The organism is Nonomuraea sp. NPDC051191, assembly GCF_044455665.1.
In the GTDB taxonomy this organism is placed as follows: domain Bacteria; phylum Actinomycetota; class Actinomycetes; order Streptosporangiales; family Streptosporangiaceae; genus Nonomuraea.
Window position 1 is genome coordinate 57,672 of sequence record NZ_JBITEZ010000019.1, and the last position, 115,343, is coordinate 173,014.

Annotated in this window: 67 protein-coding genes (1 of these 67 only partly in view); 45 read left to right on the forward strand and 22 right to left on the reverse strand. The window is 73.6% G+C overall.

Annotated elements, in window-relative coordinates:
• The first annotated feature begins 234 nt into the window (after nucleotides 1-234).
• From ACIA8R_RS42675 to ACIA8R_RS42695, 5 genes are read left to right on the forward strand one after another with little or no spacing between them, the layout of a single operon-like run.
• Complete coding sequence (locus ACIA8R_RS42675; RefSeq protein WP_397043305.1) at nucleotides 235-1,101, forward strand: DUF4132 domain-containing protein; 867 nt, start codon at nucleotides 235-237, stop codon at nucleotides 1,099-1,101.
• A complete protein-coding gene (locus tag ACIA8R_RS42680) occupies nucleotides 1,098-5,975 on the forward strand; it encodes a DNA-binding protein (RefSeq protein ID WP_397043307.1) in 4,878 nt (1,625 codons plus the stop codon). The genes ACIA8R_RS42675 and ACIA8R_RS42680 overlap by 4 nt, the downstream gene beginning before the upstream one ends.
• Before the next feature lie 33 nt (nucleotides 5,976-6,008).
• Nucleotides 6,009-7,160: an AAA family ATPase gene (locus tag ACIA8R_RS42685; protein ID WP_364093329.1), complete on the forward strand. Its 1,152-nt coding sequence runs from the start codon at nucleotides 6,009-6,011 to the stop codon at nucleotides 7,158-7,160.
• A gap of 8 nt (nucleotides 7,161-7,168) precedes the next feature.
• On the forward strand, nucleotides 7,169-10,915 hold the full coding sequence (locus ACIA8R_RS42690) for a DUF5682 family protein (protein WP_397043309.1): 3,747 nt from the start codon (nucleotides 7,169-7,171) through the stop codon (nucleotides 10,913-10,915).
• Nucleotides 10,912-12,945, forward strand: a complete 2,034-nt coding sequence (locus tag ACIA8R_RS42695) for a hypothetical protein (RefSeq protein WP_397043311.1) — start codon at nucleotides 10,912-10,914, stop codon at nucleotides 12,943-12,945. The genes ACIA8R_RS42690 and ACIA8R_RS42695 overlap by 4 nt, the downstream gene beginning before the upstream one ends.
• Nucleotides 12,946-13,050: 105 nt before the next feature.
• On the opposite strand, the gene ACIA8R_RS42700 is transcribed toward ACIA8R_RS42695, so the two are convergent.
• The 5 genes from ACIA8R_RS42700 to ACIA8R_RS42720 all read right to left on the reverse strand — a co-directional run bounded on the left by ACIA8R_RS42700 (nucleotide 13,051) and on the right by ACIA8R_RS42720 (nucleotide 19,268).
• Complete coding sequence (locus ACIA8R_RS42700; protein WP_397043313.1) at nucleotides 13,051-15,258, reverse strand: Hsp70 family protein; 2,208 nt, start codon at nucleotides 15,256-15,258, stop codon at nucleotides 13,051-13,053.
• A complete protein-coding gene (locus ACIA8R_RS42705; protein WP_357703694.1) occupies nucleotides 15,255-15,629 on the reverse strand; it encodes a hypothetical protein in 375 nt (124 codons plus the stop codon). The genes ACIA8R_RS42700 and ACIA8R_RS42705 overlap by 4 nt, the downstream gene beginning before the upstream one ends.
• Nucleotides 15,630-15,691: 62 nt before the next feature.
• On the reverse strand, nucleotides 15,692-16,840 hold the full coding sequence (gene glf / locus ACIA8R_RS42710; protein ID WP_357703692.1) for a UDP-galactopyranose mutase: 1,149 nt from the start codon (nucleotides 16,838-16,840) through the stop codon (nucleotides 15,692-15,694).
• A complete protein-coding gene (locus tag ACIA8R_RS42715) occupies nucleotides 16,837-17,475 on the reverse strand; it encodes a hypothetical protein (RefSeq protein ID WP_397043316.1) in 639 nt (212 codons plus the stop codon). The genes glf and ACIA8R_RS42715 overlap by 4 nt, the downstream gene beginning before the upstream one ends.
• Nucleotides 17,472-19,268, reverse strand: a complete 1,797-nt coding sequence (locus ACIA8R_RS42720) for a carbamoyltransferase C-terminal domain-containing protein (protein WP_357703688.1) — start codon at nucleotides 19,266-19,268, stop codon at nucleotides 17,472-17,474. Before ACIA8R_RS42720 ends, ACIA8R_RS42715 begins: the two co-directional genes overlap by 4 nt.
• Before the next feature lie 199 nt (nucleotides 19,269-19,467).
• On the opposite strand from ACIA8R_RS42720, the gene ACIA8R_RS42725 reads away from it, so the two are divergent.
• From ACIA8R_RS42725 to ACIA8R_RS42745, 5 genes are read left to right on the forward strand one after another with little or no spacing between them, the layout of a single operon-like run.
• Nucleotides 19,468-20,409: a glycosyltransferase family 2 protein gene (locus ACIA8R_RS42725; protein ID WP_357703686.1), complete on the forward strand. Its 942-nt coding sequence runs from the start codon at nucleotides 19,468-19,470 to the stop codon at nucleotides 20,407-20,409.
• Nucleotides 20,406-21,608 carry an ATP-grasp domain-containing protein gene (locus ACIA8R_RS42730; protein WP_364093353.1) on the forward strand — a complete coding sequence of 401 codons (1,203 nt, stop codon included), beginning with the start codon at nucleotides 20,406-20,408 and terminating at the stop codon, nucleotides 21,606-21,608. Before ACIA8R_RS42725 ends, ACIA8R_RS42730 begins: the two co-directional genes overlap by 4 nt.
• Nucleotides 21,605-22,888 (forward strand): hypothetical protein, encoded by a 1,284-nt coding sequence (locus ACIA8R_RS42735; protein ID WP_357703681.1) that lies wholly within the window; start codon nucleotides 21,605-21,607, stop codon nucleotides 22,886-22,888. Before ACIA8R_RS42730 ends, ACIA8R_RS42735 begins: the two co-directional genes overlap by 4 nt.
• A complete protein-coding gene (locus ACIA8R_RS42740; RefSeq protein WP_397043319.1) occupies nucleotides 22,885-24,096 on the forward strand; it encodes a hypothetical protein in 1,212 nt (403 codons plus the stop codon). Before ACIA8R_RS42735 ends, ACIA8R_RS42740 begins: the two co-directional genes overlap by 4 nt.
• A complete protein-coding gene (locus ACIA8R_RS42745) occupies nucleotides 24,093-25,391 on the forward strand; it encodes a hypothetical protein (protein ID WP_357703676.1) in 1,299 nt (432 codons plus the stop codon). The genes ACIA8R_RS42740 and ACIA8R_RS42745 overlap by 4 nt, the downstream gene beginning before the upstream one ends.
• Nucleotides 25,392-26,477: 1,086 nt before the next feature.
• Here the strand turns inward: ACIA8R_RS42745 and ACIA8R_RS42750 are convergent.
• Nucleotides 26,478-27,542 (reverse strand): alkene reductase, encoded by a 1,065-nt coding sequence (locus ACIA8R_RS42750; RefSeq protein WP_397043321.1) that lies wholly within the window; start codon nucleotides 27,540-27,542, stop codon nucleotides 26,478-26,480.
• Between the two features lie 44 nt (nucleotides 27,543-27,586).
• Nucleotides 27,587-28,993, reverse strand: a complete 1,407-nt coding sequence (locus ACIA8R_RS42755; RefSeq protein WP_397043323.1) for an MFS transporter — start codon at nucleotides 28,991-28,993, stop codon at nucleotides 27,587-27,589.
• Nucleotides 28,994-29,145: 152 nt separating this feature from the next.
• Here ACIA8R_RS42755 and ACIA8R_RS42760 point away from each other — a divergent pair, with 152 nt between their 5' ends.
• Together ACIA8R_RS42760 and ACIA8R_RS42765 are read left to right on the forward strand one after the other, a co-directional pair.
• Nucleotides 29,146-30,066 (forward strand): nitroreductase/quinone reductase family protein, encoded by a 921-nt coding sequence (locus ACIA8R_RS42760; protein WP_364093367.1) that lies wholly within the window; start codon nucleotides 29,146-29,148, stop codon nucleotides 30,064-30,066.
• A 174-nt stretch (nucleotides 30,067-30,240) separates the two neighbouring features.
• Nucleotides 30,241-30,879 carry a 4'-phosphopantetheinyl transferase superfamily protein gene (locus ACIA8R_RS42765; protein WP_364093370.1) on the forward strand — a complete coding sequence of 213 codons (639 nt, stop codon included), beginning with the start codon at nucleotides 30,241-30,243 and terminating at the stop codon, nucleotides 30,877-30,879.
• A gap of 1 nt (nucleotide 30,880) precedes the next feature.
• Here ACIA8R_RS42765 and ACIA8R_RS42770 read toward each other — a convergent pair whose 3' ends face one another.
• A complete protein-coding gene (locus ACIA8R_RS42770) occupies nucleotides 30,881-32,164 on the reverse strand; it encodes a cation:proton antiporter (RefSeq protein ID WP_397043326.1) in 1,284 nt (427 codons plus the stop codon).
• Between the two features lie 132 nt (nucleotides 32,165-32,296).
• On the opposite strand from ACIA8R_RS42770, the gene ACIA8R_RS42775 reads away from it, so the two are divergent.
• From ACIA8R_RS42775 to fabD, 4 genes are read left to right on the forward strand one after another with little or no spacing between them, the layout of a single operon-like run.
• The gene (locus ACIA8R_RS42775; protein WP_357703662.1) at nucleotides 32,297-33,130 is read left to right on the forward strand and encodes a DUF6039 family protein; all 834 of its coding nucleotides are present in this window, start codon (nucleotides 32,297-32,299) and stop codon (nucleotides 33,128-33,130) included.
• Between the two features lie 3 nt (nucleotides 33,131-33,133).
• Complete coding sequence (locus ACIA8R_RS42780) at nucleotides 33,134-34,351, forward strand: hydroxymethylglutaryl-CoA synthase (protein WP_357703660.1); 1,218 nt, start codon at nucleotides 33,134-33,136, stop codon at nucleotides 34,349-34,351.
• Nucleotides 34,342-35,064: an enoyl-CoA hydratase-related protein gene (locus ACIA8R_RS42785; RefSeq protein WP_357703657.1), complete on the forward strand. Its 723-nt coding sequence runs from the start codon at nucleotides 34,342-34,344 to the stop codon at nucleotides 35,062-35,064. Before ACIA8R_RS42780 ends, ACIA8R_RS42785 begins: the two co-directional genes overlap by 10 nt.
• A gap of 15 nt (nucleotides 35,065-35,079) precedes the next feature.
• Entirely contained in the window at nucleotides 35,080-37,362 is a 2,283-nt protein-coding gene (fabD, locus tag ACIA8R_RS42790; protein ID WP_397043329.1) for an ACP S-malonyltransferase, read from the forward strand.
• A gap of 16 nt (nucleotides 37,363-37,378) precedes the next feature.
• On the opposite strand, the gene ACIA8R_RS42795 is transcribed toward fabD, so the two are convergent.
• A complete protein-coding gene (locus tag ACIA8R_RS42795; RefSeq protein WP_357703654.1) occupies nucleotides 37,379-38,113 on the reverse strand; it encodes an alpha/beta fold hydrolase in 735 nt (244 codons plus the stop codon).
• Nucleotides 38,114-38,211: 98 nt separating this feature from the next.
• Between ACIA8R_RS42795 and ACIA8R_RS42800 the strand changes: the two genes are divergently transcribed.
• From ACIA8R_RS42800 to ACIA8R_RS42845, 10 genes are all read left to right on the forward strand, one after another.
• On the forward strand, nucleotides 38,212-50,511 hold the full coding sequence (locus tag ACIA8R_RS42800) for an amino acid adenylation domain-containing protein (protein ID WP_397043330.1): 12,300 nt from the start codon (nucleotides 38,212-38,214) through the stop codon (nucleotides 50,509-50,511).
• Between the two features lie 4 nt (nucleotides 50,512-50,515).
• Nucleotides 50,516-70,849 carry an SDR family NAD(P)-dependent oxidoreductase gene (locus tag ACIA8R_RS42805; protein WP_397043332.1) on the forward strand — a complete coding sequence of 6,778 codons (20,334 nt, stop codon included), beginning with the start codon at nucleotides 50,516-50,518 and terminating at the stop codon, nucleotides 70,847-70,849.
• Between the two features lie 10 nt (nucleotides 70,850-70,859).
• Nucleotides 70,860-71,774 carry an LnmK family bifunctional acyltransferase/decarboxylase gene (locus ACIA8R_RS42810; RefSeq protein WP_397043334.1) on the forward strand — a complete coding sequence of 305 codons (915 nt, stop codon included), beginning with the start codon at nucleotides 70,860-70,862 and terminating at the stop codon, nucleotides 71,772-71,774.
• Nucleotides 71,761-71,997: a phosphopantetheine-binding protein gene (locus ACIA8R_RS42815; RefSeq protein WP_397043336.1), complete on the forward strand. Its 237-nt coding sequence runs from the start codon at nucleotides 71,761-71,763 to the stop codon at nucleotides 71,995-71,997. Before ACIA8R_RS42810 ends, ACIA8R_RS42815 begins: the two co-directional genes overlap by 14 nt.
• The gene (locus ACIA8R_RS42820; protein WP_364093392.1) at nucleotides 71,994-73,214 is read left to right on the forward strand and encodes a hydroxymethylglutaryl-CoA synthase; all 1,221 of its coding nucleotides are present in this window, start codon (nucleotides 71,994-71,996) and stop codon (nucleotides 73,212-73,214) included. The genes ACIA8R_RS42815 and ACIA8R_RS42820 overlap by 4 nt, the downstream gene beginning before the upstream one ends.
• The gene (locus tag ACIA8R_RS42825) at nucleotides 73,211-73,450 is read left to right on the forward strand and encodes a phosphopantetheine-binding protein (RefSeq protein WP_364093395.1); all 240 of its coding nucleotides are present in this window, start codon (nucleotides 73,211-73,213) and stop codon (nucleotides 73,448-73,450) included. The genes ACIA8R_RS42820 and ACIA8R_RS42825 overlap by 4 nt, the downstream gene beginning before the upstream one ends.
• Nucleotides 73,447-74,697 carry a beta-ketoacyl synthase N-terminal-like domain-containing protein gene (locus ACIA8R_RS42830; protein ID WP_364093398.1) on the forward strand — a complete coding sequence of 417 codons (1,251 nt, stop codon included), beginning with the start codon at nucleotides 73,447-73,449 and terminating at the stop codon, nucleotides 74,695-74,697. The genes ACIA8R_RS42825 and ACIA8R_RS42830 overlap by 4 nt, the downstream gene beginning before the upstream one ends.
• 66 nt (nucleotides 74,698-74,763) lie before the next feature.
• Nucleotides 74,764-75,162 (forward strand): DUF3224 domain-containing protein, encoded by a 399-nt coding sequence (locus ACIA8R_RS42835; protein WP_357703635.1) that lies wholly within the window; start codon nucleotides 74,764-74,766, stop codon nucleotides 75,160-75,162.
• A 106-nt stretch (nucleotides 75,163-75,268) separates the two neighbouring features.
• On the forward strand, nucleotides 75,269-76,330 hold the full coding sequence (locus ACIA8R_RS42840; RefSeq protein WP_364093405.1) for an NAD(P)/FAD-dependent oxidoreductase: 1,062 nt from the start codon (nucleotides 75,269-75,271) through the stop codon (nucleotides 76,328-76,330).
• 5 nt (nucleotides 76,331-76,335) lie between these two features.
• On the forward strand, nucleotides 76,336-76,872 hold the full coding sequence (locus tag ACIA8R_RS42845; RefSeq protein WP_364093408.1) for a DUF1697 domain-containing protein: 537 nt from the start codon (nucleotides 76,336-76,338) through the stop codon (nucleotides 76,870-76,872).
• Here ACIA8R_RS42845 and ACIA8R_RS42850 read toward each other — a convergent pair.
• Nucleotides 76,869-78,179, reverse strand: a complete 1,311-nt coding sequence (locus ACIA8R_RS42850) for a class I adenylate-forming enzyme family protein (protein ID WP_397043340.1) — start codon at nucleotides 78,177-78,179, stop codon at nucleotides 76,869-76,871. The two genes, ACIA8R_RS42845 and ACIA8R_RS42850, sit on opposite strands and share 4 nt — an antisense overlap.
• Nucleotides 78,180-78,316: 137 nt before the next feature.
• Between ACIA8R_RS42850 and ACIA8R_RS42855 the strand changes: the two genes are divergently transcribed.
• The 8 genes from ACIA8R_RS42855 to ACIA8R_RS42890 all read left to right on the forward strand — a co-directional run bounded on the left by ACIA8R_RS42855 (nucleotide 78,317) and on the right by ACIA8R_RS42890 (nucleotide 88,197).
• On the forward strand, nucleotides 78,317-79,807 hold the full coding sequence (locus tag ACIA8R_RS42855; RefSeq protein WP_357703626.1) for an MFS transporter: 1,491 nt from the start codon (nucleotides 78,317-78,319) through the stop codon (nucleotides 79,805-79,807).
• A 154-nt stretch (nucleotides 79,808-79,961) separates the two neighbouring features.
• Nucleotides 79,962-81,155, forward strand: coding sequence for a cytochrome P450 (locus tag ACIA8R_RS42860; protein WP_357703623.1), 1,194 nt, complete (start codon nucleotides 79,962-79,964; stop codon nucleotides 81,153-81,155).
• Complete coding sequence (locus ACIA8R_RS42865) at nucleotides 81,152-82,525, forward strand: carboxyl transferase domain-containing protein (protein WP_357703620.1); 1,374 nt, start codon at nucleotides 81,152-81,154, stop codon at nucleotides 82,523-82,525. Before ACIA8R_RS42860 ends, ACIA8R_RS42865 begins: the two co-directional genes overlap by 4 nt.
• A 79-nt stretch (nucleotides 82,526-82,604) precedes the next feature.
• Entirely contained in the window at nucleotides 82,605-83,504 is a 900-nt protein-coding gene (locus ACIA8R_RS42870; RefSeq protein WP_357703618.1) for a DUF6039 family protein, read from the forward strand.
• Entirely contained in the window at nucleotides 83,501-85,237 is a 1,737-nt protein-coding gene (locus ACIA8R_RS42875; RefSeq protein WP_357703615.1) for an amino acid adenylation domain-containing protein, read from the forward strand. Before ACIA8R_RS42870 ends, ACIA8R_RS42875 begins: the two co-directional genes overlap by 4 nt.
• A gap of 3 nt (nucleotides 85,238-85,240) precedes the next feature.
• Nucleotides 85,241-86,185, forward strand: a complete 945-nt coding sequence (locus ACIA8R_RS42880; protein ID WP_364093420.1) for a chlorinating enzyme — start codon at nucleotides 85,241-85,243, stop codon at nucleotides 86,183-86,185.
• An 87-nt stretch (nucleotides 86,186-86,272) separates the two neighbouring features.
• Nucleotides 86,273-87,400: an alpha/beta fold hydrolase gene (locus ACIA8R_RS42885; RefSeq protein WP_397043344.1), complete on the forward strand. Its 1,128-nt coding sequence runs from the start codon at nucleotides 86,273-86,275 to the stop codon at nucleotides 87,398-87,400.
• 122 nt (nucleotides 87,401-87,522) lie between these two features.
• Nucleotides 87,523-88,197 carry a Crp/Fnr family transcriptional regulator gene (locus ACIA8R_RS42890; RefSeq protein ID WP_397043346.1) on the forward strand — a complete coding sequence of 225 codons (675 nt, stop codon included), beginning with the start codon at nucleotides 87,523-87,525 and terminating at the stop codon, nucleotides 88,195-88,197.
• A gap of 47 nt (nucleotides 88,198-88,244) precedes the next feature.
• On the opposite strand, the gene ACIA8R_RS42895 is transcribed toward ACIA8R_RS42890, so the two are convergent.
• Both ACIA8R_RS42895 and ACIA8R_RS42900 read right to left on the reverse strand, forming a co-directional pair.
• Nucleotides 88,245-88,961: a PIG-L deacetylase family protein gene (locus tag ACIA8R_RS42895; protein WP_364093428.1), complete on the reverse strand. Its 717-nt coding sequence runs from the start codon at nucleotides 88,959-88,961 to the stop codon at nucleotides 88,245-88,247.
• A gap of 111 nt (nucleotides 88,962-89,072) precedes the next feature.
• On the reverse strand, nucleotides 89,073-89,972 hold the full coding sequence (locus tag ACIA8R_RS42900) for a TetR/AcrR family transcriptional regulator (RefSeq protein ID WP_397043348.1): 900 nt from the start codon (nucleotides 89,970-89,972) through the stop codon (nucleotides 89,073-89,075).
• Between the two features lie 63 nt (nucleotides 89,973-90,035).
• Here ACIA8R_RS42900 and ACIA8R_RS42905 point away from each other — a divergent pair, with 63 nt between their 5' ends.
• Both ACIA8R_RS42905 and ACIA8R_RS42910 read left to right on the forward strand, forming a co-directional pair.
• Nucleotides 90,036-91,751, forward strand: a complete 1,716-nt coding sequence (locus ACIA8R_RS42905) for a right-handed parallel beta-helix repeat-containing protein (protein ID WP_397043350.1) — start codon at nucleotides 90,036-90,038, stop codon at nucleotides 91,749-91,751.
• 93 nt (nucleotides 91,752-91,844) lie between these two features.
• Nucleotides 91,845-92,198: a BlaI/MecI/CopY family transcriptional regulator gene (locus ACIA8R_RS42910; RefSeq protein ID WP_397043352.1), complete on the forward strand. Its 354-nt coding sequence runs from the start codon at nucleotides 91,845-91,847 to the stop codon at nucleotides 92,196-92,198.
• Between the two features lie 229 nt (nucleotides 92,199-92,427).
• On the opposite strand, the gene ACIA8R_RS42915 is transcribed toward ACIA8R_RS42910, so the two are convergent.
• The 4 genes from ACIA8R_RS42915 to ACIA8R_RS42930 are packed head-to-tail and all read right to left on the reverse strand — an operon-like array spanning nucleotide 92,428 to nucleotide 97,799.
• Entirely contained in the window at nucleotides 92,428-92,715 is a 288-nt protein-coding gene (locus tag ACIA8R_RS42915) for a hypothetical protein (protein WP_397043354.1), read from the reverse strand.
• 10 nt (nucleotides 92,716-92,725) lie between these two features.
• A complete protein-coding gene (locus ACIA8R_RS42920; RefSeq protein WP_397043355.1) occupies nucleotides 92,726-94,921 on the reverse strand; it encodes a hypothetical protein in 2,196 nt (731 codons plus the stop codon).
• Nucleotides 94,918-96,495 carry a peroxidase family protein gene (locus tag ACIA8R_RS42925; protein ID WP_364093445.1) on the reverse strand — a complete coding sequence of 526 codons (1,578 nt, stop codon included), beginning with the start codon at nucleotides 96,493-96,495 and terminating at the stop codon, nucleotides 94,918-94,920. Before ACIA8R_RS42925 ends, ACIA8R_RS42920 begins: the two co-directional genes overlap by 4 nt.
• A 2-nt stretch (nucleotides 96,496-96,497) precedes the next feature.
• Nucleotides 96,498-97,799 (reverse strand): cytochrome P450, encoded by a 1,302-nt coding sequence (locus tag ACIA8R_RS42930; protein WP_397043358.1) that lies wholly within the window; start codon nucleotides 97,797-97,799, stop codon nucleotides 96,498-96,500.
• Between the two features lie 228 nt (nucleotides 97,800-98,027).
• Here ACIA8R_RS42930 and ACIA8R_RS42935 point away from each other — a divergent pair, with 228 nt between their 5' ends.
• From ACIA8R_RS42935 to ACIA8R_RS42950, 4 genes are all read left to right on the forward strand, one after another.
• The gene (locus ACIA8R_RS42935; RefSeq protein ID WP_397043381.1) at nucleotides 98,028-98,966 is read left to right on the forward strand and encodes an acyl-CoA desaturase; all 939 of its coding nucleotides are present in this window, start codon (nucleotides 98,028-98,030) and stop codon (nucleotides 98,964-98,966) included.
• Nucleotides 98,967-99,082: 116 nt separating this feature from the next.
• Nucleotides 99,083-99,616 carry a hypothetical protein gene (locus tag ACIA8R_RS42940; protein WP_364093451.1) on the forward strand — a complete coding sequence of 178 codons (534 nt, stop codon included), beginning with the start codon at nucleotides 99,083-99,085 and terminating at the stop codon, nucleotides 99,614-99,616.
• A gap of 26 nt (nucleotides 99,617-99,642) precedes the next feature.
• Nucleotides 99,643-100,662 (forward strand): hypothetical protein, encoded by a 1,020-nt coding sequence (locus ACIA8R_RS42945; protein WP_397043360.1) that lies wholly within the window; start codon nucleotides 99,643-99,645, stop codon nucleotides 100,660-100,662.
• Between the two features lie 22 nt (nucleotides 100,663-100,684).
• The gene (locus ACIA8R_RS42950) at nucleotides 100,685-102,019 is read left to right on the forward strand and encodes a Dyp-type peroxidase (protein WP_397043362.1); all 1,335 of its coding nucleotides are present in this window, start codon (nucleotides 100,685-100,687) and stop codon (nucleotides 102,017-102,019) included.
• Nucleotides 102,020-102,048: 29 nt separating this feature from the next.
• On the opposite strand, the gene ACIA8R_RS42955 is transcribed toward ACIA8R_RS42950, so the two are convergent.
• From ACIA8R_RS42955 to ACIA8R_RS42975, 5 genes are read right to left on the reverse strand one after another with little or no spacing between them, the layout of a single operon-like run.
• Nucleotides 102,049-104,661 carry a family 78 glycoside hydrolase catalytic domain gene (locus ACIA8R_RS42955; protein WP_397043364.1) on the reverse strand — a complete coding sequence of 871 codons (2,613 nt, stop codon included), beginning with the start codon at nucleotides 104,659-104,661 and terminating at the stop codon, nucleotides 102,049-102,051.
• Complete coding sequence (locus ACIA8R_RS42960; RefSeq protein WP_357703575.1) at nucleotides 104,658-105,647, reverse strand: serine hydrolase domain-containing protein; 990 nt, start codon at nucleotides 105,645-105,647, stop codon at nucleotides 104,658-104,660. Before ACIA8R_RS42960 ends, ACIA8R_RS42955 begins: the two co-directional genes overlap by 4 nt.
• Nucleotides 105,644-106,462: a carbohydrate ABC transporter permease gene (locus tag ACIA8R_RS42965; protein ID WP_357703572.1), complete on the reverse strand. Its 819-nt coding sequence runs from the start codon at nucleotides 106,460-106,462 to the stop codon at nucleotides 105,644-105,646. Before ACIA8R_RS42965 ends, ACIA8R_RS42960 begins: the two co-directional genes overlap by 4 nt.
• Complete coding sequence (locus ACIA8R_RS42970) at nucleotides 106,459-107,313, reverse strand: sugar ABC transporter permease (RefSeq protein WP_357703570.1); 855 nt, start codon at nucleotides 107,311-107,313, stop codon at nucleotides 106,459-106,461. Before ACIA8R_RS42970 ends, ACIA8R_RS42965 begins: the two co-directional genes overlap by 4 nt.
• A complete protein-coding gene (locus tag ACIA8R_RS42975; RefSeq protein WP_357703567.1) occupies nucleotides 107,307-108,596 on the reverse strand; it encodes an ABC transporter substrate-binding protein in 1,290 nt (429 codons plus the stop codon). The genes ACIA8R_RS42970 and ACIA8R_RS42975 overlap by 7 nt, the downstream gene beginning before the upstream one ends.
• Nucleotides 108,597-108,754: 158 nt before the next feature.
• On the opposite strand from ACIA8R_RS42975, the gene ACIA8R_RS42980 reads away from it, so the two are divergent.
• The 3 genes from ACIA8R_RS42980 (at nucleotide 108,755) to ACIA8R_RS42990 (ending at nucleotide 113,312) form a co-directional block, all read left to right on the forward strand.
• Nucleotides 108,755-109,765 (forward strand): LacI family DNA-binding transcriptional regulator, encoded by a 1,011-nt coding sequence (locus tag ACIA8R_RS42980; RefSeq protein WP_357703565.1) that lies wholly within the window; start codon nucleotides 108,755-108,757, stop codon nucleotides 109,763-109,765.
• 68 nt (nucleotides 109,766-109,833) lie between these two features.
• Nucleotides 109,834-111,417 carry a hypothetical protein gene (locus tag ACIA8R_RS42985; RefSeq protein WP_357703563.1) on the forward strand — a complete coding sequence of 528 codons (1,584 nt, stop codon included), beginning with the start codon at nucleotides 109,834-109,836 and terminating at the stop codon, nucleotides 111,415-111,417.
• A gap of 20 nt (nucleotides 111,418-111,437) precedes the next feature.
• The gene (locus ACIA8R_RS42990; protein ID WP_397043368.1) at nucleotides 111,438-113,312 is read left to right on the forward strand and encodes a hypothetical protein; all 1,875 of its coding nucleotides are present in this window, start codon (nucleotides 111,438-111,440) and stop codon (nucleotides 113,310-113,312) included.
• Here ACIA8R_RS42990 and ACIA8R_RS42995 read toward each other — a convergent pair.
• A complete protein-coding gene (locus tag ACIA8R_RS42995) occupies nucleotides 113,282-113,968 on the reverse strand; it encodes a TetR/AcrR family transcriptional regulator (RefSeq protein WP_357703558.1) in 687 nt (228 codons plus the stop codon). The two genes, ACIA8R_RS42990 and ACIA8R_RS42995, sit on opposite strands and share 31 nt — an antisense overlap.
• Nucleotides 113,969-114,034: 66 nt before the next feature.
• Here ACIA8R_RS42995 and ACIA8R_RS43000 point away from each other — a divergent pair, with 66 nt between their 5' ends.
• On the forward strand, nucleotides 114,035-114,892 hold the full coding sequence (locus ACIA8R_RS43000; protein ID WP_357703556.1) for an alpha/beta hydrolase: 858 nt from the start codon (nucleotides 114,035-114,037) through the stop codon (nucleotides 114,890-114,892).
• A gap of 10 nt (nucleotides 114,893-114,902) precedes the next feature.
• Nucleotides 114,903-115,343: the start of an extracellular solute-binding protein gene (locus ACIA8R_RS43005; RefSeq protein ID WP_364093472.1), read on the forward strand. 813 nt of this gene lie beyond the right edge of the window; only the first 441 of its 1,254 coding nucleotides appear in the window; the start codon lies at nucleotides 114,903-114,905; the stop codon falls past the right edge of the window.

Here is a 115,343-nt window from a genome sequence, read left to right on the forward strand (position 1 = left end):
CTACCCCCGCCGCCCGCGCCCGTAGCCCGCGCGCGGCGATCCTGCCCTGGTCTTTAGGCGCCGGGGAGGGAAAACACGCCGTTCCCTCCCCGGCGGGACCCGGTGCCGTAACCGGGCCTTTGAGCAGCCGGTAGGCATTTGTCAGTGATCGCCGATAACGTTCCGCGCAACGTGGCGGCGGGAGATCCGCGCCTCGACACATTCCCATGGCTTCACGACGAGAGGCGGCGGCAATTGGGCTGGCTGGCGGCGGGCGACGCGTACGAGATCGCCCTGATAGATGGCCGGGTCACGGCCAGGGCCACGTCCGGCCGCTCGGCCGGGCGGCAGCTGAAGACGCTGCCGAAGGCGGTGCGCGAGCACCCCGAGGCGGACCGGCTGCGCCGCTTCGCCGAATGGCTCGACCGGCACGCCGCGTCCTGCGTGGCGCACGTGGACGCCTGGATGGTGTCCTCGCTGCCCGTGCCGACCGAGCTGATCGCCCGGGTCTGGCCCGACGAGGCGTGGCAGGCGGCGCTGCGTGACGTGGCGGTCGTCGGCGACGACCCCGACGAGGTGGGCTTCCTGCGGGACGCGACCCCCTCCGGCGAGCTGCGCGCCGTCAACCTCGACGGCGAGACCGTCCGGCTCTCCGCGCGCACGGTGACGCTGCCGCACCCGGTGCTCCTGCCCGACCTCGACGACCTGCGCGAGTTCGCCGCGGAGCTGGGCATCACGCAGAAGGTCGAGCAGATCCACCGGGCCATCTGGCGCAAGCCCGCCGAACAGGGCGAAGGGGTGCGCCAGGTGAAGGAGTTCGCGGGCGGCACGTACGCCTCCAGGTTCGGCGTGGCGGCCCGCGCCACCCAGCTCGGCTACCGCGTCTCCGGCGGCTTCGCCACCTGCCAGGTGCGCGACGGCGGCCGGCTCACCGAGGCCGCCGTCTGGATCGGCGAGCCCTACTGGGACAGCGAGACGTCCACGGGCGATCTCACCTGGCGCGACCAGGACGGCAAGACGCTCACGCTGCGCGAGGTCGGCCCGGTCGCCTGGTCCGAAGGCATGCGAATGGCCGCCGCGCTGTACGCCGGGCGGCAGGTAGAAGAGGGGAAGAACGCATGACCGGCAACACGTCCGACAGGACCGTCTCCGAGGCGGGCGAGCTGCTCGACGCCGGCGCGGTGCTGCCGCCCGGCACCGAGGGGGCGGGGGAGCGGGCCGTGCCGCTGGTCGCCCGCGCCTACCGGCACCCCGGGCTGGACGACCGGGTGATCGTCCGCCTGGTCACCGAGGAGCTGAGCACCGCCGAGGACGCGGTGGGCGGCTTCCTCGGCCTGGTGCCCGAAGGCGAGCCCGCGGTGGTCGGCCTGGGCCTGCGCCGCTCGCTCGGCTTCCCCGAATGGGTGCTGGTCCACCACCCGCAGGACGGGCACCACGCCCTGGCCGTCGTGCCGGAGCTGGAGCGCGTCGCCCGGCAGACCAGGACCAAGCCCAAGATGGCGCTCGACGCCTACCAGAAGCTGGCCGGGCAGCTCGCCGCGTCCGTCCCGCACTTCCTGCCGACCTTCTACGAGCAGGCCGCCCGCGTGTTCGCCGCGGCCGACAACACCCAGTACGCCGGGCAGCTCTTCTCCGCCGCCCGCCGGGCCGAGGCCCAGCACGGCCTCGCCGTGGACGACGACCGGCTCGACGCGGTGTTCCTGGAGTTCGCGCTGGCCGGTGCGCTGCCGGTCAAGGTGCTGTCCGGGTACGCCAAGGAGCTGACCGCCCGCCTGCCCGCCGCGGAGGCGCTGAGCAGGTTCGCGCGGTTGTGCGTCCGCAGGACCGCGGGCGGCCTGGCCCCCTCGGCGCAGATGGCCGCCGACATCCGCAGGCTCGCCAGGGCCGCCGGCGTGGACGCCGAGGCGGCCGAGCAGGACTACCTGGCCGAGGTGCTGACGCTGCCGGCCGTCATGCAGGCCCCGACCGGCTGGTGGAAGTCCCACGCCCCGGCCGTCGCGGCGCTGGCCCGGCAGCGGCCCGAGCTGAGGGGCACGCTGCTGAACGTCATCCCCGAGGGCCGCGACCGGGAGCTGCCGGGCATCTGGCTCGACATCCTGGAGAGCGCGGACGCGACCGCCGGCCTGCACACCGACGTGCCGGAGGAGGAGCGCTCGGCCGACGGCGCCGCCGGCTGGCTGCGCAGGTTCCTGGCCGCCCGGCAACGGACCTGGGGCGTCCCGCCGCACCTGCCCGCGCTGCACGCCCTGATCGAGCGCATGGCCGACCGGCTGCGCGACGAGCTGACCGCGACCGGCGGCACGATCGCGGTCGACGACGACGCCGACCTGATCGACCTGTTGCTTTCCCGCGGCGTGCCCGTGGCCGACCCCGGCGAAGGCGCCCGGCTGCGCCTGGACGTCTGGGCCGGGCACGAGGACCGGCGCGACCTGCTCGCCCTGGCCGCCGACGGCCGCTTCCACGTCGCCTTCCGGCGCGGCGCCGACCACCTGGACGCCGACGACGAGGGCAGGGCCGCCGTCCGGGCCCTGGCCGGCTCCCTGGGCGGAGGGCCGATGCTGGCCGAATGGGTACGCCTGGTCGCCCGCCGCTCGGCCGCCGCCGGCCTGCCCACCCTGCCCGACGCCCTGCGCCGCCTGTCCTGGCTGCCCGGCGAGGCCCTGGCCCTGGCCGAGGACGAGGTGCGCCAGGCGGCGACCGACGCCGACGTGGCCGGGGTGCTGGCCCGCGCCCTGCGGTCCGGGATCATCGACGAGCTGGGCTGGCCCGCCTTCGAGGAGGCCGCCGCCCAGCTCGTGCCGGAGAAGGACGTCGACGACCTCGTCGTCTGCGACGCCTGGCCCCACCTGGTCGTCGCGGGCACCGCGCAGGCCCGGGTGCTCTCGGCCGACGGCGTCGTGCTCAGCCACGACCTGCGCGTCCCCAGGGACGACACCTGGAGCGATCCCGGCTTCCACTACGTGGACGGCGACCTGCTCGTCTACTGGGACTCCCGCGACCGGACCAACGGGCTGCGCGGCTACTGGCACACCTCCGCCGACCGCGTCCGCGACCTGGACGGGACGGACCGGAGCCGGGGCACCCGCCTGGACTACTACCTGGGCGAGGACCCGGTCAGCCTCGCCGTGCCCGGCGGCGGCCGTACCACCGGGTACGGCACGCTGCACGCCGGCGACACGGCCGTCCCCGACGAGCGGCACCTCATCACCGACGGCACGTCCTTCTGGACGTGGGTCCGGGCGGAACGTGACAGCGGCTGGTACGAGTTCGACCCCGCCGGCGGCGGCATCGGCAGGAGGTCGCTGCCCGCCTTCCTCACTGGCACGTCGGACGACAAGCCCGGCGAGGGCTGGCTGCTGCCGGCCCCCTCCGCCGAGCCCACCCCGGTCGGCGCCCCCGTCGACGGCCTGTACGGCCTGCGCGTGACCGAACTGCCCGACGGCTCCCACCGCGCCGAGGACCTGTCCGGGACCACGGTGACGTTGCCGCCGGACGCCGGCGTCCCGGTGCGCGTGCTGACGTTCCCCGGCGCGGAGCGGCCCTGCGCCGTCGTGCGCACCAGCTACCGGATCAGCCTCGTGGACGCCGACGGCGTCGTGCTGGCCGAGTACCGGACCGACGCCAAGCCGGGCGCGTTCGGCGCGGGCATGCCCATCCTGCCGCCCGAGCGCTACTGGTACTGCCTGCGCCCGCGCGACCTCGACGGCTCGGCGGCGCTGCGCCGCCTGGACCGCGAGACGGCCGCGGCCCTGCTCGAAGCGGCCGAGCCCCAGGGCGCCGACCTGCTCGCGGCGGTCCGCGCGCTGCTGCCGGAGGTCACCCACGAGGCGCTGCGGAAGGGCGTGGCCGGGATCGTCGGCTTCGCCGCCGCCCAGCAGGACGCGGTGCGTACCGTCGTGGCCAACCTCAACCGCGCGCTGGCGGGTGGCCCGGCCGAGGAGCAGGGACCGTCCGGGCCCTCGGACACGCTGCTGGCGGAGGCGATCAACGGCGTCGGCGAGGGCCACGGCCATCACTACTACAGCCGCGACGCCGCGTTCCAGCAGATCCGGGCGGTGGGCCGGGCCGTGACCGGCGGACAGGACCGCCCGCAGGTGCCCAACCACCTCGGCCTGCCCGGACTGCCCGCCTCGAACCTGCGGTGGGAGCGCCTGCTCGACCACTGCGCCGCCGTGGCGTACCGGCTCGCGGCGCCGACCACGCCGGCCGAGCACCGGGACGCGCTGGGCGTGCTGCTGGGCGAGCTGCGTGACGGCGGCCTGCCCATCGCGGCGGGCTCGTCCCGCTGGCGCCGCATGACGGTGACGCTCAGGCGCGAGCACATGGTCGTCGCGGGCGGCTCCCCGGCGGGCGGCTCTGCGGCGGGGGGCTCGCTGTCGGGCGTGCTGCCGCTGGGCGGCGGCGCGTTCATCGTCTTCCTCGACCTGCGGGAGACGGCCGTCGACGGGCTCGAATGGACCGCTCTGCACCACGACCCCGCCGGGGCGTTCGAGGTGCCCGCGCCCTACACCGTCCGCGACCGCTCGCCCGTCGGCGGGGACCGGGAGGCGGGCTGGCTGGAGTCGTTCCTCACCGAGCTGGCCGCGCGCGGCCCGGCCCCCTGGCAGGAGGCCGCCGCCGCGGAGTTCGCCCGGCTCACCGGGGTCTCCCAGACCGCCGCGCGGCTGATCGTCGCCGGGTTCCCGCAGGTGGACACGTACGAGCGGACCTTCCTCGACAAGGAGGCCCGCGCCGTGATCGGCGTGAAGGTGACCGACGCCGCCGTCGCCAAGGACGAGCTGCGCGCCCTCGGCCCGGACGTGCGGCGGGCCGTCACCGGGGCGCTGCTGCCCGCCGACCCGGCCCGCCTGTGGACCGACGGTCCCGACGTCGCCGCCGCCGCACGGGTGTGGAACGACCACGTCGGGCAGCGGCTCGCCCTGCCCGAATGGCTGCTCGGCGAGGCCGCGGGCGCGCTGCGCGCCGCCGGGGTCGACGCGGCGCAGTGCCTGCGCGCGGTGCTCGACCCCGCAGCCGCTCCCGAACTGGGCGTGGACCTGGAGTGGGAGGTGCGCGGCGACCGCGTCCACCCCGTCGGCCAGGGCACCGGGTTCAGCGGGCGGTCGCTGGTCATGGCCGTCGCCACGGCCGCCTGGCTGGCCCACCGGCTGCCCGCCGGGCACCCGCTGCGCGCCGGGCTGCCCGCCGCGCTGTCGGAGGTCCGCGACCGGCTCGCCAACCCCCGGCTGCTGATCGACCTCGACCGGTACGTCGGCCTGCCCGGCTTCAAGAAGGTCGCCGGGACGCCCACCGAGGTCGGCGAAGGCTACGAGCGGTACGGGGCCGTCGTCATGGCGACCTACGACAGCCAGCCCTCGCCCGCGCTCCGCCCCGGCCTGCTCGACGCGGCCGGCGAGGACCCCTACCTGCGGGCCCTGATCGGGCTCAACGGCTCCTTCCCCGCCGTGTCCGCGCTGCGCACCGCCCTCGACCCCCGCTTCGCGGCGCTGCTGGCCGACCCCGGCGACCCGCGCCAGGGCGACCGCGACGCCGACGGCACCTGGTGGCCGCAGGACCCCACCCGCTCGGTGCCCGACCTCGTCGTGGACGTCGCCAAGGCGCACGGCCTCGGCGAGGACGCCGCCGCGGTCTACCTCATGCTGCTGGCCATGCCCGACCCCACCGACCGCAACGCCGCCCGGTGGACCGGCTGGAAGCCGGCCCGGCTCAAGGCCGCGCGGGCCGAGCTGGCCGGCGCCGGCCTGGTCGTCCAGGCCGTGCGCGCCCGCGCCGGGCGCTCGCTGTTCCTGTCCGGCGGCTGGTCGGAGCAGCGGACGCCGCGGCTCCCGCTGGAGCAGTGGAAGCTCCCCATGTTCAGCCCGAACGCGGGCCTCGACGGCCCCCTCGTGCCCGGCGAGCCCGTGGCCGACCTGTACGCCAGGGCGTGGCGGCGCGTCCAGGACGGCGACGTGCCCCGCTTCGAGCAGCTCGACGTCAAACGCGGCCGCCGCCGCTGACCTCCCTCCTACTCCCTTAAGGACCTGAATTCGATGACCCTCACCGACGAGGCGACCTCCGCCACGCAGGTGGTCTCCGCCGAGCAGCGGTACGCCACCGAGCTGGCCTTCCTCGCCGCCCACGACGACGGCCCGCGCCCGCCCGGCTGGCTGCTGACGCCGCGCGCCGTCGTCACCTTCATCTGCGGCAGCGGCGAGGAGACCCTCTCCCTGCCCGCCCGCGACGGCCTGCCGTCCAAGCTGCAGGTGGCGCCCAAGTTCGTCGGCGAACGCTCGCTGGTCGAGCGCTGCGTCGTGACGCTCGCCGGCGAACGCGGCCTGCTGCTGGTCGGCGAGCCCGGCACGGCCAAGTCGATGTTGTCGGAGCTGCTGGCCGCCGCGGTCTGCGGCACCAGCGCGCTCACCGTCCAGGGCACCGCCGGCACCACCGAGGACGCCTTCCGCTACGGCTGGAACTACGCGCTGCTGCTGGCCCAGGGGCCGAGCCGGGGCGCGCTGGTGGACTCCCCGGTGCTGACCGCCATGCGGTCCGGGCGGGTGGCCAGGGTCGAGGAGATCACCCGCTGCCTGCCCGAGGTGCAGGACGCCCTGGTGTCGATCCTGTCCGACCGGCGGGTCAGCGTCCCCGAGCTGGCCGGGACCGGCGACGCGCAGGTGGCCGCCGTCCCCGGGTTCACGGTGATCGCCACGGCCAACCTCCGCGACCGTGGCGTGTCGGAGATGTCGGCCGCGCTCAAGCGGCGCTTCAACTTCGAGACCGTCGATCCCATCTCCGACGCCGCGGCCGAGACGTCCCTGGTGCGGCGGCAGGCCACGGCGGTCGTCCAGCGTGCCGGGGCCGGGTTCGCCGTGGACGACGCGGTGCTGGAGGCCCTGGTCACGGTCTTCCGCGACCTGCGGACCGGGCGGTCCGGCGAGGGCTGGGACGTGGAGCGGCCCGGCACCGTGATGTCCACCGCCGAGGCGGTGCAGGTGGCGGCCTCGCTCGGCGTGGCGGCCGCGTACCTGCCGGGCGGCGACGTCCTCGACCTGGTGCCGGGCCACCTGCTGGGCGTCGTGCGCAAGGACGACCCCGCCGACCACGGACGGCTGCTCGGCTACTGGGACGGGCCGGTGCGGCGGCGCGCCGAGGACGGCTCCGCCATGTGGCGCCGCCTCTGGGACCTGCGGGAGACCCTCCGTTGACCCCTCCCATGAACCCCCCTGCCGGTCCTGGGACGGCGACGGCCGGGTCGGCTGATCCGCGGGTGGCGGTGGCTGGGCTGGCTGCTGCCACCCGGCCGTACCTGGTGGGGGTGCGTCACCACAGTCCGGCCCTGGCCGTGGTGCTGCCCGAGCTGCTGGAGGCGGCCGATCCGGAGACGGTGTGCGTCGAGCTGCCTGCCGACTTCCAGCAGTGGCTGCCGCACCTGGCCGACCCCGCCACCGTCGCCCCGGTCGCCCTGGCCGGGAACGGCGCGGGCGGGCTCGGGTTCTACCCGTTCGCCGACTTCTCCCCGGAGCTGGTGGCGATCCGGTGGGCGGCCAAGCGCGGCGTGGAGGTGCTGTGCTGCGACCTCCCACTGTCGCACCCGGGCTGGCAGACGACCGTCCCCGAGGCCGTCGTTCCCGAGGAGGGGGTCCCCGACGAGGCCGGGGCCGCCGGCTTGGGCGGCGGCCCCCCGTACGCCCCCAGGTTCGCCGACGCGCTGGCCGCGGCGGGCACCGGGCGGGTGGGGGACGACATGTGGGACCGGGCCGTGGAGGTGCTGGCACCGGGCTGCGAGCCGGAGGCCGTGCGCCGGGCCGCACTCGGCGTCGGCTGGGCGCTGCGGCGCGACGCGGCGGCGGGCGACGGCGTCCAGGCCAGGGACCTGGCGCGGGAGGCGCACATGCGGCGCGTCGTGGCCGCCGCCGCATCCGGCGGACGCCGGGTCACCGCGGTGATCGGCGCCTTCCACGCCCCCGCCCTGCTCACCACCGACGACCCCACCGCCCCCACCCCCACACCGCCGACCACCGCACAGCTCACCGGCGAGGCGGCCGGGCAGGCGGCGGCCCCCGTCCCCGGCGCCTCGAAGGACGTCACGTCGGAGGCCGTCACCTCGCTCGTCCCGTACGCCTTCGACCTGCTCGACTCCCGGTCCGGCTACCCGGCCGGGATCCGGGACCCGCGCTGGCAGCAGGCGGTGTTCGAGGCGGACGGCGTACCGGACCGGGTCAGGGACGGCGCCGCCCGCGCGATCACCGACCTGTGCAGGGAGCTGAGAGCAGCCGGGCACACGGCCGGCACCGGCGAGGCCGTCGAGACGCTGCGCCTGGCGTGCGACCTCGCCCGCCTGCGCGGCCTGCCCGCCCCCGGCCGCGGCGAACTGCTGGAGGCGGTGACGACCGTCCTCGGCCAGGGCGAGCCCCTGGGACGCGGACGCGCGCTGGCCAAGGCGCTCGACGCGGTGTTCGTCGGGACGGCCAGGGGCCGCACCGCGCCCGGCACGCCGCGCTCCGGCCTCGGCCCCGCGGTCGAGGAGGAGCTCGCCGCGCTCAGGCTGCCCTGCCCGGACGACCCCGACCCGCGCGAGGTACGCCTCGACCCGCTCCGCTCGGAGCTGGACGCGCGCCGGGAGGTGCTGCTGCGCCGCCTGCACGTGTGCGGCGTCGGTTACGGCGAGCCGATCCAGGTCGCGGGCACCGGCGACGGCACCGCGCTCAGCACCAAATGGCGCCTGTCCTGGACGCCCGCCGTCCCGGCGCTGCTGGACCTGGCCGGTGTCCGGGGCGTGACCGCGGCCCAGGCGGCGGCGGGGACGCTGCGGGAGACCTACCGGCGCGAGTCCGCGGACGGCGGGCCCACCTGCCGCGTCATCCTGGACGGGCTGCGCGCCGCCGCCCACTGCGACCTGCCGGAACTGGTCGAGCGGCGGCTGGAGGACGCCGCCGGCACGCTGCCCGCCACGGCCACCCTCTCCGAACTGCTCGACGCCCTCGACCTGCTGGAGGCGCTGCGTCGCGAGCACCTTCCCGGCACCACGCCGGAGGGTCGCGAGCAGGCGGGCGAGCTGGCGGTCACGCTGCTGGAGGCGGCGGTCCGGTCCCTGCCCGGCCTGGCCGGCAGCGACCGGCCCGAGGACGCGGTGGCCCTGGTCGCGCTCGCCACGCGGGCCGGCGAGGACCGGCTGGGCCTGCGGATGGACGACGCGCTGGGCGCGCTCGCGCGTACCGGGGCGCCGCTCGTCCAGGGGGCCGCGCTGGCCGCCCGCGTGCTGCTCGACCTGGACGGTCCCGACCTGCTGGGCGCGCGGGCCGCCGGCTGGATCGACGCCGCCACGACCCCGGACGGCCGTCGCCGGCTGAGCCTGCTCCTGACCGGCGTGCTCACGGCAGCCGGACCGCTGCTCCAGGCGGCGCCCGCCGCGCTCGACCCGCTGATGGACCGGGTGGACGAGCTGGCGGACAAGGAGTTCCTCGACCGGCTGCCCGCCCTGCGCGGAGGGTTCGACACGCTGGCGCCGGCGGCGCGCGGGCGGCTGCTGGCCGCGGTGTCCGAACGGCTCGGCGACCGGCCGGACCTCGTACTGGGCGCGCCGGCCGACCTGCTGGCCGCCTGGACCGCCGCCGACCTGGCCGGCCTCACGGCCCTGACCACCCTCGGCCTCCCGACCCCGGAAAACGACCGGCTCCAGCCACCGGCCGAGAAGTCGCCCGCCGAGGAGGACCGGCTCCGGGCATCCGCTGAAGGGCCGTCCGCTGAAGGGCCGTCCGCCGAGGGCGGCGCGCTCACGGGGCGGGAAGCGGCTGGCGAGGGGGAGCCTGAGGTGTCGGGGGGCGTACGCGGTCCGGGAGGCAGGTCGCTGATCGGTCCGGCCGACCGGTGGCGGTTGCTGCTCGGACGGGAGCACGAACGGCTGCCCGCCGGCGCACGCCCGTACGCCCGCGCCCTGGACGAGCTCTACGGCGCCGGACGCGGCGAGGGCGCCGACGACTTCGAGCAGGGCGACGCCGGCGGCCAGGGAGCCCCGTTCCCCACGGCCCGCGAATGGGCCGACGAGCTGGAGTCCCTGTTCGGCGGCGACGTACGCGAGGAGGTGCTGGCCAGGGCCGCCGACGCCGGACGCCACGACGTGCTCGCCGAGCTGGACCCCGCCGCCGTGCGGCCGTCCGTCGAGCTGCTGACCTCGGTGCTGTCGCTGGCCGGCGGGCTGCCCGAGCAGCAGGTCGCCAAGCTCAGACCGCTCGTCCGCCGCCTGGTCGCCGAGCTCACCCGCGAGCTGGCGACCCGGCTGAGACCCGCGTTGACCGGCCTGGCCAACCCGCGTCCGACCAGCAGGCCCGGCGGACGGCTCGACCTGCCGCGCACGCTGCGCGCCAACCTGGCCCACACCCGCCGCCTCGACGACGGGCGGCTCGTGGTGGTGCCGGAACGGCCGGTGTTCAGCACGCGGGCCAGGAAGGAGGCCGACTGGCGGCTGATCCTCGTGGTGGACGTGTCGGGATCGATGGAGGCCTCGGTCGTGTGGTCGGCGCTGACCGCCGCCGTCCTCGCGGGCGTGCCGACGCTCTCGACGCACTTCCTGACGTTCTCCACGCAGGTGATCGACCTGACCGACCGGGTGGACGACCCGCTGTCCCTGCTGCTCGAAGTGCGGGTCGGCGGCGGTACGCACATCGCCGCCGGGCTCGCGCACGCCCGGACGCTGGTCACCGTGCCGAGCCGGACGCTCGTGGTCGTCGTCAGCGACTTCGAGGAGGGTTACCCCGTGGGCGGCCTGCTCGCGGAGGTGCGCTCGCTGGCCGGGTCCGGCGTGCACCTGATGGGTTGCGCGGCGCTGGACGACCAGGGCGTGCCCCGTTACTCGCTGCCCATCGCCCAGCAGCTCGTCGCGGCCGGCATGCCCGTCGCCGCGCTCAGCCCGCTCGCCCTCGCCCGCTGGGTGGGCGACCGCCTCCGGGGAGAAGTCCGGTGAACAGCTCTGCAACGCTCCCGCCCGCCGCGCCGCACGTGGTGGCCGCCGCCGTCGATGCCCTGACCAGCAGGTTGCGCAAGAAGGTGGACGCGGCCGTCGGCCAGTACGCCGCCCTCGACCGAGTGGCCGACGGCGCCGACGTGGTGGTCACGTGCGGGGAGGACGCGGTGGTCACGCTGTCCCCGGGGCCGTCCGGGGTGATCGCGGAGGAGGGGCAGGCACGTTGCTCCTGCCTCCTCGCGCCCCGCTGCCTGCACCGGGCCGCCCTCCTCACCGCCTGCCCCCTGGCCGACCCGGCCGACCTTCCGCTCCCGGACGGCGAGTCGGCCACCCCCGACGACGTTCCCGCGTCACCGGGCTCCCCGCCGTCCCGCCCCGGGCACCCCGGCGCGCCCCCCACCGACGAACGACCCGTTCCCGCGGACCCCGGCCGAACGCCGGAAACCGGGCAGGAGGCCGGGCAGGGCTCGGGGCAGACCTCCGGGCAGGGTTCGGGGCAGGGCTTCGGACAAAGCTCCGGGCCAGGCTCCGGACAGGGTGACGGGCGGACGGCCGGAGCCGTTGTGCCGGGAGCGGCGCAGGTGGCGGCGGCTGCGGGGTTGTGGCGGGCGGCGGCCGCCGTCCTGTCGGCCGGTGTGCCAGGAGCGGGCGCGGTGCCGCAGGCGGAGCTGCTCCGAGCCGCCCACACCGCCCGCCTGGCCGGGCTGCCCAAGGCCGAGGCCGCGACGTTGCGGGTGGTCCGCGGGCTGCGCGCGGCCCGTGCCAGGTACGACGGCCACCGCCTCGCCGACCTGGTGTCCGCCCTGCGGGAGCTGCTGCTCACCGTGGGCCGGCTGGCCGCGTCCGATCCCGACCCGGCGCTGGTCGGCACCGTACGGCGCGGCTACCGTCCGAACGGCGGCCTGAAGGTGTACGGCGTCTTCCGCGAGCCGGTGATCAGCAGCACCGGCTACGGCGGGGTGGTCACGCACCTCGTCACCGACGACGGACGCTGGTTCTCGGTCGCCGACGTCAAACCCGGCGGCCCCGCCCGTGCCCGCGGCGCGGCCACCGCGACCGTCGCGATCGGGGCGGCCATGATGAGCCACGCGCAACTGGCCCGCGGCGGCCTGCTGATCGCGGGGGCCACCGTCTCCCCGGACGGCCGCCTCGGCGCGGGCAAGGGCGTGCAGGCCACCCCGGTCACCGGCCTGGCCTGGACGGACGGGCCGCTCGGCGCGCTGTTCACCCGGCCGCTGGCCGAGGCGGCGGGGGAGCGGCTGTCGGCGGGGGCGTGGAGCGAGGAGGAGTCGGCCGAGCAGGTACGGGAGCCGGTCGGCTGCGATCTGGTGATCGTCGGCGCGGCGGGCGACCACGTCCTCGCCCGCCAGCTCCTGACCGCCGGCCCGGCGCCGGCCGAGGGCGAAGGGCCGGTGGTCCGGCTGGTCCCGGCGAGCCGTCATCCCGATCTCGCGCACGTCGAGAACCTGCGGCGGCTCGCCTCGCGGCCCGGCCTGCGGGTACGGGTGGTGGCCAGGGTCGAGCCCGGCCGGGCGGCGACGCTGGTCCCGCTCGCCGTGGGGCCGGTCGCGGGCGAGGAGGCGACGCTGAGGCTGCCCCCCGAGTGGCAGGGGCGGGCCGACCTCGGCTACGACCGCCTCCAGGGCTCCCACCTCCCGGCCGCCGACGCGTGCCCACCGCCCGGCCAGGACGCGTACGGCGAGGCGGACCCGCTGGAAGGCGCGCCGCTCTGGCGGGTGCGCCGGCTGGTCGAGCTGGCCGTCTCCGGCGGGCGCAGGGCGGTCGCCGAGTCCGCGCGCGGCGGCGACGCCCGCCGGCAGGCCGCGTCCCTGCGCGACGCCGGCTTCCGGACGGCCGCCGGCCTGGCCGTCGCGCTCGCCGACGAGGCCGACCGCCGCGAACGGGACGTCTTCGGCAGGCTGACCGAGGCCGGTCCGGACGGGTACGCGCGGGCCTGGCTCGCCGCGGCCACCCACCTGGCCGCCACCGAACGCGCCCTCGTCCGCACCTCCTGGCAGGCCACCCCCTGACCGGCCGCCTGCGGGCCACCCCATCCACGGGCGGCCCGCAGGCGGGGGGTGACCGAAAGGAAGGCGCCGCTTGCCGGCCCGTGGTGGTGAAGGTCGGACCCGCGGTCAGGCGGGGTGGCGGGTGACCGGGAGGAAGACGCCGGTCGCCGCTTCGCGGGCCGTGACGGTGAAGGTCAGACCGGCGTCCACGGCGAACGTGACCTCGATCCGCGGCTCCCCGCGCCGCGCGGCGGGGATGCCGCCCACCATGTACGTCCCCAGCACCGCGTTGAGCGCGGCCGTCTCCTGCTCGCCCTCGTAGACCTCGACCCGCAGCGACGACTGGTGATCGGCGGTCGTGGTGAACGTGACCGTCCGCTCGGCGGGGACCGGGCTGCCGCGCTCGATGACCTTCCGCAGGACGCCGCCCTTGCCCCGGAGACCGAGCGTCACCGGCGTCAGGTCGGCCTTGAGCACGCTCGCCTGCCGCGCCGCGCCGATCGAGGCGGCCTCCGCCGGGCCGAAGCGCGCGAGGGGCACCTTGCCGCCGGACATCTCCGTGACCAGCGCCGTCACGGCCGGCATCAGGCTCGCGCCGCCGGCCAGCACCACGTGCGCGAGGTCGGACACCTTGAGCCCGGAGTCCTGGAGCGCCCCCCGGAACGGCCCCCTGAGCCGGACGAGCAGGTCGGCGGTCAGGCTCTGGAACTCCTGCCGGGTCACCGTCGTGTCCAGGTGGCGCGGGGCCTGCCGGACCGTGGCCAGGTAGGGCAGGTCGACACGGGCCTCCCGCGCGCCGGTCAGCTCGATCTTCACCCGCTCGGCGGCCTCGCGCAGCCGCTGGAGCGCCACCCTGTCACCGGTCAGGTCGACGCCGTGGGCCTCCCTGAACCGTCTGACCAGCTCGTCCACGATGCGCTGGTCCCAGTCGTCGCCGCCGAGCCGGGTGTCGCCGTGGGTGGCCAGCACCTCGACATAGCCGTCGCCGATGTGCAGCAAGGACACGTCGTAGGTGCTCCCGCCGAGGTCGAAGACCAGGACGGACCGGTTCTCCTCCTCGTCGAGCCCGTACGCCAGCACCGCGGCGGTCGGCTCGTTGACGAGGCGCAGCACGTTGAGTCCCGCCAGCGTGCCGGCCTCGGTGACGGCCTGGCGCTGGGCGTCGTCGTAGTAGGCCGGGACGGTGAGCACCGCGTCGGTGACCTGCTCGCCCAGGTACGCCTCGGCATCCCGCTTCAGCTTGCCCAGCACGAGCGCGCCGACCTGCGGCGCCGAGTACGCCGAGCCGTCGATGCGCACCGACCAGTCGCCGCCCATCTCCAGGAGGACCGACCGGACCGTGCGTTCCGCGTTGACGACGGCCTGCCGCTTGGCGGGCTCGCCGACCATGATCTGGCCGTTCTTGCCGAAGGCCACCACGGACGGCGTCGCCGGCGAGCCCTCGGAGCTGGGGACGACGGTGGGCTCGCCGCCGTCGACGACAGTGATCACGGAGTTGCTCGCGCCGAAGGAGATGCCGACGGCCCGGCCCGTCCGGCGCGCGGCCCCGGCCAGGCGGATGCCCGGCGGCGGGGCGGGGGCGGGCCGGGGCCGCGTCCGCGCCGGTTCCGGCCTGTTCCGCACGAGCGGCAGCTCGTCGGCCGCGCCGGCCTGGCTGTACTCGGGCAGCGGCAGCCGCCGGTCGAGCAGCCGGTAGCGCAGCGCGCGGGTGACGTCCCCGATGGACAGGTCGGCGGGCCCGGCGGGGACGCCGTCCTGAAGGATCCTGAGCAGCTCGCCGGTGAAGGCGGTGTGGCGCTCTCCGGGCGGCGCGAGCGACAGGGTGTCCCTGGCCGAGGAGGTCAGGACGTACGCGCTGGTCGTGTCGATCAGCCCGCGCAGCGCCGGGCCGCTCATGCCGTGCGCCATGCCGCTGTAGCAGCAGTCGAGCACGACCACGGCGCGGGGCGCGCGGCGCTCGCGGATGATCTCCCGGATGACCGAGAACCGCACGCCGCCGATCCGCAGCCGGTCGGGCCGGGTGGTGGCGATGGGCAGCAGCAGGTCGTTCTCGGTCTTCTCGCCGTGGCCGGAGTAGTAGATGAGGACGGTGTCGGCGGCCTCGGTCGCCGCGTCGTGGATGAGCCCGAGGACGTGGTCGGAGCTGGCCGGGTCGATGAGCTGCGCGCAGTGGTCGGGCCGCAGCCCCCACGAACGCGGGCCGGTGAGCACCTCGGCCAGGTCCGTGACGTTGGCCCGCACCGCCGGCAGGGCGGGCCACATGACCTGGTCGGTGTACGTCGTCGTGCCGACGAGGACGGCCCGGCACCGGGCCGGGTCGGGCCAGGCGCTCATGAGGCGGGCGGCTCCAGCATGTCGGCCAGCAGCCGGGCCACCTCCATCACCTTCGCCGGATCCTTGGCCGCCTCGACGGAGAGCTCCAGCGTGCGCTCGCCGTGGCTGACCTTGACCGTGAAGCTGTGGCGCCGTGTTCTGAGCCAGCCGGCCAGCGCCTGGACGATCGAGACGCCCAGCCCTCCGGACGCGGCCGAGACCGCGACCATGAGGGCGTCGACGGTCCCGTTCATGGCGCCCGGCTCGGGCGGCCCGGCCAGGGGCCGGATCTCCACGCCGCGGAAGGCGCTGTCGCCACGGAGCTGGCGCTCCAGGGAGGAGAGGGCGGGGGCGGTCGGCGTCTCGCCGTCGAGGCGCACGATTACCTGCATGCCAGCAGTGTGGACCGCCCCCTGTCCCGGCACAACCGCCCGCAGCCACTCGGGAGCGCGGCCTACTCGGGGGTGCGGGCGGTGAAGCGGGGGCGCAGGCGGTTCTCGTACAGGGTGAGGGCGGCGGCGATGGCCATGTGCATGTCGAGGTACTGGTAGGTGCCCAGGCGCCCGCCGAACCAGACGTCCCGCTCGCCCTTGGTCAGGTCCCGGTAGCGGCGCAGCCGGTCGCGGTCCTGCGGGGTGTTGATCGGGTAGTACGGCTCGTCGGCCCGCCCGGCGAAGCGGGAGTACTCGCGCATGACGACGGTGGCGTCGGACGGGTACCAGGTGCGCTCGGGATGCAGGTGGCGGAACTCGTGGATGCGCGTCCACGGCAGGTCCTCGTCGGCGTAGTTGATCACCGACGTGCCCTGGAAGTCGCCGGTCGGCAGCACGGACGTCTCGAAGTCGAGCGTGCGCCAGCCCAGCTCGCCCTCGACGTGGCCGAAGTAGCGGTCCAGGGGCCCGGTGTAGACGACGGGCACCGCGCCGGCCAGGCTCTCCCGCAGGTCGAAGAAGTCGGCACCGAGCCGGATCTCGATGTTGGGATGGTCGGCCATGCGCTCCAGCCAGGCGGCGTAGCCGTCGGTGGGCAGCCCCTGGTAGAGGTCGTCGAAGTAGCGTCCGTCGAAGGTGTACCGCACCGGCAGCCGGCTGATGATCTCGGCGGGCAGCTCGGCCGGGGCCGTCTGCCACTGCTTGGCGGTGTAGCCCCGGATGAACGCCTCGTACAGCGGCCGGCCGATCAGCGAGATCGCCTTCTCCTCCAGGTTGCCGACGCTGGTGATCTCGGCGGCCTGGCGGGCGACCAGCTCGCGGGCGTCGTCCGGGCCGAGGTGGCGGCCGAAGAAGGCGCAGATCGTGCCCAGGTTGATGGGCATCGGGTAGACCTGGCCCTTGTGCACCGAGTAGACCCGGTGCTCGTACCGCGTGAACGACGTGAACCGCTGGACGTAGTCCCACACGCGCGCGTTGGACGTGTGGAACAGGTGCGACCCGTACCGGTGGACCTCGATGCCGGTCTGCGGCTCCGGCTCGCTGTAGGAGTTGCCGCCGACGTGGTCCCTGCGCTCCAGCACCAGCACGCGCAGCCCCAGCTCGCTCGCGCACCGCTCGGCCACGGTCAGCCCGAACAGGCCGGAGCCGACGACGACTAAGTCGGCGTTCATGCGGCGGCCGGGAGCAGCCGGTCGAGCCATCGCCGCACGGGCAGCGCCAGCACGATCCCGGCCAGGACGAGGTGGACGGCGAAGAAGATCACGGCCACGGCGACGCTCGGCGGCCCGCCGACGAACACCGCGATGTGCGAGGCCCACGTCAGCGTCGCGGGCCGGCCCTCGGGCCAGTCGCCGAGCAACCACATCGACAGGTCATTGAGCCCGGAGATCACGATCAGGACACTGGCGATCCCGACCTTCAGCACCCGGTCCGAGCGGGCGCCGCCCAGCCGGTAGGCGAACAGCACGGCCAGCACGGTGAACGAGTTCATGAAGAGCATGAACTGGTAGAGCTCGGGGAAGGCGGCGGTCTGGTCGGCGGCCTCGGCGTAGGAGAAGATGTGCAGCACGTTGATCGTGTCGAGCACGCCCATGTAGCCGACGACCAGCGCGCACATCAGCGCCATCCCCAGCCCGGGACGCCGGGGGAACCCGGCGATGGCCAGCACCGCGAACACCAGCGGGCTGACCTTCCACAGGGCCTCGAACGGGTTGTCCAACGTACGGTCGGGCGGCAGGATCACCATGATCAGTGTCGCCGCCCCGGCGCCCAGTGCGGCGGGCGCCAGCCACAGCCAACGCCTCAACGATCGTCCTTCTCCGTGAAGAACGGTCCCAGCGAGAGGGCGTCCATGTCGGTCTTGAGGTAGCAGCGCACGGCGTCCTCGGGGGTGCACACGATGGGCTCCTCGTTGTCGTTGAACGAGGTGTTGACCACCATGGGCACGCCGGTCAGCTCGGCGAAGCGCGAGATCATCGCGTGGTAACGCGGGTTGTCGGCCGCCGTGACCGTCTGGACGCGGGCGGTGCCGTCCTCGTGCGTGATCGCCGGAACCTTGTCCCGCTGGTGCTCCAGCACGTCGAACACGAGCAGCATGACGGGCGAGGGGTAGCCGCTGGCGAAGTACTCGCCGGAGCGTTCGGCCAGGCAGGAGGGCGCGAAGGGACGGAACGGCTCGCGGTGCTTGACCTTCTCGTTGAGCCGGTCCTTGGCGTCGGCGCGGCGCGGGTCGGCCAGGATCGAGCGGTTGCCGAGCGCGCGCGGCCCGCACTCCATGCGGCCCTGGAACCAGCCGACGATCTTGCCGTCGGCCAGCGCCTGCGCGGTCGTGTCGTTGATGTCCTCGGTGCGCCGGTACTTGAGGCCGGCGTCCTGGAGCGCCCGCTCCATCTCCTCCTCGGTGAACTCCGGGCCGAGGAAGATGTACTCCTGGTCGCGCGGGCGGCGCATGCCGTACTTCTCCACGCCCAGCAGCAGCGCCGAACCCAGGGCCGAGCCGTCGTCGGCGGCGGCGGGCTGGGCGAAGAAGTCCTCGAACGGCGTCTCCAGCAGGATGCGGCCGTTCATGACGCTGTTCAGCGCGACGCCGCCGGCGGTGACCAGGCGGGTCTGCCCGGTCTTGGCCTGGAGCCAGCGCGCGACGTGCAGGCCGGTGCTCTCCAGCGTGGCCTGCAGCGCGTACGCGACGTCGGCGTAGTGCTGGGAGGGGGTGGCGCGTTCGCGCGGCCTGGCCGGGCCGAAGCGCTCCAGGAACTTGGGCGACATCTGGTGCTTGCCGGTGGCGTGATGCCGGAACCAGCTCAGGTCCAGCTCGAAGCGGCCGTCGGGGCCGAGGCGGACCAGGTCGGCGAAGTCCTGCACGTACCGGTCGGTGCCGTACGCGGCCAGGCCCATGACCTTGCCCTCGTCCCTGGTGGGGTTGAAGCCGAGGTAGCCGGTGACGCCGGCGTACATGGCGCCCAGCGAGTGCGGGAACTTGATCCGCCGGATGTCGTGGATCCGGCCGCCCTTGCCCAGCCCGAGGTAGGTGGAGGTGCCGTCGCTGCCGATGCCGTCCCAGGTGATGATCGCCGACTCCTGGTACGGCGAGATGAAGAAGGCGCTGGCGGCGTGGGCGCGGTGGTGGTCCATCAGGTGGACCTTGAACTTCGTCCTGCCCCGGAAGTTCTGCGACTCGCGCAGGATCGTCTCCAGGGTGAACCCGCGCCGCAGGTGCAGCAGCAGCGCGCCGCCCACGTTGTAGTCGTCCGGGTGCGCCTGGCCCTTCTGGTCGGAGAGCGTCTCCAGCAGGCCGCTGGCCTTGTCGCCGTAGTCGCCGGCGTCGTTGCGGAAGACGGCCAGCGTCTGGGGCAGGTGCCGGAGGAAGTGGCCGGCCGCGTGCAGCGTCTCGCGTGGCGCCTGCCAGTAGTAGGCGACGTGGTCCACGTCGGCCAGCGTGATGCCGGCCTCCTCCAGGCAGTAGCGCACGGCCTGCGCGGGAAAGCGGCCGTCGTGCTTGACCCTGGTGAAACGCTCCTCCTCGGCGAAGGCCACGATCGTCCCGTCGGCCACCAGGGCCGCCGCCGAGTCGTGGACCTGGCTGATGCCGAGCACAAACATGAATGCCCCCTGACAATGCGCATGACCCAGCGGCCCCGCGTCGGAGATCTTCCTAACAAACCGTCCGGAAAGAAATCAATACCTATCTTTTTTCTGACACGTGCCGATATATTCCGCAACCGGGGTCGTAGCCGGGCGGGAATGCCCGGGCCCCATCGCGGGGTGAACCGGGGTTGATGCACGTGGTGAAGACCGTTCCATGAATGAACATCCGCTTCCAGTTCCGCCGGACGGCCTGGCACTCACCGTGGTCGTTCCGTGCCTGAACGAGGCCGACAACATCCCTGACACCTATCGCGAAATCGCGGACGCGCTGGGTGACCAGGGCGACCTCGAAATACTCTTCGTCGACGACGGCAGCACGGATGACACGCTCGCGCGCATTCGCGCGATCGCCGAGAGTGACAATCGGGTGTCGTTCATATCGTTGTCCAGGAATTTCGGCGTGGAGGCCGCCTTCTCGGCCGGTTATCGGTACGCCCGAAACCCCTGGGTGCTGCACCTGGACGCCGACCTGCAGTTCCCGCCGACCGAGGCCAAGCGGCTGATCGAGCGGGCCGCCGACGGGTACGACGCGGTGTTCGGCATCCGGGTGGACCGCAAGGACCCCTGGCCGCGGCGGACCGCGTCGATCGTGCACGACTGGCTGGCGCGGCGGCTGCTGGGCATCGAGATCCCGCCGCGCGCCACGACGTTCCGGCTGGTCCGTACGGAGATCGCGCGCCGGATCGTGGACCTGCGGCTCGGCACGCCCTACTTCCTGGCCACGCTGCCGCGCCTGACGCGCGCCTGGACGACCGTGCCGACCGCGCACCGGCCGCGGGTGCACGGCTCGTCCAAGGTGACCGTGCGCGGCCTGGCCAGGCACTCCCTGGACCTGTTCTTCGGCTTCTCGACGCGGCCGATCGCGGCCGCGGTCTGGGCGGGGCTGGTCGGCCTGCCCCTGGCGCTGCTGGCCGGGCTCACCGGCAGCACGGCGCTGTTCGGGCTGGCGCTGGCCGCCGCCCTGGCCGGGCTCACCCTGATGGCCCGGACACTTCTGCACATCTCTCGCGGTCAGGCCCGTCCGCCGCTGTTCCTCGTACGGGAGGCCAACGTGCCGGTCGATTCCGCTGACCTGCTCGCCGGGAGGCTCGCATGACCGGCGCCCGCCGCACCATCGCGGTCCTCGGCGGCGCGGACGGCGCCATCAGCACCATCCGCGCCGCGGCCCGCCTCGGCGTGCGCACGATCTGCGTGGACATGCGGGCCGACGCCCCCGGCGTCGCACACGCCGACGAGTTCCTCGACCTCAGCACCCGCGACGTGCCGCGGGTCGCGCGGGCCCTGGCCGGACGCGCCGGCCTGGCCGGCGTGGTCTCCCCGGCCAGCGACGTCAACCTGCCCTCGCAGCTCGCCCTGGCCGCGCGCCTCGGCCTGCCGTGCGGGCTGTCGGAGGGCGCGGTGCGCGGCTCGGTCGACAAGGGCTGGTTCCGCGCGATGTGCGCCCGGCTCGGCCTGCCCGGCCCCCGCCACGTGAGCGGCGCCGAGGAGGAGGTGCTGCGGGACGCCCCCGGCCTGGGGTTCCCGCTCATGGTCAAGCCGGTGGACTCCTCCGGCAGCCGCGGCGTGTCGCTGTGCGCCGCCCCGGACGAGCTGCCCGAGGCCGTACGGCTGGCCAGGGAGTGGTCGCTGTCCGGGCGGGTCGTGGCCGAGGAGTTCCTGGAGGGCGCCCACTACACGGCCGAGGCGTTCGTGATCGGCGGGAAGGTGGCGCTGATCGGCCTGGCCGAACGGGAGCTGACCCCGCCGCCGCTGTTCATCACCGTCCAGCACACCATGCCGGGCCCGGCCCACGTCACCGACGCCGTGCGTCCGATGCTCGACGCGGTCTGCGCCGAGACCGGGCTGCGCGAGGGGCCGCTCAGCGCCGACGTCCTGGTGACCGGGACGGGCGAGGTCGTGCTCGTCGAGATGGGCGCCCGCCTGGGTGGCAACGGCCTGGCCGAGCTGCTGGGCCTGGTCCACGGCGTGGACGTGGTCGAGCAGTACGTGCTGTCGGCCATGGGCGAGACGCCGTGCCTGACCCCGGCGGCGACCCGGTACGGCGCGGTCCGCGTCCTGGGCGCCGAGCGCGACGGGAAGCTGGTCCGGGTGGACGGCGAGGAGCAGGTCAGGGAGCTGCCCGGCGTCGTGGACCTGGTGCTGGCCGCCGCGCCCGGCGACCACGTCGAGCGCTACACCCGGGCGGGCGCCAAGCTCGGCTACCTGACCGCCGCCGCCCCCGACCCGGACGCCCTGACCGGCGTGCTGCGCGAGGCGACCGGGCTGCTCCGCTTCGAGATCGGGGACGGCCTGTGAGCCACGGACTGGGCGTCGCCGTGCGGGAGGTGCGGCACGTCGTGGACGCCTTCCGCGCCATCCGCCGCCCGCGCGCCGAGACCGACCGGCTCACCCTCGACGGCCTGCGCGACCTGCTGGCCTTCGCCCGCGCGCACGTGCCGCACTACGCCGACCCGCGCTACGACGTGCCCCTGGACAGCCTGGCCGACCTGGCCCGGCTGCCGATCCTGGACAAGGCCACCGTGCTGGACGGCGACCTGTCCCGCTTCCACACGCCCGGCCTGGGCGCGAAGGACTACCGGGTGGACCGTACCAGCGGGACCACGGGCCGCGTCCTGGAGGTCCGGCACGACGTGGCCGCCTACGGCTACCACGGCGCGACCATCTTCCGCCGCTTCCTGCTGTCGGGCTACCGGCCGTGGTGGCGGATCGCGCACATCAAGCCGTTCCCGCGCCCGCTGCGCTGGTTCCAGCGGATCGGCCTGTTCCCGCGCACGGTCATCGGCGCCGGTCAGGGCGACGCGAAGATCCTGGCCGACGTGCTGAAGGTGCGCCCGCACCTGATCATGGGCTACCCGGTGGTGCTGCGCGGGCTGCTGCGCGCCGCCGGCCCGCACGACGTGGCCCGGCTGCGGCGCACGCTGCGCATGGTCATGACCGACTCCGAGCTGCTCACCGACGAGGTGCGCGAGCTGCTGGCCAACGGCTTCGGCGTCCCGGTGTACGACGAGTACTCGGCCTACGAGGTGCTGACCGTCTCCACCCAGTGCGACCGGGGCGCGATGCACGTCGACGAGGACCGCGTCCGCCTGGAGATCGTGGACGACGCCGGCGCGCCCGTGCCCGACGGCGAGGACGGCGCGGTCGTGGTGACCCACTTCAGGGAACGGGCGATGCCGCTGATCCGCTACCGCCTGGGCGACCGCGGCATGATCGTGCCGGGGGAGTGCGGCTGCGGCAACCGGTTCATGCGCATGCGCGTGACCGGCGGCCGGTCCGACGACTACATCACCTTCCCCGGCGGCCACCGCGTCTACACGGCCACCTTCCTGTCGCTGGCCATGTGGACGCCGGGCGTCGCCGAGAGCATGGTCCGCCAGGACGCCGACGGGAACGTCACCGTCCACCTGGTCCCCGACGCGGGCCGGGACTTCGACGAGGTGGCCACGGCCTACCGGCGCGGGCTGTCCCAGCAGGTGGGCGGCCCGGTCGAGGTGCGTTTCGAGCAGGCCGACCGGGTCACGCTCACCCCCGGCGGCAAGGGCAGGTTCGTCGAGTCGGCCCAGGCCGGACCGTGACCGTGAGCCTGCGCCGCAGGCCGCCGCCACGCCTGGTGGCGGTGACCGCGGCCCTGTTCGCCGGGCGCGGCGCGTTCCGCGCGGCCCTGTGGACCGCCAACCTGGTGCTGCTCGGCCTCTGGGGCGCCGACGAGTTCGCCCTGTACGCCACCGCCAACGGCGTGTCCGGCTGGCTGCTGGCGCTGACGTCCAGCGGGATCGAGAAGGCGGCGCTCGCGCTGGTGCCGCGGCGCGACGGGCAGGCGTTGCGGCCGCTGTTCATGCTGCTGGCGGCCACCCCGTTCGCGCTGGCCGTGCCGGTCTGGCTGGCCCTGGCGGCGGCCGACCCCGGCGGCGCGCCCACCAGGTACGCCGCCGCCGCGGCCTACGCCTGCGGGCTGGGCTGCTGCGCGGTCATGGCGGCGCTGAACCGGCTGCGCGGCCGGGCGCGGATCGACGTGCTGGCCTACCTGACGCTCGCCGTCGCGCAGGCGTCCGGCGTGGGGCTGGTGGCCTGGACGGGCATGCGCGCCAACGCGCTGCTGGCCCTGCACGTCGGCGTGCTGGCCGTGCTCAACATCGTGCTGGCGGCCGGGCTGCTGCGCGGACGCACCGGCAAGGCGGACAAGGGCGCCCACCGGCCGGCGGTACGCGCGGCGGCGCTGCTCAGCGTCGGCGAGGTGACCAGCGTCGCGGCCACCTCGGTGACGTTCGCGTACTTCGCGCACCTGGACGACGCCCAGAAGACCAGCGTCTTCTACGTGTGGTCGGTGGCGCTGTCCGTGGTCGTCATGGGCGTGTCGTACCTGCTGCGGATCCTCCAGCCGCGGGTGGCGGTCTGGATCGAGGGCACGGGCGAGGCCGGCGCCCGGCGGATGGCGCGGCGCATCCTCGCGCCCGCCGTGCCCGCCGGGGCCGTGGCGGTGGTCGTGCTCGCGGTGGTGCTGGCGGGCGGCCAGCGGGGTGTGGTGGCGACCGGTGCCGCGCTGCTGGCCGAGGCGGCGCTGACGGCGGCCGTGCTGCCCGCGTTCCTGCTGGTGGAGAACACCGACGACCGGGGACGGCGGCTCGCGGCGGTGGCCGCGTGCCTGCAGTTCGCGGTGGTCGCCGCCGCCGGATGGTTCCTGGTGCCCGCCGCGGCGGCGTTCGGCGCGCTGCTGGCGTACTGCGCGGGCGAGGTGGTCAAGGGCGGCGTCATGCTGGCCACGCTGAAGAAGGAGACCTCATGAAGGGCTTGCCCAGCACGATCCCGGTGGTGCCGGTGCTGCGGAACCTGTACCTGGCGCGCTCGCGGGACCGGCTGGACCCGGCCCGGCTCAAGGTCGTGCAGGACCGGCTGCTGACCGGGCTCGTCCGCCACGCGCACGCCAACGTGCCGTACTACCGCCGCGTGCTGCCGGCCGACGCCGTGGCCGCGCTGTCCACCGCCGCCGATCTGGCCGCCCTGCCGCTGCTGGACCGGGCGACGCTGCGCGACCTGCCGCCCGCCGAACTGATGGCCACCGGGTTCACCCCGGACAACACCCGCGAGGCGCCCACCAGCGGGTCCTCCGGCGTGCCCATCCGCCCCTTCTACTCCGAGGGCGACCTCGGCTACCTGCGCGCCACCTACCTCCAGGACCTGCTGGCCTCGGGCCTGCGTCCCTGGGACCGGATCGGCTACTTCCGGGTGGGCGAGTTCCGGCCGCACCGGCTGCAGCGGCTCGGCCTGGCCCGCACCTCGCACGTCAACACCAGCCGGAGCCTGGACGAGCAGGTCGACGCGTTCCTGCGCGGGCGGCCGACGTTCCTGTGGGGCTTCCCCGGCTGCATCGTCACCCTCGTGGACGAGCTGCGCCGCAGGAAGGTCGACTACCGCGGCGTGCACACCGTCATCTTCGCCGGGGAGACGCTCACCCCCGAGGCGCGCGAGCACGTGCTGGGCTACTTCGGGGCGCGCGGCCACGAGGTGTACGCCTCGGTGGAGGCGTACACGATCGGCCGCACCTGCCCCGAGGGCGCCATGCACCTGCGCTCGGCCGACGTGGTGGTGGAGGTGCTGCACGACGACGGCAGCGTGTCGCTGGCCGACGGCGAGGGCGAGATCGTGGTGACCCGGCTGCACGCCGAGGCGATGCCGCTGATCCGCTACCGGCTCGGCGACCGCGTGCTCATCGAGCCGGACGACTGCCCGTGCCGCGCGTTCCACACCCCGATCATCCGGCGGATCCAGGGCCGGACCGAGGACCGGGTGGTGGCCGCCGACGGACGTACGGTGCACGCCAACTTCCTCACCAACCCGGCCGTGATGCCGACGGAGGGCGTGCGCGGTGTGCAGGTCCTCCAGTACCGGCCGGGCGCGGTGGAGATCCTGCTGGTGCCCTCGCCGACGGCCCCCGCCGACCTGGCCGGCAGGATCCGGGACGCCGTGGCCGCCGTCGCCACGGACTTCGAGGTGACCGCGCGCACGGTGGACGTGATCACCCCGGAGCCCAACGGCAAGGTGCGCATGGTCAAGATCATGCACAACACGCCCACCTCCTGACCCCCGGCCCTCAGCTCGGACCCAGCCATTCGCGCAGGCCGCCGGAGCCTGCGCGCCGTGCCTGCGCACGGCCGACTTCAGGGCCCGGTACGCCTGCAGGTCGTCGTTCTTGAACTGGCACAGGACCGGCCGGTGGCGCGTGATCCGCGGCCGCCCCGAACTCAGCACCTTGCCGGAGACCCGGCGCATGCCCGCCACGAACGCGGCGTGGTACGGCGCCACGGCGTCGACCAGCACCAGGCACCCCCCGGACTCCTCCCGGGCCGGGTCGAGCCCCTTCGGCGCCGGGCCGAAATGCAGGTCGGACCCGCTCCAGCGCAGCGCCAGACAGACGTAGGGCCGCGTCTGCCGGTAGGTGGCGGTGAATCCCAGCGCCGCGTGGAACTCCAGGGTCCGCTCGACGGACGCGCACGGCAGCAGCGGGACCCGTCGTCTCGTTCGGCCGGATCGCGGGCTCGGTCATCGATTCCACCTTTCGGGTCGTCCGGAGGATGCCGGCAGATGCGGCGCCACCTCGCATATGGATCGTTCCAGGCGCTCGCCCGCCGGATCGCGCCGATTGAATCAATTCATTCACGCGAATTCCGCGACTCCCGAAATCGGATGATGACAGATTTGGTAGGTGCGCGATCCGGATGCGTGAATTCGTCGACGAATTGTCGTCCCGGGCTACTTGTTGGAGGGGTGATTCAGGAATTCCCCTCGGGGGTGGCGCGAATTCGTGCCCGGCCCGTTTCTGATGTCGCCCGGCGCTCCGGCGGCCGGGGGCGCTCACCGTGGTGGGAGGCATCGTGAGCCCTTTCGGTCGGCCGAAAACCGAGAGGGCGAGCGAGGCAGGTCGTGGGTGTGGATCTTCCTATTGAGGTCGCGGCGTACGGCCGCTTCCGGTCTTGACTAAGGGCGCGGCTCCGGGCCCGTTGTTATTGCGGACCTAAATGATCTTCTGGGTGCGGAGCGTGCTCCCCCGGGTGTGCGCGAGCCGTCCCGCAGAGGTGATCCTCGCCGCCCTGCGCGAGGCCGGCCCCGGCCGGGCCGGCGCGGCCGGGACCGGGGTCTGCTCCAGGCGCTCGGCCCGGCGGCGGCCGGTCAGGCGGGTAGGGCCGGGTAGTCGGTGTAGCCCTCGGCGGCGCCGCCGTAGAAGGTGGCCGGGTCCGGGGCGTTGAGCGGCGCGCCGGTCGCCAGGCGGCGGGGCAGGTCGGGGTTGGCCAGGAAGAGCCGCCCGAAGGCGAGCAGGTCGGCGGTCCCGTCGTCGATCAGCGCGAGATCCTCCGGGCCGGTCGGGCGGTCGCCGGTGTGCGGGTTGAGGACGAGCGGGCCGGCGAAACGCCGCCGCAGGGCCCGCGTCAGCTCCCGGTCGCCCGCCTCCATGACGTGCAGGTACGCCAGCCCGAGCCCGGACGTCCGCCGCAGCAGCTCCTCGTAGACGGGCCCCGGGTCGGGCTCGCGCATGTCGTTGTCCGGCTTCCCGGGGGAGATGCGCAGCGCGGTGCGGTCGCCGCCGATCGCGTCGGCCACGGCGGAGACGGCCTCCACGGCGAACCGGGCGCGTCCCGGCGTCGAGCCGCCCCAGCCGTCGGTGCGCAGGTTGGTCCCGGGCGCGAGGAACTGGTGGATCAGGTAGCCGTTGGCGCCGTGCAGCTCCACGCCGTCGAAGCCCGCCTCGACGGCGTTGCGGGCGGCGCTCGCGAAGTCGGCGACGGTCTGCTCGATCTCGGCTTCGGTCAGCTCGCGCGGGGTGACGAAGTCCTTGACGCCGTCGGGGGTGAAGAGCTGTCCGCGCGCCGCCACCGGCGACGGCGCCACCGGGACCAGCCCCTCGGGCAGCAGGACCGGATGGCCGATGCGGCCGGTGTGCAGGAGCTGAGCGAAGATCTTCCCGCCCGCCGCGTGCACCGCGCCGGTGACCTCGCGCCAGGCGGCGACCTGCGCGGCGCTGTGCAGGCCGGGCGTGAACGGGTAACCCTGGCCGACCACCGACGGCTGGACGCCCTCGGTGACGATCAGCCCGGCGGAGGCGCGCTGGGCGTAGTACCGCGCCGTCAGGTCGGTCACCAGCCCGTCGCGGGCGCGGCTGCGGGTCATCGGGGCCATGACGACCCGGTTGGCGAGCTTCGTGCCGCCCACGGCGATCGGATCGAAGGTGATGGACACGGATGTCTCCTCGGTGGAAGGGGATGGAGGGAGGGAAGGGCGGGTCATCGGCGGCGCGGCAGCAGGAAGGCGCCTGCCGCCAGGGCCAGGCCGAGCCCGGCCGCGATGAGGAAGACCAGGTCGTAGCCGTCGGCGAGGGCGGCGGGGGAGCCTGCGGCGCCCACGGCGCCCGCGGCCGTCGCGAGGACCGCCAGCCCGATCGACGAGCCCACCTGGCTCGTGGTGTTGGCCAGGCCGCCCACGACGCCCGCCTCGCCCTCGGGCGCGTCGGCGGTCGCCGCGGCCATCAGGGTGGGGAAGGTCAGCCCGATGCCGGCCGCGACGAGCAACGTGGGCCCGAGGACCCCGGTGAGGTAGCCGCTGCCCGCCCCGGCCAGGGAGAGCCAGCCGAACCCGGCCACGAAGAACGCGCCGCCGCCGAGCGCCAGGGGACGCGCCCCGGCCCGCGGCAGCAGGGCGGCGGACACCCGCGCGACCAGCATGAACGTCACCGCCGCCGGCGTCTGCCCGAGCCCGGCCAGCAGCGCGCTGAAGCCCAGGACGTTCTGCAGGAACAGGGACGTGAAGTACCACATCGCGATGGTGACCCCGCCGAACAGCAGCAGCATGCCGTTGCCGACGGCCACCCCGCGGATCCCGAGCAGCCGCAGGGGCAACATCGGCCGGTCGGCGAAACGCGCCTCGACCACGGTGAACACCGCGAGCAGCAGCAGCCCGGCCAGCACGGGCACGACGACCCGCCCGGACGACCAGGCGTGGTCGGCGCTCTGCATGACCCCGTAGATCAGCGCCGCCAGGCCGGCGGTCCCGGTGACCGCGCCGGTCAGGTCGAGCGGCTCGCGCCGCGCGGCCCGCGCACCGGCCAGGGCCGTCAGGGCCACGGCGACCAGCAGCGCGCCGACCGGCACGTTGATCAGGAAGACCCAGCGCCACGACAGGCCGGTGGTGATGGCGCCGCCGGCCACCGCGCCGATCATCCCGCCGACGCCGCCCGCGGAGGACCAGGCGCCGAACGCCCTGGCGCGGGCGCCCGGCTCGGTGAAGTACGTGTTGATCACGGCCAGCGTGGCCGGGGCCATCATGGCGGCTCCGGCGCCCTGCGCGACGCGGGCCGCGACCAGGACCTCCGCCGCGCTCGCCAGGCCGGCGGCCAGGCTGGCGGCGGAGAACAGCAGCAGGCCGGAGACCAGCGTCCGGCGCGGGCCGAACAGGTCGGCGGCCCGTCCGCCCAGCAGCATGAAGCCGGCGAAGGCGAGCAGGTAGCCGTTCACCACCCAGGCGAGGCCGGTGGGGGTGAAGCCGAGCTCCGCGCGGATGGCGGGGAGGGCGACGTTGACGATGGAGGCGTCCAGGATGACCATGAACTGGCCGGCGCAGGCCAGCGCCAGGATCAGCCAGGCGGGGATGGCCCGGGGTGTGGCCCGCGGGGGCGCGGTGCCGATGCTCGTCATGAGTTCTTCCGTCCTTGGGTGCGTGCCACCGGGGAGGCGCCGCGTCAGGGGTGCACTTCGCGATGTGCCACGCGTGGCGTCCCGATGCCGTGTAGGATTCGGTTACGCGAATAACTATTATGCAGATAACTAATTTTCGTCAAGGAGCGATCATGGACTTCGCGCAAGCCGACGCCGTCAACCAGGCGATCCGCCTGCTGAGCCTGCGCCACCGGGCCAGGGCCGCCACGCTGCTGACCCCGCTCGGCCTGCATCCCGGGCAGGAGGCGCTGCTGCTCGAACTCGCCCGCACCGGGCCGAGGATCCAGGCGCAGCTCAGCGAGGCCCTGGGATGCGAGCCGCCCAGCGTGACGCTCATGACGCGCAAGCTGGAGGCGTCCGGCCACATCCGGCGCACCCCGGCGCCGTCCGACAAGCGGGCCAGCGTGGTCGAGCTCACCGACAGCGGCAGGGCGCTGGCCGAGCAGGTCAAGCGGCTCTGGGTCGACCTGGCGGAGGAGACCGTGGCCGGGCTGCCGGCCGAGACGGTGGCCGGGCTGCCCGCCCTCATCAACGCCCTGACCGACAACGTGGACAAACGCCCCGGCCGTCGCCACGGCCCCGCGGAGGGCGCGCGCCGGGCCGCGCAGGCGCCGACCGGCGAGTACGAGCCCAGCGCCTCGGCGTGGGTCCGCGAGCACGTCGAGCAGATCATGCGCACCGGCACGACCGACGGCGTCACGATCAAGGACCTGCCCGTCGTGCTGATGAGCTACCGCGGCGCCAAGACCGGCAAGCTGCGCAGGACACCGGTGATGCGGGTCGAGCACGAGGGGCGCTACGCGGCCGTCGCGTCCCTGGGCGGCGCGCCGGTCAACCCCCAGTGGTACGCCAGCGTGGTCGCCGAGCCGGTCGTCGAGCTCCAGGACGGCACGGCGACCGGCGTGTACCGGGCGCGCGAGGTGTCGGGGGAGGAGAAGGACGCCTGGTGGCGGCGGGCGGTGGCGGCGTACCCCGACTATGCCGACTACCAGCGCAAGACCGAGCGCCAGATCCCGGTCTTCGTCCTCGAACCGCTCGGCGACCGGGGGTAGCCGGGCGACCGTCGGCCGCGACGGCGGGAGCCGGGTCGAGTCCGTGGTGCCGACCTGGATCCCGTACCGCACGCCGGTCGCCCGTAACGGCGGGGGCGGCCCCCGCGACCGTGCTTTGAAGCGTGATCGGCCGGGTGTGGGTAGACGGAGGGGGAGCGGACGGGAGGCGGGTAGGTGATCGAGAGGCTCGTCCCGGACAACGTCGTCGTCTCGACCGCGTACGGCGACCCGCCCGGCGTGCCGCTCTTCCCCGAGGAGCGGGCGGCGGTCAGGAAGGCGGTCGCCGAACGGCGGCGCGAGTTCGCCACCGTACGGCACTGCGCCCGCGAGGCGCTGGCGGCCCTGGGCATCCCGCCCGCGCCCATCGTCCCCGGCCGGCGCGGCGCGCCGCGCTGGCCGGCGGGCGCGGTGGGCAGCATGACGCACTGCGCGGGCTTCCGCGCGGCGGCGGTGGCCGGCGCGTCGGACGTGCGGAGCATCGGGATCGACGCCGAACCGCACGAACCCCTCCCCGAACGCGTCTTCCGCATGATCGCCCGGCCCGAGGAGGCCGCGATGGTGCGCGAGCTCGGCGCCCTCAGGCCGGGCACCCACTGGGACCGGCTGCTGTTCAGCGCCAAGGAGGCGGTCTACAAGGCATGGTTCCCGCTGACCGGCGAGTGGCTGGGGTTCGAGGACGGCTCCCTGACCTTCTCCCTCGACGGCCGCTTCCACGCCAGGCTGCTGCCGCCGGACGCGCCCGTGCCCGGGTTCGCGGGCCGCTGGACGGCCGGCCCCGGACTGCTGGCCACGGCGATCGTCGTCCCCCGGTAGGTCAGGCGCGCCGTCCGGGCTCGACGAGCTGGTCGTGCTCGGCCCGGCGCAGGCGTTCCTCGGCGGTGAGCTCGACGCGTCTCATCGCGACGCGCAGGATCGGCGGGGCCATGAGCGAGGTGACGATCGCGACGACGATCACGATCGTGTACATCGCCGTGTCGATGATGCCGATCCGCAGGCCGACCATCGCCACGATGACCTCGATGACCCCGCGCGCGTTCATGCCGGCCCCCAGCGCGAACGCCTCCCAGGCACTCATCCGGCTCAACAGCGCCCCCAGGTACGCGCCCAGGAACTTGCCGACGATCGCCACGCCCAGCACGACCCCGGACGCGGCCAGGACGTCGGGCCGGGCCAGGAGCGTGAGGTCCATGCGCAGACCGGCCGTCGCGAAGAACAGCGGAGCCAGCACGCTGAGGACGATCGTCCGCAGCGGAGCCAGCCACGACGCGTCGGCGTGGCCGGAACGCCCGATGAGGACGCCGCAGACGAACGCCCCCAGGATGGCCTCCAGGCCGAGCGCGTGCGTCCCGGCGGCGGCCAGCAGCACCAGCACCACGGCGGCGGCCCCGGCCGTGCCCGGCTCGGCCGACCGGGTGGCGGCCCGCATCGTCCAGCGGACCAGCGGCCGGCCGACCCAGAGCGCGAACGGCACCAGCGCGGCCAGGTAGACCAGCGACAACACGATCTGGCCGGTGCGCACACCCGTCGTCGCCATGGCCGAGACGATCGAGAGCATGAACCAGCCGAACGCGTCATCCACCATCCCGGCGGTCAGGCAGAGCTGGCCGACGTCGCGGTGCAGCAGCTTCATGTCCGTCAGCGTCTTGGCGATCACGGGGATGGCGCTGACGCACGTGGCCACGCCCAGGAACAGGGCGAAGACGGTGACGCTGGTGCCCTCGACGAGGAGGGAGGCGGGCAGCAGGTAACCGGCGGCCACGCCGAGCGCCAGCGGGACGACCAGTCCGGCGACGCTCACCTTGGCGGCCGTGGCGCCGCGCCGCCGGACCAGGCCGAAGTCGAGCTGGATGCCGGTGATGGCCACCAGCAGCAGGACGCCGACCTGGCCCACCGCGTCCAGCAGGTGGAGCCGGGTGAACGTCAGGGCGGGGACGACGTGGCCGAGCAGGGACGGGCCGAGCAGCACGCCCACCGTCAGCTCGCCGACGATGGCGGGCATGCGCAGGCGCTCGGCCAGCCGGCCGAGCAGGACGGCGAGACCGAGGAGCAGGCCCAGTTGCAGCATGAAGACCAGCAGGTCGTGGGCTCCCAGAGGCATGTCAGGCACAGGAGAGGCTAGGCCGATCTGGCGCCCGTCCTGCTGCTCAATATTGAGCCCGCCCGCCCGCTGGTCGGGGGCCCTGCTCAATATTGAGCGGAGCTTCCGGCGCCCGTGGGCGACATTCGGGGCATGACGAAGCCGGCGCAGTATCAGACCACCCTGCCCCCCGACCAGTTGCTGCACTCGGGCAACGCGGGCCTGATCGTCCACCGCGTGGGGATGCTGGAGTACGGCATGGCCCGCGAGGGCCGCGACTTCAGCGTCGACCTGCTCGACTACATGAACCGCGCCCAGGCCGGCGTCGCCACGACCTTCTGCTACGAGGAGGTCTTCGGCGTCCGCGAGCGGCTGCACTGGTTCGTGCACATGAAGTCCCCCGAGAAGTACAGCAAGCTCATCGAGATGGTGGACCACGACGAGGCGTTCCAGCAGATCTCGCTCAAGGACCGGCTGCCCAAGAAGGGCGGCGGCAACTGGGAGAAGATGTTCGTCCACGGCAGTCTCCAGGAGACCGTCATGTGCCCGCAGCACGGGTTCACCGACGACGTGCACGACGTGCCCGGCACCTTCGTGCCGCCCGCGACGCACCAGACCACCCAGAAGGAGCAGCTCAACTCGGCGACCGCCGGCGCGATCGTGCTGCGTACCGCCGACGCGCGCTACGAGCTGCGCGAGGAGGGACGGCAGTTCCTCTACGACTGGTCCCGGTACGTCAACGCCGACCTCGAAGGCCGCGCCACCGCCTACATCTACGAGCAGACGTGGGGCCGCCAGGACCGCCTGCACGCCCTCATCCACCTGCGCGAACTGGACGACTACCAGGCCGTGCGGGAGCTGGACCGCAGCGAGGGCATGCGCAAGGAGGTCTACGACGTGGAACGCGTCCCCGAACGGCACGGCGGCGGGCAGTGGGACCGGCTGTTCGTGCCGACCAGCATCCACGACGTCCTGATGGTGCCCTAGGTCATGGCTCTCGGGATCGAGGCGATCAACGCGTACGTCGGCAGGGCGTACACGGACGTCCGCGCGCTGTTCGACGCGCGCGGCCTGGACGTGAACCGCTTCGGCAACCTGATGATGGAGCAGCGCTCGGTCAACCTGCCCTGCGAGGACCCGGTCACCAACGCGGTCAACGCCGCCCGCCCGCTGCTGGACGCGCTCACCCCCGAGGAGAAGGACCGGATCGAGCTGCTGGTCGTCGGCACCGAGTCGGGCCTCGACTTCGGCAAGCCGATCAGCACCTACATCCACCACCACCTCGGGCTGAACCCCGCATGCCGCTCGTTCGAGGTCAAACACGCCTGCTACGGCGGGACGGCCGCGCTGCAGTGCGCGGCGGCCGTCGTCGGCGCGAGCCCGATCCCCGGGGTGAAGGCGCTGGCCATCGCCACGGACGCGGCCAGCGGCACGGCCAAGTCCACCTACTGGGAGCCCTCCGAGGGCGCCGGAGCGGTGGCGATGCTGGTCGGCGAGGACGCGCGGGTGCTGCGGCTGGACCCCGGCGCCAGCGGCTACCACACCTTCGAGGTGATGGACACGGCCCGGCCGCGCCACGACACCGACGCGGTCGATCCTGACCTGTCGCTGCTGGCGTACATGCGCTGCGCCGAGGAGTGCTTCGCGGCCTACGGGCGGCGGGTGGCCGGGGCCGACATCGTGGACACCTTCGACTACCTGGCGCTGCACACGCCGTTCGCCGGGATGGTGAAGGGCGCGCACCGGATGCTGCTGCGCAAGCTCAAGGGCATGGGGGCGGAGGAGATCGAGGCCGACTTCGCGGCGCGGGTCACGCCGTCCCTGGCCTACGGCGTGCGGGTGGGCAACACCTACTCGGCCGCGCTCTACCTGGCGCTGTGCTCGCTCATCGACCACGGCGCGTTCGACGCGCCGAGGCGGGCGGGGCTGTTCTCGTACGGGTCGGGCTGCGCGTCGGAGTTCTTCAGCGGCGTGATCCCGGCCCAGGGACGCAGCGGCATCGCCAGGGCGCTGGACGAGCGGCGCGAGATCGGCGTCGAGGAGCTGGACGCGCTGACCGAGCTGAGCGCCGACCGCGCCTTCGGGGTGCGGGACGCGGTGCTGGACCCCAAGCCGTACGGCGACCTGTACGAGGACGCCTTCGGCGGGCGCGGCCTGCTGGTGCTGGACCGCATCGCGGACTTCCACCGGGAGTACAGATGGAGCTGACCTCGGCGACCCTGCGGCACACGCTGCGCCGTCGCACGATCGACGACCGCGCCATCGACGAGCTGGGCGCCGCCCTGGACGAGGCCGAGCGCACCCCCGGCTGCCGCATCCTGCTGCTGGAGGGCGGCGACGGCGTCTTCTGCACCGGCATGGATCTGGAGGAGGCGGCCGGCGCCGACGTCGCCGACGGCGGCCGGGCGTTCTACGGGCTGCTGCGCCGCTTCACCGAGACGCCGGTGACGGTGGTCGCCCGCGTGGACGGCCGGGTGGCCGGCGGCGGCGTCGGCCTGGCCGCGGCCAGCGACTTCGTCTTCGCCAGCGGGCGCAGCACCTTCAGCCTCCCCGAGGCGCTGTGGGGGCTGCTGCCGTGCTGCGTGCTGCCGTTCCTGATCCGGCGCACGGGCTTTCAGAAGGCGTACGCGATGACGCTGAGCACCCAGCCGGTGAGCGCCGCCGAGGCCGCCGCCTTCCACCTGGTGGACGAGGTGTCGGACGACCCGGAGGCGCTCGTGCGGCGGCTGGCGTACCGGCTGACCAAGCTGGACCGGTCGATCGTCACGGACATGAAGCGCTACTTCCGCGAGCTGTGGATCCTGTCGGACGAGACCGAGCAGGTGGCGGTCAAGGAGTTCGGCCGGCTGATGTCCAGCCCCGAGGTGCGCCGCAGGCTCGTGGACTACGCGACCGAGAAGAGATTCCCCTGGGAACGCTAGAGAGGAACGCGCCTGATGTCCGTCGTGTGGGTTTTCCCCGGGCAGGGGTCGCAGCGCAAGGGCATGGGGGCGGGCGTCCTGGAGCGGTACCCCGGCCTGTGCGAGCGCGCCGACGAGATCCTCGGCTACTCCGTCGCCGAGCTGTGCGACGACCCGGTGCGGCTGCGTGACACCCGTTACGTGCAGCCCGCCCTCTTCACCGTCAACGCCCTGAGCTTCCTCGCGCGGCAGGAGGCGGGTGGCCGGCCCGACTACCTGGCCGGGCACAGCCTGGGCGAGTACGCGGCGCTGTTCGCGGCCGGCTGTTTCGACTTCGAGACCGCGCTCGCCCTGGTCAAGCGGCGCGGCGAGCTGATGTCGGCGGCGGGCGGCGGTGCCATGGCGGCGGTCCTCGGCGCCGACCCCGAACGGCTGGAAGAGCTGCTGGCGGGCACCGGCGTGGACGTCGCCAACTACAACTCCCCCGAACAGGTCGTCCTGGCCGGGCCCAAGGACGAGCTGGACGCGCTCCGCCGCGGCGCCCCCGGCAAGTGGGTGCCGCTGAGCGTGAGCGTCCCCTCGCACTCGCGCTACATGGAACCGGCCGCCGCCGCCTTCGCCGAGGCGCTGGAGGGCGTCCGCATCGAGGAGCCGCGGGTGCCCGTCATCTCCAACGTGACCGGACGTCCGTACCGGGCGGCCGAGGCGGCCGAGCTGCTGCGCCGCCAGATCTGCAACCCGGTGCGGTGGGTGGACGGCCTGCGGTACCTGATGGCGCAGGGCGTGTCCGAGCTGGAGGAGATCGGGCCCGGCGACGTGCTCGGCAAGCTGTGGCAGGTCACCCGCCGCCACCCGCCGGAACCCGCCCCCCAGGAACCGGCGACGCCCGCCCGGCCTGTGACGCCCGTCGTCCGGGAGCCTGTGACGCCCGCCGTCCAGGAGCCGGTGACGCCCGCCGCCCGGGAGGCCGGGGTCGTGCTCGGGTCGGCCGAGTTCCGCGCCGACTACCGGGTCCGCCACGCCTACCTGGCCGGATCGATGTTCAAGGGCATCGCGTCGGCCGACCTCGTGATCAGGATGGGCCGGGCCGGGCTGATGGGCTTCTTCGGCGCGGGCGGGCTCACCCCGGACGAGATCGCCGCGGCCCTCGACACCATCCAGGGCACCCTCGGGCCGGACGGCGCGTACGGCGTGAACCTGCTCCACGGCCTCGGCGAGGAGGGCCTGGAACGCGAGACGGTGGACCTGCTGCTCCGCCGCGACGTGCGGCACATCGAGGCCGCCGCCTACCCGCACCTCACCGCCCCCCTCGTGCGCTACCGCTACAGCGGCGCGCACCGCGACGCCTCCGGGCGGCCGGTCGCCGTCCGGCACGTGGTGGCCAAGGTCTCCAGGCCCGAGGTCGCCGCCGCCTTCATGCGTCCCGCGCCGAAGGCCGTCCTGGAGCGGCTCGTCCGGGAGGGCGCGCTGAGCGCGGCCGAGGCGGAGGTCGCCGCGGAGCTGCCGGTCAGCGCGGACGTCTGCGTCGAGGCCGACTCGGCCGGGCACACCGACGGGCGCTCGCCGTACGCGCTGATGCCCGCGATCCTGCGGCTGCGCGACGAGGCGATGGCCGCGCACGGCTACGCCAGGCGCATCAGGGTCGGCGCGTCCGGCGGGATCGGCGCCCCGGAGGCGGCCGCGGCCGCGTTCGTGCTCGGCGCCGACTTCATCGTCACCGGCAGCGTCAACCAGTGCACCCCCGAGGCCGGGACGTCCGACGCCGTCAAGGACCTGCTCGCCGGGCTCGACGTGCAGGACACCGCCTACGCCCCGGCCGGCGACCTGTTCGAGCTGGGCGCGCAGGTGCAGGTGGCCAGGAAGGGCACGCTGTTCCCGGCCCGCGCCAACAAGCTCTACCAGCTCTACCGCCAGTACGGCTCGCTGGAGGAGATCGACGAGCGGACCAGACGGACGATCCAGGACAAGTTCTTCCGCCGTTCCTTCGCGGAGGTGTGGGAGGAGACGCGGGCGTTCCTGGCCGCGCGCAGGCCGGGCGAGCTGGCCCGCGCCGAACGCGACCCCAAGCACCGCATGGCGCTCGTCTTCCGCTGGTACTTCGTCCACACGATCAGGCTGGCGCTGCGCGGCGAGGCCGGACGGCAGGTGGACTACCAGGTCCATTGCGGGCCCGCCATGGGGGCGTTCAACCGGTGGGTGGCCGGCACGGAGCTGGCCGACTGGCGGGCCAGGCACGTCGACGTCATCGCCGACCGGCTGATGGAGGCCGCCGCCGGGCTGCTGGAGGCCCGGCTGCGCGACCTGACCAAGGACGGTTAGACCTGATCAGACCCTGCTAGACCCGGAGGAGGTGGCGGTCCAGGTCCTCCTGGACCGCCGCCAGCACCTCGGGCCGCGGGCCCTTGAGGTAGAAGTGGTCGCCGCCGAACACGCGCAGCGTGAAGCCGCCGCCCGTGGCGTCGCCCCAGGCGCTGATCTCGTCCGGGTCCACCTCGGGGTCGGCGTCGCCGAGCAGCGCCGAGATCGGGCAGTCCGGACGCGGGCCGGGCAACGGCGTGTACGACTCGTTCAGCTCGAAGTCGGCGCGCAGGCTCGGCAGGAACACCTCCAGCAGGCCGCGCTGGCCCATCACCTCCGACGGCGTGCCGTTCAGCTTGCCCATCTCGGCCAGCATCTCCTCCTCCGACAGGTCGCTGAAGAGGCGGCGGCGGGTCGGGAGCTGCGGCGCGCGGCGTCCGGACACGAACAGCACCGCGGGCGGGAACCGGCGGGCCGTCTCCCAGGCCACGACCGCGCCCATGCTGTGCCCGAACAGCGCGAAGGGCCGGTCGGTGTACGGCTCGATGGCCTCCGACAGCGGGCCCACGAGCTGCTCCATGCGGTTGTAGGGCCGCTCGCGCAGGCGCGACTCGCGCCCCGGCAGCACCACCGGGCAGACGTCGACGTCCGGGGACAGATGTTCGTCCCATCTGCGGAACAGCGCGGAGCCGCCTCCCGCGTGCGCGAAGCAGAACAGTCTGATCCGGGCGTCGGCTCTGGGTCCGCCGCCCGCTATCCAGGAACCAGGCATGATCCGAAGGTTACGGCCGATCGTCTTCCGCCGCCTGCTCAGTCTTGAGCAGGCAGCGCGCGTCGTCCTCACTAGCGTCGCAGTGAGGGAGGAGGCCCATGGAGCACGACGAGCGCGTGACGGAGACGGTCATCCGCCTGCTGGCCGAGGTGCTGCCCGGCGGTGCGGAGCTGACCCCCGACGCTTCACTGAAGGACAGCGGACTCGACTCGATCTCCGCGGTACGGGTGTGGTTCGAGATCCAGCGGGAGTTCTCGCTGGACTTCCCCGTGGAGCGGCTGGGTGACTGCGGGACGCCGGCCGAGCTGGCCGAGCGGATCGCCGAGCTGGCCGGGACGACCGAGGACACCGTCCCGGCCGGCCCAGTGATCAGCCCGGCTCCCGGCGAGCGGCACGAGCCGTTCCCCTTGACGCCCCTGCAGCAGGCGTACGTCATGGGCGCGGACGAGGACGCCACCCCCGACCCGGTCGGCTGCCAGGTCTACCGCGAGTTCGAGGTGCCCGGCGTGGACCCCGAACGCCTGCGCGCGGCCTGGCAGCGCGTCGTGGACCACCACGACGCCCTGCGCCTGGAACTGGGCGAGGACGGCACCCAGCGGGTGCTGGACCGGGCCCCCTCCTGGGACCTGCCGGTGGACGAGCCCGGCGCCCGCGAACGCCTCGCGCACCGGCGGTACGAGCCCGGCGTCTGGCCGCCGTTCGCCGTCGAGGTCACCACGCCCGGGACCGTGCACTTCGGCATCGACGCGAGCGTGACCGACGGGCGCGGGCTCGACGTGCTGCTGCGCGACTTGTGGCGCTGCTACCGCGACCCCGGCCATCGGCTGGAGGACGGCGGACTCTCCGTCCGCGACTGCCTGCTGGCGCTGGACGCCCGGCGGCGCGGCCCCCGCCACCAGGAGGACCTGGACTACTGGCGGGAACGCCTGGCGGACCTGCCGCCCGGCCCCGCCGCCGGCGTCCCGGACGGTTCGCCGCGCGCCGCGCTGACCGGCTCGCTGACCGCCGCCCAGTGGGGCGCCCTGCGCGCCAGGGCCGCCGAGCTGGACGTCTCGCCGACCGCCCTCGTGCTGACCCTGTTCGCCGAGACGGTCGGCAGGGGCGAGGACTGCTCCCTGGCCGTCACCACGACCGGCCGGGCCTGGCTGCCGCGCGAGGTGGACGAGGTGGTCGGGCCGTTCACCGGCACCGCCGTGTTCGCCGCCGAGAGCACGCTCGGCGAGCCGCTGGAGGAGGCGGTCCGGGAGGTGCACCGGCGGTTGTGGCGCGACCTCGGCCACGCGGGCGTCCCCGGCGTGACCGTCATGCGGGAGCTGCGCGAGCGCACCGCCCTGCCCGTCGTCTTCACCAGCCTGCTGGACGCCCGGCCCGACGACGCCGTGCCGCCGGTGTCGTACGCGCTCAGCCAGACCTCCGGCGTCGCGCTCGACCACCAGATGTGGGAGCACGACGGCGAGCTGCGGGTGCGCTGGGACCTGGTGCCCGGCTGCTTCGCGCCCGGCGAGCCGGAGACCCTGTTCGCCCGCTTCACCAACGCGCTGCGCGCCCTGGCCGCCGACACCGGCGAGGGCGAGATCCGGCCGCTCAACGAGCTGCAGAAGGCGTACTTCGTGGCCCGCGCGGGCGGTTCGCACGAGTACGACGGCTGCCAGGTCTACCACAGCTTCCACGTCCGCGACCTGGACCGGGACCGGCTCGGACGGGCCTGGCTGCGCCTGGTGGCCGCCCACGACGCGCTGCGCTCGGAGGTCACGCACGACGGGACGCTGCGGATCAGGCCGCACGCGCCGGAGAACTGGGCCATCCCCGAGGTCCCCGGCGTCGAGCCCGAGGAGATGGCCGGACGGGCGTTCGCGCTGGGCCGCTGGCCGCAGTGGGAGCTGCGGGTCAGCGGCGAGACCGTGCACGCGGCCGTCGACCTCACCGTGCTCGACGGGCGGAGCATCCACATCGTGCTGCGCGAGCTGTTCAGGCTCTACGCCGACCCCTCGGCCGAGCCGCGCCCGCCTTCCCAGGCGTCCCCCCTTGAGGACCCGCACGGGGACGGCTACTGGGACGAGCGGTTCCGCGACCTGCCGCCCGGGCCCGAGGTGGCCACCACGCCCGCCCGCCGCGTCCGGCTGAGCGGCAGCGTCGCCGCGGTCTCCGACGAGACCGTCTTCGCCGCCCTGGCCGGCGCGCTGCGCGGGCGCTTCCCCGACCCGTTCAGCGTGTCCGTGGTGCGCTGGACCGCCGAGTCGGAGCCGCTGCGCCCCGGCGAGTTCACCGCCCTGAGCTGGGTCACCGACGAGGAGTCCTACCCGGACCGGATCGCCGCCGACGCCGCGAACGGCGCCCTGACCGGCCTGGCCACGCTGCGCGGCCACGTCATGAGGGAGCGCCGCCGCCGCGCCTACGCCTTCCCCGTCGTCTACACCAGCACCCTCGACCTGACCGAGCACCCCCTCCCGGACGGCGTCGAGGCCGGCCCCTGGATGACCTACACCCCGGACGTCGCCCTCGACTGCATCGTCATCAGGGAGGGCGACCGGCTGCACTACCACTGGGACGCCCTGGAGCCGGAGTTCCCCGACCTGGCCGAGCTGTTCGCGGCCTTCGAGGACCGGCTGCGTCCCGTCCACCGGCTGTTCGAGCGGCAGGCCGCCGCCCGGCCCGACGCGGTCGCGCTGCGGCACGCCGGCGGGACCATGACGTACGGGGAGCTGAACCGGCGGGCCAACGCCGCCGCCTGGCGGCTGAAGGAGCTGGGCGTGGGGCCGGGGACGGTGGTCGGCGTGCGCCTGTGCCGCGGGCCGGACATGGTGGCCGCCGTCCTCGGGATTCTCAAGGCGGGCGGCGCCTACCTGCCCGTGGAGCCGTCCCTGCCGGACGAGCGGGCGGCGGTCATGCTGGACGACGCCGCCGCCGGGATCGTGCTGACCTGCGCGGAGACGTCCGGCTGGGCCGTGCCCGAGGACGTGCGCGCCGTCGAGCTGGACGCCGGCGGGGACGACCGCGGCGACCCGCCCCTCGTAGGCGCCGTGGACGACCTCGCGTACGTGATCTTCACCTCGGGCAGCACCGGCAAGCCCAAGGGCGTCGAGGTCAGCCACCGGCCGCTGCTCAACCTGCTCGACTGGTGCTACCGCACCTTCGACTTCGACGCCTCCGACGTCGGGCTCTGCGTCACCTCGCTCGGCTTCGACCTGTCGGTGTTCGACATCTTCGGCCTGCTCGGCCGGGGCGCCTCGCTCTACATCGCCGACGAGGGCCAGCAGCGCGACCCCGAACTGCTGCTGGACGTCCTCATCGACGAGCCGGTCACGTTCTGGAACTCCGCGCCCACGACGCTCAACCAGCTCGCCCCGCTGCTGGCCGAGCGGCAGGGCGGCGAGGGCACCGGCGACCTGCGGCTGGTCTTCCTCAGCGGCGACTACACGCCGCTGCCGCTGCCGGACGCCGTGCGCGCGACCTTCCCGCGGGCGCGGGTGGTCAGCCTGGGCGGCGCCACCGAGGCCACCGTCTGGTCGAACTGGTTCGAGGTGGGGGAGATCGACCCGTCGTGGCGGAGCATCCCGTACGGCCGGCCGATCGACGACGCGCTCTACTACATCCTCGACGAGGACCGGCGGCCCTGCCCCGAAGGGGAGGAGGGCGACCTGTTCATCGGCGGCAGGTGCCTGAGCCTCGGCTACCGCAACCAGCCCGAGCTGACCGCCGACCGGTTCGTGCCGGACCCGTTCGCGGGCGGGCGCATGTACCGGACCGGCGACCGGGCGGCGCTGCTGCCCGACGGGAACATCACGTTCCTCGGGCGGGCGGACAACCAGGTGAAGATCCGCGGGTTCCGGGTGGAGCTGGGCGAGATCGAGCACCGGCTGCGGCAGCACCCGGCGGTGCGGGACGTCGTCGTCCTGGCCCGCGACGACCGCTCGGGGGAGCGGAAGCTGGTCGCGTACGTGATGGCCGAGGGTGCGCAGCCGGACGTCGGTGAGCTGCGGGCGCACGCGGCCGGGACGCTGCCGGCGTACATGGTGCCCAACCACGTGGCGTTCGTGCGCACGTTCCCGGCCACGTCCAACGGCAAACTGGACCGGGACGCCCTCCCGTGGCCCCTCACCGAACGCACCCCGGAGCCCGCCCCGGAGCCGGCGCCCCAGCCCCAGCCCGCCCCGGAGCCCCAGCGCGAGCCCGAACCGGAGCCCCGCCCCCACTCCCACTCCCAGCCCGAGCCCGAACCGGAGCCCCGCCCCCACTCCCAACCCCAGCCCGAGCCCGAACCGGAGCCCCGCCCCCACTCCCAACCCCAGCCCGAGCCTGAGCCCGAGGTCGCGGGGCGGGCCGTGACGGAGATCGCCGAGCTGTTCGCCGAGCTGATCGGGGTCGAGGAGGTGGACCCCGGCCAGGACCTCTGGGACCAGGGCGTCACCTCCTTCACCATGGTCCAGGTCTCCAAGGCGCTGCGGAAGCGGTACGGCAGGCGGGTGCCGGTGGCGCTGCTGCTGGAGAACCCGACCGTCAACGGCATCGCCGCCGTCGTGGGCGGCCCCGCCGACCCGCCCGCCGACCCGCCCGCCGACCCGCCCGCCGACCCGCCCGCCGCTCCTCCCGCCAGGGAACGCCCCTCGCAGAAGCCCGCGCCGGCGGAGGCCGAGGTGGAGGCCGAGGCGGGCGGGCCGGGGGAGGTGGACTTCTTCTCGCCCGAGGACCGGGAGGCGTTCAAGGCGGCCCGGTGGAATCTGCGCCCGCTGGAGCCGGACGCCAGCCTCATCCGCCTGGACCGCCTCGACGTGCCCGACGAGCACTTCGCCTGGAGGGCCAGCGTGCGCGACTTCGAGCCCGGCTCACTGCCGTACCGGTCGTTGTGCCGGCTGCTCGGCCTGCTGCGCGAACGGCGGCTCGGCGACCGCGAGCGCCACCTGTACCCGTCGGCCGGGGACACCTACGCCGTGCAGGCGTACCTGCACGTCACCAGGGGCGCGATCGACGGCGTCCCCGAGGGCATCTACTACTACAACCCGAGCGAGCACGCCCTCCACCTGGTGAACGCCCACCCCGAGCTCGACCGTACGGTCCACTTCGTCTACAACCGCGACCTGTACGACCGCGCCGGCTTCAGCCTCTACCTCATCGGCCAGACCAAGGGCATCGAACCCCTGTACGGCGAGCAGAGCCTGCGCTACCTGACCCTGGAGGCGGGCTACCTCGGCCAGCTCCTGATGACCGGCCAGGCGGCCTGCGGCATCGGGCTCTGCCCCATCGGCGAGGTCGCCTTCGACCGCGTCCGCGACCAGTTCGACCTCGACGACGGCCACCGCTTCCTCCAGGCGTTCCTGGGCGGCCCGGCCGAGCACGCGACCGGCGACGCCACCCCCGTCTTCGCCACCCCGGCGACGGAACCGGCAGCCGTGCACCCCAAGCCGGCGGCCCCTCGCCCCGAGCCCGCGCGGCGGGCGGAGCCGGCGGCCGGTCTCGCCGTGATCGGCATGGCCGGACGTTTCCCCGGCGCCGACGACCTGGACGGCTTCTGGCACAACCTCAGCACCGGCGCCCGCAGCCTGCGCCCCGACCCCAGGGGCGAGCGTCCCGGCGGCTACCTGGAGCACATCGACCGCTTCGACAGCCTGCTCTTCCACATCTCGCCGAAGGAGGCCGCGACGCTCGACCCGCAGCTCCGGCTCCTGCTGCACAGCGTGTGGGAGTGCCTGGAGCACGCCGGGCACACCCCGGACTCCCTGCGCCGGACCGCCCCCAGGGTGGGCGTCTTCGTCGGCTCGATGTGGCACGACTACCAGCACGCGGGCGCCGCCGCCTGGCAGGCGGGCGGCCCGGCCGTGGTGTCGGCGACCGCGTCCGACATGGTGAACCGGGTCTCGTACTTCTTCGGGTTCACCGGGCCGAGCATCGCCGTGGACACGTCGTGCTCGTCCACGCTGACCGCGCTGCACCTGGCCGCCCAGGCCATCCGTACGGGCGACTGCGACGCGGCCGTGGTCGCGGGCGTCAACCTGCTCGCCGACCCCTACCACGCCGCGCTGCTGGCCGGGCTGGGCCTGCTGGCCGAGGAGGCCGGCGCCGCCGCCTTCGACGCCGACCGGCCCGGCTGGACGGTGGGCGAGGGCGTCGGCTCCTTCCTGCTGCGGCCCGTCGCGGACGCCGTCCGGGCGGGGGACGCCGTCCACGGCGTGGTCGAGGCCACCTGGGTCGCGCACACCGGGCGTACCGGGCGGTTCACCGCGCCGAGCGCCGAGGCCATGGCGGCGTCCATGCGCGGCGCCCTGGAGCGGGCCGGCGCCGGGCCCGGCGACGTCTCCTACGTCGAGTGCGCCGCGGCCGGGGCCGTCCTGGCCGACGCGGCCGAGGCGGAGGCGCTGGCCGAGGTCTTCGGCGGACGGCCCGAGCCCGTCGAGGCGGGCACGCTCAAGCCGAACATCGGCCACCTCGAAGCCGCGTCCGGCGCCTCCCAGCTCGCCAAGGTGCTGCTGCAGCTCCGGCACGGACGGCTGGCGCCCACCCTCGTCGCCGAGCCGCCCACCGACGCGGTCAGCGTGCCCGAGCAGGCCCGGCCCTGGACCGGTGAGCGGCGGGCGCTGATCAACGCCTTCGGGGCGACCGGCACGCACGCCCACGCCGTCGTCCGCGCGCCCCTGCCCGAGGAGACCGGGGGGAGCGCGGCCGACGACGGCCGCGAGCACGCCGTCCTGGTCTCGGCCGCGACGCCGGAGCAGCTCGTGACCGCCGCCCGCCGCCTGGCCGCCGGGGCCGGGGAGCAGGACGTGCGCCGGATCGCCTACACCACCCAGACCGGACGTTCCGCCCTCGCGCACCGGCTCGCCGTGGTCTGCCGTGACGCGGCCGGGCTGCGGGAGGCGCTGGAGGCGTTCGCGGCGGGCCGGGCGCATCCGTCCGTGCTCGCCGGTCGCGTCGGCGGAGGCGCCGGTTCGGCGGGTACGGAGGCCGAGGCCGCCGCCGCCTGGGTGACCGGGCAGGACGTGGACTGGGAACGGTTCTGGCCGGAGCCGCCCGGACGGGTGGCGCTGCCGTCCTACCCGTTCGAGGCCGAGCCGTACTGGATCGAGCGGACGGAGCCGGACGCGCCGCGGGCCGCCACGGGGGACATGGAGGAGTACCTCAAGGGCGTCTACGCCGAGGTCTCGGGCATCGACGCCGACCGGCTCGGGGTGCGGGTGCCATTGGAGCAGTACGGGCTGACGTCGTACCAGATCGTCGAGCTCAACGCGCGGCTGGAACGGGACCTGGGGGAGCGGTCGCGGACTCTCTTCTTCGAGCACAAGGACCTGGCCGGGGTCGCCGCCGCACTGGCCGCCAGAGCCCCGGCCCCGCCGACGCCCCGCCCCGACCAGCCCGACCGCCCCGATCAGCCCGACCAGCCCGACCAGCCCGACCAGCCCGACCAGCCCGACCGGCCCGACCGGCCCGACAAAGCCGACGATCCCGACGACGCGGGCGCGATCGCCGTGATCGGGATCGCCGGACGCTACCCCGACGCCCCCGACCTGGCCGCGTTCTGGGAGAACCTGGCCGCCGGACGGCACTCGCTCTCCCGCGTCCCCGGCGACCGGACCCGTGACGGCTGGCCCGTGGATCTCATGTGGGGCGGCTTCCTCGCCGGCGTCACCGACTTCGACCCGCTGCTGTTCGGCATCACCCCGCGCGACGCGGCCCTCATGGACCCCCAGGAGCGCGTCTTCCTGGAGGTCGCCTGGGAGGCCCTGGAGGACGCCGGCTACCCGCGCACCCGCCTGCGCGACCAGCATGGCTCCGACGTCGCCGTCTACGCGGGCGTGATGTACAACGAGTACCCCTTCTTCGGCGTCGAGCAGAGCCTGCGCGGCACGTCCCAGGACACCGGCGCGACCCTCGGCGGCGTGGCCAACCGCGTCTCCTACCACCTGGACCTCAAGGGGCCCAGCATGTCGGTCGACACGATGTGCTCGTCGTCGCTGGCCGCGCTGCATCTCGCCGTACGGTCGCTGCGCCAGGGGGAGTGCCAGTTGGCGATCGCCGGCGGCGTCAACCTCAACCTGCACCCGAACAAGTTCGTCCAGCACGCCCGCATGCGGCTCACCGCCGGGGACCGGCGCTGCCACAGTTTCGGCGCGGGCGGCGACGGCTTCGTGCCCGCCGAGGGCGCGGGGGTCGTCCTGCTCAAGCCGCTGGCGAGGGCGAAGGCGGACGGCGACCGGATCCACGCCGTGATCAGGGGCACCGCCGTCGTGCACTCGGGCCGTACGAACGGCTGGGTGGTGCCGAGCCCGGTCGAGGAGGGCGAGCTCGTCGCCCGCGCGCTCGCCGACGCGGGTGTGGACCCCGACGGCATCGGCTACCTGGAATGCCACGGCGCGGGCACCGCGCTCGGCGACCCCATCGAGATCAACGCCCTCATGCGGGTGTTCGGACGGACGGGCGCGGCCCCGGGCAGCATCCCGATCGGTTCGGTCAAGTCCAACCTCGGGCACGTCGAGTCGGGCGCCGGCATCGCCGGGCTCACCAAGATCGTTCTTCAGCTCCGGCACCGACGGCTCGTCCCCTCCCTGCACGCCGACGACCTCAACCCGGACATCGCCTGGGACGAGATCCCCTTCCGCGTGCAGCGCGAGGCGGCCGACTGGCCCGAGGGGCCCGGCGGCGCGCCCCGGCGGGCGGGCATCAGCTCGTTCGGCGCCGGAGGGACGATCGCGCACGCCGTGGTCGAGGAGCCCCCGCCCGCCGAATCCGGCACGTCCGACCCCGGGCCGCAGCTGATCGTGCTGTCGGCCCACGACGAGAGGCGGCTGCGCGCCATGGCCGGCCGGCTGGCCGGGCACCTGCGCGCGACGCCCGAGAGCCTCGCCGACGTCGCCCACACCCTCCAGACCGGACGGGAGCCGCTGCGCGAGCGGCTCGCGCTGGTCGTCCCGGACGTGGGGGAGCTGTGCGGACGGCTGGAGCGGTTCGCCCGGTCGGAGCCCGCCGACGTGCTCCGCGGCCGGACCCGCCCAGGCACCCCGCCATCCGGCAAGCCCGGCGACCCGTCGTCCGGGAAGCCCGGCACGCCCGGTGAGCTGCTGGAAGTGGGGCGGTACTGGGTGGAGGGCGGTCACGTGGACTGGACGCCGCCTCCGGGCGCGCGGCTGGTGGGGTTGCCGTCGTACCCGTTCGACCGGATGCGGTGCTGGCCCTTCGAACCGGCGGCGTCCGGGGAGCCGGCGTCCGGGGAGCCGGCGTCCGGGGTGCCGGCGTCCGGGGAGCCGGAATCGGCCGTGTCCGAGACGCCGCTCTTCGAGCGGACGTGGGCGGCGTCCGAGCGGCCCGCCCGCGACCCGGGAACCCTGGACGGCGGGACCGTGGTGTGCCTGTACGGCGACGACTCCGAGGAGCTGGCGCGCTCGCTCGGCGACCAGGTCGTGCCCGTACGCGCGGGCGACCCCGTCCCGGAGGAGTTCACCGGCTGGATCGACCTGTGCGACCTGGGCGAGGCGAAACCGCGTGACGAGCTGCGACGGCTCGCCGTCCTGCGGGACGCCCTGGCCCGGCGCCGCCCGCTGCGGATCCTGCACGTCACCAGCGGCCTGCTGGACCTCGACGGCGCGCCGCCGAGCCTGGCGGGGGCGCGGATGGCGGGGTTCGTGCGGATGCTGGCCGCCGAGTACCCGTCGGTCACGGCCACCGTGCTGGACAGCGACCGGCCCTCGGCCGCGCAGATCCGCGCCGAGTGGGCGTCCGCCGAGCCGTACGGGGAGGTCTGTTACCGCGACGGCGGGCGGTTCCGTCCAGATCTGCGGGAGTTGTCCGCGCCCTACGTGGAGCCGGACCTCGATCCCGAGTCCGTCTACGTCGTGAGCGGCGGCACCAGGGGGCTGGGCGCGCTGGTGGCCCGCCACCTGGCCGGACGCGGCGCGCGCCGGCTCGCCCTGCTCGGTGTCCGGCCGCTGCCGCCGCGCGACCAGTGGGACGGCTCCGGCGAGGAGGCCGTCGCCACCGTCCTCGGCCTGGAAGACATGGGCGCGCGGGTGGTCGTGCACACCGGGCCGCCGTCCGGGGTGGCCGCCTTCCTGGACGGCGTACGGCGCGAGCTGGGCCCGATCGGCGGCGTCGTCCACTGCGCGGGACGCTCCAGTCAGGGCCGCCCGTCGCTGGCCCACAAGTCCGACGACGACCTGCGGGCCGTGCTCGCACCCAAGGCCGACCTCCTGGAGGCGCTGGACGAGGCGTGCGCCGGGGACCGTCCGGCCTTCTTCGTCACCTTCTCCTCCGTCTGCGCCGCCGTGCCGGCGCTGGCCGCCGGGGTGGCCGACTACGCGGCCGCCAACGCCTTCCTCGACCTCTGCGCCGGGGTCAGGCGGCGGTCCGGCCGGGCCGAGTTCCGGTCGGTCGACTGGCCGCAATGGCGGGAGTCCGGCGGGGCGCGCGGGAAGCCGAACGTCGGCGAGGCCGTCGGTCTCGCGTCCCTCGGCGACCGGGAGGGGCTGCGGGTGCTGGACCGGGTGATCGGGTTGCCGCGCGGCGCGACCGTGCTGCCGTGCCCGCCGTCCGGCGTTTCGGTGGACGTCCCGGCGCTGATCAGGCTGCCGGAACGGCCCGACCGCCGTCCCGTCCCCGAACCCGCGCCGGCCGGGGAGCCTGACTGGCTGGCCGAGCTGTTCTCCGAGACGATCGGCATCCCCGTGGACGCGCTGGACCCGACGGCGGAGTTCGGGGACCTCGGCGTCGAGTCGGTGATGCTGGCCGAGCTGGTGCAGCGCATCGAGGAGCGGCTCGGGGAGAGCCTGGAACCGTCGCTGCTGCTGGACCACCCGACGCTGGAACAGCTCCGCGACCGCCTGGGCGTCCCGCAGAAGACCGTCCCGGGCGTCCCGGGGAAGACCGCCCCGCACGAGCCCCGGGAGACCGCGCCGGACACTGCCCAGACCACTGCCCCTGCTCTGGAGCCCGTCCGACCGGCAGGATCGCAGGATCGCAGGATCGCGATCATCGGCATGGCCTGCCGGTTCCCCGGCGCCCCCGACGTGGCCGCGTTCTGGCGGAACCTCGCCGAGGGCCGGTGCGACGTGCGCGAGGTGCCCGCCTCCCGCTGGGACCACCGCGAGCTGTACGCGCCCGAGCCCGCCCTCGGCCGCAGCATCAGCAAGTGGGGCGGCTTCGTCGACGGCATCGAGGACTTCGACAACGACTACTTCGGCCTGGGCGAGGACGAGGCCCGCGCCCTCGACCCGGCCATCCGCATGTTCCTGGAGTGCTGCGCGACCTGCCTCGCCGACGCCGGCTACGACCCCGCCGAGCTGCGCGGACGCCGGGCCGGCGTGTTCGCGGGAGCCCGGATGTCCGACTACGGGCGCCGGGTCGGCATCCGGCCGGGCGGGCTGGCCTCCGACCAGAACTTCATCGCGGCCAGGGTCGCCCACCACTTCGACCTGCGCGGCCCCAACCTCGTCGTGGACAGCGCGTGCTCCTCCTCCCTGGTCGGCGTGCAGCTCGCCGCGCAGAGCCTGCTCGCCGGGGAGGCCGAGGTCGCCCTCGCGGGCGGGGTGGAAGTGCTCCTGGACGAGAACGACTACCTCCAGCTCAGCGCGGCCAAGGCGCTGTCGCCCACCGGGCTGTGTCACACGTTCGACGAGCGTGCCGACGGGTTCGTGCCGGGGGAGGGCTGCGGGGTGGTCCTGCTCAAGCCGCTGAGCGCGGCGCTGGCCGACGGCGACCGGGTGCACGCGGTCATCGAGGCGGTCGCCGTCAACAACGACGGCCGCACCATGGGCGTCACCACGCCCAACCCCGAGGCCCAGGCCGACGTGGTCCGCCGGGCCCTGGCGGCGGCCGGCCGCAGGCCGGGGGAGATCGGCCTGATCGAGGCGCACGGCACCGGCACCCTCATCGGCGACCCCATAGAGCTGCGAGCCCTGACCCGCGTCTTCCACGAGGGCGGCGATCCGGGCACGTGTGCGATCGGCAGTGTGAAGACCAACATCGGGCACACGCTCAGCGCGGCCGGGATCGCCGGGCTGATCAAGGCGGCGCTGGCCGTCGAGCACGGACGGATCCCGCCGACGTTGTCCTGCGAGCGGCCCAACCCGCGGTTCGACTTCGCCGCCTCGCCCTTCGAGCCCGTCACCGAGCCGCGGGACTGGCCCTCGCCGAGGGTCGCCGGCGTCAGCTCGTTCGGGCTCGGCGGCACCAACGCGCACCTCGTGCTGAGCGAGCCGGACCCGCGGCTGCGCGCGGGGCCGGTACGCGAGCCCGCCCCCGCGCCGGTCTTCCGCCGCAGGCGGCTGTGGCTGGAGCGCGACCCCGCCCCGCCCAGCGCCCCCGGCCGGAGCCCCGACCCCGCCCCAAGCCCCGCCCCTGGCCGGAGGCCCGATCCCGGCCCGCCGGACGACGCCAGCTCGCTGCTCGACCTGAACATCACCACGGGGAGGCGCTGACTCCATGCCCGCGATCGAGTGTCACACCACGCTGAAGCACACCGACTTCATCATGCGGAACCACCGGGTGCACGACGTTTCCGTGATGCCCGGGGTGACGTTCCTCGATCTCGTGTTCCGCACGCTGATGGCGACCGGGCGCGACCCCGGTGAGATCGTCCTGCGCGAGGTGCTGTTCACCGAGGCGATCGTCACCAAGCCGGAGGCCGACCGCGAGATCCGCGTCACCGTCGAGGGCGAGGACGTGCGGGCGGAGAGCCGCTGGAGCAGGGACGGGCAGCCGCTGTCCGACTGGCGGCGCAACCTCACCGGCAAGGTGGGCACGCCGAGCACCCCCGCGCCCGCCCCGATCGACCTGGACGCCCTCCGCCGGGGCGCGCGGCGGCAGGGCGACATGGAGGACCTGTACGCCCGCGCCAGGGCCGAGGACATCAGCCACGGCGAGCCCATGAAGTGCACCGGCCGGCTGCACCACGGCGACGGCTACCTGCTCGCCGAGCTGCGGCAGGAGTCGCCCGCCCCCGGCCACGAAGGCTTCCACCTGCACCCCGCCCGCCTGGACGCGGCCACGCTCGCCGGGCTGGGCCAGACCCAGGCGTCGGGGCAGGAGCCGTTCATCCCCGTCTACATCGCCGAGTTCCGCGCGCCCCGGCGGCTCGACGCGGCCTTCCACGTGTACGCGCCGAGTCCGGAGACCATCGCGCCGTCCGGCGACGTGATCACCAACGACTTCGGCCTCTATGACGAGCGGGGACACTTCGTCGCCGGGTTCGGCGGGCTGTCGTGCAAGCGCATCAGGTCGCCCCGGCTGATCGAGCGGCTGCTCGGCGACCCCGGACGTCCGGAGCCGCCCGCCACCGGCCGCAACGGCTCCGGCGACCTGGTCGGACGCCTGCGCGAGCTCGTGGCCGGGCCGCTCGGCCGCTCGCCCGGCGACGTGCCCACCGGCACCGGCTTCTACGACCTCGGCCTGGACTCCGTCACGCTCGTGGACATCGGCGAGCGGCTGGAGAAGATCGTCGGGCGGCGGCTCTACCCGACGCTGCTCTTCGAGTACGGCGACATCGACAGCCTCGCCGCCCACCTCTCCTCCGCCTACGACCTCACCCTGGAACAGCCGGAGCCATCGCCGGAGCCGGCGTCGGGGCCGGGCGAGACGTTGTGCTTCCGCGACGTCTGGGTGCCGCTGCCGCAGGACGGCGACGACCCCGGCGAGTACCGCGAGATCACCCCCGGCGCCCGGTACGACGGCTCCCGGCACCTCCTCATCCGGGCCACGCCTGGAGAGCCCGCCGACCCGTGCCTGGCCGTCTGGGAGACCGCGAAGGCCGTCCTCGACGCGAAGCCGGAGCGACCGGTCACCCTCACGTACGCGCACACCGGCGACGACCCCGCCCACGAGGCCGTCGGCGCGCTGGCCCGGACGATCACCGCCGAGACCCCGCTGATCCGCTGCCGCAGCATCCGCCTGGACACCGCCGCCGCCCCCACCTCAGCCCAGGCCGACCCGCTGCGGGACGCCTCCGCCGAGCCCGAGATCCGCTACCGGCGGGGCGAACGCCTGGTGCGCCGCTGGCTCCCGGCCGAGCCCTCCGAGGGCGGCGGAGCCGTCCCGGTCAGGAAGGGCGGCGTGTACGTGATCGCCGGCGGGACGGGTGGGATCGGCCGCGTCCTCGCCGAGCACCTGGAACGCCGCCACCAGGCCAGGGCCGTGCCCGTCAGCAGGAACGCGGAGATCTCCGCCGACCTGACCGACCCGGACCAGGTCGAACGCGCCCTCGCCACGGTCCGGGAGCGCCACGGCCGCATCGACGGCGTCTTCCACTGCGCGGGGGTCAACCGCGACGGGCTCTACCCGGGCAAGCGGGCCGCCGACATCGAGGCCGTGGTGGCGGCCAAGGCCCTCAGCGCCCGCCACCTGGACGCCGCCACCAAGGACGACGACCTGGACTATTTCGTGGTGTTCTCGTCGGTGTCGGCGTCCCTGGCCAACCCGGGGCAGGCCGACTACGCGTTCGCCAACGCGTACCTGGAGGAGTTCGCGCGCCGGCGGGCGGCCCGGGGGGACCGGCCGGGCCGGACCCTGGCGGTCGCGTGGCCGTACTGGGCCGAGGGCGGGATGCGGGTCGGGCCGGAGACGGTCGAGCGCTCCCGTACGGCCACCGGGATGGTCCCGCTGCCCACCGAGGCCGCCCTCGACGTGCTCGACCGCGCCCTGAGCGGGACCGGGGACGTCCTGACGGTGCTGCACGGCGACCCCGGCCGCATCCCGGACCTGCTGCCCGCCGCGCCACCGCGACCGGCCCCCCGGCCTGCGTCTTCCGTGGCGTACACCGAGGAGCGGGAAGCACGCGTCGAGGAGCCCATCGCGGTGGTCGGGCTGGCCGGGCGCTACCCCCAGGCCCCCGACCTGCGCACCTTCTGGCGCAACCTGGCCGAGGGACGCGACTGCATCGAGGAGATCCCGGACGGCCGCTGGAACCACGATGAGATCTACGACCCCGAGAAGGGCGCCCGGGGCAGGACGTACGGCAAATGGGGCGGCTTCCTCGACGGCGTCGACCGCTTCGACCCCGCCTTCTTCGGCATCTCCCGCCGCGACGCCGAACGCATGGACCCGCAGGAACGGCTGTTCCTCCAGACCTGCTGGCACGCCCTGGAGGACGCCGGCCACCCGCCGGAGTCGCTGTCGGCGCACAGCGTCGGCGTGTTCGCGGGCGTCATGTGGAACCACTACCAGCTCGTCGAGGGCGGGGAGGGCGGCGTCGCCCCCACGGCCATGCACGCCTCCATCGCCAACCGCGTCTCCTACACCCTCGACCTCCACGGCCCGAGCATCGCGCTGGACACCGCCTGCTCCTCCTCGCTGACCGCCGTGCACCTGGCCGTCGAGAGCCTGCGGCGCGGCGAGTGCGACCTCGCCCTGGCCGGCGGCGTGAACGCGACCGTCCATCCGCAGAAGTACCTGCAGCTCGCCCAGGGACACTGGCTGTCGGAGGACGGCCGGTGCCGCGCCTTCGGCGCGGGCGGCAGCGGGTACGTCCCCGGCGAGGGCGTCGGGGCCGTCCTGCTCAGGCCGCTCTCGCGGGCCAGGGCGGACGGCGACCACATCTACGGCGTCATCGCCGCCACCGCCGTCAACCACACCGGCAGGACGAGCGGGGCCACGGTCCCGAGCCCGCGCTCGCAGGCCGCGCTCATCGGCACGGCGATCCGCAGGTCCGGCTGGGATCCGGCGAGCATCGGCTACATCGAGGCGCACGGCACCGGCACCTCGCTCGGCGACCCGATCGAGGTCGAGGGCATGCGCCAGGCCCTGCCGCAGGACGCGGACTGCGCGATCGGCTCGGTCAAGTCCAACATCGGCCACCTGGAGGGCGCCGCCGGGATCGCCGGGCTCACCAAGGTGCTGCTCCAGCTCCGGCACGGGCGGCTGGTGCCGTCCCTGCACGCGGAGGAGCTGAACCCGAAGATCGACTTCGACGCCACGCCCTTCCACGTGCAGCGCGCGCTGGAACCCTGGCCCGTCGCCGCCGGCACGCCCCGGCGGGCCGGGGTCAGCGCGTTCGGCGCGGGCGGCACGAACGCGCACGTCCTGGTCGAGGAGGCCCCGGAGCCCGCCCCCGGGCCGGGCGCGGGCGGGCCCTGCCTGTTCGTGCTCTCCGCCCGTACGCCGGAGGCGCTGCGCGACTACGCCCGCGCCTGGACCGGCTTCCTGGCGGAGGCCGATTCTCCGGGGTTCCCGTCGGAGGGACGGTCCCCGGGCGGCGCGGAACGGGTGGCCGCGCTGCTCGGCATCCCCGCCGACCAGCTCGACCCGGCCGACTCGCTGGGCGACCTCGGCCTCGACCCGGCCGCGCTGATCCAGCTCGGGCACGGGCTCTCGCTGGACGACACCGTCGCCGACCTGGCCGACCCCGGAACGGACCTGGCCGACCTCGCCTACACCTCGCAGGTCGGACGTACCGGCATGGCGGAGCGGCTGGCGCTCGTCGTGGACGACCTGGCCGGGCTGCGGGCCGGGCTGGAGGCGTACGCGCGAGGCGAGACCCCCGGCCCAGGCTCCTTCACCGGCTCCTCGACCGGCTCCTCGACCGGCTCCTCGACCGGCGGCGGGGACGGGACGCCGTCGGCGGACGACTGCGTCCGGCTGTTCCGGGCCGGACGGCTGGAGGAGGTGGCGGCGGCCTGGGCCTCGGGAGCCGAGGTGCCGTGGCGCGAGTGCCACGACGGCGGGCGGCTGATGCCTGCGCCGGTCTACCCGTTCCAGGAGGAGAGCTGCTGGCTCGGCCGCTGGCAACGCTCCACCACGCCTGCCGCGCCCCTGGGCGCCACACCCGCTGTGGAAGCGCCCGCCACCTCGCCCTCGCTGGACACTCCCGCCATCACGCCCGTCGGACCGCTCGCCGTGGACATGCCGGAGGAGGAGGCCGTGGAGCTCGTGCCGGACGGCGAAGGGGTGCGGTTCGAGGTGCTGCCCGAAGGGGTGGCGCTGGTGGTGATGGGGTCCGGGGCGTCCATGTTCACCCGGGAGCTCATCGACGACCTCCAGGCCGCGTTCGCCGAGATCGCCCGGCGCGAGGACGTCAAGGCGGTCGTGCTCACCGGCAGCGGCAACGTCTTCAGCATGGGCGCCACCCCGGAGGCGCTGCGCACGCTCGCCGGCGGCCAGGGTCGCTTCACGGACGTGCCCTTCCTGTACGAGGGCCTGCTGCGGTGCGACCGGCCGGTCATCGCCGCCGTCCAGGGGCACGCGTCGGGCGGCGGGCTGGCCTTCGGGCTGTTCGCCGACCTCGTCGTCATGGCGGCCGAAGGGGTCTACAGCGCCAACTTCATGAAGTTCGGCTTCACGCCGGGGATGGGCGCGACGTACATCCTCGAAGAGCGGCTCGGCCGGTCGGCGGCGCACGAGATGCTCTACACCGGCCGTTCCGTCACGGGTGAGGAGCTGGCCCGGCGGGGGGCGGGGGTGACCGTCCTGCCGCAGGCCGCCGTGCTGAAGGCGGCGCTCAGGCACGCCCGCTCGATCGCCGCGCTGCCGCTGCCCGCCCTGCGGGCGCTCAAGTCCGAGCTGGCCGGACGGGTGCTCGACCGGCTGCCCGGCGTCATCGCGGGGGAGTCGGGGATGCACGAGCGCGTGCTCGGGCAGGAGTCGCTGGCCCGGGTCGACGACTACTTCGCCAAGGTGGACACCTTCAAGGGCGCCCCCTCGAAGGCCGCCACCCCCGAGGCCGCACCCACCGAACCGACCACCCCCGCCGAACCGGCGCCCCCCAAGGCCGCAGTCGCCGACCCGGCCACGCCTGCCGAACCGGCCACGCCTGCCGAACCGGCCACGCCTGCCGGCCCGGCCACGCCTGCCGACCCGGCGGCCCCCGAGGGCGGCCCCGAGCCGGGGGAGGTGCGGCGGGTCATCGAGGGCACCCTCATGAGCCACCTCTACCTCCAGGCCCACGAGGTGGACGACTCGCTGAGCTTCAGCGAGATGGGGCTGGACTCGATCGGGGCCGTGGAGATCGTCCGGGACCTGAACCGCAGCTTCGGGCTGGACCTGGACTCCGTCGCCGTCTACGACCATCCGACCGTCCCCGCGCTGGTGGAGGCCGTCCGGGACGCCGTGGCCGCCGACCGCCTCACCGTGCCCCCACCGCGTCCGGCCCCCGAACAGGAGACCCCGCAGGAGCGCCCTCTGGTCCCCGAGCAACCCACCCCGGACCAGGCGGGACGGGTCCGGCTGCCCTCGCTCGACGGCGACCGCGCGAAGCCGGAACCCGTGGCGGAGGAGCCCCCCGAGCGCACCGGCACGATCACCCTGGAGGCGGTGCGGCCCACCGGGAAGCCCGAGAAGCCCGCCGCCCGCGAGGAGGACATCGCCGTCATCGGCATGGCCGGACGCTACCCCGACGCGCCCGACCTCCAGGCGTTCTGGCGGAACCTGGCGGACGGCCGGTGCAGCATCCGCGAGGTCCCGCCCGAGCGGTTCGACGTCTCGCGGGTGTACGACGCCGACCGCATGGCGCCCGGCCGGACGTACAGCAAATGGGCCGCCATGCTGACCGATGTCGACGCCTTCGACGCGGGCTTCTTCAACATCTCGCCGCTGGAGGCCGAGACGATGGACCCGCAGCAGCGGCTGTTCCTCCAGGAGGCGTGGCACGCCCTGGAGGACGCCGGTTACGCGGGCAGGTCCGGCCGCAGACCGTGGGGCTGCTTCGTCGGCTGCGGCGCCGGCGACTACGCGAGCCTGCTCGCGGCGGCCGGCCGCGACGACACCGGGCACGCCTTCCTCGGCAACGCCTCGTCGGTGCTGCCCGCGCGGATCGCGTACCTGCTGGACTTCGGCGGGCCGACCATGGCCGTGGACACCGCGTGCTCGTCCTCGCTGGTGGCCGTGCACCTGGCCTGCGAGAGCATCCGGCGCGGCGAGTGCGAGGCGGCGATCGCGGGTGGGGTGGCGGTGATGAACACCCCGAGGATGCACATCTGGTGCAGCAAGGCCGGGATGCTCTCGCCCACCGGAACGTGCGCGCCCTTCGACGAGTCGGCCGACGGCATCGTGCTGGGCGAGGGCGTCGGCGTGGTCGTGCTGAAGCGCCTGGACCGGGCGCTGGCGGACGGCGACCACGTCCACGGCGTCATCCGGGCCAGCGGCGTCAACGGCGACGGCGCGAGCAACGGCATCACCGCCCCCAGCGCCTCCTCCCAGGCAGAACTGCTCACCGAGGTGCACCGGCGGGCCGGGATCGGCCCCGGCGCGGTCGACTACGTCGAGACGCACGGCACCGGGACGGAGTTGGGCGACCCGATCGAGGTCAAGGCACTGGCGAAGGTGTTCGGCGCGGACCGGGAGCGCCCGTGCCGCATCGGGTCGCTCAAGGCGAACGTGGGCCACACCACCATGGCGGCCGGGATCGGCGGGCTGCTCAAGACGCTGCTGGCGTTGCGGCACCGGCAGCTGCCGCCGTCACCGGGGTTCACCCGCGGCAACCCGAAGATCGACTTCGCGGACGGTGCGCTCGAAGTGGTCACCGAGCTGTCGCCCTGGACGGCCGGCGGCTCGCGGGAGCGGGTGGCGGCCGTGAGCAGCTTCGGCTTCAGCGGGACGAACTGCCACGTCGTGGTCGCCGAGGCGCCCTCCCGCGAACCGCGTGCCGGCGGGCGCGAGGACGTCGTCGTGCCCCTGTCGGCCCCGGACGAGAGCACCTTGGCGCGGCTGCGCACCGGCCTGGCCGGCCACCTCGACGCCCACCCGGAGCTGGACGTGCGCGACGTCGCCCGTACGCTCGCCGTGGGCCGGGCGCACCTGGCGGGGGCCCGGTGCGCGTACGTCGCCGGGGATCTCGCGGACCTGCGCGGCCAGTTGCGCGACGGCGCCCGCCCGGCATCCGGCGAGGCGGGACGCCTCGCCGCGCGGTACACCGGCGGCGACGACCTCTCCTGGGACGACTGGGACGACCTGACGGCGGGCGGACGGCGGGTGCCGCTGCCCGGACACCCGTTCGCGGACGACCGGCGCCACTGGGTGGGCCGCGACGGCCACCCGACCCCGCCCACCGGAGACACGCGGATCCGCCCCGACGACCTGCTGGTCGCCGACCACCGGATCGGCGACACCCCCGTGCTGCCCGGCGTGGCCTTCATGACGATCGCCGCCGAGCGCGGCGGACTGTCCGGTCCGGTGCGGTTCGAGCGGGTACGGTGGCTGCGCCCGTTCGAGGTGCGCGAGGCCCGTCCCCTGGACGTGGTCGTCCACGACGACGGCGGCTTCGAGCTGGACGGGCACGCGCGCGGCACCCTGCGGACCGGCGACGGCGCACTGCGCCCGCTGGACGTCGCGGCGATCGGGGCGCGCTGCGCGGACAGTCGACCGGCCGACGACCTCTACCGCGCCTTCGACCGTGCCGGGCTCCACTACGGGCCCGGGTTCCGGGTGCTGCGCGAGGTCCGCGTCGGCGACGGCGAGGCGCTCGGCGTGCTGCGCGACGGCGCTCGCTGGGAGGCGCTCCTGGACGGCGCCCTCCAGACCGTCGCGGCGCTGCGTCCCGAGGGCGGCGAGCCCGCGATGCCGTTCAGCGTGGAGTCGGCCGAGCTGGACGGCCCGATCACCGGCCCCTCCTACGCCCACGTCACCGACGAGGGCCGGGACGGCTACACGGTCCGCCTCGCCGACGCCGAAGGGCAGGTCAGGGCGGAGTTCCGCGGGGTCGTCCTGCGGACCCGACCGGCCCGACCGGCTCGTCCGTCGGCGGAGGGCATGACCTTCGCCCCGGTCTGGCACAGGACGCGACCCGCCGTCGCCTCCGCGGAGGCCGGTGGCGGACGGGCGCTCGTCCTGCACACCCCGGCCGCCGAACCGCTGGCCCGTGCCCTGCTGGACGAGCACGAGGACGGGCGCCTGGCGCCGCTGGCCCCGCCCGCCCCGCCGGAGGGACGGTACGACACGGTGTACGTCCTCGCCCTGACCGGCCCGGACGGCCCGCCCGCCGACGACCCCACCACCCACGACGTCTTCCGCCTGGTCAAGCGGCTCTCCGAGCGAGGCCGGGGCGGGTGGACGCCCACGGTGAAGGTGGTCGTCGCCGGAGCCGTGCGGGCCGGGGACGAGGAGATCGTCCCGCACGCGGCCGGCGTGATCGGCCTGACCAGGGCTCTGGCCGCCGAGCACCCGCACTGGACGGTCGCCACCATCGACGTCGGCACCGGGCCATGGCCGCCCGCCGACCTCGCCCGCCTGGTACGCGCCGAGAGCTGCGCCGACGAGCTGGTCGCCCTCCGCGACGGCCACCGCCACGTCCGCACCCTGGAACCCCTGCCCCTGCCCGCCGAGGGCGACGGGCCGTACCGGGACGGCGGGGCGTACCTGATCGTGGGCGGGACCGGCGGGCTCGGACGCACCTTGAGCAGGCATCTGGCCGCCACCGTGGGAGCACGGCTGGCGCTGGTCGGACGGCGGGCGATCACTCAGGAGATCCGCGAGCAGCTCGCCGAGATCGAGTCGCTCGGCGGGCGGGCCGTGTACCTGCGGGCCGACGTGGCCGACCGGACCGCGTTCGGCGGGGCCGTCGAGGCCGCGCGGGAGCGGTTCGGCGAGCTCCACGGCGCCTTCCACGCCGCTCTGGTGCTGCGCGACATGACGCTCGCCAACATGGACGACGACGCGTTCACCCAGGTGCTCTCGCCCAAGGTCGCCGGTGCCGCCGTCTTCGCGGAGGCGCTGGCGGGCCTGCCGCTCGACTTCCTGGCCTACTTCTCGTCCGCGGCCTCGTTCGTCGAGGTGGGCGGGCAGGCGAACTACGCGGCCGCGGGCACGTTCGAGGACGCCTACGCGCTGAGCCTGCGCGACCGGCCCGTGAGCGTGATCAACTGGGGCTACTGGGGGAGCGTCGGCGCGGTCTCCGGAGGCGGCTACGACGGCCGGTTCGCCGAGCTGGGCATCGGCTCGATCGAGCCCGGGGAGGGCATGGCGGCGCTGGAGTCCGTCCTGAGGTCGGGCGCGCGGCAGGCGCTCGTCGTCAAGGCGGACGCGAAGGGCCTGGCCCACATCGGCGTCCGCACCCCGGACTTCACTCCTGAGCACTCCCGGACCGGCGGTGGAGGGGAGCTGGCGCGGGCGCGGGCGGCGTTCGCCGAGCTGGACGAGCTGGCCCGCGGGCTGCTGCGCCGGTCGGCCGACCGGGTCAGGGCCGTCGGGAACGTGCGCGAGGACCGCCGGCGGCTGCGTGCCGCCGTCCTCGACCTGCTGGACCGGCCCGCGCGGGAGGCGTCGCCGGAGGAGGTGCTGGCCCGGTTCCCCGACCTGGAGCCGCACGTCAAGCTGCTGACCGCCTGCGTCGAGGCGCTGCCCTTCGTGCTGGCGGGCGAGCGCGACCCCATGGAGGTGCTGTTCCCCGGCGGCTCGATGAGCCTGGTCGAGCAGGTCTACAAGGGGCAGGCGGTCTCGGACCACTTCAACCGCCTGCTCGCCGAGGAGGCCGCCCGCGGCGGCCCCCGCCGCGTCCTGGAGATCGGGGCCGGTACGGGGGCCAGCACCGGTTTCGTCCTGGACGCCCTCGAAGGCCAGGACGTCGAGTACACCTACACCGACATCTCGGCCGGTTTCCTGCGCCAGGGCGAGCGCGAGTTCGCCGGACGCCGCCCGGACCTCGTCCTCGCCCTCCTCGACGTGGAACGCGACCCGGCCGAGCAGGGCTTCGAGACCGGGGCCTACGACGTCGTACTGGCCACGAACGTCCTGCACGCCACCGCCGACGTCGGCCGGACGCTGCGCAACGCCGCCGCGCTGCTGCGTCCCGGCGGCCGGCTGCTGGTCAACGAGGTGACCAGGGCGGCCGACTTCCTGACCCTCACGTTCGGGCTGACGCCGGGATGGTGGCGCTTCACGGACGAGGAACTGCGCCTGCCGCACAGCCCGCTGCTCGGCGCGGTCCAGTGGCAGCGGGCGTTCAGGGAGGCCGGTCTCACCCCCGCCCGCACCCTCGGCATCCCCGGCACGCCCGTCGAGGAGCTCGACCAGTGCGTCCTGGTGGGCGAGACGGCGCCCACCACCGCCGCCACCGGCGCGCGCGACTACGTCAAGCGGGTGTTCGCCGAGGTGCTCAAGTACGGCACGACCGACCTGGACGAGCGCGCCACGTTCGAGACCTTCGGCATCGACTCGCTGGTGAGCCAGAACGTCATCCACCGGTTCGAGCAGGACCTCGGGCCGCTGCCGTCCACGCTCCTGTTCGAGAACCTGACGATCGAGGAGCTGGCCGCGTACCTGGAGGGCGAGCACGGCGAGCGCCTGCGCGCGGCCCTGGGAGACCAGCCCGCGCGGGAGGAGCCGGCGCGGGCCGCGACGCGACGCGAGCCCGCCACGCAGGCCCTCGACATCGCCGTGGTCGCGATGACCGGCCGCTACCCGGCCTCCCCCGATCTGGACGCCTTCTGGAGCAACCTCGCGAAGGGCGCGAACTGCATCACCGAGGCGGACCGCTTCGACCTGGACGCCCTGTACGACCCCAAACGCGGACGCAAGCAGCGCACCTACAGCAAGTGGGGCGGCTTCATCGAGGGCGTGGAACAGTTCGACGCGCCGTTCTTCGGCATCCTGCCGCGCGACGCCGAGATCACCGACCCGCAGGAACGCCTGTTCCTGGAGACCGCCTGGACCCTGCTCGAAGACGCCGGCTACCTGAGCGAGCACACCAGGCAGCCGAGCACCGGCGTCTTCGTCGGCACCATGTACGGCTCCTACGGGCGCATGGCGGCGGCCGAGGGCTGGCCGGACGGCAGGTACGCGGGGGCGCACTCGGCGTACTGGTCGATCGCCAACCGGGTGTCGTACTTCTTCGACCTGCGCGGGCCGAGCCTCGCCGTCGACTCGGCCTGCTCGTCGTCGCTGACCGCCCTCCAGCTCGCCTGCGAGAGCCTGCGGCGCGGCGAGTGCGCGCAGGCCATCGCGGGCGGCGTCAACCTGATCCTGCACCCCGCCCACTTCGTCGCGCTCTGCTCGCTGAACATGCTCGCCGCCGACGGCGCCTGCAAGGTGTTCGACGAGGCGGCGGACGGGTTCGTACCGGGGGAGGGCGTCGGGGCGGTGCTGCTCAAGCCCCTGGCCGACGCCGAGGCGGACGGCGACCGGATCTACGGCGTCATCAAGGGCGCCTTCGCCAACGCCGGGGGCAAGACCGCCGGATACACCGTGCCCAATCCGAGCGCGCAGGCCGACCTGGTCTCCGAGGCGGTCCGGCGGGCGGGCCTGGACCCCCGGACCATCTCCTACGTCGAGGCGCACGGCACCGGCACCGCCCTCGGCGACCCCATCGAGATCGCCAGCCTGACCAGAGCCTTCACCTCCCACGTTCCCCGGAACGAGGCCGGGAACGGGGATGGGGACGGCGTGGACCGGCTGGTCGGCTCCGTCAAGGCCAACATCGGGCACCTGGAGGGCGCGGCGGGCATCGCCGGGCTGACGAAGGTGCTGCTGCAGTTCCAGCACGGCCAGGTGGCTCCCTGCGCGAACCTGGAGACGCCCAACTCGAAGATCGACTTCTCGGCGTCCCCCTTCCGGCCGCCGGACCGGCTGACCGACTGGCGGCGGCCCGTCCTCGACGGCGAGACGTTCCCGCGCCGCGCGGGGGTCAGCTCGTTCGGCGCCGGAGGGGCCAACGTGCACGTGGTCCTGGAGGAGTACGTGCCCACCGCCGGGACGCCGTCCGAGCCCGCCGACGCCGCCGAGCAGGTGATCCTGCTGTCGGCCCGTACCCGCGACCAGCTCCGCGCCATGGCCGGCCGGGTCGCCGACGTCGCGGTGAGCGGACGGGCCGGGCTGGCGGAACTGGCCTACACCACCCAGGTGGGCCGGGCCGAGCTGCCCGAACGGCTCGCCGTCCGGGCAGCCACCCTGGACGAGCTCGCCGCCCGGCTGCGTTCCTTCGCCGACGACGGCGAGGCGGACGGCGTCCTCGTGGGGACGGCGGAGACCGGCGCCGACCAGCCTCCGCCGGAGGACGGCGCGGAGGGGCTCGGGGCGGGGTGGGTCGCGGGCGCCCGGGTGAACTGGGGCAGCAAATGGCCCGCCCCCCACCCGCGCCGCGTAACCCTCCCGCCCTACCCCTTCGACCACCGCCCCTACTGGCTCCCCTCCACCTCCACCTCCACCTCCACCTCCACCTCCACCTCCACCTCCACCTCCACCTCCACCCCCACCCCCACCTCCGACCAAACCCCCACCCCCAGCCTGTCCACGGCAACCTCCGCTCGGACCCCTGAGCCGACCCCCGAGCCTGGCTCCGGGGTGGCCGCCGCGCCTGCTCCGGAGCCCGTCTCTGGGCTGACGTCCGCGACGGCCGCCGGTCCGGCCCCCGAGCCGGGCTCTGGAGAGGGCTCCCCGAGCGAGACGGGAGCCGCTGACGGGCGTTGCACCTACCTGCGCCCCCTCTGGACGCCCACCCCGCTCCCCGAAGGAACCCGGGCCCCGGAAGCGCTCCTGGTGCTCACCGAGGACGACCGGCTCGCCGAAGCACTCGGCGGCCTCCGGCTCCACCCCGGCGACGCATCTCCGACGGACGCCGCAAGGGGCGGACGTTCGGTCGGCGACCTGGGCCGGGCCCCGGACGCGATCGTGATCGCCCCGTCCGACCCGTTCCCCGGGACCGCCGCCTTCGAGGCCCTGCTCCGGACGTCCACAGCCGTCCTGCGAGACGGCGGCCCGCTCCGGGTCGTGGTGTCCGTCCAGGCCGGCGAGCCTCACCACACCGCCCTGGCCGCCGCCCTGAGAACGCTGGCCCTGGAGCACACCGGATTCAGCGGCGTGTGCGTCACCGGCGCCACCCCGGCGCAGGTCGCGGCCGAGCTGCGCGCGCCCGCCGCCGGAACCGCCCCCGAGCAGCGGGTCTCCGAGGTCGCCTACCGCGACGGCGCCCGCCTGCTGAAGGGCATGGAACCGTACGAGCCGCCTCCACCCGGGCTGGACGTCCGACCGGACGGCACGTACCTGATCACCGGTGGCGCCGGGGCCATCGGGCTGGCGTTCGCCCGTTTCCTCGCCGAGCGCGGGGCGGCGAAGCTGGTCCTGACCGGCCGGTCCGACCCCGGCGACGACATCGCGCGCCGGATCGCCGGACTGCCCGCCGTGTACGTGCGCGCCGACGTCTGCTCGGCCGCCGACCTGCGCGACCTGTGCGACCGGTACGGCCCCTTCCACGGCGTCATCCACGCCGCCGGCATCCACCTGGACGCGCGGGCCGTGCGCAAACGTCCCGAGGACACGCGGGCCGTGCTGGGACCCAAGATCCTCGGCACCGTCCTGCTCGACGAGGCCCTGCGCGGGCAGTCGCCGGACTTCCTGGCGCTGTTCTCGTCGGTGGCGGCCGAGACCGGCAACATCGGGCAGATCGACTACGCCTACGCCAACGCCTTCCTCAACCACTTCGCCGAGCTGCGCGAGCGGCTCGGGCACGGCAGGACGCTCGCCGTCGGCTGGCCGCTGTGGGAGGAGGGCGGCATGAAGGTGGACGACGCCACCCGCCGGTTGTTCGCACGCCGCTGGGGCAGCGTCCCGATGAGCACCGCCGCCGGTCTGACCGCCTTCGCCAGAGGGCTGGCCGGGGCCGAGACGAGCTTCGCCGTCGTCGAAGGCTCCTCCGAGCCCGCCCCCGAACGCTCCCAGCCGCCCGCGACCCCCGAATCCGAGGTTATGGAGATGAGTGAGCCCATGTCCGCGCCGGAGACGACCGGGCCCGACGACGATCTGACCGAGGCGGTCCGGGCGGAGCTGCGCCGCGCGGCGGCCGGATTCCTGCTGGTGGGCGAGGAGCACGTGGACCTCGACGCCGAGCTGATGGACATGGGGTTCGACTCGATCTCCATGGCCGAGCTGGTGGACCAGGTGAACGAACGGTACAAGCTGGACCTGCTGCCGACCGTGCTCTTCGAGGCGACCGACCTGGCCACGTTCTGCGAGCACCTGCTCGCCGAGCACCCGGCCGAGCTCGCCGCCGCCCACACCTCACCCAGCCCTCCCGAGAAGCCAGCCGAAGAACCTCCCGCCGCCCCTGCCGCGCGGCAGGAGGACGCCGAGCCAGGCCCGGCGCCGGAGACCGTGACCACGCCCCCACCCCCCGGCGCCGGGACCTCCCCGGCCACGACGGACAGCACCGCGACAGAGAGGGCCGCGACGGGCAGCACCGCGACAGACAGCACCGTGACGGAGAGGGCCGTGACGGGCGGGATCGCGATCGTCGGCATGGCGGGCCTGTTCCCCGGCTCCACCGACCTGGACGACTTCTGGCGCCACCTCGCCGAGGGCCACGACCTCACCCGCCCGGTCCCCGACGACCGGCGCGAGCTGCGCGAGAACCCCGAGACGGCGAACGTCCGCGCCGGGTTCCTCGACGACGTCCGCTCCTTCGACGCCGCGCTGTTCGGCATCTCGCCCAAGGAGGCGGCGATGATGGACCCGCAGCAGCGACTGTTCCTCCAGACCGTCTGGCGGGCCGTCGAGGACGCCGGCCACCGCCCCGCCGACCTGGCCGGCACCAGGACGGGCCTGTTCGCGGGCGTGTCCGCGTGCGACTACGACGACCTGCTGCGCGAGTACGGCGTGCCGGTCGAGGCCCACACGGCCAGCGGCGTGGCCGACTGCATCCTGGCCAACCGCGTCTCCCACCTGCTGGACCTGCGCGGCCCGAGCGAGGCGGTCGACACCGCCTGCTCCAGCTCCCTCGTCGCCCTGCACCACGCGGTCCGCGCCATCGAGGACGGCGAGTGCGACGCGGCCATCGCCGGCGGCGTCAACCTGACGCTGAGCCCGGGGCTCTACATCGCGTTCGCCAAGTCCGGCATGATCAGCGAGGACGGCGTCTGCAAGACGTTCGACGAGCGCGCCGACGGCTACGGCCGGGGCGAGGGCTGCGGAGCCGTCCTGCTCAAGCCGCTGAAGACGGCGCTGGAGGACGGCGACCAGATCCTCGCCGTGATCAGGGGCAGCGCGGTCAACCACGGGGGACGGGCCAGCTCGCTCACCGCGCCCAACCCCGAGGCGCAGGCGCGCGTGCTGGTCGACGCATACCGCAAGGCGGACGTCGACCCCTCCCGCGTCACCTACATCGAGGCGCACGGCACCGGCACCAGGCTCGGCGACCCGATCGAGATCGAGGGCATGAAGAAGGCGTTCGCCCGCCTGTACGCCGACCGGGGGCGGCCCGCGCCGGACGTCCCGCACGTCGCCCTGGCCACGGTGAAGACCAACATCGGCCATCTGGAGGCGGCGGCCGGCATCGCGGGGCTGCTCAAGGTGCTGCTCTGCATGCGCCACGGGGCCCTGCCGCCGTCGATCCACTACGAGCGGCCCAACCCGTACGTGCGGCTGGAGGGGAGCCCGTTCACCATCAACACGCGGCTCACGCCGTGGGACGGGGCGGACCGGGTGGCCGGGGTGAGCTCGTTCGGCTTCGGCGGCACGAACGCGCACGTGGTGCTGGAGGCGTACCGGCAGCCGATCCCGGCGGAGACGGCAGGGGAGCCGCGGGTGCTGGTCCTGTCGGCGGGCCGCCGCGAAGCCCTGGAGGAGTACGCGCGGGACGTCGCCCGTCACATCCGGGAACATCCGGAGATCGGCCTCGACCGCATCGCCTGGACCCTCCAGAACGGACGCCGCCACCTGGCCGAACGGATGGCCGTGGTGGTCACGGATCGCGAGCAGGCGGTCCGGGCGCTGAGCGGCGAGCCGGCGGGCGTGCACAGGGGCACCGCCCGCAGGGACGCCCCGGCGCCGTGGGGGACCGGGCCGGAGGACCTGGCCGAGGCGTGGGTCTCCGGCAGCGAGGTGGACTGGCAGGGGCTGTGGCAGGGCCCGCGCCCGGTGCGGGTCTCGCTGCCCGGCCCGCCCTTCGCCCGCGTCGAGCACTGGTTCACCGCCCCCGAGTCGCCCGCCGTCCAGGACGCCGGGACCGTCGGGCCGGCCGCGCCGCCCGTCGCTCGGAACGGCGGGGCCGTGCGGCGGACCAGCGACGGGAAGGTGCGCCTGCGCGCCGCCAAGGGCGGCAGGACGCCGGACGCGCCCGCCCCCGCCGCGCGTACGGAGGCCACGCGGCCGGACGAGACGCCGGCCGCGCCCGCCGGAGGGCCCGCCGGAGGGCCCGCCGGAGGGCCCGCCGGGGTCGAGGAGATGCTGCGCGAGCGGCTCTCCACGATCCTGGACGCCGACCCCGACGGCGTGGACGTGGACACCCCCTTCGAGGAGCTGGGGCTCGACTCCATCTTCCGGATGGAACTGGTCAAGGCGATCAACACCGCCTTCTCCCTCGACCTCCAGGCAGCCGAGCTGTACGAGTACGACACGGTGGACCGGCTCGCCCGCGCCGTGGAATCAGCCATCACCGAATCCACCGCCCCCACCCGAGAACCCGACCCCGCCCCGAAGCCCACCAGGAAACCGGCCCCTGACCCCGCGCGACGCAAGGCCCCGGAACCCGCACAACGCAAGGCTCCGGAATCCACGCGACGGAAGCCCCCGGAACCCGCGCGACAGGAGGCGTCCGACCTGGAGGGCCGGCTCGCGGAGCTGGTGGGCGCGATCACCGAGCGCCCGCTCGACCCCCGCCGCAGCTTCGCCGACAACGGCCTCACCTCCTTCGAGATGCTGCGCGTGGTGAGCGTCCTGGAGAAGCAGGTCGGCGCGCTGCGCAAGACCCTCCTGTTCGACCATCCCACGCTCGCCGACCTGGCCGCGCACCTGCACGACGAGCGCGGCGTCGAGTCCGTGCACCCCCCGCAGGAGCAGGACGGGTTCGCCACGCACGAGACGCGGGCACGCGACGGCGAGCCGGCCGTGCTGCTGAAGCGGGACCTGCACCGGCACCCGGACCTGCGCGACCTGGTGGCCGACATCGACCGCCGGCACGCCAAGGAGGGCGGCCTGGCCGGACGTGACATCGCGCCCCTGGCCTTCATCGGCTCGGCCAGGAAGGGCTACCTGCACGTCTCCGAGAACGCCGGCAACCTGCTGGCCTGGAGCTACGCCGGTTCCGAGGAGTACTTCCACGAGCTGGTCGAGGAGTACACCGCCTACGCGAAGGCGCGCGGCCTGCGGCCCAACTTCCTGTCCCTCCTGCCGGTGCGCGAGGTGGGCGGGGAGCCGTACAGCGCGACGCCGTTCGGGGCCGTGCAGCGGCTGGAGGACCTGGGGTCCTTCACGCTGAAGGGCGGGCGGATGGAACGCCTGCGGTACATGGTCCGGCGTTTCTGCAAGGCGGGCGAGTGCCGGACGGCCGAGTACCGCTCGGGCGAGGACCCCGCGATGGACCGCAGGCTGGCCGGGCTGGTGGACGAGTGGGCCGGTCGCAAGCAGATGGTCAACCCGTACGTGTCGGTCGTCCGGCGGGAGATCGAGGAGGGCCGCCTGGACCGCAGGCACCGGGTCTTCGTCACCTACCTGGACGACGAGGTGGCCAACGCGGTCGTCATCACGAAGATCCCGTCGGAGAACGGATACCTGCTGGACGTCGAGTTCTACCCCAAGGGCATGCCGCTCGGCGGGCTGGAGTTCGCGATCGTGCAGATCATCGAGCAGCTCGTGGACGAGGGATGCTCGATGTTCAGCTTCGGCGCCAGCTTCGGCGTGGAGACGGAGGAGTCGGCCAACGCCGCCCCGGACGTGCGGCAGGCGCTGGACGAGCTGCGGTCGGCGGGGATATTCGGCGAGGGGAACTTCCAGTTCAAGAACAAGTTCCGGCCGGTGAACGTCCCCATCTACCTGTGCCAGCCGGAAGGGGAGGACCGCACGCCGGTGTCGGAGATCATCCTCATGATCGCCGACCCCGACCTCCGCCCCGCCACCGACACAACCCCCACCGACACAACCCCCACCGACACAACCCCCACCGACAACGAACCCACCGAAAAAGGGTCTGCGAACGAAGAGCCCGCCGACGCCGAGCCCGCCCGGGTCGAGCTGCTGGCCCGGTACGGCGGCGAGCCGGCCCGCGTCCCCGCCCACCACGTCACCACCGACCTGATCACCGACTCGTGGGCCGAGCTGGACGCCCCCTGGATCGCCGAGCGGCTGCGACGGCTGACGGACCGGTCGGCCGCCCGCCCGGACCCGGAGATCACGGGCCTGCCGTTCCCCTGCATCGTCCCGACGGGCTCCGGCCGGGCGGCCGAGGCGCTGCTGTGCCGGTCCTGGCCGGGCCGGCCGGGACGCGTGCTGCACAACGGCCTGTTCCCGACGTGGTTCCTGAACCTGGCCGACCACGGCTTCAAGCCGGTCGAGCTCCCCGGCGGCCCGGAGGTCGACGTCGAGGCGTTGCGGGCGGAGCTGGCCGGGGACGAGCCGGTGTCGTTCGTCTGCGTGGAGGTCGGGAACAACGCGGCCGGCGGCGCGCCGACGTCGCTGGCGAACCTGCGCGCGGTCAAGGAGGCCGCGGCCCGGCACGGCGTCCCGCTGGTGGTCGACGGCGCCCGCGTGGTGGACAACGCCGTGGCGGTCGCGGACGGCCGGGACGTGTGGGAGGTCGTCCGCGAGATCCTCGAACTGGCCGACAGCGCCACGATCAGCCTGTCCAAGGACTTCGGGGTGCCGTTCGGCGGCCTGCTCGCCACCCGCGACGACGCGCTGCGCGAGCGGGTCGCCGAACGGCTGGAGACCTGGGGCAGGGACGTCGGCCTGGCCAACCGCCGGATCATCGCGGCCGCGCTGGAGGACCGCGAGACGGTGGCCGAGCAGGTGCGCGCCCGGGGGGACGCGGTCGCGGCGCTGCGGCAGGGCCTGTCGGAGGCGGGCGTTCCGCTGGAGGGCCCGCCCGGGGGTCACTGCGTGCTGCTCAAGGACGCCGACCACGTACGGATCTTCCGGGAGACGGGCATCAGGGGCGCTCCGCACTTCGGCCGCGAGGGCGTGGTGCGCCTGGCGGTGCCGGTCGGCCTGAGCGTCGAGGACGCCAAGGACGCCGCCGCCCGCCTCTCTGCCCTCCTGGCCCCCACCACCCCCGAAGCCGCCGACAACCCCCGGGGAACCCGCGGCAGACCCGGAGCCCGCCGCGGCGACGCCGGCAACCCCAACCTGGCGATCCTGCGCGAGCACAACCCCGACGTCGAACAGGAGATCCTCACCACCCCGGACGGCGACGTCGAACTGTTCAGCGCAGGCTCGGGACCGCCGCTGCTGCTCATGCACCCGTTCAACATCGGCGCCGGCGTCTACGCCGCCCAGTTCAAGGGCCTGGCCCACCGCTACCGGGTGACGTCCGTGCACCATCCGGGCGTCGGCGCGACCACCGCCGCCGCCGACCTGTCGCTCGGCGGCCTGGCCCGGCTCTGCCACGACGTGGCGGGCGGCCCCGCGCACGTGGCCGGGGCGTCGTTCGGCGGGCTGGTGGCCCTGACGTACGCGCTCGACCACCCGGACGACACCGAGTCGCTGATCCTGATCGGCAGCTCCTGCCGCATCGGCAACCGGGTCGGCGACATCGACAAGCTGGAGGTGGTGGCCACCCAGGACTTCGACCGGGTCGTCGAGGGCAGCGGATCGAAGCGGCTGCGCAAGCGGCGCGCCGGCCTGATGCGGCTGCTGCTGCGCGCGGAGAGCATGGCCCCGCAGGTGGGCCTGCGCTACCTGGACGTGTTCGCCGAACGCCCGGACCTGGGCGACCGGCTGGCCGAGATCCGGGCGCGCACGCTGATCGTCCAGGGCCGGTACGACACCGTCATCCCGGCCAAGACCGCGCACCTGCTGCACGCCATGATCCCCGACTCACGCTACGAGGAGATCCCCGACGCGGGTCACTTCCCCCAGCTCACCAGCCCCGACCACGTCAACCGGCTGATCTGCGAGTTCCATGATGAAACGAATTGACGACAGCACCGTGACCAGGACAGAGGTGGTCAAGCCCGGCATGTGCGGGCCCAGCTCGCTGTTCATGGGCGAGGTCGGCGACTGGACCTGGGACACGGTCAGCGCGCTGTGCGGCACCAACGCCTTCGACGCGCGCAACGCCGCCGGCGACCCGACGTACCTGTCGTTCTACTACTTCCACGTCAGGGGCAGCCGGGACCTGCACGTCAACGCGCTGACGTTCGGCGACGAGCTGGCGGTCACGTCCAGGCTGTTCGGCTTCGGCAGCGAGTCGGTGCTCGCCCTGCACCGCATCGGCCGCGGCGGCGGCCGGACGGGCGAGCTCGACCCGGACCGCTTCTACGCCTTCGACGACCCCGGCTGCATCTACGTCGAGACCTTCAACCGGTGGATCTCGCGCGGCGCGCCCGGCAGCAACGAGGGGCTGGTCAAGTCGTCCCCGGTGGACTTCAGGCACGAGCACCTGCCGACGCTGCCCGGCGCGTACTCGCCGAGGAAGGTGTACGGCCACGCCAGGAGCACCGGCACGTTCCTGGCCCGCAAACCGGACGATCCGGTCACGTTCACCGCCGACTACCCGGTGGAGCCGTCCAGGGACCTGAACGGCGTGGGCCTGCTCTACTTCGCCTCCTACTTCGCGATCGTCGACTGGGTGCTGCTGCGCTTCTGGCGGCACAGGGGGCTCGGCGTCGCCGACTTCCTCCGCCGCGTCGTCCTGGACCAGCGGCTCTGCTACCTGGGCAACGCGAACGCCGACTCGGTGTTGCGGCTGCGCCTGGAGTGCTGGCCGGCGCCGGACGGCGAGGGCGAGGGCGAGGACGAGGACGAGGAGATCGTCAACCTCGTCATGGAGGACCGGGGCCGCGTGATCGCGGTCAGCACCCTGCGCGTGCTCAGGAGGGGAGACACCGATGGCGACGCGTGAACACGTCGAGGGCGTCGTGCACAAGGCGATCGACGAGATCCTGCCCGGCGTCGAGATCGACGGCCGGGCGCACCTGAAGGACCTGGGCACGGACTCCGTGGACCGGGTCGAGATCATCATGGCCGTGCTCGACCGGCTCGGCGTCCGCGAGCCGCTGTCCTCCTTCGGCGGCGTGCCCAGCGTCGACGCCCTGGTCGACTTCCTGTGGGAGCGTGTGAGGTGAACGTCGGAATCGAGGCACTCAACGTCTACTGCGGCCTGGCCCAGATCCCGGTGCCGGAGCTGTTCGAGGGGCGCGGGCTCGACGCCGAGCGCCTGGGCAACCTGATGATGCGCAACCGCTCGGTCGGCCTGCCCTTCGAGGACCCCGTGACGAACGCCGTCAACGCCGCCCGGCCGATCGCCGCCGGCGAGGACCGCATCGAGATCCTGATCACCTCCACCGAGTCCGGGCTCGACTACAGCAAGTCGGTGGCCTCCTACGTGCACGAGTACCTGGGCCTGCCCAGGAGCTGCCGGGTCGTGGAGGTCAAGCAGGCGTGCTACGCGGCCACGGCGGCCGTCCAGCTCGCCGCCGCGTACGTCGCCTCGGGGGTGTCGCCCGGCGCGAAGGCGCTGGTCATCGCGACGGACGTGGCGCTGGTGGACGAGCGGGCCGCCTACGCCGAGCCCGCCATGGGCGCCGGGGCCGCCGCCGTGCTGATCAGCGACCGGCCGCGCGTCCTGGACCTGGATCTGGGGGCGTTCGGCAACCACAGCTACGAGACGATGGACTCGGCGCGGCCGGGGCCGACGTTCGACATCGCCGACTCCGACCGCTCGCTGTTCGCCTACCTCGACTGCCTCACGAGCTGCCTGGCCGGCTACCGGTCCAGGGTGGAGGACGCCGACTTCGCCACCACCTTCGACCACCTGGCCATGCACACCCCGTTCGCCGGGATGGTCAAGGCCGCGCACCGCAAGCTGATGCGCGAGTCGGGCGGCGGCACGGCGTCGATCGAGGAGGACTTCGAGCGGCGGGTGCTCCCCTCGCTCGCCTACCCGAGACGGGTGGGCAACCTCTGCTCCGGCTCGGTCTACCTGGCCCTGGCCAGCCTGATCGACCACGCCGCCCTGGACGGCCCGGCCCGGGTCGGCCTCTACTCCTACGGCTCGGGCTGCTCGTCGGAGTTCTTCAGCGGCCTGGTCGACGAGGAGTCGGCGAGCACGCTGGCCGGGATGCGGATCGGCGAACACCTGGACGGCCGCTGCGAGCTCGGCTTCGACGAGTACGCGGCGCTGCTGCCCGACACCCTCACCTGTCTCGTGCCGGAGCGGGACAGGCAGGTCGACGTGGGCGCGTACGAGCACCTGCTCAGCCGCGCCCGCTTCGACCGCGACCTCCTGGTGAACACCGGGACGAAGGACTACCACCGAACCTACGAATGGCTGGCACCATGACCGACACGGAGATTTTCGAGACCGTCAAGCAGAACGTCCTGAAGGTGCTGCCGGACCTGCGGCCCGGCGACGTGACGACCGAGGGCACCTTGACCGACCTGGGCGCCAACAGCGTCGACCGGGCCGACGTGGTCACCATGAGCATGGAGGACCTCGGGCTGACCGTGCCGGTGTCGGAGTTCCAGGAGGTGCACGACATCCGGTCCCTGGTGGACCTGCTGGCGAGGCACGCATGAGGGTCGTCGTCACCGGCATGGGCGTCGTCTGCTCGATCGCCTCGACCGTCCCGTCGTTCACCAGGGCGCTGCGGGCGGGACGGTGCGGGATCGGGCCGGTGCCCGACCCCGGCGACGGCGGCCCTCGGCTGGCCGCCCTGGTCAGGGGCTTCCGCTTCCAGAACGCGGTGGCCGCCCGCCGCCTGCCCGAGGAGATCGCGCGCAGCGCCCTGCGCGCGGCCGGCCGTTCGCCGCAGCCGCTGCAGATGGACCTGGTCGCCGCCATGCAGGCGTACGAGCAGGCGGGGCTGCACGAGGCGCGGGCCGACCCGGAGCGGATGGGCCTGGTCGTGGCCGGGCACAACCTCAGCTCCGGCTACGCCCACGACCTGCACCCCAAGTACGAGGACAACCCCGCCCACCTGCCGGCCAGGTTCGCCCTGCACTTCATGGACACCGACCGGGTGGGCACGCTCAGCCAGGTGTTCGGCATCAGGGGCGAGGGCTACACCGTGGGTGGCGCCTCGGCCAGCGGCAACGTGGGGATCATCAACGGCAGCCGGCTGGTGGAGTCGGGGGCCGTGGACGTCTGCCTGGTGGTGGGCGCCATGACCGACCTGTCGCCGATGGAGAAGCGCGGCCTGGCCACGCTGGGCGCGGTGGCGGGCGTCGAGGAGCCGCAGCAGGCCAGGTGCCGGCCGTTCGACGAGGACCACGAGGGGTTCGTGCCGGGTCAGGGGGCCGGGTGCGTCGTGCTGGAGAGCGCCCGCTCGGCCGCCGCCCGCGGCGCGACGGCGCTGGCCGAGCTGTGCGGCTACGACCTGAAGCTGGACGCCAACAGCCTGCCCGACCCGCGCGAGGAAGGCGAGGCCAAGGTGATGGTCAACGCCATGGCCAACGCCGGAGTGGGGCCACGCGACATCGACTACGTCAACGCCCACGCCACGGCGACGCCCAGCGGCGACGTGGCCGAGCTGGCCGCGCTGCGCAGGGCGCTGGGGGACAGCTTCGGCCGGCCGTGGGTCAACTCCACCAAGGGGCTGGTCGGCCACTGCATGTGCGCGGCCGGCGTGGTGGAGGCGATCGCGACCGTGGTGCAGATGCGCCGCGGCTTCGTCCACCCCAACCTCAACCTGCGCCATCCGATCAACCGCGACTGCCGGCTCGCACCCGGCAGGCTGCGCGCCGCCGACATCCGCTACGCGCTGTCCAACAGCTTCGGGTTCGGCGGCTTCAACACCTGCATAGTCCTCGGGCGTGAGCGTTGACCGACGGCCGACGCATAGCGCCCAGGGTCAGGGGTAGCGAAAAAGAGAGCAAAAAAGGGAGCTGACATGACCACCCAAGGTAAGGGCTCGTACCAGATCACCGGATGGGACGAGAAGCCCTACGAGGAGAAGAAAGGCCAGCCCAAGCTCAGTCAGGCCCACGTCACCAACGCCTGGAGCGGTGACATCGAGGGCGAGGGCCACGCCGAGTACCTGATGGCCTACGCCAGCGACACCGAGGCCAGCTTCGTCGGCCTGCAGAAGGTCGTGGGGAGCGTACGCGGCAAGAAGGGCTCCTTCGTGCTGCAGGCGACGGGCACCTTCGACGGCGGCGTGGCCAAGGCCGACTGGTCCGTCGTGCCGAACTCCGGCACCGACGAGCTGAAGGGCCTGAGCGGCAAGGGAGGATACGTCTCCAAGACCGACGGCTCGGCGGAGGTCACCCTCAACTTCAACCTCAAGTAGGGCCGACACATGCGAGTACGCGGGGCCGGGGGCCCCGCGTACTCGCATGTCAGGATCTGCTCAGTGTTGAGCAGACCGCCTCGCGCCCGCGCGCGACGATGGCCGCATGGACACTGAAGTGATCGTCGTCGGTGGCGGCCAGAGCGGGCTCGTCGCGGGCTACTACCTGAAGCAGGCCGGCATCCCCTTCGTCATCCTCGACGAGGAACCCCGCCTCGGCGCGGCGTGGCGGCAGCGCTGGGACTCCCTGGAGCTGTTCACGATCGCCGAGTACTGTGCCCTGCCCGGCCTGCGCTTCCCCGGCGGGAAGAACCGCTTCCCCAGCAAAGAGGAGATGGCCGACTACATCGAGGCGTACGGCGAGCAGTTCGACCTGCCGGTCAGGCTCGGCACCCGCGTCACGTCGCTGGAGCCGATCGAGGGCGGCTACCGGCTGGAGACCACGAAGGGCACGTACGAGGCGCCGCAGGTGATCATCGCGACCGGCGCCTACCGGGTGCCGAAGCTGCCCGACCTCGCCGGCAAGCTGGACCCCGAGGTCTTCCAGGTGCACACCGGCCGCTACCGCAACCCGTCCCAGGTGCCGGGCGGGACCGTCGTCGTGGTCGGCGCCGCCAACTCCGGCGCCCAGATCGCGCCCGAGCTGGCCGCCGGGCGCCGCGTCCTGCTGTCGCAGGGCTCGCCGCTGCCGCACTTCGGCCGCCGCTTCCTGGGCAAGGGGCTGCACTGGTGGGGCGACAAGTTCGGGCTGATCGCCAAGCCGCTGATGGGCGAGCGCGACCGGCTGCACAAGAAGACGATCCTGGTCGGGCCCAGCCTGAAGAAGCTGGCCAAGCGGCACCGCTTCGAGCTCGTGGGCCGTACGGTCGACGCCGAGGGCCGTACGATGCGCTTCGAGGACGGCCGCTCGGCCGACGTCGACGCCGTCGTCTGGGCGACCGGCTTCCGCTACGACTACTCCTGGGTGCACGCGCCCGTCGTGGCGGACGGCGGCGGCATCGAGCAGGACCGCGGCGTGACCGCCGCCCCCGGCCTGTACGTCCTCGGCATGCAGTGCCAGCACTCCTACGGTTCGGCGCTCATCTGGTGGGTAAAGGACGACGCGGCCTATCTGGTCGAGCGCATCAGGCAGTTCCGTCCCCAGGCGGTGGCGGGCAGAAGGGGTTGAGCGACATGTCCAGGCAGGTGGCGCTGCTGCGCGGCGTGAACGTCGGCGGCCGGAACATGGTGAGCATGGCCCAGCTCCGCGAGCTGCTGGAGGGCCTCGGCTTCGAGGACGTCAGAACCCACCTGCAGAGCGGCAACGTCGTCTACACCAGCGGGAAGAGCCCCGACGAGGCGGCGGCCGAGATCCGGGCCACGCTCGCCCGCGACCTGGGCGTCCAGGTGCCCGTCCTGGCCAGGACGGGCACCGAGCTGGGCGAGATCCTCAAGGCGAACCCGCTCGGCGACGTCGCCGCCGACGACGCCCTCTACCTCGTCACGTTCCTGTCGAGCAGGCCCGACGGCAAGCCGATCAAGGCCCTCGACCCCGACGCCTTCAAGCCGGACGTGTTCCGGCACGTCGGCAGGGAGATCTACGTCTGGTGCCCCGACGGGGTGCGCAACACCAAGCTGTCCTACTCCTTCTGGGAGAAGAAGCTCGGCGTGACCGCCACCGCCCGCAACTGGAAGACCGTCTCCAAGCTGCACGAACTGGCCGCCGGCTAACCCGCCAGCAGGCGCTTGAGCGTCTTGCCGATCGGCCCGCGCGGCAGCGACCCGGTGACGACGTACCGCGCCGGCCGCTCGGCCGGTTCCAGCCGGTCGGCGGCGAAGGCGCGCAGCTCGTCCTCGGGCACGGGGGAGCGCAGCACGACGGCCGCCGTGACGCCCTCCGGCCCCTCGAACGCGGCGGCCTCGACCACCTCGGGATGCCAGTGCAGGGCGTGCTCGACCCGCAGCGAGGAGATCCGGCGACCGCCGGCGGTGATCACGTCGGCGGCGCGGTCGAAGACGCGCAGCCGGCCCTCACCGTCCAGCTCGCCCAGGTCGCCCATGTGGGTCCAGCCGTCGCGGAAGGTGCTCTCGTCGGCGGCGGGGTCGTTCAGGTAGCGGCGGCGCGGGGCGGCCGAGCGCAGGCAGATCTCGCCCGCGTCGGTGATCTTCACCTCGGTGCCCGCGCTCGGCAGGCCCAGCAGCCCTTCGTCCGCCTCGGTGGGCGCGGTCTCGATCGGGCGGTGCACGAAGGCGGGGGCCGACTCCGTCGAGCCGTAGCCGATGACGATCCGCACGCCCGGCAGCGCCTCCATGAGCCGGGCCACCGTGGCCATCGGCACCGGCGCCGATCCCAGCATGAGCGCCCGCAGGCCGGACAGGTCGTACCGCTCGTGCCAGCCGTGCGCCACCATCCGGGTCGCGGTGGACGGCGGCACGATCGCCATCGGCACCCGCAGCTTGTCCAGCATGCGGGCCACGTTCTCCGGCCCGAGGTCGGTCAGCACGTGCGTGGTCGCCGGGGCGGTCATCGCCGTCATCAGCGCGCTGTGCCCGGCGTTCGTGCCCAGCGGGACGGCCGCCAGCACCCCGTCCACGCCGGTGAACAGCTTCCCGCGGCCCTCGTGGCCGTAGGTGAGGTTCGCGACGGGCACCGCCACGGCCTTGGGACGGCCGGTCGTGCCCGAGGTGTAGAGGATCTCGGCGACGTCGTCGTCCCGCGCGCCCGCCGCGTCGCCCAGGGGGCCGGGCAGGACCTGGCCCACCCCGCACTCGGCCAGGCGGGCCCGCGTCTCGTCCTCCGGCAGCGCGGGCGGCAGGCCGAGCACGGTGCCGCCGGCCAGGTGCACGGCGACGGCGGCGACGGCGTGCTCGATCCAGTCGTCGTGCCGCAGCGCCGTCCGGACCGGGGCCAGCCGCGCGGCCAGCTCCTCCGACCGGGCGGTCCAGTCCGCCACCCGCAGCTCGCGCTCGCCGTCCACGACGAGTGCCACGTGATCGCCCGCACGGGCGCTGACCAGTTCTGCCGGGTTCGTCGTCATGCGGCCGATGGTAGGAAGCCCGGCGCTCCCCGGATGCTCAGTGTTGAGCAGACCCGGAGGGCGATCTCGTGTGGGCTTGATGCGGCATGGGTCCGCGAAGAAGTGGGACGGCTGCCAAGAACAAGGGAGGCGATGACATGAACCAAACCGGTTCGAGTACGCGCGGCCAGCTGTTCGCCACCATCGGCGCACTCCTGGCCCTGGCCCTGGCGTCGATCGACGTCTCGGTGGTGGGGGCGGCGATGCCCCGGATCGCCGCCGACCTGCACGGGCTGTCGATGTACGCGTGGGTGGGGGTCTCCTACGCCGTCGCGGCCGCCGTCGTCGTGCCGATCGCGGGGAAGCTCGGCGACATGTTCGGCCGCAAACCGGTGCTCCTCGTCGGCCTGACGGGCTTCCTGGTGGCGTCGTGGTTGTGCGGCGCGGCCCAGACGATGCCCCAGCTCGTCGGGGCGAGAGGGCTGGCGGGGCTGTTCGGCGGCGTGCTGATGGCCAACGTCTTCACGCTGCTCGCCGACGTCTACACCCCGGAGCGCCGCACCCAGATGCAGGGCGTCTTCTTCGGCTTCTCCGGTCTCAGCATGGTGATCGGGCCGCCGCTCGGCGGGCTCATCACCGACAACTGGAGCTGGCGCTGGGTCTTCTACGTCAACGTGCCCGTCGGGCTGCTGGCGATCGCCGCCGTGCTGATCGGCGTGCCGTTCGTGCGCAGCGGCGCGAGCTGGCGCGACATCGACTTCGCCGGTGTCGTCACGCTCGTGGCCGGGCTCGTCCCGATCCTGGTCGGGCTCACGCTCACCGGCGACGGGCACGCCTGGACCTCGCCCGAGGTGCTCGCGCTGCTGGTCGGCGGCGCCGTGCTGCTCGTCGTGTTCTACTTCGTCGAGACGCGGGTGGCCAAGAACCCGCTGGTGCCGTTCGCGCTGTTCCGCAGCAACCAGGTGTCCGTCATGGCCGTGATCGCCTTCTTCTCGGCGTTCGCCATGATGGGCACGGCCTTCTACGTGCCGCTGCTCTACCAGGGCGTGCTCGGCGTGAGCGCGACCCACTCCGGCACGCTGCTGATCCCGATGATGCTCGGCCTGATGCTCATGGCCCCGATCGCCGGCAAGGCGATGACGGCCATGCCGCGCTACCGGCTGCTCGGCGTGTTCGCCATGGCCGCCATCGTCGCCGGGCTGCTGATCCTGTCGGCCGTCGGGCCGGACAGCGGCCAGGGCCTGCCGATCGTCGCCATGGTGCTCATCGGCGTCGGCATCGGCATCGCGTTCCCGATGGCCACGGCCGTCACGCAGAGCGCGATCCCGATGGAGCAGGTGGGCGTCGGCACCAGCCAGATCCAGTTCTGGCGGATGATCGCCGGGCCGGTCTCGCTGGCGATCCTCGGCTCGATCATGTCGTCCCGGCTCGGCGTGGCCGGTCAGGGCGGCGAGGGCGTCGCGCCGGCGGTGCTCGCCGACGCGCTGGGCGACCTGTTCCTCGCCTGCGCGATCGCGGTGGGCATCGGCCTGGTGGCCAGCCTGTTCCTGAAGGAGGTCCCGCTGCGCGACATGTCCATGGGCAGGTCGAAGGCGGGCAAGGCGGACCAGCAGGCCGCGCGCAACCAGGGGCGTGCCGCCAGGGCGTGACCCCGGTCCACCGGGTGGCGGGGCCGTGCGCGGCCCCGCCACCGCCATGTCCGCCCGCCATGTCCGCCCGCCATGTCCGTCCGCACGGGCCCGCTCGTACGGGCCTGCTCACAGTTGAGCAGACGGGCGCGGGCGCGCGGGCGAGGCTGCTGGCATGGACTCCTACCCCCTCCCCAGGACGTGCCCGCTGGACCCGCCGTCCGAGTACCGGGACCTTCAGGCGGGGCGGCCCATCACGCGCGTCCGGCTGGACTTCGACGGCAGCGAGGTCTGGCTGGTGACGCGGTACGAGGACGCCCGCGCCGTGCTCGGCGACGCCCGCTTCAGCTCCGACTTCGCCACCCCCGGCTTCCCGGCCCGGCTCACCTCGCAGCCCCCGGGGCCGGGCACCTTCATCAGGATGGACCCGCCCGACCACTCGCGGCTGCGCCGCCTGCTGCTGCCGGAGTTCAACCGCAGGCGCGTCGAGGCGCTGCGCCCGGCCATCCGGCGCATCACCGAAACGCTCGTCGACGAGATGGCCGCCCAGGGCCCGCCGGCCGACCTGGTCCAGACGCTGGCCCTGCCGCTGCCGTCCCAGGTCATCACCGAGCTGCTCGGGGTGCCGTACGAGGACCGCGACTACTTCCACGAGACGACCAAGGTCATCGGCGACCGCAACGTGGAGCCCGAGCAGCGCATGAAGGTCCGCGAGGACCTGCGCCACTACCTGGAGCGGCTGGTCGCCGAGCGCGAGCAGCGGCCCGCCGACGACCTGCTCAGCCGCCTCGGCGCCCACCGCGAGGCGGCCAAGGTCAGCCGGGAGGAGGTCGTCGGCATCGCGACGCTGCTGATGGTGGCCGGCTACGAGACCATCGCCAATCAGATCGGCGTGGGCACCGTCGCGCTGCTGGAGAACCCCGCCCGCCTGGCCGAGCTGCGTGAACGCCCAGAGGCGCTGCCCGCCGCGATCGAGGAGATCATCCGCCACCAGACCGTCATCGACTACGGCGCCCGCCGCGCGGCCACCGCCGACGTCGAGGTCGGCGGCCGGCTCGTCAGGAAGGGCGAGGGCGTGGTCGTGGTGCTGGCCGCGGCCAACCGCGACGAGGAGGTCTGGGCCGACCCGGACCGGCTCGACTTCGGCCGCTTCGGCGACGTCGCCGACCGGCAGGAGCATCTGTCCTTCGGCTTCGGCATCCACCAGTGCATGGGCCAGCTCCTGGCCCGCGCCCAGCTGGAGGTCGCCTGGTCCACGCTGTTCGCCCGGCTCCCGGGGCTGCGCCTCGCGGTGCCGCTGGAGGAGGTGCCCTTCCGCTCCGACATGTTCGTGTACGGCGTCCACGCGCTCCCGGTGACCTGGGGATGAGCCGCGACCCGCGGGACCGGGTCCGCGCGCTCTTCGACCCGGGCACCGTCCGGCCGCTGCCCGGCGACGACGGCTGCGGCGTGCTCGCCGCCCGGGGCAGCATCGGCGGCGGCCCGGCCGTCGCCTACGCCACCGACCCCGGCCGCATGGGCGGCGCGATGGGCGCGGAGGGCTGCGCCGGCATCGTCCGGGCGATCGACCTCGGCGTCCGGGAGCGGGCGCCCGTCGTCGGCCTCTGGCACTCCGGCGGCGCCCGGCTGGGCGAGGGCGTCACCGCGCTCGACGGCGTCGGGCAGGTGTTCGCCGCGATGGTCCGGGCCTCCGGCGTCGTCCCGCAGATCTCCGTCGTGCTCGGCCCGGCCGCCGGCGGCGCGGCCTACGGGCCGGCGCTCACCGACGTGGTGATCATGAGCGAGAGCGGCCGCGTCTTCGTCACCGGCCCGGACGTCGTCCGCAAGGTCACCGGCGAGGACGTCGACATGGAGCAACTCGGCGGCCCCGTCCCGCACAGCAGGCGCAGCGGCCTGGCCCACCTCACCGCCCCGGACGACGAGGGCGCCATCGGCTCCGCCCGCCGGATCACCGCCCTGCTCGGCGGCCAGGGCGAGCTGCGGCCCTGGGAGGCCCGCGCCGACCCCGGGCTCGGCGACCTGCTCCCCGAACGCGCCAACCGCGCCTACGACGTGCACCCCATCGTCGCCCGCCTGCTCGACGGCCCCGGCGAGGAGCTGCACCCGAAGTGGGCGCCCAACCTCGTCACCACGCTCGGCCGGCTGACCGGCAGGACCGTCGGCGTCATCGCCAACAATCCGCTGCGCAAGGGCGGCTGCCTCGACGCGGCGGCGGCCGAGAAGGCCGCGCGGTTCGTCCGCATGTGCGACTCGCTCGGCGTGCCCCTCGTGGTGCTCGTGGACGTGCCCGGCTACCTGCCCGGCGTCCGTCAGGAGTGGGACGGCGTGGTCCGGCGCGGCGCCAAGCTGCTGCACGCCTTCGCCGAGGCCGTCGTGCCCCGGGTGACGCTGGTGCTGCGCAAGTCCTACGGCGGCGCGTACGTCGCCATGAACTCCCGAGCCCTGGGCGCCTCCGCCGTCTATGCCTGGCCCACCGCCGAGGTGGCCGTCATGGGCGCCGAGGCCGCCGTGGACATCCTGCACCGCAGGAAGCTGCGCGACGGCCCCGAGGACGGCCGCGAGGAACTGCGCCGCCGGCTCGTCGCCGAGCACGAACGGGAGGCCGGCGGCGTCGGCAAGGCCGTGGAGATCGGCGTCGTGGACGAGGTGATCGAGCCCGCCGGCACCCGGCTGAGGCTCGCCGAAGCCCTGCTCAAGGCCGTGCCGCTGCGCGGCGACCACACCAACATCCCGCTGTGAAGCCCCTGCTCACTATTGAGCAGGCAGCACGGCGGCCCCTCATTAGCGTGACGAACAAGCCGACAGACGGAGTGGAACGATGACCAACCCGAATCCCGTCATCCCGCCGGCCGAGCAGCAGACCTCGGTACCCGCGGCGGATCTGATCAACTCGGCCACGGCCGGCGTGATCGTCGAGCGGACCGCGCAGGTCAGGAACGGCTCCCACGCCAAGGGGCGCAAGTTCGCCCGCATGATGGCGGAGATGGTGACCGCCAAGCAGGTCGGCGTCGCCAGCGTCTTCCTGTACGAGGAGACGTTCGGGACCAAGGACCGGCTGCACTGGCTGATCCACCTCAGCTCGCTGCACGCGTACGAGCAGATGGTGCACATGGGCACCTCCGACGGCGAGTACCGCGACAACACCGCCGACAGCGGCTGGGACGAGATCTTCGTGGACGGCAGCATGACCGAGACCGTCCTGCTGCCGCAGTTCTGGGGCATGTACGGCACCGCGGTCGACGGCGAGCGCGAGAAGCAGTCCACGGTCTACCTCCAGGAGGGCGAGATCACCGGGCTGCCCGGCGCCCGCGAGCAGGTGCCGCAGCCCTACGAGCAGCTCGTGCACTCGGGCAACTGCGGCCTGCTGCTGCACCGGACCGCCCAGCTCGACTACGACTTCCGGTCCGAGGGGCGCACGTTCGCCCGCGAGGCCGCCGAGTCCATCAACGAGAACCTGCCCGGCGAGGCGACCGTCTTCGTCTACGAGGAGGCCTTCGGCGCGGCCGACCGCATCCACTGGCTGATCCACATGAAGTCGCTGAGCACCTACTACAAGGTCCTGGCGCTGCACGTGAAGGACGAGAAGGTGCGGGACCTGTACTTCCAGCAGCGCATCGCGCCCGAGCGCGGCGGCGGCACCTGGGCCAGGATGTTCGTGCCCGGCAGCATGACCGACACCGGCCTCACCCCGCACCACTGGGGGATGTACGCGACATGAGCGGCCGCTGCCTGCACGAGATCTTCGCCGAGCGCGCCGCGAAGGCCCCCGACCGGATCGCCGTGACCTGCGGCACCGAGGAGATCACCTACGCGGACCTGGACGACCGGGCCGACCGGCTGGCCTGCCTCCTCCAGGCCGCGGGCACCGGCCCCGGCGTGCTGGTGGGGCTGTGCGCGGACCGCGGCATCGACCTGGTGGCCGGGCTGCTCGCGATACTCAAGGCGGGCGGCGCGTACGTGCCGATCGACCCCGGCTACCCGGCCGGGCGGATCGCGTACCTGCTGGAGGACAGCGGGGTGCGCACGGTGGTCACCACGTCCGGCGTGGCCGCCCGGCTCGGCGGCGTCCTGCCCGGCGAGGTCGTGCTGGCCGACGCCGAGCCGCCGCAGGGCCGTCCCGCGGCCACGGCCGGCGACGAGGACCTGGCCTACGTCATCTACACCTCGGGCTCGACCGGCGCGCCCAAGGGGGTGCTGGTCGAGCACCGCAACGTCGTGCGCCTGCTGGAGCGGACCGAGCAGTGGTTCGGCTTCACCGACGACGACGTCTGGACGCTCTTCCACTCCGTCAGCTTCGACTTCTCGGTGTGGGAGCTGTGGGGCGCGCTGCTGTACGGCGGCCGGCTGGTGATCGTCCCGGCCGAGGTGGCCAGGTCGCCCGAGTCGCTGCGGCGGCTGCTGCTGGACGAGGGCGTCACCGTGCTGAACCAGACGCCCTCCGCGTTCCGGCACCTGGTGGCCGCCGACGCCCGGCAGGAGCGGCCTTCGCCGTACCGGCTGCGCCGGGTCGTCTTCGGCGGCGAGCGGCTGGACGTCGACCTGCTCGCCCCGTGGATCGACCGCTACGGCGACGACCGCCCGCACCTCGTCAACATGTACGGCATCACCGAGACCACCGTCCACGTCACCTACCGCCGCGTCCGCGCGGCCGACCTCGACCACCCGGAGCTGAGCCCGATCGGCGTGCCCATCCCGGACCTGCGCCTCGACGTGCTCGACGAGCACGGACGCCCGGCCACCACCGGCAACCTGCACGTCTCCGGCCCCGGGCTCGCCCGCGGCTACCTCGACCGGCCCGAGCTGACCGCCGAGCGCTTCAGGGCCCTGCCGGACGGCGGGCGCCGCTACGACTCGGGCGACGTCGTCACCCGGCTGCCCGGCGGCGAGTACGCCTACCTCGGGCGGTCCGACGACCAGATCAAGGTCCGCGGGTTCCGCCTGGAGCCCAGGGAGATCGAGCTGTGCCTCCTGGGCCATCCGCGGGTCGCCCACGCGGTGGTGGCCCACCGCGACTACGGAGAGGGCGACGTCCGGCTGCTGGCCTTCGTCGTCCCCGACGGCGAGGCGGGGCCGGACCTGATCGAGCAGCTCACCGAGCGGGCCGCGAGCCGGCTGCCGGCGCACGCCCGCCCGTCCACCTACCACATCGTGTCGGAGATCCCCATGACGCCGCAGGGAAAGGCGGACCGCGCCGCTCTGGCCAGGTCCGCGCAGGCATCGTCGGCCGCCAAGGTCGTGCAGCGCATCGCCGAGGACGTGCTCGAACGCGACGAGGTGCCACCACAGGTGGACCTGTTCGACCTGGGCGCCACCTCGCTGGCGATGACCCGCATCATCGCCCAGGTGAACGAGCGCTTCGGGCTGGAGCTGACGGGACGCGAGCTGGAGGAGGAGGCGTCGGTCGCCGCCCTGGCCTCCTGCGTCGAGGAACGACTGACCGTGAGGGGATAGACCATGCACGAGACCACACTCCGGGGCGAGCACTCGATGACCCCCGAGGAGCTGAAGACCTTCCACACCCAGGGCTACTTCGGCCCGTTCAAGGTCTACGAGATCGACGAGATGCGCCAGAACTGGCGGCGCGAGCGGATGCGGCTCATGGACCGGAGCAACGCCGTCTACCGCGACGACGCCGCCTCGGGCAACACCAACATCTCCAACTACGACCGCCACCTGGACTCGGCCTTCCTGGCCGACCACATCAGCCGGCCGCAGATCGTGGACCGCGTGGTCAGCGTGCTCGGCCCGGACGTGCTCTGCTGGCGCACCGAGTTCTTCCCCAAGTACCCCGGCGACGAGGGCACCGACTGGCACCAGGCCGACACCTTCGCCAACGCCTCCGGCAAGCCGCAGATCGTCTGGCCGCAGGCGGAGGAGTTCGGCGGCACGATCACCGTCTGGACCGCCTTCACCGAGGCGAACGAGGACACCGGGTGCCTGCAGTTCATCCCCGGCACCCACGAGACGATGTTCTACGACGAGACCAAGCGCATGCACTACGACCCCAACAAGATCAACCAGGAGGACAAGGACGGCGTCCGGCGCGGCTTCTTCGGCTACGACTACCGCGACCTGCAGATCGACCCCGACTGGAAGCCCGACGAGTCGCAGGCCGTCTCCATGGTGATGCGGCCGGGCGAGGCCATCCTGTTCTGGTCGACGCTCATGCACGCCTCGCTGCCGCACAAGGGCCTGACCGACGAGATGCGCCTGGGCTTCGCCGCGAGGTACGTCCCGACCAAGGTCGACGTCTACCCCGACACCGACGAGATCGAGGAGTACGGCGGCCGGGTCAGCCTGGACCGGTACGGCGCCGTCCTGGTCACCGGCCGGAACACCAACCCGGGCAACCGGATCGCCACGGCGACCACCACCGGCCACCCCTTCACCACCCGATGAGGCCCCCGGTGGTCTCTCCCCGTCTCTGTCCCCGTCGCGCGGCGACCGCGCGGCCTTCCCCGACCCACGGAATGCGGTGATCATCTCGTGGCCGCCGAACTGAGACGTCTGACCCGGGCCGTGCAGGAGGCGCGCCCGCTGGTGGACGTCCTGCGGCATCCGGTGCGCCTGGCCGGCCCGCCCGGCCTCGCCTCCCTCTTGGGCCGTGTGACCCGACGGCTGGGCGCACCGGAGTTCGCACTGGACGACCACGGCTCGCTCGACACCTTCGAGCGCCTGGTCAGCGACCATCTCGCGCTGCGCGACGGCATGGGCGAGGACCTGCCGCCGGCCGTCGCCGACGAGGTCGTGGACGAGGCGGCGCGGGGCGGCTTCGAGGGGCTGTGCGTCCGCGACGAGGTCGCACCGGCGGACGGAGGCCCGCCGCTGCCCGCCTACGCGGCCGGCGACCCGGCGGCCCCGGCGGTCGTGATCGTGGCCGCCTGCGGCATGCCGGCCCGCCTGTGCGAGCAGTGGATGCGTTTCCTGTCCCGCACCCATCGCGTGCTGACCTGGGAGACCCGCGCGTTGTTCGGGCAGGCCCCGTCGGCGGATGTCCCCGACGTGGGGGTGACGGCGCAGGCCGGTGACCTGTTCGCGGTCATGGACCATTTCGGCGTCCGCCGCGCTCACGTGATGTGCCTGTGCGGCGGAGCCGTCATCGGCCTGGCCGCCGCGCACCTCGACCCCGGCCGCGTCGAGTCCCTCAGCCTCTGGCACGGCGACTTCGCCGCGGTGAAGGGCGCCGACCGCACCCACCACCAGCAGAACCTGGTGGCGCTCATGGAGATGGCCGCGACCGGCCCCGACCGGGCCGCCGCCATCCATCCCGTGCTCTGCCAGACGATGCTCGCCTCGGTGCCGCCCGACCTGGCGCACCTGGTGGTCTATCCGTACGCGACGCCCGAGCTGCTGCACCGCTACTGCCGCCTGAACGGCGAGATCATGACGACGGACGTGAGCCCCTGGCTGGGCGCGATCGACCAGCCCGTCCTGGTGGTCTCCAGCCATGACGACGAGACCGCCCACCCCGCGGGGTCGAAGGCGGTGGCGGCCGCGCTGCCGGACGCCGTCCTGCATCTCCGGGCGCACGGCGATCACATCTCGCTGTTCAAGGGTGACCCGGAGTTGATGGATATGGCGCGCGACTTTATTGATTCCGCGACGGCCCGATAAAGACCGAAATCCGCCTCCAGGCAATTCTCCGGACATGTCAGAGAATTGTGGTACGCCTTGTTAATCAGTCGATTGATGGGTAGAGGCAACGGCGACATGAAATAAAGCCGAGGGGCGGAAAAATGAAGTCATCCGACGTCGCGCGACTTAGATCCGGACTGCGCTCCCTCGTCTCGCAGGAAACGTCCGGCGGTTGCTCGATCCGGGTGCCGAGACGCGCCAACATCTACAACTGCGGCCAGCGCGACAGCAACATCTACGTGATCGAGAGCGGTCAGATCAAGACCCAGATGTACGCCCGCTGCGGCAAGGAGTGTCTGCTGTCGATCTTCACCGCCGGCGACATCTTCGGCGAGTCCTCCCTGCTCGGGGCCGACCGCAGCGAGACCGCCACCGCCATGCGGACCACCTGGGTTCGCCGCATCCCGGCCGCCCGCTTCCGCGCCGCCATGGCCGAGAACGAGCTCATGGACGGGTTCATCGACTATCTCGCGTTACGCCTGCGAGAACAGCAGGAAGTGATCGCGACAATGGTCACGATGGACAGCGAGCAGCGCCTCGCCTCCGTTCTTCTGCGCTTATCCAGAAAGATCGGTAAGCGCCGTGCCCCGAATGTGCGGGCCATCGAGGAACGCATCACCCAGGAAGAACTGTCCGGCATGGTCGGCACCACCCGGTCGCGCGTCGGATTCTTTCTCAAACGCTTCAAGGACGCCGGCCTCGTCCTGCCGACCTCGGACCCGTTCCTGGTCGTGAACGAAGAACGCCTGGCCGAATACGTCGACGAGGTCGGCTGACGGGGCCGCCCCCGGCCCGGCGGTGACAAGCCGGGCCGGGGGGCCGCTCAGCAGGCGATCAGCTCGAACGGCACCGCCGGACGGCCGCCGAACCGCTGACCGGCGGCGTTCACGAACCCCTCCAGCGGCACCCGCGCCCCGCCCGGCGGCACCCCGAGCGCCGACAGGTACGCCGCGTGCGCCTCGACCGAGGCCAGCGCCGCGTCCAGGTACCCGGTCACGTCCACGGCGTGCGTCGGCCGGACGGAACCGGCGATCGCCACGTACTTGACGCCGTCCCACGGTTCGGCGCCGGCGTCGGGCAGGATCCAGCGGTTGCCCGCGTCGAGGACCGCGTCCAGCACGGCCCGTCCGGTGACGCGGTGGTCGGGGCTGTTCCACTTGCCGGTGAAGGTGAGGTCGTGGTGGTTGAACGTGATCACCAGCTCGGGCCGGTGCCTGCGCAGTGCCGCCACCAGATCGTGCCGGAGCCGGGGGGAACGTTCGATCGCGCCGTCCGGATGGTCGAGGAACTCCACCGACGAGACGCCGACGATGGCGGCGCTCGCGTGCTGCTCCTCCTCCCGCACCTTCCGCGCCTGCTCCGGCGGCATCGAGTCGATGCCCGCCTCGCCGCGGGTGAGCAGGAGGTAGCCGACCTGCTTGCCGGCCCCGGTCCAGGCGGCCACGGCGCCGGCGCTGCCGAACTCCATGTCGTCGGGGTGGGCCACGACGGCCAGGGCTCTGGTCCAGTCATCGGGCATGGGCTGTAAGTCGTCCGTCATGTCCTATCCCCTGACATGCACGGAGATCGCTAAACCTCCGGCGACGACTGAGATCCAGGCCTCCGGGTGGCGGCCTGGTCGCAGGTCGGCGGGGACGGCCGCCGGGCTGGGTCAGCCGGTGGACCTGCGCTTGCGGTAGGCGCGTTGTTGGCAGGCCCGCGAGCAGTAGACGCGGGGGCGGCCCGAGGGGGCGGTTTCCAGTGGGGTGCCGCACTCGGGACACTTTTCATCACGATTTTCGTCACGCTCTCGGATCAGCACCTCGACGCCGTCCAGGAGGCGGCGCAGGCCGAACGTGAAAGAGTCCTCCGGGTCGTCCCAGCCGCCCGTCTCCCACAGGCGCGAGAGGGCGGGATAGCGGTCGAGGCGTTCGTACAGGGAGTCGCGGGCGCCCCACCACTCCTGCTCGGACACGCCGCTGCGGCGTTCCTCGCGCCGGGTCTCGGCCAGGAGCAGCGCCTCGGCGTCCACGAACCGGCCGAGCAGGCCGACCACCGCGACCACCTCGGACGGCCGTAGCGCGGTGCCGGTCAGCGCGCCGAGCATGTGGTCGTAGTGGGCGACCGCGTTCGGGCCCGGCAGGTGGCGGGAGCCGCGCACCTCGGCCAGCCACGGGTGGCGGATGCGGAGTTCCCACGCCCGCCGGGCCGCCTCCTCCAGCCGCCCCCGCCAGCCGCCGTCGGCGTCCGGGGCGGCGTCCGGGGCGGCGTCCGGGGCGGATTCTGAGCCGGCGTCCGGGGCGGCGACGAGGGCTTCGCCCAGCACCTCGTCGCGCATCAGGTCCACGAGCTGGTCGCGGCCGGGGACGTGGCGGTAGAGGGACATGGTCGTGAAGCCCAGCCGGTCGGCGACCTTGCGCATCGACAACCCTTCCAGGCCCTCGGCGTCGGCCAGCTCGACCGCGGCCCGCACGATCCGGCCCAGGCTGAGGCCGGGCCGCGGCTCCCGTTCCGCGTCCCGCCACAGCAGCTCGACCCCGTGGTCCGGGTCCCCCGCCACACCTCGTGCCATTGGCACCTCCCTCGTTTATGTTGTATTACTCCGTGTACGCCATAAACAGCAAAGGGGAAACCTGTGTTCCACTTCCATGTCGCACCCGGCGGGGACGACTCCTGGCCCGGCTCCCTCGAACGCCCCTTCGCCACCCTTGAACGCGCCCGCGAGGCCGCCAGGGAGTCCGGCGGGGAGCCCGTCGTCCACCTCAGGGGTGGCGTCCACGTGCTGAGCGAGCCGCTGGAGCTCACCGACGCCGACTCGGGCACCGTCTACCAGGCGTACGGCCACGGCACCCCCGACCAGGAGGACGCCGTGCTGAGCGGCGGCCGGACGATCACCGGCTGGCAGGTGAGCGACGGCGTCTGGCTGGCCGACGTCGGCGACCTGGAGACCCGCCAGCTCTACGTGGACGGCCGCCGCGCCGCCCGGGCCGCGATCGAGGAACTGCCCGGTTCGTCCCCGGCCGCGACCGCCACCGGCTACGTCACCGACAGCGCCGCGCCGCTGGCCTGGACCAGCCCGCGCGACGTGGAGTTCGTCCACCGCGGCGTGTACCCGTGGACCGAGGGCCGCCTGCCCGTCGCGGACGTCGCCCAGGACGGCGACCGGACCGTGATCACCATGGCGGCGCCCGCCTTCGGATGGGCCGCCGAGCTGTACAACTCCACCTGGGAGGGCACCACCTCCGCCGGGCCCGGCCTGCCCACCAGGATCGAGAACGACCCGAGCTTCCTGCGCGAGCCGGGCACGTTCGTGCTCGACCGCTCCCGGCCGGGCCACCACGTGCTGCGCTACCTGCCCCTTCCCGGCGAGGACCCGGAGCGTACGCGGGTGGTCGCCCCGGAGCTGGAGACCCTGGTACGCGGGTCCGGCGCGCGGCGGGTGACCTTCCGCGGGCTGACGTTCGCCGAGGCGACCTGGTTGCGCCCGAGCCGTCCCGAGGGCTTCGTGCACTATCACGGCAGCGGCTTCTACGAGGGCGGCGGCGTCGGCGTGGCGGAGCTGGGCGAGGGGGCGTCCGTGACGTATCCCACGGCTTCCGTGACGATTCCCGCCTGCGTCACGTTCGAGGACTGCTCGGACGTGGTGATCGAGGGGTGCCGGTTCACCAGGCTGGGGGCGTTCGGGCTGGGAGTGTCCGGCGGCGAGGAACAGGTCGTGCGCGGCTGCGACTTCGACACGCTCTCGGCGGGGGCCGTCGTGGTGACGGGCAGCCGGGGCACGGTGATCGAGGACAACCTGGTACGCGGCGTCGGGCTCGAATACCCGGGTTCACCGGGCATCGCGGTGATGGGGACGTCCGGCTGCGTCGTCGCGCACAACGAGGTCAGGGACGTGCCGCACTGCGGGATCACCGCCGGGCCCGGCGAGGGCACCCGGATCGTCCGCAACCGGACCGCCGACACCATGCAGGTGCTGGCCGACGGCGGCGGCGTTTACGTGTCGGGGCCGCAGGGCGCTTCCCATGACGACGGGGCGCTGGTGCTGGGCAACGTCATCAAGGACACCCGCACGCCGTACAACTTCGGGCTCTACACCGACTACGGCGCCTCCTGGGTGCGGGTGGAGGAGAACGTCGTCGCGCGCGCCGACAACACGGCGGTGCTGCACGTGGGCCCGCCGCTGGAGAACGTCGTCTACCGGGGCAACTTCTGGGACGCCGACCCGCTCGGCCACGACGCCCCGCCGCCCGGGGTCACGTACGAGGAGAACCGCACCATCAAGGACGAGCAGGAACTGAACGCCGCGACCACCGCCATCCGCGCCCAGGCGGGCCCGCGCCGCGCCCTCTGACGAACGGACGCCCGAGCCGGGATCAGTCGTCCCGGCCGGGCCGGTCGCGGTCACGGTAACCTTCTACTCCAGGTAGAAGGTGAGGGGGCGAGGGTGCAGCTCGGCAACCTCGAACGTTCGATCATGGAAGCCCTGTGGCGGCATCCTGAGGGCATGTTCGCGCACGACCTCGCGGCCGGTCTGCCCTCCGGTCCCGCCGTCACGACGGTGCTGACCGTGCTGATGCGCCTGGCGAACAAGGGCATGGTGGCCCGTGAGCGCGTCGGGCGGGCCCATCTCTACAAGGCGACCGCGGGCAAGGACGCCTTCGTCGCCGAGGCCATGCGCGCGGCGCTGGAGGAGGCCGGCGACGTGGTGGCGGCGGTGCAGCGGTTCGTCGGCACGGTGACGCCCGAGGTGGCCGCGGCGCTGCGCGAGGCGCTGGAAGGACAGGACGGACCGGAATGATGATCGCCTGGTTCGTCGCCGCCGGGGTGGCGCTGCTGCCGGTGATGCTGGGGCGGTGGCCGGGCATGTGGCCTACTGCGTGCCGGGCAGGCCGTCCTGCAGCTCAGCGGGCCGATGGCGGTGCTGATCGCGCCGCTGGTCTGCTTCGTGATCCAGGTCCGCCGGTACGCCGCCCGCGTCGGCGGCGCGGAACCGTGACCCCGGATCGTCGTGACCAGCGGGCCGAGGTTCAGGTGTGAGGGGACCACGGGCGGCGTCCCGGGTCACGCCGGTCGGCGGCTGCTGCCCGGTCGGCGTAGCGGAGCAGGTGCTGGGCGGAGGCTTCCAGGTCGGCGGCGGCCGTGACGCAGGACGTCAGGTGGGCGGTCACGGCCGCGCGCAGCCAGGGCGGCGTCCCGTCGCCGGCCTTCAGCCCCGCCTCGATCGCGCGCAGGCGCTCGGCGCAGGCGGTGAGGGCACGGGCGTCGGCACGCAGGACTTCGGCGTGGGCGATGATCGCGGCGATCCGGGCGGACATGGCTCCTCCGTCAGCCCGGCGGCACCGGGACGGCGGCGTCCCGGAGCGTCCGGCGGGTGGTGGCCGACAGGCACAGCAGCGGGCGGGCGCCGTCGAGGGCCAGCTCGCGGAGCCGTCCGGCCAGTGGATGGTCCGAGCCGGGCTCGACGGTCAGCCGCAGTGACGGCGCCAGGTGCAGCCGGGCCCGCCCGCGGGCACGTACGCAGGACCGCAGGACGTCACCGGCCGTGCCGGAGTAACCGACCAGGCCGGGGTCGCGTACGGACAGCCCCGGGCCGAGCCGTCCGCGCAGGGTGAGGACCTGCGCGGCGGCGAGATGGGCGGTCCGGGCACCGAGCCGAAGCTCCAGGGGCGTCAGGTACGTCTCGCCGCCCCAGAGCCGCGGGCCGAACGCGTGCACGGCCGGGGAGTCGACCATGGAACCGACGAGAAGGCTTCCCGAGCGCCGGTGTCCGGCCTCCCGCAGCAGGTCAAGCCCGCCGGGCCAGCCGGAACCCCGCCGACTCAGGCCGGGCGGCCCGGACCGCGCGGAAGCGCGGAACCCCCCAGGACGGGCGCGGAACGGGCCGGGGACGACCACGCCGACCTGCATCTCCGCGTAACCCCCCGCGCTGGTCCGCCGGTTCCACGCGGCGTGCACGGCGACCAGCGCGCGGCCCCCCACCTGGACGGCGGGGCCCAGCCCCGTCCCCTCCAGCAGCCCGGCCGCCGCCACCGGGCTCACGGCGAAGTACGCCGAGAGGGCGTCGCCGTCGTGACACCTGACAGGCAGGCCGGCGGTGCCCCCAGGACCGTCCACGGCGTGGGCGGGCACGGCAGGGAAGGGGAACTCCGCCGGGTCGGGCGGCCGGTCGAACAGCAGGTACGCCTGGGAACGCACGACCCGCCCCCGGAACGGCGCGAGCCGCTCCTCGATGAGGTCGCGGGCCTCGGGCAGGTCGTCGGCGATGTTGGCGAGGTAGCGCTCGATGCTGTGGCATTGCGGGAACAGGTGGGTGGAATCGCAGTAGTCCACCACGTACCAGTCGGGGTGCAGGTCGAAGCAGGTGCCGGCGCCCTGCCCGTCGAGGGTGGGGATGATGTCGTGCTGGTTGGTGATGCTGGCCACCCAGGTGCGCTGGTCGGCCGGCCGTTTGAAGTCGACGGGCGAGCCGACGGCGACGGCGTGCGTGACCGTGTGCCGGGCGCAGAAGGCGGGGTCCTGCGCCAGGTTCATGATCGCCGCGCCGCCCGCGCTGTGACCGACGAGCGCCAGTTCGGCGCCCGGCGGCGTCCCGTAGTCGGCGACGGCCAGGGCCAGGGCGCGGCTGTAGGGGCTGGCGGCCAGGACGGCGCTGCTGAACGCGCCGAGCAGGTCCTGGGGCGACTCGCCGTCGGGACGTCCGATGCGCATGCCCGGCGCGTGGAGGACGTGACGGATCACGCCGTCGGGGCCTTCGACGCTCTGGATGAGGGCCCGCCCGGTGGTGCCGATCGTGCTGATGTTGGCCAGGAAGCCGAGCAGCGACCCGCGCGTGCACAGCCGGGCGGACTCGGCCGCGGTCAGCTCGGCCCGGCGCGCGGCGCCCTCCCCGACGTCGAGGACGGCGATCGCCCTGTTGCTCAGGCCGATGACCGGATCGGCGGTGGCGAAGCCCCTCCCCGTCGCGATGAGCCAGGCGGTGGCGTCGTTGAGCGGGTTCTCGTCCAGCAGCGCGCGCAGCGCGAGGACCTCGCCGAAGACCGGCGCGAGCTGACTGAGCGCGCGCACCGCGCCACGGTCCTTGAACAGCGCGCGCAGGGCCCGGACGGCCTCCAGGTCGCGGTCGGCGGCGGCCGCGTCGATGAGCCGGGCGAGCATGGGGTCCCCGGTCAGCTCCGGATGGGTGACCGCCACGGCCGCCACGCGCAGCCGCAGCGACGTGGCCAGCACCCGTACGGCCAGGCTCTCGGCCCCCAGCATGGCGCCGGCCTTGGCGGCCGCGGTGGCCAGCCGGCCGCCGGCGAAGGAGTAGCCGAGGCCCCGGCGGTTCGTCGTGGCCCGGAGCAGCGCGCGGTAGGCGGGCCGGGCCGCCCCGGGAGCACGCGGCAGGGCGCGCAGCAGCGCGTCGTCGGTGAGCGCGGCCGTGGCGTGCGCCGCCGCGTCCTGGATCGTGACCGCGACGTCCACCAGCTCGCGGGCCAGGTCGCGCAGTGGCCCGGCGGCCGGATCGTCCCGCTCGGTCATGGCCGGGGCCGCCGCGACATGCCGACCTGGCGGGGGGCCGGGTCCTCCGGCGTGTTGCGGCGCAGGACGTCCGACAGCGTGCGGGTGGCCGCGATGATCCGCAGGCCCTGCGGGGAGAACGTGGCGGCGTTGAAGATGCGCGGGGCCAGCAGCGGGTTGGTGAGCGCCTGGGAGAACGCGTCGATGGCGATGATCTTGGTCAGCAGCGGCGGCAGGATCGCCTCGGGGGAGCCGGGTTCCTCGGCGAACAGCCCGACGTACAGGTCGACGTCGTCGACGTCGCGGTAGAGCTCGCGCAGCGCGCCGCTGACCCGCCGGTCGCCGGTGATCTGCTCGAACGTGGGCACGGCGGGGAACCGGCAGTGCTCCCGGTAGCCGTTGTACGGCGCCAGTCCGAGCGCCCGGGAGTCGGCGATGCTGGCCACGTCGATCTCGCGCAGCACGGGGTCGGTGTTGAACAGGCCGATGCGGCCGGCGCGCTGGCGGGAGGCGTCCTCGAACAGCCGCCCGAGGCCGGGCTCGGGGATCAGGTCGCCGGCGAAGAAGGTCTCGGCCATCGGCAGCTCGCGCCCGCCCACCGACAGGCGGGACGGGACCAGGCTGTGCCAGCGGTAGACGAGGTTGAACTCCACCGAGGCCCAGTTCTGCCGGTGCCAGGCCGCGTGGTCGAGGCGCGCCGGCAGCCACGGGTCGAGGGTGAACCGGAAGTGGTAGGGGGTGATGTGGTTGATGTACTCCTCGACGACCAGCTTGATCAGCAGCACGATGAGGATGTTGCGGGCCGTCTGGAACAGCCGCTCGTCGTCCCAGCGCGGATTCTCCCGGGCCAGCAGCCGCGCCACCCTGTTGTGCTCGCGCAGGAACAGCACCGTGAGCATGGTGAAGCCGACCTGGCCGTTGCCCCGGTCGCTGCCGGTGGCGAACAGCGTGTCGCGCCGCGCGTCGGACAGGTGGTCGAAGCGGACGACCCTCAGCGGGGCGAACTCCGGCTTGATCTTGCCGTTCTCGCACAGGTAGGGCGGGAACTCGCCGCCGTTGAGGATCTGGCTCTTGAGCAGCCCGCCGTCGAACGCGCGCAGCGCGGCGGTCGCCGCCTCGTCGAGGCCGTACACCTGGTTGAGGTCGATGTGGTGGTTGGAGCTGTTCTTGCGCGGATCGCGCGGGACGTTGGTGTCACCGCGCAGGAATCCGTCGGTGAACCACTGGGCGAAGTACGCGAACAGCACCGTGGAACGCGGGCAGGGGATCATCGACTCGCCGCGGGTGAACAGGTCGGCGGCCCTTTCGGCGCCGGGCAGCCTCCCTTCGGCGACGGCGACCGGGGGCAGGTGCCGGCCGCTGTAGGTGCGGTCGGTCAGGGAGGCCCATGAGGTGTAGTCGGCCATGGTGCTCAGCGGCTCGGGACGCGGCGGCATCTCGCGGATCGCGTGGTCGATCAGCGAGGCGTTGATCCGGCGGCGGACCGGGCGGCTGCTCTGCAGCAGGTCCCAGATCGGCCGGCCGCTGGTCAGGGCCAGGAACCTGAGCCGGTTGGACAGGCCGTCCGTGGCGATGCTGCGTGCTCGGGGGGCCATCGTCAGCCGTCCTTGCGTTCGGGGCCGAAGCCGAGGGTGAAGGCGTCGGGGAAGATGCCGAGCGTGCGCTCGACGCGGCCCGCCGGCGGCGGGAGCAGCCGCACCCCGGGACGCAGCAGCAGGCGGCGCACGGTCTCGGCGATCACCACGTCGGCCACGTGCACGCCGAGGCAGGCGTGATGACCGGACCCGAAGAACAGCCGATGATGGCCGGGACGGTCGAGGCGGAACTCGCCGGGCTCCGGCACCACGGCGTCGTCGAACATGGCCGAGGCCGGCGCCGCCAGCACGAACGTGCCCGCCGGGATCGTCGTGGCGCGCGGGGTGCCGGCGGCCAGTACGTGGTCGCGCTCGCACAGCCGGGGAAGCAGCTTGAAGAACGGGCTGAACCGCAGCGCCTCCCAGACGTACGGATCGAACCGCCCGGGGTCGGCGGCGACGGCCATGGCCTCGGCGAGCACCCGCGGGCGCAGCAGAAGCTGCTCGACCGCCTCGACCATGGCCCCGGGCGCGCTCTCCACGAAGCCCAGCGGCAGCCCCGCCATGTTGACCACGATGCGGTCGTCGGTCACGGCGGACCCGGCGGGCAGGCAGGTGCGGACGAGGCGGGCGAAGACGTCGTCGGGGAGTTCGCCTCCGGCGCTCAGCGTGGCGCGGTGCTCGGCGAGGCGGTCGCGCACGTGTCCGACCAGCTCGGCGCCCGCCTTGACGGAGGCCGCCTGGAGCTCGGGATCGCCGGCGAAGTTGGCGAAGCCGTCGGCGACGATCGCCCGCGTCCACCGGCCCAGGGTCCGCGGGTCGGGTCCGGGCACGCCGAAGTACCGCGCGCACACGCCGAGGGCGATCGGGCGGAACAGCCCGTGGACCGCTTCCAGGCGTCCGCCGGGCCGGGCGGCGTCGAGCAGGTCGTCGGCGAGGCGGCCGGTCAGCTCGCGCACGTCGGCCGCGTCCTCGGGGGCGAGCAGGAGCCGCATCAGGCCCTTCTCCCGCCAGTTCATCGGCGTGGCGTCCCTGCCGAGCATGAACGGGGCGCCCAGCGCGGCGTCCAGGCGCGGGCCGAAGGCGCGTACGGAGAAGACCCGCTCGTGGGAGAGCACCTCGGCGACGTCGGCGAAGCGGGTCACGACCGTGAAGGCGGGGGTGACGAAGATGGGACGCCGCTCGCGCAACTCGGCGAACAGGCTCCGCCAGTCGGTCCGCATCCACTCCCGGACCAGGCCGAACGCGGATATCGGGTCCCTTGCCAGGGCCTCGTCGTACCTCTCCAGATAGCCGCCCGTCGTCGCCTGATCGACAGCACCCATTCCGCGGACCTTCCACCTGATGTCGGAGCGCACAGGGATGATCACGATGCGCAATCACAATCTAGGGATGCGTCACAGCCTTTCTTCATGACGAGGGAGTGCATTGTTTGGTGCCTCACGGTAACTACTCCGTCACTGTCAGGACATTGCCGCAGTCCATGGGCCTGGTCATTGAATAAGGAGCCTGATCGCCCCGTGCCGCTCATCGGAGGAAACGTGACGTCACCCATGCCGCAGCCGGGCACGGCGGAGACGGTGACGGTCCCCACCGGCCGCCGCACCGCCTATCTGGTCGTCCTGGTCGTCCTGCCCGTGCTGCTGCTGGCCCTCGCGGTGCCGGCCGCCTGGGGCTGGGGCATCGGCCCCGGCGACCTGGTGATCGCGGTCGTGATGTACCTGGTGAGCATCTTCGGGATCGCCATCGGCTACCACCGCCTGTTCACCCACCGCGCCTTCAAGGCCAACCGGGGGCTGCGGATCGCGCTCATGCTGGCCGGCGGCATGGCCGTCGAGGGCCCCCTCACGCTGTGGGCCGCCGAGCACCGCCGCCACCACAAGTACGCCGACCGCGAGGGCGACCCGCACTCGCCGTGGCGCTACGGCGACAGCGGCCCGGCGCTGCTGCGCGGCATGCTGCACGCCCACATCGGCTGGTTCTACACGGCCCGTCAGCGCTCCAGCCGCCGCCACTGGGTGCCGGACCTGCTGGCCGACCCGGACGTGCGCCGCTTCGACGCCGCCTACCCCTGGGTCGTCCTGCTGTCGTTCGCGCTCCCGGCCGCGGCCGGCGGGCTGTGGTCGATGTCGTGGTCGGGCGCGTGGAGCGGGCTCCTGTGGGGCGGCCTGGTCCGGTACGCCGTGGTGCACCACGTCACCTGGTCGGTGAACTCGATCGCGCACACCTTCGGCGACCGCCCGTTCCGCACCCGGGACCGTTCGTCCAACGTGTGGTGGGTGGCGATGCTGACGCTCGGCGAGGGCTGGCACAACTGGCACCACGTGGAGCCCGCCTGCGCCCGGCACGGCGTGCTCAGGGGCCAGCTCGACCCCAGCGCGCGGCTGATCCGCTGGTTCGAGCGGGCGGGCTGGGCCCAAGGCGTGCGCTGGCCGGCCCCCGACCGCCTCGCGGCCCGCCGCGCCGAGCACCTCCCCGACTCCTCGCGCTGATCCGGCGGCCGGCGTTCGCGTGTGATACCGCGACGCGGCGCACCCTTATGGGACGATGGAGCCAGTCAGGTCGCTTCAGCCCTCCTCCCACGAGCACGACGTTGGAGAGGACGGCCATGGAGATCAGGCCGCAGGCGGTCGTCATCCCGAAGGAGACCGGCCACCTGGAACAGGGCAAGTACGGGCCCGTCTTCCCGCGCGGCCCCGCGTGTTACGGCTTCACCATCATCGCCGGCGTCAAGCCCGGCCGGGCCGACGCGATCCGGAGCTACGGCGACACGCTCGCCGAGGCGCTGCGGGACGACCCGACCCTGCTGGCCCCCCTGAAACTGCACTACCTGCGCTGGGTGCTGTTCGACGACGACACCCGCTTCATGTACCAGGGGATCTTCGACACCGACTTCGACAAGTACACCGAGGACGCCATCGCGCTGTTCACCCGGGCGGGGGTGAGCACGGTCTTCGAGAACCTCGAAGGCTTCCCGGAGGACTGGAAGACCAACCCCGAGGCGTTCGTCAGGTTCGTCCGTGCGCATCACTGCCCGAGCTTCATCGAGTACGGCGAGTACCCGTACGTCACCGCCGACGAGATCAAGAAGGCCCTGCGGATCAAGGGCGCTCTGTCGGAGATGCTCGACCAGTTGCAGTGACGGCCTCGCACGGCGCAGGAGATCAGATGAGTGAGTCGAAGACGGCGCGCACCTACAACCAGGACCACGTGCCGCGCCCGTACGCCCCCGGCCGGCGACGGGTGAGCATCTACGTCGCATGGAGCTACCCGGCCGAAGCGGGCCGGGACGTGACCGTGCTGGACAACCGGTTCTCCACGATGACCGAGGTGCGCCGCGTGCAGTGGCCGGCCTACGAGGACCCGCAGTGGTCGGACCCCATGCGCTTCCAGCAGGGCATCGCGGGCGGGCTGGAACTGTTCTTCTGGGGCTGGCTGCCCTTCCAGCGGTTCGTCCGGGAGGCCACCGGGTACCCGGTGCCCGTGTATCAGCGCGTCGACCAGGCCGGGTTCCACACTCCGCTGGACGAACGGGTGCTGGCCGACACCGACACCCTGTTCGTGTGGGGGCTGGACCACATGATCACGGGACAGGAGGCCACGCCGGCGGAGATCGAGGCGCTGCGCGAGTTCCTCACGCGTGAAGGGACCTGTCTGGCTCTGGGGCCGCATCACGACGTCGGCGCGACCGACGACATGGCGGTGCGCGACCTGGAGTACCACCATCACGGCGACGCGCTCGTGCCCCGCCAGCAGCGCTTCGGCAGGTACACCCGGTCGCTGATGGAAGGGCTGGGCGTGCCGGTGGAGAACCGATACGGCCTGCGTCCCGCGGTGACGGATGCGGGCACGAACGCCCCGCTGACCATCGCCAGGGACCTGGACAGCCGGGGGTGGCTGGACGGGGTGTCCCACTTCAACTTCCACATGCACCTTCCCCACTACGCCGTGACCACCGACGACCCGGACGCCGTCCGGGTGCTGGGCCGGCAGCCGGTCGACCTGACCAGGCCGCCGCACCCGTTCGTCGAGGCCGGGAACACCGAGTTCAACATGTTCCTGTGGCTGCCTCCGCGCGGTGACCGGGCCGGGGACGTGATCCTCGCCGACTCCACGATCTTCAGCTCGCTGTTCGGCGTGGACGACAGCCTGCGCGCCTTCTGGAACAACCTCGTCACAGCGAAGTAGCACGGCAGGAAGGCGCAATCCGGTGAGCGAAGAGTCTCGGGTCCCGCTCGAACTGGACGACATCCAGCGTGGCGTCCTCGGCGCGCGGCCGACCCCGTACGCGGCGACGTACCTCCTGTTCCGCATCGACGACCGCGCGCAGGGCCGGGAGCTGATGCGGCGGGTGAGCGCCGTGGTGACCTCCGCCGCCGACGCCATGAGCCCCCTGGGGGAGACGTGGGTCAGCGTCGCGCTCACCTACCACGGGCTGGACGCCCTCGGCGTCCCCCGGCGGTCGCTGGACACGTTCGCGTGGGAGTTCAGGCAGGGCATGGCCGCCCGCGCCGCCGCTCTGGGGGACACCGGGGACAGCGCCCCCGTCCATTGGGAGCCGCCGCTCGGCACCCCCGGCGTGCACGTGGTGCTGGTGGCGGTCGCGCCCGACAGCGCGCAGCTGCGGGCCGCGATCGAGCGCGCCCGCCCGGCCTACGAGGCCCTGCCCGGCGTGACGGCGATCTGGCGGCAGGACTGCCACGCCCTGCCCACCGAGACCGAGCCCTTCGGCTACCGCGACGGCATCAGCCATCCCGCCGTCGAGGGCAGCGGCGTCGCCGGTTCCAACCCCCTGGAGGTGCCGCTCAAGGCGGGCGAGTTCGTGCTCGGCCACCCCGACGAGCTCGGCGGCACCCAGGCCCCGCAACCCGACGTGCTCGGACGCAACGGCACCTACGTGGCCTTCCGCAAGCTCCACCAGCGGGTCGCGTTGTTCCGGCGCTACCTCAAGGACAACGCCACCGGCCCGGAGGACGAGGAACTGCTGGCCGCGAAGATCATGGGACGCTGGCGCAGCGGCGCGCCGCTGGCGCTCTCCCCGCTCCACGACGACCCCGGCCTCGGCGCCGACGCCGCCCGCCGCAACGCCTTCCTGTACCGGCGGGACGACCCCGCGGGCCTCACCACGCCCGGCGGCTGCCACATCCGCCGGGCCAACCCTCGTGACGCGGAGGTGGCCGGAGTCCCGAGGTTGCACCGCATGATCAGGCGCGGCACCGTCTACGGGCCGCCGCTGCCCGACGGCGTCCTGGACGACGACGGCGCCGACCGGGGGCTGATGTTCGCCTTCGTCGGCGCCCATCTCGGACGGCAGTTCGAGTTCGTCCAGAGCGAATGGATGAACGACGGCGTCTTCTTCGGCGCGGGCCCGGCCAGGGATCCCCTGACCGGCTCCGCCGACGGCTCCGGCGACTTCACCATCCCCCGGCGTCCCGTACGGCGGCGCCTGCAATCCCTGCCGCGGTTCGTCGTCACGCGTGGCGGCGAGTACGGCTTCATGCCGAGCCTGACCGCGCTGCGCTGGCTGGGCGACCTCACGGGCTGACGTCCGTGGACGCCGTGCGCCCGTGCGGGTCACCGGCCCAGGTCGTCCCAGTCCTGGAGCAGGTGGGACGTGGCCGCGGCGGGGGCGGTGAACGACCAGCGGCCCGGCGGCAGGTCCAGGGCGCAGCCCCCGTCGGCCAGCCTGGTGGTCGGCAGCTGCTCGCCGAGGCCCATGAGGAAGGTGCCGTTGACGGCCATCCCGTCCCACGCGCCGCGTACGGGCAGCACCGCGCGGGCGGTCACGCCCTCCGGGACGGCGAACGTGCACTGCACCCCGTCAGGCCCGGCCCGCCAGCCCGACTCGACGGTCCCCGACGCGCTGTCGTAGCGGGCGTGCGCCTGCCGCAGCAGCGGGACGGGCCCGGGACGCAGCAGCAGCTCGCCGAAGCCGCCGTTCGTCCCGCGCGGGTCGTCGCCCAGGCCCGCCACGTGCCGGAACAGCCAGTCGCCCACGCAGCCGTAGGCATAGTGGTTGAAGGAGTTCATGGCGGGGGTCTGCAGGCCGTACCGGTGGTGCCAGGCGTCCCAGCGCTCCCACATGGTCGTCGCCCCGGCGCGGAGCTGGTAGCGCCAGGACGGGTAACCCTCCTGGTTGAAGATCCGGCACGCCAGGTCGTGGTGGCCGGTCTCCGACAGCACGGGCAGCAGCAGGGGGGTGCCGACGAAGCCCGTCATGAGCCGGTGTCCGGCGGCGCGGACCAGCTCGGCCAGCGCCCGCGCCGACGCGGCCCGGTCCTCGGGCGGGACCAGGTCCCAGGCCAGGGCGACGGCGTAGCCCGTCTGCGTCTCGGTGCGCAGCTTCGGCCCGTCGAGGAAGGCCCGCCGGAAGGCGTCCGTGACGCGGGCGGACGCCTCGCCGTACTCGACGGCGTGCGGCTCGCCGAGCACGTCGGCCGCCTGCGCGACCAGGCGGAGGGTGCGGGCCAGTGCGGCGGTGGCGATGAGGTTCTTGGGCGTCTCGACCGTGCCGGGGGCCAGCCAGTCGCCCAGCGCCCTGCCCGGTCTGACGCCGTCCTCGGACTGGGCCAGGCAGTAGTCGGCCCATCGCCGCATCGGCTCGTACGCGCGGCGCAGCGTGCGGTCGTCGCCGTAGCGCCGCCACAGCAGCCACGGCACCTCGACCAGCGCGTCGGACCACACGGGGGAGTCGTATCCGTACTCGGGCAGGACCGGCGCGACGTGCGGGACCGCGCCGTCGGCGCGCTGCCCGTCGATCAGCGTCGTCACCCAGCCGGACAGGAACGCCTGCGTGTGCCGCAGGAAGCTGAGCGTCGAGCCGAACACCGAGATGTCGGCCGTCCAGCCGGTCCGCTCGTCGCGCTGCGGGCAGTCGGTCGGCACGCTGACCAGGTTGCCGTCCGCCGACGCGCCGATGTTGGCGACGAGCTGCCGTACGGCGGGGTCGCTCACGGTCAGCGAGCCCGTGACGGCGAGCGCGGACGACAGCAGCACCGCCTCCAGGTCGTCCGGCCTCAGCGCGCCCGGCCAGCCGGTGACCTCCGCGTAGCGGAACCCGTGCAGGGTGAACGCGGGCTCCACGACGTGCGATCCCGGGCCGAGGACGAACTCGTCGATCTGGTCCGCGGTGCGCAGGTTGTCGGTGTAGAGCCGCCCGGTCGCGGTCAGCTCCTCCCCGTGCCGCACCACGATCCGCACGGGCCCCGGTGCGTCGACGCGCAGCCGGACGCGCCCGACGACGTTCCGTCCGAAGTCGGCCACCTGCACGCCCGGCGCGGGTTCGGTCACCGACACCGCGGGCGCCGTGCCGATCACCCGTACCGGGGGAGCGGGGTCGGCCTCCACCAGGATCTCCGGGGCGGCCGCCGTCCCGGCCGGTCCGGCCTGCGGGGAAGGCGCCTGGACGGTCTCGCCCATCACCAGGTCGGCGCGCGGGCGGCCGAGGTCCCGCCGGGTCCAGGAGGCGTCCGTGGCGAACACGCGGCGCGGGCCGTCGTCGTCCCGTACGAGCACCTGGGCGCTGGCGGCGGGCCGGTCGCCGTAGCGGCGCGGGCCGCCGCCGGCGACGTGACCGGCGTACCAGCCGGGAGCGAGCCACAGCTCCAGCTCGTTCTCGCCGGGCACGAGCAGGTCGGTGAGCTCCAGCAGCCGGTAGCGGGTCCGGTGGCCGTAGTCGGTCCAGCCGGGGGCCAGCTCCTCCTCGCCCAGCCGCGTCCCGTTGAGCAGGGCCCGGTAGACGCCGAGCGCGGTGGCGGCCAGCCAGGCGCGCCCCGGAACGGGACGCCAGGTGAACGACCCGCGCAGGCCCACCGCCGCCTGGGGGGCGCCCGGCAGCCAGGCGGCGTCCCACTCACCGCGCGCCCGCAGGCCCGTGGTGAACGCGCCGGTCGCGTGCCCGTCCACCCGCCACGTGTACGGCGTCAGCGGCGCCAGCCGCTCGTCCGGCACGTCCACGCCGTGCGCTCCGGCGGGCACGGACGACCGCCACACCTCGCGGCCGTCCGCGGACAGCACCACGGTGGCCTCCTCGGGCAGCCGGGCGTCCCACGACAGCCGGGGCGACGGCTCGTCCACGCCCACCGGATCCGCCAGACCACACGTCAGGCCCGCCCGCGTACCGGGCGGGACCGAACGGATGTAGGGCGTCTGCGCGCCCGAGACCTGAACCCCCGATTCCCGGTTCACGCATCTAGCCCGGTGGTGAAGGCGTTGTGCAGGCCGTCGACGTCGACGCCGTACAGGCTCGGCGCCATCACGTTGATCAGCAGCACGAAGCACGCGTCCTGCTCCGGGTACATCCACCACTGGCAGCCCGAGGCGCCGCCGTGGCCGTACAGCCGGCGTTCGAGCAGGCCGGGGGCCGAGTGGCGCAGGTTCCAGGTCAGGCCCCAGTCCTGCCCGGCGTTGACCGGGTCGGGCTGGAGCTTGACCAGGCCCGTCGTCTGCGGGGTCGTCATGGCGGCCAGCGTGGTCGGGTGGATCAGCGCGCGGTCGCCGCGCAGCAGCGCCCCGCCCAGCGCCAGGAGGTCCTCGGCGCGGGAGAACAGCGCCCCCGCCGGATGGCGGAGCCGGACGAACGCGTCGAAGTCGAAGCCGGGGCCGAGCAGCTCGACGCCGTGGACCTCGGCCGCCTCGCACGCCGGGTCGAACGTGATGCGCCCGCCACCCGGCACCAGCGTGTTCAGGTCGGAGTCGATCAGGTCGGCCACGTCGCGGCCCGTGACGTCGCGGACCATCTCCGCGATCCCGGCGAAGGCCAGGTTGGAGTAGTGGCTGAGGGTGCCCGCCTCGAACATCGCCGGCGCGGTGACGAGGTGCTCCAGCAGGTCGTCGGGCGTGAGCGTCTGCTCGGCGATGCCGCTGGTGTGGGTGAGCAGGTGCCAGAGCGTCACGTCGGGCCGCGCGAAGTTCGGCAGCGCGTCCCGCAGCGGGCGGCGCAGCGACAGCAGCCCGCGCTCGACCTGGCGCAGGGCGAGCAGCCCCATCAGCGGCTTGGTCACCGAGAACAGGGCGAAGTGGTCCTCGGTCCTGGTCGCGCGGCCGTCGTGCTCGCCGAACGCCTCCAGCACCTGGATCCCGTCGGAGGTGGCGGCGCCGAACACCGCGCACGGCAGCCGTCCCTCCTTGATCTCGCGCCTGACCCAGTCGAGCGCGATGTCGTGCGTGGTCATCCCTTCAGTGCACCTTCCGTGAGGCCGGCCAGGACGCGCTTCTGCGCGACGACGTACACCGCCACGAGGGGCAGTGTGGTGAGCAGGACGTGGGCGAAGACGAGGTTCCAGTTCAGGCTCTGCAAGGTGCCGGAGGCGAACTGGAACAGGCTCAGCGGCAGCGTGGCGTTCGCGCTGCCCTGGAGCAGGAAGAGGGCGAAGAAGAAGTCGTTCCAGACGTTGATGATCAGGATCACGCCGCCGACGAACAGCACCGGCCGCAGCAGGGGCAGCAGGATGCGGACGAACACCTGCGGGCGCGAGGCGCCGTCGATGGCGGCGGCGTGCTCCAGGTCCGGCGGGAACGCCCGGACGAACCCGGTCGCCAGGAAGATCACGATGCCCAGGCGGCAGCCGGTCATCGTCAGCACGTAGCCGAGCGAGCCGCCGTCCAGCGACAGGGCGCGCAGCAGGTAGACGGTCGGGATGATGGACGGCGGCAGCAGGATCGACAGGCCCATCACGAAGTAGGCCGCCTGCAACCAGCGCGACCGGCTGCGCCCGAAGGCCCACGCCGCCGCCGCGCCGAGGAGGACCACGGCCACCACGATCGGCACCGTCACCTTGAGGCTGTTGAGCAGCCCGGTCAGGTAGCCGCCGCGGTCGAGCACGATGCCGTAGTTCTCGGCGATCGCCCACGTCCTGGGCAGGCCGAGGCCGAGCTCGGCGGCCTCGCCCGCGGGCTTGAAGGAGTTGACGACCACGAGCCAGACGGGCACCAGCACCCACGGGATCGCGAAGAGCGTCAGCGCCGCGTACTTGAGGGCCGCTCTCATCCCGTCACCTCCCTGCGTCGCAGCCACCACACCAGGGGCACGGCGGTGGCGATCACCAGCAGCGTCACGGTGAACCCCAGCGCGCTGGCCGAGCCGAAGAAGCCCTGTCCCCACTGCTGGCGCATCACCACGTTCAGCGCCCGCGTGTGGTCGCCGGGCCCGCCGCCGGTGGTGGCGGCGATCACGTCGTACGCGCTGAGCGCGCCCACCAGCGTGACCGCCACGTTGAAGGTCAGCGCCGGGGCGAGCATCGGGAACACCACCCGCCGGAGCCGGGTCCACGGGCCGGCCCCGTCCACGGTCGCCGACTCCAGCAGCGCCTGCGGGATGGAGTTGAGGCCCGCGATGTAGACGAGGGTGATCAACCCGCTCCACTTCCAGGCGTCGATGAACGCGACCACCACCAGCGCGGTGGACGGTTCGCCCAGCCACGCCCACTCGATGCCGAGGAAGGAGTTGACCGCGCCGTCGGGGGCCAGCAGGCCGCGCCAGATGTATCCGGCGGCCAGCGGCGAGATGAGCGTCGGCAGGAAGAACGCCGAACGGAAGACGGTGTTGATCCGGCTGGTCCGCTGGAGGGCCAGGGCCAGCGAGAGGCTGACGGTGTTCTGGATCGCCATGCACAGGATCGCGTACAGCACGGTCACGGTGACCGCGTTGGCCAGCAGATCCTGGTCGATCAGCGTGCGGACGTTCTCCAGCCCGTTCCAGGTGATCTCGGCCCGGAAGCTCGTCCAGGAGGAGAACGCGAACCGCACGTTGAGCAGGAACGGGGCGACGAAGAAGACCGTGACCAGCACGATCGCGGGCAGGGCCCACGGCAGCCAGGCCGCCCTGTTCCGCATCACCATCCGGGCAGCCCTGCCGCCTTGGCCGCCTGCTCGACCTGGCCCTGGAGCTGGGTCGCCGCCTTCTGCGGGTCCTTCTGCCCGGCGATCAGCTCGGACATGAGCTGGGCCAGCCCGCCCATGCCGGGGATGTCGGAGTTGAAGGCGATGACCGCGCCGGTGTCGTAGGCCTTCTTGACGTCCTGCAGCACGGACGAGACGCCCTGCGGGTCGGGCACGTCCTTGAGCACGGGGAAGGTCTTGGACGCGGCGATGTACTCGGCGTAGGCCGGGCCGGTCATGAAGCGCACGAAGTCGAGCGAGGCCTTCTCCCGCGCCGCGTCCCCGGTCTTGGGCAGGTAGAACGTGCCGATCGGGCCGGGCGCGTACGTCACCAGCGGCTTGTCGCTGGACAGGCCGACGAAGCCGACGGACTCGTCCACGGTCTTCTGGTCGCCGCCGGCGGCCGCGAGCAGGGCCGGGAGCATGTCGGAGTGCTGGGCGACCATGGCGGCCTCGCCGGTGACGAGGGCCTTCATGGAGTCCTCGAACTTGGCGGTGACGATGTCCTTGTTGAAGCAGCCGTCGGCCTTGAGCTTGGCGTAGGCGGTCAGACCGGCGACGAAGGGCGAGCCGGGGTCGGCCAGCGTGCTGCTGTGGCCCGCGATGGCCTTGCCGTACGCGTTGCCCTGGTTGGCGCCGGCCAGGTAGAGGATGGGCAGGATCTGCACCGGCCAGATCGACCCGCCCGACTCGAAGACCGGGGTGACCCCCGCGGCCTTGAGCTTGGGGCAGGCGGCGGCGAGCTCGGTGAAGTCGGCGGGCGGGGTCAGCCCGGCCTTGGTGAAGACCTTCTTGTTGTAGTAGAGGCCGAAGACCTGGGGAAAGCCGGTGATGGCCGCGTAGACCTTGCCGTTGACGGACCCGGCGGCCTGGTAGAGGTCGCCGGACCTGGCGATGTAGGCCTCGCCGGTCAGGTCGCGCAGGTTCTCGGCCGGGTTGAGGGCGAGCAGGCCGCTCACCGTCGCGTGGTACTCCAGGACGTCCGGACGGTCGCCGGTGGCCCACTTGGTCTGGGTGGTGTCCTCGAAGCCGTCGGACGGGATGGACACCAGCTCGACCTTGTGACCGGACTGCTTCTCGAACTTCTTGTACATCTCCAGCAGCGGCGCCGGGTCCGCGCTGTTGTGCCAGATGGTCAGCTTCACCTGGCCGGTCCCCTCGGGGGCGGAGGACCCGCAGCCGGAGAGGGACAGGGCGAGGACGGCGCCGAGCGCCGCGCCGAGCGGACGAGTGGGTGCTCTCACGCTCGTTCTCCTGTTCGTGTGGGGGAGAAATGTGTAGAACGTTCTACGGCATCCCAGAAACGCTCGTCAAGGGGGTGGACCTGAGGAGTGGTGGGGCGTTAGCCTCTGCTCTCAGCAAATGTGTAGTTCGTTCTACAGGGACACATGAAGGACGGCGTGTGACGAGCGGACGAGTGACGATCGCCGATGTGGCCAGGCGGGCCGGGGTCTCCACGGCCGCCGTGTCCAAGGTGGTACGCGGGGCCTACGGCGTGAGCGCGGAGATGCAGGCCAAGGTCACGCAGGCCATCGACGAGCTGGGCTACCGCCCGCACGCCGCGGCCCGCGCCCTGCGCGGACGCACCTACACCCTCGGCGTCATGCTCTCCGACACGCGCAACCCGTTCTTCCCCGACATCATCGAGGGCATCACCGGCCGGCTGGGCGACACCGAGTACCAGGTGCTGCTCGGACCCGGCGGGATCGAGCCCAAGACGCAGGCCAGGATGACCGACGCCATGATCGACCGGAGCATGGACGGGCTCATCCTGATCTCGCCGGTCATGACGGACGCCGAACTCGCCGTCATCGCGGCGGCCGCCCCGGTCGTCGTGGTGGGCAGGCACGGCGGCGCCGCGGCCTACGACGCGGTCGTCGACGACGACGTGATGGGGGCCCGGCTCGTGGTCGACCACCTGGTCGGGCTCGGGCACACCCGGATCGCCCACATCACCCACCTGGAGCGGGCCCGCGCCCAGGGACTGCCGCACATGGTGCGCGCCGAAGGCTACCGCCAGGCGATGCGCGCCCACGGGCTCGCCGACGACGTGCTGGCCACCTCCTTCACCGAGGAGGGCGGCTTCGAGGGTGCGCGGGAACTGCTCGCCCGCGACGACCGGCCCACCGCGATCTTCGCCGGGGCCGACATCGCGGCGCTCGGCGTGCTGCGCGCCGCCGACGAGGCGGGCCTGTCGGTGCCGGAGGACCTCTCCGTCGCCGGATACGACAACATCGGCATCGCCTCGCTCAAACGCATCTCGCTCACCAGCGTCGACCAGGACGGACGGGTGATCGGGGCGACCGCCGCGCGCCTGCTCGTCGAGCGCATCGAAGGACGCACGCGATCGGTGGCGTCGTCGGTGTCACCCACGCTGATCGTCCGCGGGACCACAGGACCACCTCGCCACTGAGGGCCGGCCGCACGTCGGGGGACTGCCGCGGACCATGCATTAAAACGATTCGATGGAAGGACCCCCACGTGAGACGACTCGCTCTCCTAGCCCTTCTCCTCCCGCTGGTCGCGCCCGCGCAACCGGCCTTCGCCCGGCCGGCCGCCGCGACCACCTGCCCGGCCAGGGTCGACCCCGCCGCGTTCGCCTCCGAGGCCCGCCTGGGCACCCTGGCCGGGCAGCAGAAGGCGTTCGGGCCCCGGCCGACAGGTTCCGCCGCGCACGCCGGCTACGTCGACTGGCTGGAGCAGGAGATGGCGGCCATCCCCGGCCTCCAGCTCTCCTCCATGCCCTACGCCATCGACCGCTGGGACAACCTCGGCACCGGCCTGACCGTCGGCGGCACGTCCGTGCAGGTCGCGGCGCCCGTGCCGTTCTCGTCCTCGACCGGTGCGGGTGGCGTCTCGGCGCCGCTCGTCCACCTGGCCGCGGGGACGAACATCACCGCGGCCAACGCCGCCGGGAAGATCGTCGTCCGGGACCTGCCCTGGACCAACGTGCCCAACCTGCTGTTCTATCCGCCCACGCTCGGCTACTCCATGTACGACCCGGGCATGACGATCAACCTGCTCGGCTCGGAGTCGATGGAGGCCCCGGCCGCCGCCGACGCCGACCTCAAGGCGGCCGCCGCCGCGGGCGCGCTGGGCGTGATCGAGATCAGCCAGCTCCCGCACGCCCAGATCAAGGACATGTACGCGCCCTACGAGGGCCTGCCGTACGGCGTGCCCGGCGCGTACGTCGGCGCCGACCAGGGCAAGCAGATCAAGGACGCGCTGGCCGCCGGGCAGCCGGTGCAGGCCGCGCTGACCGTGAACGCCGCCTGGACGCCGACGACCACCCGGACCCTGCTCGCCACGCTGCCCGGCGGGAGCGCCCAGAAGATCGTCGTGGAGAGCCACACCGACGGCATGAGCCCGGTGTGGGACAACGGCCCGCTCACCATGATCGAGATGGCCCGCTACCTGTCGTCGCTGCCGGTGGCGTGCCGTCCGCGGACCGTGCAGTTCGCGTTCGTGACCGGCCACCTCTACCAGCACCTGACCGGTCCCGACGTCCGGGAGGGCGGCGCGGGCCAGCTCGCCGCCCAGCTCGACGCCGAGTACGACCAGGGCAAGGTCTCCTCCGTCGTCGTGCTCGAACACCTCGGCGCCAAGCGTTACGACGCGGTCGCCAGGCCGAACGGCCTGCCGGGCAAGCAGCTCGTCGCCAGCCCCAACCTCACCGAGCTGCTGTGGGTCCCCGTCAGCGAGAGCACGCCGCTGCGCGAGCTCGTCAAGGGCCACATCGAGTACTGGGACGTGCGGCGCACCGCGATCCTGAAGGGCCTGTCGGCCGCCGACCTCGCCACGGTCCCGCGCCACTGCAGCTTCGGCGGCGAGGGCACGCCGTACAACCAGCACCTGCTGCCCGTCATCGCGCCCATCGCCGCGCCCAAGACGCTGTTCTCGCCGCAGTTCGGCGTCGAGGCGATCGACCTGCCGGTGATGCGCAAGGCGTCGCTCGCCTTCACCGACGTCGTGCTCGACCTCGGCCCGATGGCCCAGTCGGACGTGGCGGGCGACGTGACCGCCATGCGCCAGCAGCGCGCCTCCGGCACGCCGGGGTGTGCGTGAGCGTGGACAGGAGGGCACTCGTGCGCCGGCACACCGTCGCCGACGCCGGGTGCCCGCTCACCGTGGGAAACGGGGAGTTCGCCTTCACCGCCGACGCCACCGGGCTGCAGACCTTCGCGCCGCTGGGCACGCAGGCGCAGTGGGGCTGGCACACGATGCCCAACCCCAAGGGCCACGTGCTGGACGACGCGCTCACCGACTACGACGGCGTCGGCTATCCGGACCTGTACCCGGCCACCGAGGCGGGCGGCTGGCTGCACGTGAACCCGCACCGCCTGCATCTCGGGCGGATCGGCCTCGACGCCGACGAGAGCGCCGCGCTCGGCCGGTCGGCGCAGACCCTCGACCTGTGGACCGGCACGCTGTCCAGCTCGTTCGAGCTGGGCGGCCTGCCGTACGAGGTGGAGACGGTCTGCCATCCCGAGCGGGACCTGCTGGCCGTACGCGTGGTGGGCGGCACGGGGATCAGGATCGCCTTCCCCTACGCCAGCGACGGCTGGCACACCACCGCCGACTGGGACAGACCCGACCGGCACAGCACCACGTGCACCCAGCGCGGCTCGCGCTGCGACTTCACCCGCGTCCTGGACCAGGACCGCTACCACGTGGCGGCCGAGTGGACCGGACCGGCGCGGCTCACCTCGCCCGGTCCGCACGTGTACCTGATCCAGGGCGACGAGCTGGAGCTCGTCGTCGAGTTCGCCCGCGAGCCCGTCGGCGCCGCCCTGCCGTCCTTCTCCCAGGTCCGTACGGCCGCCGCCGCCCACTGGGAGCGGTTCTGGACGAGCGGCGGAGCGGTGAGCTTCGAGGGCAGCACCGACCCGCGGGCGCCCGAGCTCGAACGCCGGGTCGTGCTCTCGCAGTACCTCACCGCGGTCAACTGCGCGGGCTCCACCCCGCCGCAGGAGACCGGGCTGGTCGTCAACTCCTGGAGCGGCAAGTTCCACCTGGAGATGCACTGGTGGCACGCCGCCCATTTCGTCCTGTGGGGCAGGCCGGAGCTGCTGGAGCGGAGCCTGCCGTGGTACCGCTCGATCCTGCCGCGGGCCAGGGCCACGGCCGCGCGGCAGGGGTTCCGCGGCGCCCGCTGGCCCAAGCAGGTGGGGCCGGAGGGCCGGGAGAGCCCGAGCGAGATCGGCGCGTTCATCGTCTGGCAGCAGCCGCACCTGATCTACTTCGCCGAGCTGCTCCGCCGGGCCCGCCCGGGGGCGCTGGAGGACTACCGGGACCTGGTGTTCGAGACGGCCGAGTTCATGGCCTCCTTCGCCGGCGGCGGGCATCTGGGGCCGCCGCTGGTCCCGGCGCAGGAGTCCTACCACGAGTCCAGGCGGACGGTGCGCGATCCCGCGTTCGAGCTGGCCTACTGGTGGTGGGGGCTGGAGACGGCCCAGCGGTGGCGGGGCCTGCTCGGCCTCGACCCGGACCCGGAGTGGGCGCGGGTCCTGGACGGCCTGGCCCGGCCGCTGGTGCGCGACGGCGTCTACGCGGCCGTCGGCGTGGAGCCGTACACGGTCAGGACCGACCATCCCTCGATGACCGGCGCGCTCGGGTTCGTGCCGCCCACCCCGCTGATCGACCCCGAGACCATGCGGGCCACCCTGCACGACGTGCTCGCCGACTGGGACTGGGAGAGCGCCTGGGGCTGGGACTTCCCGATGCTCGCCATGTGCGCGGCCCGGCTCGGCGAGCCCGCCACGGCCGTGGACGCGCTGCTGATGGACGCCCCGAAGAACACGTATCTGGCCGGCGGCCACAACCACCAGTGGGCCGGCCTGCTGCCGCTCTACCTGCCGGGCAACGGCGGTCTGCTGGCCGCCGTCGCCCACATGGCGGCGGAGGGGTGTTTCCCCGAAGGCTGGCTGGTTCAGGCGGAAGGGGTGGTCGCCATGCCGTGATCGGGGCCCGCGAGCAGGGCGACCGTGTAGTGGTAGAGGTCGCCGGCCGACGACGTCAGGGTGGCGGCGCGGCCCGCGCGCACCTCCGAGGCGACGTACTCGGTGGTCCCGTAGACGATCAGGCGGGGGATCGGGGCGCGCAGCGGCGGCAGCGCTGGATCCTCCGCCCTGGCCCGCGCGGCCAGCGCCCCGAGCATGTCCAGGAAGGGCCGGTAGGCGGCGTCACGCTGCTCGACGGCCCGCTCGCCCGCCCTGGGCAGCTCCACGAAGTACGCCTGCGCGTACTCCGGGCGCTCCTGCCACCAGCTCAGATAGGCGACCATGCCCAGCCGCAACGCCTCGCGCCAGCGGCCGCCCGTGCCCGACGCGGCCGTGTGGATCGCGTCGATCATGTCGGGCAGGTCGCGCTCGCACCCGGCGAGGAAGCACGCCTCCTTGTCAGCGAACTGGGCGTAGAAGGCGTTGCGCGAGACCCGCGCGGCGGCGATCACGTCCGGGACGCTCGTGGCGGCGTAGCCGCGCCGCGCGACGAGCCGCAGCATGGCCTCCACGAGGCGGTCGCGCTGGGACTCGCGAACCGTGTCGGGGGAGAGCCCGTGCCGCCCTCTGGGAAGTGGCCGGACCGCCGGAACTTCCTTCTGTTCATCTCTTGACATCGCTCACCGATCGTACTTCCCTCTCTTAGGAGACGTTCACGTCTCCAAATATCCCACGAGGTGACCATGGAGAACTTCACCCGTCGGCAGGCGTTGCGGGCAGGGGCACTCGGCCTCATGTCGGCCGGATTCCTGTCGTGGACCACCGAGGCCGGCGCCGCCTCCACCATCGAGACGACCTACAAGGCGACGGGTCCGTGGCAGGTCGCCACCGGCACCTCGGGCGGCCACCGGCTCTACTACCCGGCCGACCTGGGAGCGGGCGGCGTCACCCACCCGATCGTGACCTGGGGCAACGGCTCGTGGGCCACCCCCGACAACTATCCGGGGCTGCTCAACCACCTGGCCTCCTGGGGCTTCGCGGTGGTCGCCTCCACCGACACCACCACGGGCACCGGCGCCGAGATCCTCGCCGCCGCCCAGCACCTCGTCGGCCTCGGCGGCGACCCCGCCAGCGTCTTCCACGGCAAGCTGAACACCGCCCAGGTCGGCGCCGTCGGCCATTCCCAGGGCGCGGGCGGGGTCGTCAACGCGGCCAACCACTCCGCCGGGCTGATCAAGACCGTCGTGCCGATCGCCGTGCCCGCGCAGTGGATGGCCAGCCCCGGAGACGAGTTCTCGGTGGCCGCCCTGACCTGCCCGGTGCTCTTCCTCAGCGGCGCGGACGACTGGCTGATCTCCTCGGCCGGGACCGTCCAGGGCTACTACGACCAGGCCACCGCCGGAGCGGGACGGGCGCTGCTCAAGGGCGCCGGGCACAACGACATCCAGAACACCGGCGGCGGCTTCCTCGGCTACGTGACCGCCTGGCTGAGGTACCGCCTCCAGGCCGACGCCCAGGCCCGCGCGGCGTTCACCGGCGGCGCCCCCGAGCTCCCCACCAACACCGCCTGGCAGAACCAGGCGCTCAAGAACCTCACCTAGGAGAACCACCATGGCGGATCTGACGCGGCGTGGGCTCCTCGCCGCCGGCGCGCTCACCCTGCTCGCCGGATGCGGCAAGGACCAGCCCCGGCAGCAGGCCGCGGGCGGCGGGCCGCGCGGCGAGGTCACCGTCTGGCTGCACGGCTCGCAGGACACCGGCCAGCAGTTCCAGGATCTCGTGCACCGCTACATCGCCGAGTTCAAGGTCGACGTGAAGCTGCTCTACCTGCCCGTGGGCCAGCTCGACGCCAAACTGCTGACCGCCTTCAGCGGCGGCGCCCCGCCCGACGTCTTCAAGATCGGCCACTGGAGCTTCCCCGCCCACGCCAGGAAGCAGCGGCTCGCGCCCGTCGACACCAAGGCGCTGCCGCTGCAGAACTACGAGCCGGGCACGACCACCCCGCTCACCTACCAGGACGTTCCCTACGGCGTGCCCATCGACTTCAACCCC

Coding starts and splice junctions, on each gene's coding strand:
- glf (WP_357703692.1), bottom strand. CDS start 16,840: ATGAACGCCGACTTAGTCGTCGTCGGCTCCGGCCTGTTCGGGCTGACC.
- ACIA8R_RS43000 (WP_357703556.1), top strand. CDS start 114,035: ATGGAGAACTTCACCCGTCGGCAGGCGTTGCGGGCAGGGGCACTCGGC.
- ACIA8R_RS42965 (WP_357703572.1), bottom strand. CDS start 106,462: ATGAGAGCGGCCCTCAAGTACGCGGCGCTGACGCTCTTCGCGATCCCG.
- ACIA8R_RS42870 (WP_357703618.1), top strand. CDS start 82,605: ATGACCAACCCGAATCCCGTCATCCCGCCGGCCGAGCAGCAGACCTCG.
- ACIA8R_RS42860 (WP_357703623.1), top strand. CDS start 79,962: ATGGACTCCTACCCCCTCCCCAGGACGTGCCCGCTGGACCCGCCGTCC.
- ACIA8R_RS42915 (WP_397043354.1), bottom strand. CDS start 92,715: ATGTCCGCCCGGATCGCCGCGATCATCGCCCACGCCGAAGTCCTGCGT.
- ACIA8R_RS42730 (WP_364093353.1), top strand. CDS start 20,406: ATGACCGGCGCCCGCCGCACCATCGCGGTCCTCGGCGGCGCGGACGGC.
- ACIA8R_RS42680 (WP_397043307.1), top strand. CDS start 1,098: ATGACCGGCAACACGTCCGACAGGACCGTCTCCGAGGCGGGCGAGCTG.
- ACIA8R_RS42855 (WP_357703626.1), top strand. CDS start 78,317: ATGAACCAAACCGGTTCGAGTACGCGCGGCCAGCTGTTCGCCACCATC.
- ACIA8R_RS42970 (WP_357703570.1), bottom strand. CDS start 107,313: ATGGTGATGCGGAACAGGGCGGCCTGGCTGCCGTGGGCCCTGCCCGCG.
- fabD (WP_397043329.1), top strand. CDS start 35,080: ATGTCCGTCGTGTGGGTTTTCCCCGGGCAGGGGTCGCAGCGCAAGGGC.
- ACIA8R_RS42890 (WP_397043346.1), top strand. CDS start 87,523: ATGAAGTCATCCGACGTCGCGCGACTTAGATCCGGACTGCGCTCCCTC.
- ACIA8R_RS42865 (WP_357703620.1), top strand. CDS start 81,152: ATGAGCCGCGACCCGCGGGACCGGGTCCGCGCGCTCTTCGACCCGGGC.
- ACIA8R_RS42825 (WP_364093395.1), top strand. CDS start 73,211: ATGACCGACACGGAGATTTTCGAGACCGTCAAGCAGAACGTCCTGAAG.
- ACIA8R_RS42900 (WP_397043348.1), bottom strand. CDS start 89,972: ATGGCACGAGGTGTGGCGGGGGACCCGGACCACGGGGTCGAGCTGCTG.
- ACIA8R_RS42780 (WP_357703660.1), top strand. CDS start 33,134: ATGGCTCTCGGGATCGAGGCGATCAACGCGTACGTCGGCAGGGCGTAC.
- ACIA8R_RS42745 (WP_357703676.1), top strand. CDS start 24,093: ATGAAGGGCTTGCCCAGCACGATCCCGGTGGTGCCGGTGCTGCGGAAC.
- ACIA8R_RS42685 (WP_364093329.1), top strand. CDS start 6,009: ATGACCCTCACCGACGAGGCGACCTCCGCCACGCAGGTGGTCTCCGCC.
- ACIA8R_RS42705 (WP_357703694.1), bottom strand. CDS start 15,629: ATGCAGGTAATCGTGCGCCTCGACGGCGAGACGCCGACCGCCCCCGCC.
- ACIA8R_RS42690 (WP_397043309.1), top strand. CDS start 7,169: ATGAACCCCCCTGCCGGTCCTGGGACGGCGACGGCCGGGTCGGCTGAT.
- ACIA8R_RS42770 (WP_397043326.1), bottom strand. CDS start 32,164: ATGCCTCTGGGAGCCCACGACCTGCTGGTCTTCATGCTGCAACTGGGC.
- ACIA8R_RS42875 (WP_357703615.1), top strand. CDS start 83,501: ATGAGCGGCCGCTGCCTGCACGAGATCTTCGCCGAGCGCGCCGCGAAG.
- ACIA8R_RS42920 (WP_397043355.1), bottom strand. CDS start 94,921: ATGACCGAGCGGGACGATCCGGCCGCCGGGCCACTGCGCGACCTGGCC.
- ACIA8R_RS42795 (WP_357703654.1), bottom strand. CDS start 38,113: ATGCCTGGTTCCTGGATAGCGGGCGGCGGACCCAGAGCCGACGCCCGG.
- ACIA8R_RS42805 (WP_397043332.1), top strand. CDS start 50,516: ATGCCCGCGATCGAGTGTCACACCACGCTGAAGCACACCGACTTCATC.
- ACIA8R_RS42755 (WP_397043323.1), bottom strand. CDS start 28,993: ATGACGAGCATCGGCACCGCGCCCCCGCGGGCCACACCCCGGGCCATC.
- ACIA8R_RS42800 (WP_397043330.1), top strand. CDS start 38,212: ATGGAGCACGACGAGCGCGTGACGGAGACGGTCATCCGCCTGCTGGCC.
- ACIA8R_RS42925 (WP_364093445.1), bottom strand. CDS start 96,495: ATGGCCCCCCGAGCACGCAGCATCGCCACGGACGGCCTGTCCAACCGG.
- ACIA8R_RS42835 (WP_357703635.1), top strand. CDS start 74,764: ATGACCACCCAAGGTAAGGGCTCGTACCAGATCACCGGATGGGACGAG.
- ACIA8R_RS42995 (WP_357703558.1), bottom strand. CDS start 113,968: ATGTCAAGAGATGAACAGAAGGAAGTTCCGGCGGTCCGGCCACTTCCC.
- ACIA8R_RS42700 (WP_397043313.1), bottom strand. CDS start 15,258: ATGAGCGCCTGGCCCGACCCGGCCCGGTGCCGGGCCGTCCTCGTCGGC.
- ACIA8R_RS42785 (WP_357703657.1), top strand. CDS start 34,342: ATGGAGCTGACCTCGGCGACCCTGCGGCACACGCTGCGCCGTCGCACG.
- ACIA8R_RS42840 (WP_364093405.1), top strand. CDS start 75,269: ATGGACACTGAAGTGATCGTCGTCGGTGGCGGCCAGAGCGGGCTCGTC.
- ACIA8R_RS42895 (WP_364093428.1), bottom strand. CDS start 88,961: ATGACGGACGACTTACAGCCCATGCCCGATGACTGGACCAGAGCCCTG.
- ACIA8R_RS42935 (WP_397043381.1), top strand. CDS start 98,028: ATGCCGCAGCCGGGCACGGCGGAGACGGTGACGGTCCCCACCGGCCGC.
- ACIA8R_RS42945 (WP_397043360.1), top strand. CDS start 99,643: ATGAGTGAGTCGAAGACGGCGCGCACCTACAACCAGGACCACGTGCCG.
- ACIA8R_RS42720 (WP_357703688.1), bottom strand. CDS start 19,268: ATGTTTGTGCTCGGCATCAGCCAGGTCCACGACTCGGCGGCGGCCCTG.
- ACIA8R_RS42815 (WP_397043336.1), top strand. CDS start 71,761: ATGGCGACGCGTGAACACGTCGAGGGCGTCGTGCACAAGGCGATCGAC.
- ACIA8R_RS42930 (WP_397043358.1), bottom strand. CDS start 97,799: ATGGGTGCTGTCGATCAGGCGACGACGGGCGGCTATCTGGAGAGGTAC.
- ACIA8R_RS42880 (WP_364093420.1), top strand. CDS start 85,241: ATGCACGAGACCACACTCCGGGGCGAGCACTCGATGACCCCCGAGGAG.
- ACIA8R_RS42845 (WP_364093408.1), top strand. CDS start 76,336: ATGTCCAGGCAGGTGGCGCTGCTGCGCGGCGTGAACGTCGGCGGCCGG.
- ACIA8R_RS42775 (WP_357703662.1), top strand. CDS start 32,297: ATGACGAAGCCGGCGCAGTATCAGACCACCCTGCCCCCCGACCAGTTG.
- ACIA8R_RS42940 (WP_364093451.1), top strand. CDS start 99,083: ATGGAGATCAGGCCGCAGGCGGTCGTCATCCCGAAGGAGACCGGCCAC.
- ACIA8R_RS42760 (WP_364093367.1), top strand. CDS start 29,146: ATGGACTTCGCGCAAGCCGACGCCGTCAACCAGGCGATCCGCCTGCTG.
- ACIA8R_RS42830 (WP_364093398.1), top strand. CDS start 73,447: ATGAGGGTCGTCGTCACCGGCATGGGCGTCGTCTGCTCGATCGCCTCG.
- ACIA8R_RS42725 (WP_357703686.1), top strand. CDS start 19,468: ATGAATGAACATCCGCTTCCAGTTCCGCCGGACGGCCTGGCACTCACC.
- ACIA8R_RS42850 (WP_397043340.1), bottom strand. CDS start 78,179: ATGACGACGAACCCGGCAGAACTGGTCAGCGCCCGTGCGGGCGATCAC.
- ACIA8R_RS42960 (WP_357703575.1), bottom strand. CDS start 105,647: ATGACCACGCACGACATCGCGCTCGACTGGGTCAGGCGCGAGATCAAG.